Source organism: Bradyrhizobium sp. LeoB3, from assembly GCF_055456055.1.
The window spans coordinates 1-115,343 of sequence record NZ_JBVBEF010000014.1 but is presented as its reverse complement, the minus strand read 5'-3'; the positions used below and the strand labels follow the sequence as shown (position 1 = coordinate 115,343).

Here is a 115,343-nt window from a genome sequence, read left to right as displayed (position 1 = left end):
CGACCTTGAGGCCAGCGAGCGGTCCTTGCGGACGGGCAGTGGGCTGCGATTGGTTGCCTTGCATCGTCATATCCCTATCGCCCGCGCCATTGCGGTGCGCGGTTGTTGAGAAACGCGTCCAGCCCCTCGCGAAAATCCTCGCTCATGTAACACATGACGATGAGGTCCTCGCCCTCCTCGCGCGTCAGCCGCTTCTGCAAGCGTGCGACCGCCTGCTTTGTCGCGTTGAGCGTCAGCGGTGCGTGGCCGGCGAGGAGCCGAGCGACCTCATCGGCACGCCCGTCGAGCGCCGCGAGATCATCGACCACCTCCGTGAGCAGGCCGATCGCCGCGGCCTCGGCGGCTTCGACCAGCCGCGCCGTGAAGATCAGATCCTTGACGCGCGCCGGTCCAACGAGAGCGGCGAGCCGGCTGACATTCGACATCGACAAGCAGTTGCCGAGCGTTCGGGCAATGGGAAAGCCGATCCGTGCGCTTCTGGTGCCGATGCGCAGATCGCAGGCCGCGGCGATGCCGGCACCGCCGCCGGTGCAGAAGCCGTTGATCGCGGCGATCGTCGGCACGCGGCACTGCTCGAGCGTGGTGAGCACGCGGTCGATGCGGTTCTCGTAATCGACTGCATCCTGCGGTGTCGTGAAGGCACGGAACTGGTTGATGTCCGTTCCCGACGCGAAGGCCTTGTCGCCAGCGCCGCGAAGCACCAGCAGCTTGATTGCCCGATCGCTGTTCGCCTGCTCGCAGATTTCGGCGAGCCGCTCGTACATTTCGAAAGTGAAGGCGTTTCTGGCCTGAGGACGATTGAACGTGACCCGTCCAATGCCGCTCGCGACCTCGAAAACGAGATCTTCCGCCACGTCCTGATCCATTTCCTCTACCCAGTCGTTTTCCTAATTTTGAATGCAAAATAGGTAATTATCAAGCTGGAACTTCGGCAACCACGCCGATATTCTCCTCTTTTGAATTCAAATCGGAGGCTCGACGAAATGCTGCATGAGGAGGTCGTCAGCCGCATTCGCGCGATCCTGCTCGACGGCGAAATTCCGCCTGGCGCCCGAATTCCCGAGCGCGATCTATGCGAACGGCTGCAGATCTCGCGCACACCGCTGCGCGAAGCCCTCAAAGTGCTGGCGGCCGAAGGCCTTGTGCAGTTGCTGCCAAACCGCGGCTCCCGCGCAGCCAGGCTTACTGACAAGGACATGCGTGACCTGTTCGAGGTCTGCCAGGGGCTCGAAGCCTTGGCCGGCGAGCTTGCATGTGAGCGCGTCACCGAGGAAGAAATCGGTGAGATCGCCGCTGCGCATGCCGCGATGGCACATCACTATCGTAACGGCGATCTGATTCAGTACTACCGCTGCAACCGGGCCATCCACGAGGCGATCGTGGCGGCGGCCGGCAATCCCGTGCTCGTCGGTCTGTACAATTCGGTCACCGCGCGTATTCGGCGCGCGCGCTATGTCACGCCGATGACGTCGGACCGTTGGGCGTTGGCGCTTCACGAGCACGAAGCGATCCTCAACGCGCTGCAGCGTCGCGACGGCGTCGGCCTCTCCCACATCTTGCGCACCCATCTCCGTCACAAGCGCGAGGAGGTTCTGCAGGCGGGGTTCGCCGAGACGGAAAGCGGCGATCCCACCATGCCGCCGGATCGAGCCCGGGTCTGAAATCGGCCAGCCTGCTCTCAGCAGGCGGCCAGCGAGTCATCCTAGCAGAGCCTTCGGAAGCTTATGCATGATTTCCATCACGCCAGGCGCTCCCTCGCCGGGCGTCAGGTGCGCCGTAGCCGCCTTGGCCGCGGCGGATGGATCCTGTTCGAGAATGGCTTGGAGGATCAGGCCATGATATTGATAAGCTTTACTGATGTAGCCCATCGCATCGAACGAATGATTGCGATAGGCGCTGGTTCGCGTACGCATGCGCAGGATCTCCTGGCGGAGATACGGATTGCGGGAGCTCGCATACAGCACCTCATGAAACGCCATGTTGGCCTGCTGCCAGCCGAGCGCGTCGTTACGTTCGACAACGCTGCGGGACGCCTTATGGGCGTCAGCCAAGGCCTCGCGCTCCTTGCTGGTCATGCGTTCGCAGGCGTAGCGGGCCGATAGCCCTTCGAGCTCCGCCAGCAACTCCCACACCGACAGGAGCTGTGCGAAGTCCATCTTCGACACGATGGCGCCGCCACGGGAGATGCTGGACACCAGCCCCTCGGCCTTGAGGCGCAGAATGGCCTCACGCACCGGCGTACGCGACACGCCGAATTGGATCATCAGGTTTTCTTCGTCGACCGGATCCCCAGGCAGCAACTCGCGCTGGCTGATCTGCCTTTCGACAACACTGTAAATGCGGTCGCTCACCTTCATTTCGGTCACTACATGGGTCCTTGGCAACTTCGGAACGCGATCGTCCGGGTCATGGTCGACACGTTTCGGTCCCCGACGCAAAAGGAAATAGCTTCAGTTCGAATAGCGATCGCGCTTCAGTCTGCCTCCATGCATGATCTCCACGCAAAGCGCGTTCCGTCATTGACGGGAAACCGGTACCCGGTTTCCCCCGATCCAGGCAAGCCGATCAGAGCGTCAAGTTGACCGTTACGGTCTTCAACCGCGAAAAGCCCTCGAGCATCGAACCCAGCGACATCTCCTTGCCGAGCCCGCTCTGCTTGAAGCCGCCATAGGGCTGGCCCATGATCTGGCCCTTGCCCTGGTTGACCTGGACCCAGCCGGAATCGATCTCATGGGCCATGCGGATGGCGCGCGACGTGTTGCGCGAGAATACATAGCCTGCCAAGCCGTAGTGGCTGTCATTGGCCATCTTCAGCACCTCGGCCTCGTCGGTCCAGGGGATCGCCACCAGCACCGGGCCGAAGATTTCCTCCTGAGCGAGACGCCAGTTGTTCGACGTGCTGGCGAACAGCGTCGGTATGGTGAAATAGCCGGCGCTCAACGGGCCCTCCTTCGGCGGCAGGCCGCCGGCGATCAGCTTGACATCCTTGTTCTTGAGGCCGTCTTCGATGTAACCGCAGACCCGACCATATTGCTTGTTGTTGATCAGGCTCCCCATGTCGGTGGCTTCGTCGAGCGGATTACCGATCTTGTAGCTGTTCATCAGCGCGACCAGCTTGTCGAGAAACTTGTCGTAGATCGACCGGTGCAAGAATAGCCGCGATCCGGCGGTGCATGACTGGCTTTGCCGCGTGAAGCGCATCGCGGATGCAACGCCCTGCACGACCCAATCCTCGTCGGCATCTTCGCAGACGATGGCTGGGCTTTTGCCGCCAAGCTCGAGCGATACCGGCACGATGCGGTCCGCCGCGCCCGCCAGGATGCTGCGGCCGACCGCGGTCGAGCCGGTGAACGACAGCTTGCTGATGCGCGGATGGGTGGCGAGCGCTGCGCCGCATTCTGGACCAAGGCCGGTCACGATATTCAACACGCCTGGCGGCAGATGCCGATTGCAGATTTCGGCAATGAACAAGGCGGCGAACGGCGCGTCTTCGGCCAGTTTGAGCACCAGCGTGTTGCCGGCGCACACGGCCGGCGCGATCTTGATCGACGACAATGTCGCCGGCGCGTTCCAGGGCACGATGGCGCCAACGACGCCGAGCGGCTCACGCCTCGTGTAGCTCAATATGTCATCGCCCAGCGGCAGCGTATCGCCCTTCAGTTCGCTTGCCAGACCGCCAAAGTAGCGGAAGACCTCCACGCAGGTCAGCGCCTCCGGACGCGCCTGGGTACGCAGCGCATTGCCGGTTTCGTGGGCGATGATGCGGGCCAATTCTTCAACGCGGACTTCAAGCTCGTCGGCGACCTTGAGCAGCGCCTTGCCGCGCAGAGACGGCGTCACCTTCTTCCAGCTCACGAAGGCCTTTTCCGCCGCGACCACCGCGCGTTCGACATCCTGCCCGGACGCACGCGGGGTGTGGGCGACCGTCTTCTTGGTGGCGGGGCATTCGACCGCCAGCGTGCGACCATCGACGCTGCCGACCCATTCGCCATTCAACAGTTGAAGCGTCGGTCCAAGGCGCACGGAGCTGTCCGCCTCGCTCAGGGATGCCTTCAGCCCTCCATTGATTTGAACTTGTACAGTCATGGTCTTTCCTTCCATCGTTATAGCAGCCACCGGCCGAGCCGCATCTTTCATGAGTAGCCGGCGGAGCGATCAGGTGGCACGTACGCCCCGATCGGCAGCGGCTTTCACAGCCGCTTTCTCGGCGCTTTTCGCAGCAACTCTATCGGCAACTTTCCTGGCCTCGCGCCGACTGCTGGTATTCTTCATGAGCGAGCCGACGATCCCGTTCGGCATCAGAGTCATGCACGCAATCAGGATACCACCATAGACCGCACCGGAGAACGCCTGGCCGAGATCCGAGGCATAGGACGGCACGAACTGCAGGAACAGGCCGGCGACCAAAGCTCCCCAGATCGTTCCGAGCCCGCCCACGACGATGGCCGCCAGGAAGCTGATCGACAGCATCAGCGTGAACGAGTCCGGGCCAATGAAACCGATCGTAAAGGTCGCGAGTGCACCACCGACGCCGGCCAGCATCGAACCAACCCCGAACACGATCACCTTGAGCCTGTTGACATCGACGCCCATCGATGACGCGGCCAGTTCGCCTTCGCGGATGCCGGCCAGCGCCCGGCCATTACTGCCGCCGACGAAGTTCCTGACCAGCCAGAAGACAACGACGGTAAACGCCAGCACCATGTAATAGATCCATGCATCCTGGCCCAGGGTGAACCATGCCGGCGGCACCGGCTTGTCGACCATCAGGCCGGCCGCGCCGCCGGTATAGGCCTTGAACTGCTTGACCAGTGGGATGACGGATACGGCGAGGATCAGCGTGATCAAGGCCAGATAGAGCCCCCGCAACCGTTTGGCCGGATAACCCGCCAGCACGCCGGCGATGAATGTGACAATCGCCGCAATCAGAACCCCCAGGACATCGTTGACGCCCAGATACACGACGCTAAGCACGGCCGCATACGACCCCAAAGCAAAGAAGGCATTGTGGCCGAGCGAGACCTGCCCGACATAGCCAGTGATCAGGTTGAGGCCCAGCGCCGCCACGGCATAGGTCATCACGCCGGTCAGTTGGAATGTCTGATATTCAGGAATCACAAGCGGCATGCCGAGCAGGATCACCGCCAGTACGAAGCCGATACCGATCTTGGTGACGGCCACATCGCCGTGCCGAACCGATTGCATGGCAGGAATTCCGATGCTGCTCATACGCGTACCACCACGGTGCTGCCGAACAGACCTTCAGGCTTGATGATCAGCACAGCGACGATCAGCATCAGCGGCAGCAGGATCTGCAGATCGGAACCGAGCCAGGGAAGATAAGCCATCGATAGGGCTTGCGAGATGCCGACGATGGCACCGCCAACAACCGCGCCGCGATAGCTCGTCAATCCGCCGACCACGGCCGCGGCGAAGGCGTAGATGATGATGGCGCCCATCATGTTTGGATCGAGCGTCAGCTTCGGGCCGACCAACAGGCCAGACACCGCCCCGAGCCCGGCCGCCAGTCCCCATCCGATCGCCATCATCGCCGTGAAGGGAACGCCGACCAGCATCGCGGATGTGGCATTGGAGGCCGAGGCGCGCAGTGCGGTGCCGAGCCGCGTATGCTGCAACAGCAGGAACATGCCGGTCGAGATCGCAATCAGAATTACGATCGTGCCGACCAGTTCGGCATTGAACCTGAGCGCGCCGATGGCGAAGCTCTTCTCGGGGAACGGGCTCGGCAATGAGAGCTGCAGAAATCCCCAGATCGCGCCGTTGAAACTATTGAAGGCCAGGAACAGGCCGAGCGTGACGATGACGATCGTCAATTCATCCCGGTGCTGAACCGACCGGACCAGCAGCAGATAGGCCAGCACGCCAACGATCATCGATACAACGATGGCAATGAGAAACGACCACCACAACGGCACGCCCCAATCGACCATCTGCCAGGCTATGTAGGCGGAGAATGTCGCCATCTCGCCTTGGGCGAAATTGGCGATGTTCGTCGTTCGGTAGATCAGCACCAGGGCAAGGCCCAGCGACGCGTAGATCGCGCCATCCCCGATGCCGTTGACGATCTGCTGAAAGAAGTACTGCATCGTCAGCTTCTCTATTCAGTTATTGGAGTAGCCTGCATGAGCCAAGACCGGTCGCGGATATTCAGTTACCAAGATAGGCAGCGCGGACGCCGTCGTTCTCGGACACATCTCGGGCCGTGCCCGACAGCACCATCGAGCCGGTCTCAAGCACGTAGGCGTCATTGGCAATCTCCAAAGCCAGATTGGCGTTCTGCTCGACGATCAGCATCGCGATGCCCTGCGATCGGTTGACGCGTTGCAACGCCTCGTAGAGGTCATCGATGATGACCGGCGCGAGCCCGAGCGACGGCTCGTCGAGCAGCATTACCCGCGGCTTGAGCATCAGCGCCCGGCCGACGGCCAGCATCTGCTGCTCGCCGCCGCTGAGGCTACCCGCCTTCTGCTTGCGGCGCTCGCGCAAGCGAGGAAACAGCGCGTACATCTGCTCGATGTCGGCTGCGATCTCAGCCTTGTCGCGGCGACGGAAGGCGCCGACCGCCAGATTGTCCTCGACGGTCAAATCGCTGAAGGTGCCGCGTCCCTGCACGCCGTGGGCGATGCCCAGGCGCGCGATCCGGTCGGGGCCCAGTCCCTTCAGGTCCTTGCCGTCCAGCAGGATCTGTCCCGTATATTTGACCATACCGCTGACGGCGCGCAGCGTCGTCGTCTTGCCTGCACCGTTGGCGCCGAGCAGCACGGCGATGCTCTTTTCGCCGACCGCGAGCGAAACGTCGTGCAGCACCGGGATGCGCCCGTAGCCGGCGCTAACGCCCTTGATTTCGAGAACGTTCACGCTGTTTCCCCAAATAGGCCTGGATGACGCGAGGGTCCGACTTCACGTCGGCCGGTTTGCCTTCGGCGATCTTGTTGCCGAAGTCCAACACGACGATGTCATCCGAGACATTCATCACCATGCCCATGTGATGCTCGACCAACAGCAAAGTCATGCCGAATTCGTCACGCACCCGGACCAGGGTCCGCGCGAGTTCATCGACCTCCGAATGCGACAGCCCACCAGCCGGCTCGTCCAGCATCAGGAGCGAGGGACGAGACGCCAGCGCGCGGGCAAGCTCGACCCGCTTGAGCGTCGGATAAGGCAGGCTGTCGATGCGTTCATCGTGCAGGTGATCGAGTTGCAGGCGTGCCAGCAGTTCCATCGCCGCGCGACGCTGGGCGGCTTCTTCGGACCGCCGCGACACCGGCACGAACGGCGCGCGCAAGAGCGAGGTGCGACCGTGGTGATAGCCGCCGAGCATCACGTTCTGCAGGACCGTCAGCGATTTCATCAGCGCCAGGTTCTGGAACGTACGAGCAATGCCGAGTTTCGCGATGTCCTTCGACCGATAGTGTGTGATGTCAGTTCCGTCGAAGGTGATCCTGCCTTCCGTCGGATTGTAGAGGCGGCTGACACAATTGAACAAACTGGTCTTGCCGGCGCCATTGGGGCCGATCAGGCCGCAGATGACGTCCCGCCTGACCTGGAACGATAGTGCATTGATCGCAACGAGGCCGCCGAACCTGAGCGACAGATTGTCCACCGCCAGCTTCGGCGGCGCCGTGGAAGCCGGCGCCGTCCGCGGGGAGAGATGAGCCGTTGAGCCGTTCATGCGATCTTCGTCCCCACGGTGAGGGCTAAGGGAAGCTGCTTCTCCAATCTCCCCGGCGTTACAGGCCGAGGGCCGCTTCAGCCTGCTTGGCGACGACCGTCATGTCCGAGCCAGGCGCCGCGCTTGCCAGCGCCTTGGCCCAGATCGCGGCCGTCGTGCGCGAGAGCTGGGCATCGGATCCCATCGCGTCGAACAGCGACATTGCCACCCGGACATCCTTCTCCATCAACGCGAGCGCGAAGCCGAACTGGAAGGTGCGGTCGATGACCGCCTTCTGCCAGACATGGGTGGTCTGGAAGCTCTGGCCGGACGACGCATCGATCACTTCGAGCATCGTCGCTGGATCAAGGCCGAACTTGGCGCCGACCGCGAAGACTTCGCTGGTGGCGGCGAAGGCTGTGGCAGCCAGCAAGTTGTTCAGTGCTTTGACCGCGTGGCCCGATCCGACCTTGCCGACCAGGAAGACCTTGCCGCCCATCTTCTGCAGCACCGGCAGCGCCCGATCGAAATCAGCCTGCGCACCTCCGACCATGATCGCCAGACTAGCGGCTTCCGCCCCCTTGACGCCGCCGGAGACCGGCGCGTCGATGAAGTGGACGCCCTTCTTGGCAGCGATCTCCGCGTTCGCGACCGAATTGGTCGGCGCGGACGAGCTCATGTCGATCACCATGGCGCCGGCGGGCAGATAATCGAGCAGTCCCCTGCCGCCATCGGCGCCATGCAGCACCTGATCGACGATCGCGCTTGTCGGCAGCATCAGGATCACCGCATCAGCCGAGCTCATGCCGCTCACACCGTCGACGATCCGGCCACCGCTTGCCCTAGCGGCCTCAGCCGCACGGGCCGCATCGGTATCGTAGACGAGAATGTCGGCGATCCCCTTCAGATGCTTCACCATCTGACTGCCCATGGCGCCCAGCCCGATGAATCCGATGGTCTTGAATGTGTTGTTGGTCATGGACGTTGTCTCCTCGTTGCGACGTGTCATTGCGACTTGGCTGGGGGTTCGTAGAGCGGCGTCTTGCCCTCGTAATTGAGGACAGGGCCGACCGGAACGAACTTCACGCCGTCGAACTGGGAGATCTGCACGGACTCGATCGGGTAGCCGTCTTCGGCACCATTGGTGTTCAGTGTGATGCCATCGAGCATCAGCGGCTCCTTCTGGTTCTTCATGCTGCGAGCTGCCTTCATGAAGGCCTCGCGGGTCGGCTGCTCCATCCGCTCGAACAGGCCCTTGGTCGCGTGGCAGGCGTACCAGCCGGCCGCCGCATTCTGGTCGGCGGGATTGAGCGAGCCGCCATATTGCTTGAGCTTGGCGACGTAGAGCTTCATGTCTTCGTCGTTGGCGTAGGCCGGGTTGGTCTGGTCCTTCATCCACTGGCCGCTATAGACGCCCTTGGCGGTCTCGACGCCGGCCGGCTCGAACACGCCACCGATGCTAGATCCGACACCCCAGATGATGTGCACCGGTTTCCAGTTGATTGCCGCCATCTGCTTGAGAGCCTGCACGACGAATTTCGGCGTGGTCGCATCGACGAACAGATCGGCGCCCGAAGCGGCAAGTCGGCTGATCTTCGCGTTGATCGTCGGTTCGCTATAGGTGTGTTCTTCGCGAGCGACGATGTTGAGACCAAGCTCCTTGGCCGACTTCAGGAACGCATCAGCAAAGAACGGACCGCCGCTGTCATCGTTGAGCAGCGCGATCTTGGCGTCCGGGAATTTCTGCTTGATGAACGCCGCATAGATCGCGGCTTCGGTGTTATAGGCGAGCCACGCGGCCATTGTCCAAGGGTTCTTTTCGACCTCGGACTTTGCGCCGAACATCGGGCCACCCGTTGCGATGAACATCTGCGGCACATGCTCGGCGTTATAGTACGGCCGCGATCCGAGATTGGCGCCGGTGCCGACATTGCCGACGACCGCGAACACCTTGGACTGGCTCACCAGCCGACGCGCATTCTGCACCGCACGCGCGGGCTCCATCGCATCATCCAAGATATCAAGCCGGACCTTGCGCGTCTTGCCGTCGCCGAACTTGACGCCGCCCTGCTCAGCATTGAGGTAATTGAAGCACGCTTCGGTGCCGCGGGCGATCGCGCCGTAACCCGCATTCGGGCCGGACAACGCGGCCGAGATGCCTATCACAATTTCAGTATCGGTAATGCCGTTCTCTGCGTGCGCCGGTGTGACGATGGTGGCTGTCCCCACCCCCAACGCTAACGACAACAGACAACCCCACGCATCGCGTGGCCGCGCGTGCGACATCGTCCTTCCTCCCTGATATTTTTTGGATGCTGCGCACCCTTAGCGCGAATTAAGACACGAAGTATTTTTTCGATCAAGCTATATATATTTATAAAGCGCCTAAGGATATTGCGCTGCGACGGATATTACTCGGTCGCGCCGATCCCGATGACGGCGTGGCCCCTGAGCGTACGATCGCTCCGCCGCTCATGCCTGCTTGCCCGCCGACGCCACCTGGCGACGCGCGCCAAGCGCGCCCTCTTCCGCAAGGCGTGCCAGTCGCGCGTCGTCGTAGCCGAGCACCTCGCGCAGAACTTCCTCCGTGTGCTGGCCCACGGCCGGCGCAACGACGGGATCCACGACCGGGGTTTCAGAATATCGGATCGGCAGGCTCACATTCGGCACCCATCCGACCGTGGGATGCGGGATGCGTGTCACGATCGCACGCTCCCGCGCTTCCGGAGAACGAATGGCCTCGCCGACGCTGCGCACCTGCCCGCAGGGCACGCCCGCCGCCCGCATCCGCGATTGCCAATACGACCATGGCTGCTGCGCGAAAGCTTCACCAAGAATCGCGAACAATTCGTCGCGCCGGCGAATGCGTTCGGGGCCGGTCGCGTAGATTTCGGCCGTGGCCATGTCGGCGCGGCCGATCACTTGCGCCATCAGCCGCTGAAAGATCTTGTCGTTGCCGCAGTTGATATAGAAGGAGCGGTCCTGCGCCTGGAACACGCCCGACGGGCAGGTATCGGGAGACGTGTTGCCATGCCGCTGTATATCAGCGCCGCTGAACAGATGTTGCAGCGTGGCGTAACCCGTCATCAGCACCGCGGTGTCGAACAGGGAGACCTCGATGGCCTGTCCGACACCGCTGCGCTGGCGCGCGACCACCGCGCCGAGGATCGCATTCGAGGCCATCATCGCCGTTGAGATATCCATGACCGGCGACAATGCCCGCACGCCTTCGCGATCGGCATAGCCGTTCATGGACACGAACCCGCTCTCGACCTGCGCGATCGGATCGAACCCGAGCCGATCGGCAAAGGCGCCGTCCCGGCTATAGGCTGACACCGAACAATAGATGACGTCACGTTTGATTCTGCGGCAATTGTCGTAGTCGAGGCCCAGTCGCTTCATCACGCCGGTCGAGAAATTCTCGACGACGACGTCCGCCGTGGCAATCAGTTCACGCACGACCTTGAGGCCTTCCGGCGACTTCAGGTCGATCGCGACGCTGCGCTTGTTGCGGTTGGTCCAGAGAAACGGAGCGCCGTGCCTGAGATCAGGATGCAAGGGCGGATAACGGCGAAGATCGTCGCCCTTCTCCGGCGCTTCGATCTTGACGACCTCCGCCCCCATGTCGGCGAGGATCATCGTGGCGAAGGGGCCGGCGATGAAGTGCGAGAAATCGATCACCCGAATTCCATCCAGCGCTTTTGGCGCATCGGAAGGGCGCGGCGCATGTTCCGGAAATTCCGCTTCGAGCTGATCCAGCATTCTTGCTCCCGTCGGTTTGTTGTTTAGATCTCCAATCACAGATCCAGCACGAGCGTCGCTGATTTCGAACCTGAGCAGCAGATCATCATTGTTTTGTTGGCCGCTCGTTCCTCCGCGCTGAGAAACTGATCGCGGTGATCGGGAATTCCTTCAATCACCCGGGTCTCGCAGGTGCCGCAGACACCTTCGGCACAGGCGTAGTTCGCTGTCATTCCTGCATCCAGCAGCGCGTTCAGTATCGTCTTGCCTGGTTCAACCGTTATCGTTCGGCCACTGCGCGCAAGCCTCACTTCAAACCCACCTTCGGCGGCCGGCTTTTCCCTTGCCTTGAAATATTCTACGTGCACGTGAGCGGCGGGCCGAGCAGTGGTCGCCGCTTCGAATGCCCCGAGCATCGACAGCGGGCCGCAGCAATACAGATGCGCTTCTGCAGGGGCGCCTTCGACGATCGCCGCAAGGTCGAGCTTGCGGCCGAGTGGCGCGTGGTCGAACGTCACGTGCAGGTTCTGTTGAACGTCCGGTCGAAGCGCATGCAGCTCGTCGAGGAACGCCGCGGCGAACCGAGTCCTGGCTGCGTAAAACAGCTCCCAGGAGCGACCTAGCATCTCGAGGCGGCGGATCATCGAAAGCAGCGGCGTGATTCCGATTCCGCCCGCGATCAGCACCGAATGCGCCGCGTTCTCCTGAAGGACAAAGTTGTTCCTGGGATGCGAGATCGTCATGATATCTCCGACCCGCACGGTGTCATGGATGAACCTGGAGCCGCCTCGACCTTCAGCATCCTTGTTGACCGCAACCACATAGCGCTTCCGTTCGCTCTGGTCGTTGACGAGGGAGTAGCTGCGGATCATTCCGTTCGGCAAATGCAGATCGATGTGACAGCCGGCGGTGAAAGGAACGAGGTTGCCGCCCCCGGGAGCGACCAATTCGTATGAATTGATGCTCTCGGCCTCGTAGCCGATCCGTTTGACACGGACCTGCATGGTGCTCTCAGCCATGAGCCCCGGCGCCTCCGCTTGCACGATGATTGCGCTTAATGCGAGCGGACGAGCTCACAGCTTGTACCCGAAATCGGCGCCGAGTTGCGCGCGCATGAAGCGGGCGCCGACGTCGACCCACGAGTCTTCCGGCGGCAGTTGCAGCGACACGGCGCGGACCATGAACACGTCGGGGTCGGTCACGCCCTTCGGCTTGGTGCCATGATCGCGATAAGTGCCGAGCGCTTCGAGCAGGAAGCGCCGCGTCATCGCAATGCCGGTGTCGCTGGAGCAGAGGTTCTCCTTGGTACGGTCGTAGATCGGCGAAACACCGCTTTGACAAGCGCCGTCCTGCACCCACAGTCCGGGTAACCCCGAGAACCAGGTGGTCTGCTGCGCCTCATAGTCGAACTGGAAGCCGTTCTGCGGATTGTATTTGGTCCAGTATCCGGCGTAGGGAACGGTCACGGGGTGCTGGACGAGTGCATGCCTGCTGGCGTGCCCGCTCTCCCGACCGTTGTGCCCCTCTGCGAATATCTGACGGGTCTTCTGCGCCAATGGCTGCGAGGGATGATACGAGAACATGATGCACAGCGTATTCTCGTCATCGATCGGCACCCAGGCGTGCCCGCTCAAATCGGGGAACGGCGATAGTGGCGGGACGAGCGTATAGAACGGCAGGAGGAACTGGTTGACGCGCCAGTACAGTGTGTTCTCGTCGTAGTTCCGCCGGGCGGCGATGCTCATCCCGAAATCCTGCTTGATGCATTCAAACGTCGGACGGAGGTCGCGCTTCTGAATCCACGCGCTCGTGGTGCCCTGGGAGTCGAGCCGGCCGTGCAGCAGCGGCGCGTGGGCGGAATCGATTTCGCCTTCGACCGCCTGCAGCCAGTTGCACTCTTGGACGCGCACGGAGACATGCACCTGGTCCGCCGGCACCAGATTCCACTCCACGTTCGGAAGCGGCGGAGGGCTTGCAGCATCCGGCCCCATGTAGGTCCAAAGCATCCCGTTGCGCTCCCGGCAGGGATAGGCCTTGATCCGGACGCGCTCTTTCAGGCGGCTGCGAACCGGCTCGGCCGGCATGTCCGCCGCCGCGCCTGTCACATCGAACTTCCAGCCATGATAGACGCATCGCAATCCGCAATCTTCGTTGCGGCCGAAGATCAGCGGCGCGCCGCGATGCGGACATGCATGATCGACCAATCCGACGCGGCCATCGGTGTCGCGGAAGGCGACCAAATCTTCGCCCAACAACCGGATGCGCTTCGGCTGTCCGTCGTTGACGAGATCGGCTGACGGCAGAAAGGGAATCCAATACAGCCGGAACAGCTCGCCAAGTGGCGTGCCCTTCCCGACCCGGACCAGTCTTTCATTGTCTTCGTGCGATAGCATGACCTTCCTCCGCTCAATTCAACAATTCGTCGCGAGGCCTCATTTGGCCGCGCGCTCGAGGAGAGCAGCGATGCGGGGTGGCAAGCCCAGATCGCGGGCGGTCCACAGCGGATCGGAAGCGGCAAGCGGCTTTCGAGGAACGGGCGGCTCACTGCCCGCCTCCACTAGGCTCACGATCTGTTCGATCCGTCGTCGTTCGAGCTCTCTGAGCGTGTCTTCGACGACAAACCCTTCTGCGATGCAGCCGGGCAGTTCCGGATAAGCGAGCCGCAGAAGCCACTTGCCTGGCTCGGTTTCGACGGCTTCAGCCTCAAGGAGATACGGGATCGACAAAAACTGGCGCAGATCCAAAACCATCCTCCCTGCGCGAACCTTGATCCGTTCGCGTCCGCATTTGTTACGTATACGTACTATATCGATAGTTATCTTGCAAGGACCGATGCGGCCTTTCGGACCGGCTTTCAGATCGGCCTGCTCTCGGCAGCCAGTCCCAAGGGTTGAGGACGGAACACCAAGCTGCTAACGGCTACGGTGACTTGGTGTCAGATGGACTACAGCACGGGTCGACAACGGCATGTCAGCCGACAAGACAATGAAGACGGATTCAGTTGCGGAGCTCGCCCGAAACTGGCGGCTGGAAGGTGGCATCGGCTTTCTTCTTCGGCTGCTCGAAGCCCGCTACGACGTCCTCTATCAGAAAGTGACGCGCCAGAGTGACATCACCCCCCGGCAGTTCGGCGTGCTCATGGCGCTGTATCAACGCGGCCCGCTCACGCCATCGGTCCTCGCGGAGCACATCAGTTGCGACCGGAACACGCTGAGCGAGATGCTCAAGCGAATGACGGCGCGAAAGCTGATCTCGAAAAAGAGCAATACAGAAGACCGGCGCTCCGTGCAGGTTCAGATCACCGCCAAGGGAGAGGCCGCCCTCTTCAGCGTTGTTCCCGCCGCTGCAGAACTGCAGGACCTGATGCTGGCGCCGCTGCGCAAGGAAGATCGCGCGCATTTTCTGAAATGCATGCTGGCGATCGCAAAGGCGACGCCATCGGGCTCTTCCGGATCATCCGAGTATTGAATCGTTCAGCAACATCCTTGATGCGGGCGGACTACTTCCCAAACGCTCCTGCTTCCGCAAGACCTGCGATTTCGCCGGCAGACAAGCCGAGCGCCCGTGCCAGCACCTCCTCGCGGTGCGCACCGACCGCCGGCACATCCCGCCGCTTGGATGCTTCCGCTCCTGACATCTTCCAAGGCGGATTGACGCCAAAGAATTCGCCTGCAGCATCCGCAATCGTCGCGAAGGCGCCGCGTTGGAGGAGATGCGGGTCGGTCAGCGCCGCGCCGGGATCGCGATATTCGGCGCAGGGAACGCCGGCGCGATCGAGCGCCGCGATGCATTCCCGCACCGTGTGGAGCTCGGTCCACTTCTCGATCTGCTGCATCATTGCGCCCCAGTTCGCGCCACGCGCCGGCACAGTGTTGAAGCGGGCGTCCTCGGCCAACGCGCGGTCTCCCGTCACCTCGCAAAGGGCGGCGAAATTGCGCGACGTCACCGGCGCGATCAGGATATCGCCATCGCTAGCCCGCACGGGACCATAAGTCGGCCGCGGCGCATACACAGGGAACTGCGCCTCCTGCAGTTCGTAGACGAGCAGGTTCAGCATGCAATCCATCAGCGCGACGTCGATCCGCTGCCCCACTCCCGCGCGCGATCGCTGCACGAGCGCGGTCTGGATCGCCGAATAGCCGAAGATGCCGCCCAACAGATCGGCCACGAACACGGCACCCGCTGCGGGACGGTCGCGATCGCCCGCATATCGCATCAGCGCACGGTCGAACCCGCTTTCTGCGTGAACGATCATGGCATAGGCCGCACGCTCCGCCGCCGGACCGGACTGGCCATAGCCGGAGATCGAGCAATAGATCAGGCGCGGATTGATCTCGCGCAGCGCCTCATAGCCGAGTCCCAGCCGGTCCATGACCCCGGGACGAAAATTCTCCACGACGATATCGGTCTGCTCTACCAGCCTGTGAACGAGGCCGATCGCTTCGCTGTTCTTCAGGTCGAGTGCCAGGCTCCGCTTTCCGGCATTGAGCTGGCCGAAATAGGCGCTGTGGCCGTCGCGGAGCGGGGCACGCAGCCGCATGTCGTCCCCCTCCGGCGGCTCGATCTTGATGACCTCCGCACCGACGTCCGAGAGCAGCCGCGCACAATAGGGACCAGCCAGCATGATCGAGAAATCGAGCACCCTGACGCCTTCCAGGGGTGCGGTGGCGGTGTTGAGCTGCGGCATGCGGCCACTCCTATCTCGGCAACCCAAGCGCCCGTTGCGCGATCAGGCTGCGCTGAATTTCGTTGGTTCCAATGCTGATCACCCACATCAGCGAATGACGCAGGTTCTGTTCGAACCGTCCATTGTCGATTGCATCAGGCATCCCTTCGGAAAGCGCGGCGCGCTGGCCTAGAATGTCGAGGGCGGTTTCGCCGAAGCGCTCCATCAGCTCGCTGGAGAACACTTTGCTGATCGCGCCATATTCCGGCGGGGTGACGCCATCAGCCGCCAGTTCCGCGCAATGCATCATCAACTGACGGCCGACCTCGATGTCAGACGCGAGTACGGCCATTCTGTCGCGGACGATCGGATCATTGGCGAGCGGCGGCCTGTCGGCTTCTACCGCCATGATATGCCGGCGCAATTGTTCGAAGGCGTGGGCGACCTTCAGGACGATGCCGCCGCCGACCAGACCGCGCTCAAAAGCGAGCGCCCCGGTCAGCACCTTCCAGCCGCCATCGACCTCACCGACGAGGTTGTCCAAGGGAATGCGGACGTTGTCGTAGAAGATATTGGCAAAGGAGCCGTCATACATGGTCGTCGCCGGATGAATGGAGATGCCCGGCGTCTTCATCGGCACGATGAATATGCTGATGCCGGCATGCGGCGGCTTCGCATTCCTGTCGGTGCGCGCGGCCAGGAACATGTACTTGCCCCACCACGTCGTAGTCCAGATCTTCTGGCCGTTGATGACCCACTGATCGCCATCGCGCTCGGCACTGGTGCACAGCGCGGCGAGATCGGAGCCTGCCTGGGGTTCGCTGTAGCCCATGCCGTGCATGGCTTCGCCGCGGAGAATCTCCGGCAGATATTTTTGCTGCTGCTCCGGCGTGCCGAACATCATCAGAGCGTTGGCCTGGATCGCGGCGCCAATCCGCGGCGCTTCGCCCCGCTCCATCGTCTCGATGAGGGCGATCTGCTCCAGCGGCGAGCGCCCCTGCCCGCCGAATTTGCTCGGCCATCCCAACCCGATCCAGCCGGTCTTGCCGACATCAAGCGCGAACTCGGCATCGAACTCGCGCTTGGCGAACGGCTGCGCGTCGAAGGCGGCCTTGCGCTCGCCCGACCAGTTCTGCTCCAGCCATTGCCGGACCTGTTCGCGCAGCGCATTGCCGGCCGGACCGAGATCGTATTGCGGCAGTTCCGCACCGCCATCATCCAGCAGGAAAGAGCCTATTCCGAGCCTCGCATGTGCCGCGCCGCCGAGCGCGATCGTATCGAGATGAACCCGCTTGAAGTGCAATGGCGCCTCGTGCTCCTCGGCATAGCCGATGGCGCCGAACGTATGCTGGGTCTCGAGCGAAACACGCCGCAGCGCCTCCGCGGAAAAGGAGGCGGCGCAATCGGCGAAATACGGCCAATGACGATCGCCACGATCATGCAGTTCCGCTGCATGGCCAATGATCAGGCGCACGCCTTCGAGCAGGATGAAGCAATTGGCCAGCTTGTGCTGGATCGCCTGGAACTTTCCGATCGGCTGGCCGAATTGTCGGCGCTCCCTTGCATAGTCGACGGCCAGTTCGAACGCGCGCCGGGCGGCACCGTGCGCCCGCGCCATCAGCGCCAGCTTGGCCTCGCGCAATAGCTCATGGACGGCAAGGAATTCGACTTCGATGATGTCAGCCGGCGCAGCGTTCAGCCGAACCTGGTGAAGGCCCCAGGCGCCCATCGCGCGGGTTGGTTCAACGCCGACACCCGGGCCATCCATCGCAACAAGCGCAAGCGCCGATGGACTGATCAGCACAAGCAGATGCGTACAGCTTCCCGCCGCCTCGACAAACCGCAGCAGTCCGCTTGCCCTCATGTTCGTGACCTCGATGGCTCCAGCCGCGCGGTCCGGATCAAATGCCCCAAACGAGAGCGCGATGCGCGCGCTGCCCGCATGCAGGCGCCTTAGCAAATCGACCGAAGCCTCGGACCTTGCTCCCGCGAGCGCGAAATTGGCGAGAGCTGCCGACCACATCGGCGCCGGGCATGCGGCGCGGCCCAGCTCCGCCATCACCACCAGGACCTCGCGCAGCCCTCCCATGTCGGGATCGCTGCCAAGCGACGCAACGCCCTGACCCACGAGCTTGCTCCAGACGGCGGCGATCTCCTCGGGGCACGGGCCGTGCTTCATGGCGTCGGCGCGCCAATGCTGGCCGAGAAATCCGCGCAGGGAATCCCGGAGCATCTCCCTCGTGTCTTCAGTCGCGAGCTCGGTCGCGCGCATGACTGGGCTAAGCCTGGCCGAATTTCGGCTTGCGCTTCTCCTTGAAGGACGTGGTCGCTTCCTTGTGGTCGGCCGTCTCGAACGTCACCTGCTCCAAGGCCATAGAGGCTTCGAGCAGCATGTTGACGCGATCCTTGACGATCTGGTTGATCGACAGCTTGGTCCAACGAATGGCCCAGGTGGGGCCGTTCGCAAGCTCCACGGCGATATCGCGGGCCCTGGCCAGCACCTCCGCGCGCGGCGCCACATGGTTGACCAGCCCGATCCGCTCGGCCTCCCTGCCGCTCAGGAGCGTGCCGCGGATCAGGAATTCCTTGGCCTTGTTGATCCCAACGAGCAGCGGCCAGATCACGGTGCCTCCGTCGCCCGCGACCAGGCCGACCCGCGAGACATGCGTGTCGCCGATCCGCGCGTCTTCGGCCATCACCGTTATGTCGCACAGCAACGCGTGGGTCGCCGCAAGGCCGATCGCATCGCCGTTGATGGCGGCGATGATCGGCTTGTCGAGCTCGAGCTGGCGGGTGACCCCGCGCCGGCTGATCATGGGATCATGGACCTCGCCCTCCTCGAGGACGTCGCCGCCCGGCCGTTCCGACATCGCCTTCACGTCGCCACCGACGCTGAAGAAATCGCCGGCACCGGTCAGCACCACGACATTGACGGCGTGATCATCGGCGAGGTCATCCCAGATCGTCCGCAGTTCGCGGATCAGCTTTTGATTGATCGCGTTGCGCGCCTGCGGGCGGTTCAAGGTCACGGTCGCCACCTTGTCCGCAACCTCGATCTTCAGGCACTCGTAATTGGCGTATCTGGACACATTTTCCTCCGTTTATATTCTTGTTCAGGCGAGGCTGGTCGTCACATGCCGCCGCTCAACGGCGGAAACCGGGCTGGACCTCCGCCAAGGCAACATGAAGTGACATGGCGCCGGGATCCTGCTCCAGCATCCGCTGCACGGATTCGAGATGCGTGCGCATCAGGCGCGTGGCGGACGAGACATTGCGCTCGCGCAGCGCGGCCAGAAACTGCCGGCGTTTCTCGGCGAGCCGGGCCATCGCGACGCCGCTCGATACCACCTTGGCATAGACGAAGCGCATGTGAATCTCCGTGACAGAATCCATGATCATCGCGATCACCTTGTTTCCAGTCGCCGCGGCCAGCAGCTTGTAGAACTCCCGCGAGCACTCGACCCGGTCGAGCAGCCGGCCTTCGCGCGTGGCAAGTTCGGTGCGCGCGACATTCGCCTCAAGCGCGTCGAGATCGGCCGCCCGCACATTCGCACACGCCAGCCGTACGACGAGATCAAGTACATGGACACGCGCTTCCGACAATTCGCGCACTGAAATCGTGCCAAGGCTCAGCATGTCTCGCATGACGTCGTTCATGCGACTGGTATCGCCCTCGCGGATGAAGGCCCCTCCCTTGACGCCCTTCTGCAGCCGCAGCACGCCCGCCATCTCGAGGCTTCGCAGCGCCTCGCGCAGGACATTGCGGCTGACGCCGAGTTGCTGGGCCAGGTCGCGTTCGGCCGGAAGCTTGTCCCCGGGCTTCAGCACGCCAAGCGCCAATTGCTCACGAATACGCTCACAGATTTCCTCGAATGCGCGGCGGGTATGGATCGGCCGGAATTGCGGTGCAGCCGGTGCCCCGGCTGCACGGTGATCGGGGGCCCGTTCCCGCCGGTTGAGCGAGGCCAACCGCGGCCGGGTGGAGCTACGAGGGCTTGACTTGGTGTTCATCGGGTGAATTATTAAATGGATCACCCATTCAATGGAAGTCCCTTTTTTGGGCTCCTTACAAAAAACAGGCGGAAACCCCATGAGCTTCACCGAGGAGCAGACCGCGTTTCGCGACAACATCCGAAGAATGGTCGCCCGGCATGTGGCGCCGATCGCCGCCGAGATCGACGAGACTGATCGTTTCCCACTCGAGATCGTGAAGCTGTTCGGCGAGATGGGGCTGATGCAGCTTTGGGTGCCGGAACAATATGGCGGCCCGAACGGCAATCTGACGATGGCCTGCATCGCGCGCGAGGAGATCTCGAAGGTCTCGCCCGCCTGCGCCTCGATCGCAGCCCTCAACACCATGTTCATCATGCCGCTGCTTCACTTCGGCTCAGAGGAACAGCGCAAGAAATACCTGCCGATCATCGCCAAGGGCGGCGTCGTGACGGCGATCGCGATCTCCGAGCCACAGGCCGGCTCGGACGTCTCCGCGCTCAACACCCGCGCCAGGAAAGATGGCGACTGCTACGTCCTGAACGGCCGCAAGCAATGGTGCAGCTATGGCGTCGTCGCCGACTATATCGTGGTGATGGCGCGGACGAGCGACAGTGCCGGTGCGGACGGCATCAGCGCCTTCATCGTCGAACCGAAGCAGATGCCGGGCATCTCGTTCGGGCGGCACGAACGAAAGCTGGGCTTTCACGGCGCCCCGAATACGCCGATCTTCTTCGACAATGTGCGGGTTCCGGCCGAGAACCTCGTCGGCGAGGAAGGCAAAGGCTTTCGCGCGTCAATGCGCGCCCTCGATCTCAACCGGCCGACCATCGGCGCCCAATCGGTGGGATTGGCGCAGGGCGCGCTCGACGCCTGCATCGCCTATGCGAAGGAACGCAAGCAATTCAAGCGATCGATCTCGGAATTCCAGGGCGTGCAGTTCATGCTTGCGGACATGGCCATGCAGATCGAGGCCGCGCGCGCACTCGTCTACGAATGCGCGCGGGCCGGCGATGAAGGCGACTGGAAGCGATTGAACCTGCTCGCCAGCATGGCGAAATGCATCGGCAGCGACACCGCCATGAAGGTCACCACCGATGCCGTCCAGATCTTCGGCGGCTACGGCTACACCATGGATTATCCGGTCGAACGCATGATGCGCGACGCCAAGCTGACCCAGATCTTTGAAGGCACCAACCAGATCCAGCGCGTGGTGATCGCCCGCGAGCTGCTGCGATAACAACAATGAACAATCAAATACAACATGGAGGAAACGATCTTGACCTGGACCATCCACCGGATTTGGCCCGCCGCCGCCATATCCGCGCTTCTCGCCGCATCACCTGCTTACGCACAAAACGCCTATAGCCCGGGAGCCAGCGACACCGAGATCAAGCTTGGCCAATCAACCCCGCTCAGCGGTCCCGCCTCTGCTTTCGGTGCCGGCGCAGGACGGGCGGTCGTCGGCTATTTCGAAATGCTGAACGCGCAAGGCGGGATCAACGGACGCAAGATCAGCTTCACGCAACTGGACAACGCCTACAGTGCGCCCAAGGCGGTCGAGCAGTCGCGCAAGCTCATCGAGGACGTCGGCGTGCTCGCTGAGGTCGGCACCATCGGAACGGCGCCGAATGTCGCGATTCAAAAATATCTGAACTCCAAACAGGTGCCGCAGCTTTTCATCACCGCCGGCGGACGCCGCTTCAACGATCCCAAGGCTTTTCCGTGGACCGTGCCGCTCTACCCTGATTTCGAGACGGAAGGCCGCGTTGTCGCCAAATATATCGCGAAGGCAAAACCCGACGCCAAGATCGGCGTCTTGTACCAGAACGACGATTACGGAAAGGACTACCTCAAAGGCTTGCGGGCCGGGCTTGGCGAAAAGGCGGCGCAGATCGTCACGGCGGTTTCGTACGAACTCGCCGATCCGACGATCGATTCGCAAATCGTTCAGTTGAAAGCCGCCGGCATCGACACGCTGATTGAACAATCGTCCTCGAAGGCAGCCGCGCAATCGATCCGGAAGGTCTACGAGCTCAAGTGGCGCCCGCTCCACGTAATCGGCGGCTCGACGGCATCCGTGGACACCATCCTGAAGCCGGCGGGCCTCGAGGCATCGAAAGGTCTGGTCACGACACAGTTCCTCAAACAACCCGGCGACCCGGCATGGGTCGATGACGAAGAGGTGAAGGCCTACAAGAGCTTCCTGAAGAAATATGCGCCATCAGCCAATCCGGACGACTATTCCGTCCTGGTCGCCTACATGAACGTCCACGCCGTGACGCTCGCCCTGAAGAAATGCGGCGATCAGTTGACGCGGGACAACCTCATTCGCCAGGCGACATCGCTCCATGGCGAACGGCTGCCGATGATGCTTCCGGGCATCTCGATCAGCATGCATCCCGACGACTACACGCCGTTCAAGACGCTTCGGATCGCGATTTTCGACGGAGAGAGCTGGACACTGGCAGGCGATCCGCTGTCCGCCGAGTGATCCATCCGGGCGTTCGCAGCGTTGCTCGCGAATGCAGTTTCTCCGTCAGAAAAGGCGAGCGCGGCATTTGCCGCCCTCGCCCAGCGGTCCCGGAGATTCGCGAGAGCTCAGGACGCAATCGCACCGAGATCGATCATGTCGCCGACGGGAATCCAGTTCCCACCATCGAAGCGGGAAATCTGCAGATTGTGGATGGCGCGATAGTCGGTTGGAGAATTTTCGACCTTGATGCCGTCGAGGAAAAGCGGCGGCAGTTCGCCCTTGAGCGACGTCGCCTGCTTCAAGAGGTTTTCCCGCGTCAGATCGTTGCCGCAACGCTTCAGAACCTGCTCGATCATGTAGGCGTTGTTGTAGCCCGGCGTCGCCGTATTGTCGTCAATGCTGACCGAGGGCATGTATTTCTTCATGAAGTCGAAATAGGCCTTCACCCTTGGCTTGTCCCGGTGTCTTGGATCGGTCACGACGATCTCCCACCATGCCGAGATCAATCCCTTTGCATTGTCCAGGCCGGCCGGGGCGAGCGTGCCCCCGATCGAGCTGCAATTCGAATTGACGACGTGCAGCGGCTTCCAGCCCATTGCCGCCACCTTTCGGATGCCTTGCGCGGCAAATTTGGAGTAGGTGAGCTGGACGAACACATCGGCGCCGGTCGCCCTGCAATCGGCGACCTGATTGTCGATGGTGGGCTCGGTGATCTCGTGACTGACCTCCTTGACGATGGCGCTCGCCTTGCCCCCCAGCCCCTTTTTCAGGCCGCGAAGGAAGTCCTTGCCGAGGTCGTCGTTGACATATTGGACGGCGATCTTGGCGTTCGGCTTTTCATTCAGGATGAACGTGGCCAACGCCGCGCCTTGCGCGACATAGATTGGATAGAACGGAACGATCCAGGGAAACTCCTTCGGATCATTGAAGCGTTCGGCGCCTGATGTCAGGAACAGGCTCGGCACCTTCTTCGCGTTGAGATATTTTTGTACGGCGGCGTTAGTTGCCGTTCCCAGGAAACCGGCGATCGCAAAGACTTCCTCCGACTCCACCAGCTTTCGCGTCTGCTCGACGGCTTTCGGCGGCGAAAAGGCATTATCCAGCGAAACCAGGTTGATCTTCCGGCCGTTGATGCCGCCATTATCGTTGACCATCTGGAAATAAGCGGTCTGCGCCTGTCCGTAGACGCCATAGCCGGACGCCGGCCCGCTATAGGGTGCCGTGGTCCCGAGCTTGATTTCGGTGTCGGTTACTCCAGGTCCGTAATTGTTTGCAGCGGGCGCGCGCGACGCTCGACCGAACGTGAGTGCCGCTGCGCCGAGGCCGGCGATGGTTGTTCGCCGCGAGATCAATATCATGTCGGCTCCTCCCTTTCATTTTTGCTATAATTGAATGCTGCAACGGGCCCGCTGCTCTGCGGCAGCGAGGGGCCCCGTGAGCTACACGAACGAAACACTCACTGGAGCGAACCCCGAAATCCTGGCTTCGTAGAATTCGCCCGCGGAGACCGGCGACACCGGTCCCAGCGCGCCGGTCAGCACGGCATCGCCAGACCGCAGCGGTTGGCCGGCTTTGGCCATGGCGCGGGCAAGCCAGAGCGCGGCGCGCAGGGGATGGCCGAGACAGGCCGCGCCGCAACCGACGGAGACGATGGCGCCGTTGCGCGTCATCGTCATGCCGCAGGCCTCCAGATCGACATCAGTCAGGCGGCGCGGCGAGGCGCCGAGCACGTAGCGTGCGCTTGAGCCGTTATCGGCCACCGTATCCAGGATCGTGATCTTCCAATCGCTGATACGGCTGTCGACCACCTCGAGCGCGGGGACGACATAGGCCGTCGATCGCATCAATTCGCCGAGAGTGGTGCCACCGTCCGCAAGATCCCGCTCCAGGACCAGCGCTATCTCCGCCTCGACACGCGGCTGGATCAGTCGCGCGACCTCGATTCGCTCGCCGGTCGGGATCTCCATATCGGCAAACAGCGCGCCGTAGTCGGGCTGATCGACCCCAAGCTGCTGCTGCACTGCTTTCGATGTGAGCCCGATCTTGCGGCCCACGAGCCGGCGGCCGCCGGCAATCCCGCGCCGCGTGACTTCGGCCTGAATCGCATAGGCCACCTCCACTCGCCCCTCGCCGATATCGCTTGCGATCGGCGCGATCGGGCGGCATGCCGCCTCGGCTTCCTGCAGCCGTGTCGCAATATTCTCAATAATATTGCTCATGGCCGGTCCAGGAAGTCAGCGACCAGCGCATTGAATTCGTCGGCCTTCTCCCACTGCGCCCAGTGCCCGCATTTGGGAAAGACGTGAAGCTGTGCGTTCGGCATGGTCTTGAGCAGGATGAAGCTTGAATCGAGCGGCACGACCCGATCCTCGCGTCCCCAGATCAGAAGCGTGCGATGCTTCAGCGCGGCGAGATTCTCACGCCAGATATCGAGCGGCGGCCGCTTGAAGATGTCGATGACATCGGGGCGGGTGGCGGCTTTGAGCCGCTCGGCCAGCAGTTCTTCGGTAATCGAGGACTGGTCGAACACCAGAAGATCGATCACGCCCTTCAGCTTCTGCAACGTCGGCCCCTCGCCGGCATGGAACATCGCCATCCGCCGCAGGCCTTCGGTCGGCATCGGCGAGAAGATCGCCTGGCTTCCGCCGGTCCCCATCAGCACCAGCCGGCTGACTCGTTCAGGCGCGCGCAAGGCGACCATCAGCGACGTCGCGCCTCCGAGGGAATTGCCGACGAAGCTCGCCTTCTTGACGTCGATCGCGTCCATGAAGGCGCGGGTGAAGTCACCCATCGCTTCGAAGATCGGGCCGTCCTTCAGCTTCCCCTCGGTCTCGCCAAATCCGGGAAGGTCGAACACGATGACGCGACGGCGCGCCGCAAGAGCCTCGACGTTCTTGCGATAATTGCTCAGGCCGGAAGCCCCCGGCCCTCCGCCATGGATGAGGATAGTGGGCTCCCCTTGCCCGACGTCGTAGTAGTGCGTGCGCGTACCCGCGACATCGACATGCTTACCCTTCAGTTCCACTATTGATCTCCGACTTCGATGATGAATTGTGTTAACCTCGCGCGTTCGCCTGCAGATAGGCGTCGCGCAGTTTCCGCTTGAAGATTTTTCCGCTCGCCTCGCGCGGCAGCGCGTCATGAAACACGAACCGCTTCGGGATCTTGAATCGGGCGATATGCCCTTCCAGGAATGTCGCGATGGCTTCGGCCGCAAGCCGAATCCCGCCCTCGGCTTCGATGGCGGCGACCAGGCTTTCTCCAAACTCCTCGTCGGGTGCACCGAACACTGCGCAGTCCCGTACGCCCGGACAGTTCACCAGGACATTTTCGATCTCCGCGGGATAGATGTTGACGCCGCCGGAGATGACCATGTCGCGCTTGCGGTCGCAGATGAAGAGATAGCCGTCAGCATCCACGTAGCCGACATCGCCGCAGGTCACGAGCCCGTCCCGATCGATCTGTTCGCGCTGCTCCGGCCTGCCGTGATAGGTGAAATCGGCATAGGCCTCCGTGCGCAGGTAGATTTCACCGATCTGTCCTGTGCCGAGCTCGCGACCCTCGTCGTCGTAAATACGTAAGGTCGTGCCCGCCATCGCCCTGCCGACGGTACCCGGATGAGCAAGCCATTCATGCGAGTTGCAGCCGACGGCCGGTCCGGTTTCGGTGGCGCCATAGGTTTCGTGGATCACCGGCCCCCACCAGTCGATCATGCGCCGCTTGACATCAGGCGGGCACGCGGCGCCGGTGTGGGTCGCCCAGCGAATGGACGAAACGTCGTACTGCGATCGGACCGCGTCGCTGAGCCGAAGCAGGCGTACGAACATCGTCGGCACCATCGTGAGATGGGTGATGCGATGTTCCTCGATCGTCTTCAGCAATTCTTCGGGATCGAAATTGTGCTGCAAGACCACGAGATCGGCATGCTGAAACGCCTGCCTGGCAAACGCACCGGGTGAGGCATGATAGAGCGGGCCGCACACGAATGCGCGCATGCCTTGCTCGATGCCGTAGATCTGTCGCAGCAAGGCGGCGTTCTTGCTCACCTGCTCGGCGTTCATTGGCGCGCGACGCACGCCTTTCGGTCGGCCGGTGGTGCCGGAGGTGTAGATCATGGTCCCGCGCGGGGCGCGCGCCGGTTCCGGCCATTCGGCAAAACCGTCACGATGCGGAGCCCAGGCGCGGGCGCACGAAGGAGCGTCCGACGAGGCCATGGCACCGGACGGCGCAAAAAACGTCGGAAGGTCGGCCGGAATTGCGGCCGCAACACCCTGCAGCAGGCCAGCATGGCCGATCAGCGCATGCGGCGCGCAATCGGCGAGGATGTAACGGATTTCGTCCGCGGTGCTGTGCCAGTTGAGCGGTACGACATAGGCCCCGAGCAGAGAGGCTGCCTGCATCACTTCGAAATAGATCGGATCGTTCCGGATCAGGAGTGCGATCGCATCGCCTTCGTTGACGCCGGCTGCCGCAAGCGCTGATGCAGCGCGCCTGCCCTGTGCGAGCAGCGCGTCGCACGAAACGCTGTGCGTTCCGATGACGATCGACCTGTCCCGCTTCACTCCAGGCATATCATCGCCTCGGCGCGAACAGAGGGCAGATAGACGTGGTCGAGCGCCTCGAAGTCCGCTTCCGACAAAGTGATCGACGTCGTGAATGTCAGTGGATCCATGTGGCCATTGAGCACATCGGGATAGTTCCAGCGCGCCGTCGCCACCGTGCGGTTGCCGGCCTTCAGCTCCACGGTGAGCGGTGCCGCCGCGCTCGAGCCGTGCCCGCTCTGATAACCGTCGCCGATGCAATAGATCTCCAGGGCGAATTCGTTCCGGCCCCGACGCTGAACGGCGATCTCCACGTCGAGCAGACCGAACGCGACGTCATCCGGTTCATCGTCGTTGTAGAAATACACATAGGAGATACGGCCGTAGCGGCTGACGCCGAGCGCAGCGTCGGACGGGACCTGCGCATCGCTGCGACCGGGTGTCCGCGGCGGAACGGGACCGAGCAGGCACATCTGCGGCAGCGACCGGCAGGCAATCATGACGCTAGGCCTGCTGTGACGCGACGGGGTGACGATCGCTAGTTGCTGCATGCTGGGTTTCCAGATCGAAGGCGCGGCCAAGAAAAGCGAAGGCGTTGTCGGCGAGAACGCCCGGGCAGTCCGGTAGCGCTGCTTGGACAAATGCGCCGGGATGTTTTTGGCGAATGGTGAACGGATAGTCGGAGCCGACCACGATGCGGCTCGATCCCACGACCGAAGACATGAACTGAAGCGCGGGGCCATCGTAGAGAATCGAGTCGTAGAAGAAGCGGCGCGCGATTTCCCTTGGCGATCTCGTCATCCGTTTCTGCATTTCGCCGCCGAGCGACCAGCCGCAGTCGAGCCGCGGCAGGATCCAGGGCAGCGCGCCGCCGCCATGGCTGAGCAGGATGCGCAGCCTGGGAAATTTCTCGAGCACGCCGGCCGCAAGCATCGACACTGCGGCCAGCGCGGTCTCGACTGGAAATGCTGCCGTCGCCGCGAATTCGGGTCCCGCCCCGATCCGCTCAACCCCGGCCGGATGCAACGGATGAACGAAGATGCAGAGGTCGAGCGCCTCAGCGGCTTCATAGAGCGGATGGAGCGCTTCGCTGCCGAGCGCGACGCCATCGATATGGCTTCCGATTTCGATGCCGGCGAGACCAAGCGCCTTGATGCGTTGCAATTGCGCCAGCGCGCGCGGCACGTCCTGAACGCAGGCCAAGCCGATTCCGGCGAACCGGCGCGGAGCCTCACCAATCATCGCGGCGATGTGCTCGTTGATGATCTCGGCGAGGTGCTCGGCGTCATCAGCCGGCAACCAATGCGACAGCAGCTCCGGCATCGGGGACAGCACCTGCATTGCGGTGCCGTCCTCCTCCATGTCCGCCAGCCTGCGTCTGACGTCCCACGAGCGCGAGTCGATTTTGCGGAACACCTTTCCGCCAATCATCACCGCGGCCTTGTCGCCGGAAAGCTCGACGCTCGGCCACAGCGGGTCGCGCGCCTTGTCAGCCGGGAGTCGTGCAGGCACGACATGCGTATGGGCATCCACCACTGGCAATGGCGCCCTCCTTTCCTTCCCTGATCCCTGCGCTGCAGCGAACCGCTTTTCGAGTTGCGCAGGATAATTCACTTTACAAACAGGAATGATTGTTTTTATCCTGCTTGTCAAGCGGCCGCGAGAGGTGCGCTGCGGGCGGCAAAGAACCGCTCAAGGGGAGTGAACGCATTGGATCTATCCCGGACACGCATCGTCATCGTGGGCGCAGGCCAGGCCGGCGCGCGCGCAGCCGAGGCGTTGCGGGGCGCCGGGCATCGCGGGCCGATCACCTTGCTGGGTGAAGAAGAGCATCCGCCCTACGAGCGACCGCAACTTTCGAAGGCCATGCTGATCAATGTGGACGAAGAACCGCGCTTCATCCGAAATTCGCAGGATTGGGCAGCGATCGACATCGAGCTGAGCACCTCCACGCCGACTGTTGCGATTGATTTGAATCGTCGTGCGATCGGGCTGTCGGACGGCCGCGAGATTTCATTCGATCGCCTGCTGCTAGCGACCGGCACGCGGCCGCGTCGGTTGCGCGATCTCGACGATTGCGGATTGCGCGTCTGCTATCTGCGCTGCATCGACGATGCGCGCGAACTCAGACGCAATCTCACGCAGGACGCCAAAGTGGTGCTGGTCGGCGGCGGCGTGATCGGTCTCGAGGTCGCCTCGGCGGCCATCGTCCGCGGCTGCGAGGTCACCGTGCTGGAGAAGGCCGATCGGCTGTTACCACAGGTCGGCTCGCCAGCGCTGAGCGGATATCTGAGGCGGCTGCACAGCGACCGCGGCGTCGCTGTCTGCTGCAACGTGACCATCGTGGGCGCCACGGCCAAAGGGATTCAGTTGTCCGACGGAAGGATCGTTCCGGCCGATCTCGTCGTCGTCGGTGTCGGCGTTGAGCCTGCGGCCGACCTTGCCCGCCAGGCGGGGCTCGCAGTCGATCAAGGCATTCGTGTTGACTCCTCCGGCATGACCGAGATCGACGGCGTCTATGCGGCTGGCGACGTCGCCGAACAATGGAGCGGCTGGCACGGACGCTGGATGCGCGTGGAGAACTGGGCCAATGCGCAGAACCAGGCGATCGCGACGGCTAGGAATATGGTCGGTCAGGATGTCAGCTACGAGGCGCCGCCCTGGTTCTGGTCGGACCAATTCGAGTCGAACATCCAGGTGATCGGCCACCCCGGCGGCGCCGACGAGATCGTGCGCGGGGATGTCGAGCGCGGACGCTTCACCACCATCAGCCTCCGCGACGGCGAAGTGGTCGGCGCCGTCACCGTGAGCTCACCCAAGGACATGGCGCTGCTACGACGGCTTGCCGCTTCCCGGAAGCGGGTCAATCCATCCGACATCGCCAATCCCGCTTTCGACTTGAAACAAGCTCTCGCTTCATGAAGAGCGCAGACGGAGGAAACGACATGCAGACCGACAGCCGTCAACCGGCAATTCTGGTTGATCCCGCCCAGCAGATCTTCAAGGTTGCGCGCCGCAACTTCACCGATCCCGAGATCTTCAAGGCGGAGAAGGAACTCGTGTTCGAGCGCTCGTGGCTCTATCTCGGCCATGCATCCGAGCTTCCCAAGCCCGGCGACTTCGTGAGCCGGACCGTGGCCGGTCGCAGCATCCTATTCACGCGCGACAGCAAGGGAACGCTTCGCGCGCTTCTCAACACCTGCCCTCACCGCGGCGCGCAGGTCTGCCGCGAGCGGAAAGGCAATGCGAAATCGTTTCAGTGCTTCTACCACGGATGGGTGTTCGGAGCCGATGGCAAGCTGCGCAGCCAGCCCGGCGAGGACGCCTATGCGGAAGGATTCAAGAACCGCGAATCCTCCAACATGCAGGCGGTTCCGCGCTTCGAGACCTACCGCGACTTCTGCTTCGTCTCCTTTGACAGGAACATCGTCCCTCTCGTCGATTACCTCGCCGGCGCGAAGGAATATCTCGATCTCATCTGCGATCAGACCGACGCAGGCCTCTCGATCATTGCCGGCACCCAGGAATACTCGATCCGGGCGAACTGGAAGCTGCTCACGGAGAACAGCATCGATGGCTATCATGCGACCACCACGCATGCGAGCTACTTCGACTATCTGATGAACACGACGGATGGACTTGCCGGCGGGATGGGCGGGGGCGGATATGGCTACGACCTCGGCAACGGCCACGCCGTTCTCGAATACGGCGCGCCGTGGGCGCGGCCGGTCGCGCAATGGATTCCAGCGTGGGGCGATAGCGGAAAGCAGGAAATCAGCCGCCTCTACGACAATCTGGTGCAGCGCTTCGGCAAGGAACGCGCCGACCGCATTTCCCGCAAGAACCGGAATCTCTTCATCTTCCCGAATCTCGTCGTCAACGACATCATGGCGCTGACCGTCCGCACCTACTTTCCGATGGCCGCTGATTATATGGTCATCAGCGCCTGGGCTCTGGGGCCGAACGACGAGACCTCATGGGCTCGCAAATATCGCCTGAACAACTTTCTCGAATTTCTCGGGCCCGGCGGCTTCGCGACGCCTGACGATGCCGAGGCACTCGAACATTGCCAGCGCGGCTTCAATAACGCCAAGGAAGCGCAATGGAACGATATCTCCAAGGGAATGGGCAAGGAGCGCCCCGCCCACAATGACGAGCTTCAGATGCGGGCGTTCTGGACCCAGTGGAACGCCATGATGTTTCCGGCGCCGATCTCCAGCATCAAGAACGTCGCAGCCTGAAGGAGATCGTCATGCGCGCAATCGAACGATCAGACGTGGAAGACTTCCTGTTTCACGAAGCAGACCTGCTCGATCAATGGCGACTGCCGGAATGGCTGGAGCTCTTTACCGATGACGCAACCTACGAGGTCCCCTGCACCGATCTGCCGCCGGACGCTTCGGCGGACAACAACCTCTTCTATATCGCCGACGACCGGTTCCGGCTGGGTGAGCGGGTGAAGCGCCTGATGAAACGAACCGCGCACGCCGAATTCCCGCACTCCAAGACCAGCCGCATCGTCGGCAATGTGCGTATCCGTGGGCGAGGCGAAGATTCCGTCGACGTCAGCGCGGTGTTCCAGACCTTCCGCACCAAGGACGGCACAACCGATCTCTATTTCGGCACGAGCAATTACCGCCTGAAGGTCGATGAGAGCAGGATAAGGATCAGCGAGAAACGCTGCCTGCTTGGCGGCGAAGGCCTGCGTCCGCATGGCCGGATTTCCATTGTGCTCTGAGAGACAGCCCCGATGGAAAAGCGATTTGCCGAACAGATTGTGGTGATCACCGGCGCCGCCAGCGGCATCGGCGCGGTGATCGCGCAGCATTTTGCCCGAGAGGGCGCCAGGCTGGTGCTTTCGGACCTCGACGAGAATAGGTTGACCGCTACGGCCGACGGTCTCTCCTCGCTCTGCCGCGAAAGGCCGCTGGTCCGAAGCGGCGATCTCTCAAAGGAAGATGTCGCCGGCCGATTGATCGGCGATGCCGTCAAGGCGTTCGGCACGATCGACGTCCTCGTCAACAATGCGGGAGGCGGCATCATCAAGCCGTTCCTGGAGCACACGCCGGAGACACTGCGGACGACCATCGACCGTAATCTCTGGACGATGCTGTGGTGCACGTGGCACGCCGTGCCGATGATGAAGACGAAGCGCTACGGCCGGATCGTCAATATCGGCGCCGACTCCGTCCGCAACGGGCTTTATGATCACGCGGCCTACAACGCGGCAAAGGGCGGCGTTCACGCCATCGCCACAGGGCTCGCGCGCGAATTCGCGACCGACGGGATTACCGTCAATGTCGTTGCACCCTGCATCGTCAATACGCCCCAGGTGCAACGCGCGGCCGCCAAGGCGCCGCAATCCATCCGAAAATTCGTCGACGTGGTGCCGATGGGACGCCCCGGCGAGATGGACGAGATCGCGTCCATGGTCTGCTATCTGGCCTCCAGGGAAGCCTCGTTCGTCACAGGCCAGGTCATCAGCGTGAATGGCGGAAGCACGATGCTATGAATACGATGACCAAAGATGTGCTGATCGGAAGGCTGGACGAGTTCCCGCCGGGAGAAGTCCGCCAGGCAACGCTGCCGGACGGCACCAATATCGCCGTGTACAATGTGGACGGAGCAATCTACGCCACGGCCGATCTGTGTACCCATGGCGAGGCTTCGCTGTCGGAAGAAGGCATTCTGACGGGGAAAATCGTCGAGTGCCCGTGGCACTTCGGCACGTTCGACGTCACTAATGGGCAGCCGACCGGCATGCCCTGCACGGTCGCGCTGCAGACCTTCCGGGTCAAACTGAGCGAAGAGGACGTTTATGTCGAATGCTGACAAGACGAAGCCAGGCGCACACGGAGGCCGGGCGTCCCTGCCCCGCACCGCGGCGCGGCAACGGCTGCAATCACGCCGCAACAGCTCGAGCGAGCCGAAATACGCCCCCAAGCGAACCCAGGCGGAGCGCAGCGAAGCGACGCAGACCCAATTGATCGAGGCCGCGGTGAAGCTGGTGCGCGCGAACGGACTGCGCGGCCTGCGCACGGTCGAGGTGGCCGAACTCGCGGGCGTCTCGCGCGGCGCCCTGCTGCACCATTTCAAGAGCAAGCACGATCTTCTTGTCGCCATCATCAGGCATGTCAACGAAGTCTCGCTGGTGGAGAGCGCCCGCCGGGCCCACCTCGCCCAGAACAGCGGAAACGATCCGATCGAAGGGATCATCAAGGACGCGCAGGATTTCTATTTCGGCGACTATTTCTTCATCGAACTCGCGATCGCAATGAGCGCGGACAGCGACTCGCGCATTCTCAAACGGGAGACGTACAGGAACTCCCGCACCAGCCGGTTTTCGGTCGAGGCCGCCTGGCTCGAAGCGCTGATGTCGTCGGGCGTTCCCAAGCAACTCGCCAGCGATATCCTCTCGCTCACGCTGAGCGTGGTCCGCGGCTATTCAGTTCGAACCCTGATCGAAAAAGATCCTGAGCAGTTCAGTCGCCTGCTCAAGGTGTGGCGCGACATCGTTCGCCAACACCTCCAGATAGCGATGGCGAACGACCAGAAGAACCGTGGTTGAAAATGGACGCCAAGCACTTCACCCCTATCCCGTTGATCCAGCTCTGCTATGTGAGGCTTGCGGTACAGAACGGCCCGGGCGCCGCGGCCTTCGCGACCGACATTCTGGGGCTTCAGCGCGTCACTGATGACAAGGAGCAATTTCTGTTCCGGTCCGACGAGCGCTTCCACACGCTTTGTCTCGTCGAAGGCGCCGACAGGTCAAGCGTCGGCATGGAGGTCGCCTCCGCCGATGACGTTGATCGAGCGGCCGATGCCCTGCAGCGAGAGGGATTTGAAGTCCGCGAGGCGTCCGCAGAGGAATGCAGCCGGCGTTTTGTGCGGCGCGCACTGATCGTGCGCGACGCGAGCGGCAATGAGATCGACCTTGTGTCACGCCCGGCGGTAAGCGGCCGGCGCTACTTCCCGAGCCGCGATGCCGGTGTCACCGGCCTGCAATGCGTGGGCCTTCGCAGCCGCGCGATGGCGGATGACCTGAAGCTGTGGACCACGATCCTGGGAGCGGCGATCAGCGATTGGGTCGGCGATATTGCCTATCTCAGCATCGATCGGAAGCATCACCGGATTGCGCTCTACCCTTCCGATCGGGCGGGGCTGCTTGACGTCTGCTACGGAGTCGAAAGTCTCGATTCGATCATGCAGAACCACTATTTTGCGCAGGAGCGACAGATCAAGATCCTGCACGGCCCAGGCCGCGAAGCAGCATCCGGCCAGATCTTTCTGCGATTTGCCGGACCGGAAGGACAAGTCTTCTCGTACGGACATGGGCTGGCCGACATCGATACCCGGCACCATGCGAGGCAGTTTGCGCCGGCAGCTTCCTCACTATGCGAATGGGGAAGCGAATGCTCCGAGATTCCGGAGCTGCGGCAAGCCATCACCTGATCTCTGCAAAAGGAGCGCAACCATGATCCAGCTCAAGGATGTCACCTATGCGCGGCTGGGGACCTCGAGCCTCGAGGAAGCGGAATCATTTGCGACCAGATGCCTCGGTCTTCAGGTGAGCGAGAGGTCGCGGAACTCGCTCTATCTGCGTTCAGACGAACGCGCGCATACGCTGTGCTACTTTGAAGGCGACCCGGCCGATCAGACCATCGGATTCGAAGTCGAGAACGAGAGCGAGTTGAACGAGGCCGCCACGACCCTGGACTCGCTTGGTCATCCGGTGCATGTCGGCGCGGCTGCCGAATGCTCGGCACGCAAGGTTCGCGCCTTCATTGGCTTCAAGGATCCGAGCGGCAACCAGATCGAGCTGGTTGTCCGTCCGGAGCAGCATGGCCGCCGCTATTTTGCTTCACGGGACGCCGGCATCACCGGCTTCAGCCATGTCGGCTTGAATTCGACCAATCCGGTTCGCGACGAGAAGTTCTGGACGGAGGTCTGCAACGCGCGCGTCAGCGATCGCATCGGGGATATTGCGCTGATGCGCGTGAACGCGATCCATCACACCATCGCGCTTGCGCCGGCCAGAGGTCCCGGGATCCAGCACATCAACCATCAGGTGCAAAGCAACGACGACGTGCTGCGATCCTTCTATCACTTGTCCGAGCAACGGGTGCCGATCGTCTTCGGTCCTGGCCGTCACCCGACGTCCGGCGCGCGGTTCCTTTACTTCCAGGGCCCCGACGGCATGGTGTTCGAATATTCGGTCGGGGTGGATGAGATCGAGGACGAGGAATCGCATCGGCCGCGCCAGTTCGGGTTCGAACCGACAAGCCTCTGCATGTGGGGATCGAAATCAAAGCGCGCGCGGTAGACGCGGCAAACGACACTCGGTATCGGTCCGCGGCCTGATGCGCGGGCTGCAGCCGAGCGGCCCTTTCCAAGTGCCACCGGCGCGTGGGACATCAGATCGCGTCGTCGACGATCAAATGTGGCTTGCCCTGCGAACAGGATTCGATACGTGCCCTGATGCGGAAGGTTGCGGCAAGGTTTTCCGGCGTCAGGACTTCAGCCGCCGTGCCGAAATCGTGCAACGTTCCATCAGAGAGGATAGCGACCTTGTCGGCGAATTTGAGTGCCAGGTCGAGATGGTGCAGCGCGATCAGCACGAGCATACCGTCGTCATGCGCAAGGCTGCGCACCTGCCGCATCGCTTCCAACTGGCGGTGCATGTCCAGCGCGCTGGTTGGCTCGTCCAAGAGCAGCACCTGCGGTTCGCGCACGAGACATTGAGCAAGCCCGACGAGCTGGCGCTGTCCGCCGCTCAGCTCGGAAAGGATTTCATTGGCAAGATCGCCCATATCGAGTGACGCCAGCGCCTGGTCCACCGCCACAAGATCGGACCTCTCCAGACGCCAGCCGCTGACCTGCTTACGCGCAAGAAGGACGGATTCGAATACAGTCAGCACCGCGCTTGCCGTTTGGTCTTGAGGCATATAGGCGACGGCGCGATCTGCATCGCGCACACCTTCCAACCGGCACTCGCCGGGCCCCGGAAGAATGGCTGCCAGGCGCCGGAACAGCGTCGACTTGCCCGCAGCATTCGGTCCAATGACCGCCACAACCTCGCCGCCAAAACAGGGCGGAAGGGTCACATCACGCAGTACCTCGCGTGATCCGAAGCGGGCGCCGAGGCGATGCGTGCTCAGCACTACCATATGTCTCTTCCGCTTTTCAGAATCAAATAGAGGAAGACCGGCAATCCGATCGCCGAGGTGACGATGCCGATCGGCAGGACGGCGCCGGGTACCACGATTTTGGCCAGGATGGAGCTGAACGACATGATCAGCGCGCCAGTCAGCGCGCTCGCGGGCAGCAGGAAGCGCTGGTCTTCGCCGACCATCATGCGTGCGATGTGCGGAGCTACGAGACCGATAAAGCCGATCGTGCCGACAAACGCGACGGGGATCGCCGTCAAAAGAGAGACAAGGATCAGGGTTTCGAGCCGCAGGCGCCGCACGGGAATGCCGAAGCTCGCCGCGCGCGCCTCGCCAAGACGTAAGGCCGTCAACTGCCACCGGCGGCGCAGAAAGACCGGCAAGGTTAGACCCACGACCAGCGCGGTGATGGCGAGCTTGGGCCATGTCGCCTTGGTGAGGCTGCCCATGGTCCAGAAGACGATGGCCGCGACCGCCTGCTCGGCGGCGAAATACTGGATGATAGCGAGTGCCGTATTGAAACTGAAAACCAGCGCTATGCCCAAGAGCACGATCACATGGATCGAGGCTCCGCGCCGAAGGCTGGCCAAATGGATCAGGAAGGCGGTCGCCATGGCCATGACGAAAGCATTGGCCGCGACGACATAGTCGCCTGCGATGGGGACCAGCGCGAGACCGAAGGCGAGCGCAAGGGCCGCGCCGAAGCTTGAACCGGCGGAAAGGCCCAGCGTGAACGGGCTCGCCAGCGGATTGTTCAAGATGGTCTGCATCTGAGCGCCGCCGATGGCAAGCGCCACACCGACCACGACGCCCATAAGGGCTGACGGCATGCGGATCGACCAGACAATGACGCGCATCTGCGCATCCGCTTCCGCCGGCAGAACGAGCGTGCGCACAACCTCTCCAAGCCTGTAGCTGGCTGGTCCAGTCGAAAGGTCACCGACCAATGCGACGCAGACACCGACCACCAGCACAAGGAGAACGATCCATCGCCTGACGCTGAGCGCTTGATAGGCGTCGCCTCCGGCTAAGGGCAGTGTTTCGGTATGGACATCGGTCATCACTGGCTGTCCGAAAGGCTGACGCTATAGCCGGGCCGGTACTCGATGGGCAGGAAGCGACGATGGTATTCGGCAAAAGTTGCATTGGGGTCCAGATTAGCAAACAGGTCGGGGTGGAACCACTTCGCCAATTGTTGGACGGCAACAAATTCGTATGGGCTGTTGTAGAACTGGTGCCAAATGCCGTGAAAATTCCGCGTCTTCTTTGCCGCGATACCGGTATAGGCGTCGCGAGTAGCGAACCATTCGAGTTTCTTGCGCGTCACCCGAGGATCCGCCCCTGGTCCAAGCGGAATCCAATGGCCCCCGGGCACATAGGCTTGCCAGTCAGCGCTGGTAACCACCACATGCTCGGGATTGGCGACGATGACCTGCTCGGGGCTGATCTGCCCGAAGGTCGAGGGAATGATATCGCTGCCGATATTATGGCCGCCAGCGAGTTCGACATATTTGCCGAAATTCTCGGCGCCGAAAGACAGGCAGCAATCCTGGGAGTAGCCACCGATCCGCTCGACGAACACATTGGGGCGCTTCGGTTGTTTGGCGGCAAGGACGTTGGCAACCGCAGCCATGGCCTGGCGGCGGAACGCGATGATCTCCTCCGCACGCGCCTCGCGCCCCATGATCCTGCCCAGGAGCCGAATGGTCGGCTCGGTGTTTTCCAGGGGACGGTGACGAAAATCGATATAAAGAACCGGTATGTTCAGTGCCGCGAGCTTCTCGATGTAGCTGGCGTCCTTGTTGGCCTGCATGGCTTCAAGATTGAGCAGCACCACATCAGGCTTCTGGATGATCGCCGATTCGATGTCGATCAGGCTGTCCTCCTGCCCCTTAAAGGAAGGCAGCTTCGCCAACTCGGGAAACACTTCGAGATACTGCGCGTAAGTGGCCGGATCGGCCGCGATCAGATCGGTGCGCCAGGCTACCACATGGGCCAGAGGATCTTTGGGTTCCAGCGAGGCGATGAGATAGAGCTGCCGGCCTTCGCCCAGAAGCATGCGTTTGACAGGCGCGTTAAGCGTCACCTGGCGGCCTGCGATATCAGTGAGGGTAAGCGGCGCCTGCGTCTGTGTCAGTCCAGGTTCGCCGGCAAATGCTGCTGTTGGAAGCAAAGCGATCAGGACAATAGCCGTCACCGCGGCGTGCAGCAGCGATCGGTATTCCGTCATGGTCGACTTCCTTCTTGAGCGGAGTGCGCAGCTTTGAGCCAGATGCCGAGAGCCGACAAAAATGACAAGGCGTAAAGCGTGGCGACGAGCGGGAAAGCGGCTTCGAGACCAAAGAGCTGGGTGACCCCGACACCGGCAACGATGCCGCTCGCAGAAGCAACCTGCTGGCAGGCTTGCGCAAGGCCCAGAACCGAACCTTGCCTATCATTAGAGACAGCTGCCGAAATGAGCGCGAGAAGCACCGGCGTCGTTCCCCCAAGAAGCGCGCCCCAGATAAAATACAGGAACGCGAACACGGCAACGGAGTTCGTGCTGCCCGCCAGATGCGTAACCAAAACGCACGCGGCCGAAATCAGCACGCTCCCGCCCAGCACATAGGATGGCGTTCGTTTCTCGAAGAGCCGCGCCCATAGGGGCGCGGCCACGACAAAGCCGCACGCCAGCAGTCCGTAAGTGAGGCCGGCGACCCAGTGCGGCGCGCCAAATACCCGGGTCATGTACAGTGAGAAAGGAACCTGCAGGACCATGCGGCTGGCAAGCAGCATCCCCATCAAGGCAAGAAGAGCTCCGATCGGAGCACCTGTCGACGCCGTAGGCTTTGCGGTACCCGCGTTTCCGGGATTGGCGGCAGCAGCTCCTGGCGTCGGTACGGGCAGGCTCAACCAGGCAACGGCAGCGCACAGCGCACAAATCGCCCCGGCGGTCAGATTTACTGCAGCAAAAGGGAATCGATCGAGAATGAGCCCGCCCAGGAAGGCGCCGCCCAGCGAGCCCACATTGGTCGCAACCTGAAGCCAGGCGAACAGGCTTGCGCGGTCCTTCCCGCCGGTAATCTGCACGCCATAGGCCTGCGCTGGAGCGATATAGCCGGCGCAGGCGCCCTGCAAGAAACGCAGCGCCATGATCGTCCAGACATCCTGTGCAACAGCGACAAGGAGTTGCGTGACCGCTAGCGCGCCGAGCGCCCGAACCATCATCAGCCGATTGCCGTAGCGATCGCCCATTCGCCCCCAAAAGGTGCTGGTCAGCGACATACCAATCATCGGGCCAATATAGACACCCACGCCTGCGAGTCCAAAGACGCTGTCGGAAGGGCTCAACGCTTTGATTTGGATCGGCCAGAATGGACCACTCATTTCCATGGCGCCCATGGAAATGAATTGCAGCCCGAACAGCAAGACAAAAACAGGACCGAAGCCGCGAAACAAGGCAGAAGCAGTTGTCATTCCGCTCCCGCCAGTGGATTCGGCAGCTCGTGCTCAACCCGATAGTCGCGATAACGCTCCAGGTGCATCCGCAGCACGGAGCGGCTCGGCCAGGGTTTCTCAAGAAAGGCCTTGCGTTCTTGCTGCCAGAATGCGTCCGACAACATGCGCGGCCTGAGCGCATCGAAAACCGCCTCGGCCTCTTCCCGCAGGATGCGCCAAAGGCTTGTGCCCGACAGTGCATAATGTTGGTCGAGGCACAGTGCGACTTCATGAAGGTGGCAGACGAAGCAGGCATCGATGACGAATGAGCGCACAAGACTGATATTGTCATCAAATGTGGTGGGTAAGATCCCCGTGCGAGTGAAGGGCTTGAGGTGGTACCCTCGTTCCTTGAACAGGGGCGCAAAACTGCGGCCGTCGCCGAAATCACGGATCAGCAGTTTTCGCGGGCGGCCGGTTTCATCGAACAGGATCGTGCTGTTTTGCTGATGCGCCTCAAAAGCAATTCCGTAAAGCAGATACATGGCGAGCGTTGGCCGGATGACGGTCCCTACATAGACACGGAAGAACGCAGATACGGCTGCTTCACTTTCATCGCCGCTTCTGGCAATCAATTCACAAATGAGCGGGCGGCCATCGATCGGGTTCGCCGTCAAGAGTGCCGCAACAGTGACCGGCAACAGCCCATCATTTCGCGCCAGAGCGTCGCAGTTGCGGTAGACGACCGATAGAAAGCGGCCCGGATGCTCGTCGCCCGTCACGGGGTGGTGCAGGATTGCGCCCAGCTCTTCGGTGAAGATCTCCAACCTTTCAGAAAGATCCCTCTCCTTTGACAGAATATCGGAAATCAGGGTGCTGAGACGCGGCCCCATGTGAATCGATTTGGCCTGCAGAGTGCGCTGTTCGCTGGTCATCCAGATCGCCACCGGCAGTTTGATAAAGGGCCTCGGCTCCTGTGTGTCCGGCAGCATTGTGCGGAACGACATTGACGGCAGCGTCATGGCCTCCGGGCCATCCGGATCGAAAACTCCGGAACTAATCTCGGACGCGAACTCACGGCGCAGGAAATTGTCAAGGTGCCAGCTATGGACAGGGAGAGGCAGCCAGTCCTCGCGAGACTTTCCACGTTTATGCAATCCTTCGGCCCAGTCGCGCCAGAGCTCGGGGAAGTTTTGTGAGAACCATTCCGAATAGCTGCCGACATGCGGCATCTTCTCCACATACGACCATTCTTTGCGCAGCGCTGCTATTCGGACGCGCACGCGAGCACCGAACTCCGGCGACAAAGCCGCGACGTCCTCCGGCGAGAGGTCGGGTTTGGCCTTCCATGTCGGATAAAAGGGATGACCTTCCAGCGCGCCCCACTGATCGAGCGTCATAGCCGCCAGATGCGGCGGCAGGCTCTTTTCCAGATATGCGAGGAATCCCTGCACGCCTGCTTCGGCTATTTTCCCTCGCAGCTCGGCGCTCCAGTGCTCCCGGTGACGACGCGCCAGGATGTCGTTGCGCATGCTGTCCTCGACGTCGCGTATGAGATGCTCGACGCCGTCCGATGCTGGCGAGATCGCCAAGGCGGGCGCGACCTGCCGGATGAGGTCGGAGGGACCACCGATCCGGTAGCGAGCACCGGTCTCGTCTAGTATTTCGACAGAACCACGATTTTGCAATGTCCCGGCAGGCGCACGACGCAGGTCGGTGAAATGCAGGACCCGGCGTGACTGCCAAAGGGGGAGCCATGCTTGGTTGCCGTCGCGCGCCCACAACAATGCATTCGGTTCAAGAAGGCGCTCGGCGAACAGGCAGCGGACGAGCCGGTTGACCGCATTGCGCGATGCGTCCGACCAAAGCCGCCCGGGACGCGCCTGAGCTTCGGCATCTGCGGAGGAAGGCATCCACTCGTCCACTACGCTTCCTCCGGCCAGTTGGCGGGCAAAAAGGCCGGCGCGCTTTCGGTGAACCCGCCATGGTAGTTGAGCGCCCAGTTGTAGGTTTTCGTGATAGCGGGAGTTGCCACTTCAAGCCGCGTGGCCAATTCCACCAGCAGCGCCTGCCCGAAGGCGATATCTTCGTGGAAAGCGCGGCTTGCGCGATCGATGACAAGGCCGGGCCCGTCCGGATTGGGAACAAGTGGGGCGCGAATGCCCGCGTAAGCACGGTTTGTTCGCAGCAGCGTGTACATGGTCCGGTCGTCCTCGATCTGGCTGCCATAAGCCTCGATCAATTCCTGTCGGAGCGGCTTCACCGAACTCAGATCAATGCCCAGGCGCAATTCGACCGCATGGCGGATTGCCTGGTTTTCCGCATCGCAGGCCTCCAGCAATTCGGCGCCGGCGCGTGGGCAATCGCTCCACCAGCAAAGGGGACGGTCAAACGGCTTGTTTTCCCAGGGCGCGCCAGGGCCGATCAGGGCATAGAGCACGGCGGGATGCATCAATGCGTTGCCCGGTGTTAGCGTGATTTCGAGATAGTCCTGCAGTAGGGTGACTGGGGCTTCATAGATATGACCCAGCATCTCCTGGAGATCGGCGCGGCTCGCTGCAGTCTCGCGGCGATGAAGCGCCGCGAAGAGCTGAGCCTTGGCCCCTCCCATGCGCACCCGCTCGCCTGGCACCAAGTCAAAGGCCGTATGGGGCACGTCCTTCATGCCCCAGATCACCACATTGTCCGTACCCGAAAGGGCTTTGGCTGCGAGCCAGTTGAAGCCGCAAAAGCCGGGAATCGCGCCAACATAGACGTGCTTGTCCCGGGGGAGATGCCCTGCGAAGGAGTGTAGAAGCGCAGGCCGCGCGTGGGCCGGCAGCGTCACGATCACCATGTCCGTGTCTATGAGTGCCTCGCTCGGATCGGTGCCGACATAGTCGGGCCGTCCGCTCAAGAGGTGGCCGTTCGGCGTCTGGACCCACCAAACACCGTCTCCCCTCGTCCATCGATCGGCGACGGCAGCCGCCCCCGTCAGCACGGAAACAGTGATACCTGGACGCTGCTTGAAGAGCACGGCATTCAAATGCCCAGTGCGCCCCGCACCGCAGATCGTCACCTTCATGCTGCGCGCGCCCTTCCGGTGAGCCAGGCGTCGAGCTGTGCGGCGATTGTCGGATCCAACAAATCGCGCTTGGCCATCCATTCATCGTCGAAGACCGAGCCAAGATATTTCTCGCCACCGTCGGCAACGGGCGTGACCACCGTGCCGGACAACTTGCCGGCTGCAATGAATTCCAGCGCCTTGTAGATGGTGCCCCCGGTCGAGCCCCCGACCAGAAGCGCGTGGCGCCGCGCGATAAAACGTGCTGTTTCGAAGGCCTGCGTGTCGGTGACCTGCACCCCTTCATCGATGCATCCATAGTCGAGCACCTTGCCGATTTCGTCGCCGGCGGGCGTTCCCGTGCCCGACTGGTAGTAGGGATGGCCAGGCTTGCCGAAGACGATCGAGCCGGCCGGTTCCACAGCGATTGTCCGGACAGCAGGGTTAACCCGCTTCAGACGCTGGGCGATACCGGTCATTGACCCGCCGGTGCCGACACAGCCGACAAAGGCATCGATGCCGTCTGGAAGCTGTGCCAGGAGCTCGTCGACGAAACCGGCATAGCCTTCCGGGTTTGCCGGATTGTCGGACTGGTTCATGAACAACGCATCAGGAAGCTGGGCGCCGAGTTGGGCGGCCAGCCGTTGGCGCTCCACCACCGCAACCTCGTCCTCCCGATAGTCGCCTTCGACATAACGAATTTCCGCGCCCAGCGCGCGCATCATGCGGATCTTGTCCGGCGCGGCGTGATGATCGACAACGGCAATGAAGCGCAGGCCCAATTCCACTGCGGCTAACGCCAGTCCGATCCCGGTGTTTCCGGACGACGATTCGACGATCGTGCCGCCCGGCGGGAGCCGCCCGTCCTCAAGCGCGGCAAGCACCATGCTGCGCGCCATGCGGTCCTTCATGGAGCCACCCGGATTGTTCTTTTCAAGCTTCAGCACGAGCGTGGCATCGCTGTTGGGTACGGCAATCGGCATCACCGGCGTTTGGCCGATCAGCTGGCTTACGGTCCTGCAGAGCATTGTGCCTCTCCTACTGTGTCGGGGACGAGCGTTAGCTGTCCTTTTACATCCTGAACCACGCAAAGGCGGCTCGGCATCGGGTGGCGATGGAATTCGTTTTCCAGGAGGTCCATCTGGTAACCGCCGGTGTTGGCGTAAACCAGAAGGTCTCCCGCTCGCGGAGCGATGGGAAAGGTGAGCCATCTGTTGCTAAGGACGTCCTCGTCCAAGCAGCTATGGCCGGCCAGATAACCTCGGATAGATTTTGCGGCGATCGGCGGCGATGTGGCCGGAACCAGGATGGGATCGACCAAAAATTCGGAGCCAAACCAGGTTTCGCAAGCGCTGAAGCTGCTGCCCTCGACGAAGACCACATGGGCATCAGGGCCAACGGCTTTCACGCGCAACACCCGGAAGACGGAAATCGCGGCCTGATCGGCCAGTGCTCGCCCGGGCTCCATCCCCAGCACCAGCCCCTCATGGACAAGATAGTTCGCAAAGCTGCGGCCATCGGCCATCGGTGCGCTCAGCAAACAACGCAGCCACTCGGCAGCGGAAAGCTCTCCCCCGTAGGGATAGAAGGAATCCGGTATCTTCCCGGTGCGGTAGTCCTCGGGCATCTGTGCCCCAAGATGCGCCTGATAGGCGCGCTGATCGACATATTGGATCGGCAACCCGCCCCCAATGTCGATCATGCGCGGCGCAAAACCTTGTGCGCGGGATTCGCTGAGCAGACCGGCGGCCTCTCTAATCGCTTGCGCGCGAGATTCCCAACTATAGCCACTCAGGTGGAAGTGCAGCCCGTCGAAGCGCAAGCGGCCTTCGCCAGCAATGCGCGACAGACAATGCCGGATGGCCGCGGCCGGCATGCCGAAGCGACTCTGCGCCTGGTTGGCGGGACGCAAACGCAGCAGCACCGGCTGAACCGGGCCGCCTGCCGGAAGCCCGCGGATCAGATCCTCGAGCTCTTCCGGTGAATCCACCGATATGAGAGCGTTGCAGTTGATAAGCTCGTTGTGGAATGCCGCCGTCTTCGCCGGGCCTGTCGCCACAAGTTGTGCGCCGTCGGCGCCGAGCCGTCTGGCATCCCGCAACTCATAAGGGCTTGAGACGTCAATGCCGGCCCCTGCGCGCAGTGCTGCGGCTAACAGCCCCGGCGATTTGTTGACTTTCGCTCCGTAGTAGACCGCGTGTGTGACGCCGCTCTCTCGCAAGGCGCCTCTGAGTACCGCGAGATTCCTCTGCAGCTCTTCGGGCCAGATCAGATTGACCGGCGACCCATGTCGGGCGACCCAATCGATCAGCAGCGGGCCGTTGCACAGCCAAGAGCTCCGCCGTGCTTGGCCGCAGAATTGGTGAGAGGCCCGCGCCGGGCTTGTAGCAATGCAAGGTCATCGCCTCGCCCTTTCGGCATAGGCTACGGCGCGTTCTGTCGGAGCAAGGTGGCGCAAGCTCTCCAACGGCAGGTTGCAATTGGGCAGGCTCTGATCAAAAATATGTCGCGTCGTCTTGCAGGGGAATTTTCGGCCGCTGCGCGCCATCGCGAGGATGCTCGCAGGCGTGATCGTCTGGCCCGCGCGCCAGCTCTCCACCCGCACTGCGCTGTAGTCCAAGAGAATCACCGGCACCAGTGGCAGTTGCAGGCGGTGCGCGACTGCTAGCCGGTGATGACCGTCCATCACGAAGAGAGCGTCCTTCTCCGCCGTGATCGGAACAGTCCAACAACCCGCGCGGAGGATTTGCATCTGCAGCTCCGCTACCCGGTTGGGATCGACCTCTTCGGTCGGGATCAAGCATGTTGGCGAAAGGAAGCGAACTTGCATATCGACCAGCCTGATTTTTTGTCAGCAGGAACCGTTCGGGAAGCGCCTTCAGGGTGGCGCTGCGTCGTTGGTGCCAACGCGCAGCGACAAGGAACAGAGGGTTTGCAGGCACGCCGGCTGTTCGCGAACGAGCTGCCCGGTCTGCGTGTCCGGCAGCGGGGTTAACGCGCGAACAAATGCGCTGACACCTCCTCCCACGACCGAGCCATAAGCATCCATAAAGCCTCTCACCAAACTGTAAGAGCAGCGATTACATGTCCACGGTCATCGACAGGAGATACGTGCGCGGTGCTCCCAGGAAGAACGTCCCGAATGAGGCTACGCTCGACCAGTAATTCGTACCGGTCACATTCTGAACGTTCGCGCGGAAAACCGTCCTCCTGCCGTTGATCGCCGTCGTATAGCGGGCACCGAGATCGAGACGCGTCCAATCCGGGATCGGCTGCTTGTTCGCTGTGTCGACGAACTGCTTGCCCGTGTAGATGACAGCCCCATTCAAAGTGAGCCCGGTCACCCACGGGAGATCCCACTCGGCTCCAATATTGGCCTGCACGTTCGGAACGCCGATTGGCGTGTTGCCCACGTTTGCCGCGAGGGCGGTCTTCGTCAGGGTGCCATCCAGCAGCGAGAAGCCTCCGAGGACACGAATATCGGGCATGAGTTCGCCGTAGACGTTGAACTCGAGCCCACGGACTTGCTGTTCGGCGGTCGCCGCGAAGCGCCCGGCGGACAGCTCGCCGCTCGCCTTCGATATCTGGAAAGCGCTGAAGGTGGTTGCAAGCCGGCCGAAATCCACCTTGACGCCGGCCTCGTACTGCTTGGCGATGTAGGGCGGGAGCACTTCGCCGAAGTTGGAAGCGGTCTGCGGCGCAACATCGCCCCGGCTTAGACCTTCGATGTAGTTCGCGTACAGAGAGACGTTGTCCCAGGGACGGACGACGAAGCCGACCACGGGAGTGGTCGCGCTCTTGTCGTAGGACGACGTCAGTGTTCCGACATTGGAAAGATAGTTGTTCGCTTCGATGCCCTGGCGCCGGACACCCAAAGTCAACAGGACACGCTCATTCAGCACAGATAAGGTGTCAGCAATCGAGAGCCCCGTGAGTTCACTGTCCGAGAGCGGGGGGCGCCCGCTGATCTCGTTTGCGAACTGAGTTGGCGCCACGGTCGGATTGTAGATGTTCGACGCGACCAGACTGCCATTGGTGAGCCGCCGGTTCAACGCGTCATGATAGAGGGAGGCCTGGAAGGCGATCGCATGGTGGACGAAGCCGGTATCGAAGCGGGCGCGGACGCCGCCATCATATGTGTATCGATCAACGCTAAGCCCGAAGAATTGGGGCGTCGAAGTCGTGTCGCCGCTCGTATTGATGATCGTCGGAAGACCGAAGAATCGCTTGACATCGGTCCGCGATCCGCCGACGTCAGCGAACAACGTCACCTGATCGGTTAAATCGTATTCGGTGCGCAACAAGGCAGACTGATCGTTGATGCGCGACCATTCCCAAGGTTGCGTCACGTTCAGCCGACCGTCCGGCGCGTTCGGCACTTGTAGGCCGGGAGCCATGAGGAAAGGACGTGACGGCGCGTCGAACCGATCGGTCTGGGCGATGAGATAGAGCCAGGACCTGAAGCGCTCGCCCTGATAGTCGAGGGCCAGCGATCCGACACCCGTCGTTTCGGACTGGCGGTCAATGGGCGTGTCGCCGTCGCGCAGGCTGCCGGTGGTGCGCACGCCCCATTCCTTGCTGTCGCCGTAGCGCCTCGCAATATCCCAGTGACCGCCGAACCGTGCGGCCGAACCGTAACCCGCGGTGAAGCGTGTCAAGTCCTCTCCCGCACGCTTAGGCACAACATTGATGACGCCGCCGACGCCGCCGTTGGGTGCGATCCCTGAGAGCGCAGCTGAGGGACCCTTGAGCACTTCGATGCGTTCGATGTAATCCGTGAATATGCGGTAGTTCGGCGCGATCCCGTAAAGGCCCTCGAAGGCGAACTCACCGCTATTGCCTTCGTTAATTGGAAAGCCGCGAATGTTGAAGGAATCGACCGTACCTCCCGTTGGGTGGGAACTGCGCACGGAAGGATCCAGGATCAAGGCATCCGCAACCGTCGCCGCCTGCTGATCCCGGATGAATTTGTCCGTGTAGCTCGTCAGATTGAACGGCGCCTTCATTGTGTCGGTGTTTCCGAGCAGTCCCAGCCGCCCGCCTTGAGCGACCTGGCCGCCCGCAAAGGCGGGCACGACACCCGGCTGCGACGGCTGCGATTGCACGACAGCGGTTTCGGTTTGCGGGGCGCTAGGCGCCGTGGGGCGCCGTGAAGTTGATCGGACCCGGGCGGCATTTCGTTTGGTCGGCGCGCTGCGGACCGACCGCTGCGTCGGAGCATCGACAGTAATGGGAGGAAGGGAGTTGCCGCCTTGCGGTGTTTGGGATTGAGCGGGCGATTCGAACCACGCCATCAATGCCACTCCACCTAGCAGTGTCGCACCAAAGCGAACTACCGCCCCAACCTCACCTGCACGTCGCATTTCCAGAAAGCCCCTCATCAAACAGCACATCGCCCAACGTGAAATGGCTCCACGACCGGGCTTCAACGACCATGGATCGAAAATCCGCTCTCTGCGTCCGAGCTCGGCCGACACTTACGACCCGTGAATCAGCTCCTCCGCAAACGCCCATTCCGGGCTGGTTGCCTGTGTCCTCATGTGCAACTTCGGATTGTTGGCGATCTGCACCGCCTCTTTAGAGAGACGCTATCGTGACCGCAACGCAAATGCGTGCGGTGCGACTTAGAATGTCTCGATCATCGATCGACTCGAGTCAGCGACACTATGTTTGGAAGTATTCCAAAGGTACTTTGGAAGATTCTAAGTCAGTGCTGTTGAAGTTGACGGGAAAGATAAACGAGAGTGGTTTCGCCAGAGAGCCATGCTTTTCCTGGAAGCGGTAACGCAATAGTCATCACTTCTTCAGGAACGCTTTAGACCTCGTCATGACTGTTGCGCGTCAAGCGCCGTCGCCTCAATTCCCAGGACCTTGCGTATTCATTGATCTTATCGGCGCTTGCGAATCCGTAGCCCAGACCACTACCGCTAAATGGGAGGCTGAAGATCGGCGCATTTCGAAGGCTTGCGCAGGCTCTCAAATTTGCGTCCGACGATCGCGGGCGCGAGCACCTCATTGACGAGCCGGGCGCGATGCTCGGCGCCGGGTGCGGGAAAGTTCGACCAGGCCTCCCTCCCCCTCGACGCTGTCTTCATCGATTGCGCAAATGAAGACGGCCGGACGGTTCAACATCTTGGCGAACGACATCACCACCGGCGTCGCCAAAGGATAGCGATCGCAGAATCGCCCGGATCGAGCCGATCGTGAAGCCGTCAGACGTCATGTTTTCTTCCGCAATGGGCCACACTAAATGGATACTCGCGGGTACTTGCCGTTGATTCGCAGCTCCTCACGGGTTAGCGCGAAGACCGGTCGCGCGTCGACCGCTGTCGACCTTGGTGAGCCCGGCGGCGGTCGATACTCGCTTCTCGATGGCTCCTTCAGACGCGAGATCGCTACGGTTCGGCCCGCAGCGCGGGCTGATGGATGTCGATGATCGCCACCGCCACGAACGTAATGGCCACACACCCGGCGATGACGGCGAAGAACATGGTTGCACCGAAATTCATGGCGAAGGTGCCGACATATGCGCTGACGATAGCCCCCGCTCGGCCGAAGCCGGCCGCAGCACCAACGCCGGTCGATCGAACATTCGTCGGGTACACGTAGGCGGCCAGCGCGTACAGCGAGCCCTGCGCGCCGAGCAGACAGAAGCCTTCGATAAACAGAAGTGCCATCAGCAATGGTTGGGTTTCGGTCGACAGCGGCATCGATGCCAGGATCACCGCGCCGACGGTCGCCGCGCCAGCGACCGTCAGGATCGCTACCCGCGAACCGTACCGGCCGATCGCCCACCCGGTGACGATGCAACCACCGACGCCGCCGAAGTTGAACAGCGCCAGGCCGAAGCTCGCCGTCTGCACGTCAAAGCCCTTGCCGGTCAGGAGAGTGGGAGCCCACGCATAAAGGACGTAAACCGGCAACAGGCAGAAGAAGAATGCGATCCAAAGCGCCGTCGTCGTGCGACGGAGGGCAGCAATGAACAGGGCGGTGACCAATGCGCGTTCGCCCCCGACATCGCGCCGATCGACGAAGACGCTGGACGCCGCAGCAGTCTTGTCGAGAATCCGCACCGATTTCGCCACCTTCTTCGTATCTGCGCCCCGCGCCAAGAGGTACTGCGGAGATTCAGGTAGCGCGAACACAAGGATCACTGCGACGATCATCGGCAATACGCCGCTGACCACGAATAACATGCGCCAGCCGTACTCGGGCTGGAGCTGGGCAGCGAGCAGGCCGCCGATCATACCGCCGATCGGAATGCAGACGATCCCCAACATTACGGACAGGCTGCGGTTTCGCTTAGGGGTGAATTCAGCGATCAGGGCCGTCGCAGCCGGAAGCGCGCCGCCGAGCCCGAGGCCCGCCAGAAAGCGGCAGAGGCTGATTTCACCCACGCCATACGCGGCGGCGATTGCCAGAGTTGCCGCACCGAACAGAAAGACCGACGCGATGAGAGCCATCTTGCGCCCGAGCCAATCTCCGACGATGCCTCCAATCGGCGTGCCGATCGTCATGCCGACGAAGCCAAGCGCAAGGGCCGGAGCGAAATCGCCTCGCGTGACACTCCACTCCTTTATCATCGATGGTATTGCGAATCCGAGAATCTGATTGTCCAGACCATCGAGAATGATGGCGAGGGCACACAGGAGCAGCACCTGCTTTCGCGAGGTACTCCACGTCCCCTCCTCGGCCAGTGTTCCGATGTCGATGACTGGCTGCTTTGTCGTTTCCAAGACCTGTGTCGTCACGTTCTTTCTCCCCCTCTGTATGGATCTTCGAGTTTTTCTTCCTGGAAGCCACGCGACGCGGCTTCGCAAGCCTTCGCTGCTCTCGTCGGAGGCTCCGGTCAGACGACGGTCATCCTGTCGATTCCCGCCGCCTGCGATCGAGCGGCTTCCATTTGGGCAACGCTCAAAGTGTTGGCGAGCAGACAGGCGATGGTCATCGGCCCGACGCCACCGGGCACGGGCGTGATCGCGCCGGCGACGTCGATCGCCTCGTCGAAGGCGACGTCGCCGACAAGCCTTTCGGCACCGGTCTCAGACTTGATGCGGGTGATGCCGACGTCGATGACTGTCGCACCCGGCTTAATGAACTGACCCCGGACCAGACCAGGAACGCCGGTCGCGACCACGAGGATGTCCGCTTCCCTGCATCGCCGCTCGAGGTCGGTCGTACGGATGTGCGCGATGGAGACCGTGCACAGTTCCTGCAACAGCAGCCGCGCCATCGGACGGCCGACAACGTTCGACGCGCCCACAACGAGTGCTCCGAGCCCCGCAATGTCGTCGTGCACCGACTTGATCAGACGCATCACGCCGAGAGGACGTGCAGGGAACCAAGGCTCCTTGCATGCCGGCCGCAGTCCGTCCCACGTTCAACGGATTGAATCCGTCGACATCCTTGTCTGGACGGATGGCGGTCACAACGCGCGCCGTATCGATGTGGGGCGGCAGCGGAAACTGGACCAATATGCCATTCACCGCCGGGTCCCGGTTTAACTCCTCGATCAGATCCAGAAGCCGTCGCTCTGTCGTGTTCGCATCGAGCACGAACCGACGTGACCGCATGCCGACGGCTTCGGTCTGCCGCACCTTGTTCGAGACGTAGACGTGGCTGGCAGGATCGTCGCCGACCAGCACGACGGCCAGCTCCGGTACTGCCACGCCACCGCCGACGAGAGCGGCCACGCCCTCGGCCACCTGCTTCTGAACCTCGGCAGCGAGCGCCTTTCCGTCGATGTTGCGCGCGGTCATGGTTGCGGTTCAGACCTTGGAAAGGTCGGAGCGCCGGTTGTCCTTCTTGTAGGGCGCCGGAGCCACCTTCGCGCGAATGTGCTTCTGCCGACGTTCGGGTTCGCCCCAGACCACGACGACTTCGGTGCCGATCTCGGAATGATCGACGTCGATGGTGCACAGTGACAGCATCTCGCGGAAGAAGTAGCTGTATCCCCGCGACGTGGTCACGCCGACGTCCTTTCCGCCGCCCAGCACGCGGTCGGCGTACATGAAGCCGCGCTGGTCGCGGGGCATTTCCATGTATTGGTAGGGCACCTGCTCCTTCTGGAAGAGCGAGGCGTGGACATCAGCCACGTCGTCTCCGTTCCAGACCAACGTGCGGATCACGCGCCGCGGATTGGCGACTTCTTCCTCGAGGGCCGCGCCCGATGAATTCGTGGTCGAACTTGATGTTCTTGCCCCAGCCGAGTTCGACCGGGCTTCGGTACCAAGCCCGGATGTCATCCGACTGGAAGCTGCCGGCGATGTTGAACGTGGACGCGAAGCCCGGCATCGCTGCGCGGAATTCGTCCTGATAGTCCTTCATGTCCTCATCGAAGATCGCAGGCATGTAGTCAGTTACGATCGTCGGGAAGCACGCTTCGAGGTGGTTGATGAAGATCGCCCGGCCGCCAATGCGGCGGAGGCCGAACTCCTGGCCGGCGGCGACAATAGCGTCGTAGACAGCCGCAGCCTGCTCCATGGGGCCTTGCAGTTCGAAACCGATCTCGCCCGACATACCCTGTCGCAGCGCGAGCATCTTGCAGCCGGCGATCTCGATCTCGCCCGAATGCATGAACTTCACGTCCCTCAGCGACTGCTTCGAGACCTTCTCAAGCAGCGCCACGGACGTCGGCCCTTGGACCTGGAAATTGAACCAGTCGTCGGCTGCGGATATGACGTTGTAGTCGCCGTGGCGACGCACGTAGTCGACCCAGAACGTGCCGCGCCCGAACAGCATGAATTCGTCGTCGGACAGGCGCGTGAGGATTCCCTCCGCAATGACCTTTCCCTGTTTGGTGGTATGGACGACGTGTTTCGACTGCCGTATGTCGAACTTCTGGAAGCTGTTGACGGAGGTGTCCGAGAACAGCTTCAGGGCATCGGGTCCCTTGAAGCGCCGCTCCCAGAGGAACGACCAATCGCCGAGCGCGCAGGTTTCCTTCCAGGACATGCTCTCGTCGATCCAGTCGGTATATTCGGGAAGGCCCCAACGCGAGGTGAAGTAGCCTTCGGGCGTCCTGCGCATGCCCTTGGGTGTGAGCATTGATGGTTCTCCGTTCTGCTCAGTTGGCGAAAACAATGGTCCGTTCGCCGTTGATGATGATGCGGTCCTCGAGGAAGAGATGGACCGCGCGCGAGAGGACCCGGCGCTCGATGTCGCGCCCCTTGCGGACCAGATCTTCCGGCGTGTCGCGGTGGCTGACTCGTTCGACGTCCTGTTCGATGATCGGACCCTCGTCAAGATCGCTCGTTGCGAAGTGCGCGGTTGCCCCGATGAGCTTCACGCCGCGCGCGTGCGCCTGATGATAGGGCCTGGCTCCCTTGAATCCCGGCAGAAAGCTGTGATGAATATTGATGCAGCGGCCATGGAGATGGCGCGCAAGATCGTCGGAGAGGATCTGCATGTAGCGCGCAAGGACGACGAGATCGGCTTTCGTCTCCTCGACGAGCGCCTTGATCTGCGCTTCTTGCTCCATCTTCGTTTCCTTCGTGACCGGAAGGTGATGGAACGGAATATCGCCCACCAAGCTGACGGTGAGCGCCGAGCGCGGATGGTTCGAGACAATCCCGACGATGTCCATGTCGAGCTCGCCGAGCCGATGGCGGTACAAGAGATCGCCGAGACAGTGATCGAATTTGGAGACGAACAGCAGGACCTGCTTGCGTTCGGCTTGGGACCGGAGCTTCCATTCCATTCCGAATTTCCGGGCGATCGCCTCGATTCCGCGCCGCGCCGCCTTCGCGCCCCCTTCTGAGAGAGTGACGCCGATCCTCATGAAGAAGCGTTCGCTCACGGTCTCGTCGACCTGCGCGGCCTCGACGATATTGCCGCCGTTTTCAAACAGGCAGCGCGAGACATCGGCCACGATTCCCGGCACGTCGCGACACGACAGGGTGAGGATGTATTGCGTATTCGATGCAGTTTCAGCGTGCATAAGCGGACGATTCCTCGCAGCCACGGGCGATCGATTCCAGCGGCACCGACGTAAGGTGAGCGGATGTTTGAAGAATGAGAGGTGGACCGAGAAAGTGTGGCTGAGAGGCCTGAGCCTCCCGGGGGCTACGCCTCTGATTTCACTCCCAAAGTCGCCTCTACGGGACGTTACAGAGGCACCATTGCGCAGAATGCCGCCATTGAAAATCCGGTATTATCCAATACAAGCTATCAGCATTATGGATATCAGACGGCTCGATCTGAACTTGCTTCTCCTGCTCGACGGGCTCTTCCGCGCCCAGAACCTGTCGGCGGTCTCTCGTCAGCTTGGAATGAGCCAGCCGATGGCCAGCGCTGGCCTGCGAAAGCTACGGGACTTCTTTGGCGATCCCTTATTTCTGTCGACAGGGCGCGGAATGCGGCCGACACCATTTGCGGAATCGATCGCCGAAGCGGTGCGAACCGTGCTCTCGACGGTCGACGAGCAGATACTGCGCAAGCCACGCTTCGTACCGGAAGAGAGTGACCGCGTATTCACGGTCACGACATCGGACATCGGCGTTCTGATCTTCATCCCACCGATCCTCCAACGCATACGCACGATGGCTCCCGGAGCGGGCCTGCGATGCGTACCGACGTCCCACGAACAGCTGGAGGACGCGCTCGAAAACGGCGAGATCGATCTGGCGATAGGCTACTTTCCGGACCTCGTCGGCCCGAATATCGTGACCGAAGACCTCTTCGATCACCCCTTCACCTGCATTGTTCGAAAGGACCATCCGACGATCGGTGACACCCTGTCGCTTGAGCAGTTTCTCACGGCGGACCATATCGTCGTGAACCAGCAGGGGCGCAGTCAGGAGATATTCGAAAGGCGGGTCCGGGAACTCAAGTTGCAGCGCCGGGTCGTCCTACACTTGCCGCATTTCATGAGCGTGCCGCAATTGATCGCGACGAGCGACATGATCTCCACCGTGCCGTTCTCGCTCGGGGCCTGGTACGCAGACGCGGGTCTCAAGCGTCTGCCGCCGCCGGTCTCCATACCTCTGATCCAATTGAAGCAGCACTGGCACCGCCGGATGGACAACGAACCCGCCGTCCGCTGGCTCCAATCGATCGTGGCCGAGGAGTTGCGTCACCGCGATCCCGCGCTGGCCATGTCGGCCGATTATGCCAAGTCCCGTGCCAAGGCCGCGGAGCCCGCTATCGCGGGGCGGTCAGTGTCCGAAGGGACGTCGCTGCGTCGGTGATCTAGGAACGCTATCGTGAATGACAGCCGATCCCTCAGTCTGGCCGTGCGCCGTTAGAGCGCGATGACTTTTCTTCGAATCGTCATCCCGCTCTAGCTCTTTGTTTGAGCATGATCTTTTTCGGAGAACCGGTGTCCACTTTCCGGATCATGCTCTAGATGAGGACAGCTCGACCGATGTCAGGTCTCGCATCTCGCGATCAAGACCGGACTGTGCGTAGTCTCAGTAGGCGCGCGCGAAGTCGCCCTCTTGCTTGATGTCGGTGAACACCGGAAACCGAGCCTTCCACGGGGTTCCCTTGGCCGTCGTCAGATCGTTGAGGCGCTCGAGCACGGCGAGGCCACGCTTTCAGCGCAGCCGTCACTGCCGAAAACGCCATGGCCTCGCGCACATCGAGGCCGACGCCGATCGCAAGCGCATAGGCGCCGTGAAAGACGTGGCCCGCGCCGGTGGTGTCGACGACGTCGGCGGCAAAGGCGGCCTGCCGATGCTGGCGGCCGCTCTCACGCCAGTCGCGGGCGGGAACAGCCGATCGATGACATGCCGAGCGCCACTCAAATTGGAATCTGGACCCGCCGCACCGGCGGAGGAAAGTAGATGTCAGTGGACCAGTTCAGATGCAGCCAACAAGAGCGCGCCAGACCCGTAGAGCTGGGTGTCCGCGATCTGAACGGCGTCCGGCCTGTCGCCAATCTGCTGCACGCGGCCGAGCCGGCCGTTGACCGTCGCCGATGCCAGAGCCCGCCAGCCTTGTTCAATCACTGGACTAAACCGCTTTGCGTCGAGAAGTCCCATCCGCACCCCCGCGGCCAGGCCGTAGGTCAGCAATCCAGTGCAACTGGATTCCGGGGTGCCGACCTCGGGCGGAGCGAGCAGCGACGTGGACCAGAAGCCATCCGGGCGCTGCAGGCTCGCTACGCGATCTGCGATCTCGACGAACAGGTTGACGTATTTCTCGCGTAGGGGGTCGCCGGGACGAAGCTCTCGTAGGATGTTGGCAAGCCCAGCGAGTACCCAGCCGTTACCTCGGCCCCAGAATATCTTTTCGCCATGCGCGCCAGTTTTCCCGATGAAGCGGCTGTCGCGGTAGAACAGGCGCTCCTGGCTATCGAACAGGAAGTCTTTCGTGGCCCAGAATTCCCTGTCGGCATAGTCACGGAAGCGCTGGTCCTTCCGGATGCGCGCAATGCCGAACCAGGTCGCCGGCCCCATGAAGATGGCGTCAGACCAGCACCATCGCTGCAGGCACTTTGCGTTGTCGAATTCGAGCGAGACCTGTGGCGGGTGCTGCAGGATGTATTCCAGCCGCTGCACGGTCGGCTCGATCATGCGTCGATCGCCGAAATGATCATAGGCGGCAATGTAGACCTGCCCGATGGCATGATCGTCCGCAAGGTAGATCGGGGGCGCCCAATCGCTGTTGCCGATCTGCCAACCGGTGCGCTCTCCAAGCTCTCGGATCACGTCGAAGTACTTCATCTGACCTGGTGTCGCGGCCCACCTTGCGAGACCGATATAGAAGGCGGCGCGTGTCCAATCTGTCTCAGCCGCCTGGGGTACTTCATGAAAGTGCGACATTTGCCAGCTCGCGACTTGCTGGGCCGTAGTGCGCACGGTTTCCGGCGCAACTGAAGCAGTGAGCAGGACGGCCATCAGTGCAACTGCCCTCATGCTCCCGCTCCTGACGTTCCTAACTACTGACTACCATCGGCCTATCGGCGGATCGTACCGCGGCGCGACGGCACAGCGCTATCGTAACAGTAACTTCGCTTTTAGCCCTTTGCAGCAGTGGGACGGCTTGCGAAAATCCGGTTTGCGCTACGAGACGCGCATGGCGACGACTGGTCGGCGCCGATTACTTTCGTCGGCGCCGTGTTCGCTTTAGGGGACCCAAGTTCGATTTGGTTAGCCGCTTCGCATTCGCTGCGACGCGCCGTCGATACCGACGAACTATGTCATCTTCCGAAGCTCCAGACATCAACCTTGTGCCGGCTTCGACGGCCGCATCGATCTTTTCGCTGATCATGCGTTCGGCTTCGCGCCGGGCCCCGCTGCCACCCAACATCAGCTTCACCAGCCGCAGCGCAATCACATGATTGGCCTCAACCGCCAGCATCGTCAAAGAATTGAACCTTCGCCGCCCCCTCAATCGCCGCATTACCAACTCCCCTACTGGACCATTGACCCACGGAGAACTCGCGCGACCTCCATTGGGCCCCGATGGCGGCGCCGCGGTCGCCACCCAGTATATGCTCCGTGCTTAAGAGAACAAACGTTCCCGTGCCCAACGCAGCCCGGAATGGGCACGAGATGGCCGCTGGCGCTCCTCCTTCCAAATGTCACCACATGACTGCCACGCGAAGAACAAAGCCCAACCGCGAATCCAGCGCAAAGATGGCGGAGGCTTGCAGCTTAGTTGATATTTGAGATCCGGAGCGATTCCAATGTTGAGTGCGGATGGGAATAAACCGGTCGGAAAATCCAGCCAGCGCAAGGGGAAGACAGGACAGCAGCGCAAGAAGGTCGAGCCGAGCAAGGAAGCCCGCGCACGACAAGTTCCCGAGCCGGCGCCTGTGGCGGTCCAACTGGAGGACGCCCGGGAACAAATCAGTGAACAAATCAATGAAGCTGAGCAGATCAGCGAGGAGGTCCAGTTCAACGAGCCGATCAGCGCACCGGTCGCGTCGATCGAAAGCGCTTCGGTTGAGGCTTCCGCGACTGATACGGTCCCCGCCCTCCCCACCGTAGCGGCCGAGCCCGTTGCCGTCAGCGTTGCAACGATCGCCGATGCCTACAGCGACTACACCAGGAAATCGCTGAATCAAACCTTGTCCTTCCTGGAGAAGCTCGCGGCCGTCCGCTCGCTCGACAAGGTTTTTGAGCTCCAGACGGATTTCGCGAAGCAGGCTTTCGAGACCTTCATCGCCGAGTCGCAGAAAATCAGCAAACTCCACGGCGAATTGGCCAGGCAGAGAGTCTTGGGCTTCGAAGGGTTCGTCGCCAGGATCACCCAAACCACACTGGAGCTGCGCGCTACGCGCCACTAACTGAGTTCTAATGGCTGATCATCCAGGGGCGCGCGGTCGGAAAGCCCTTGGCGCCGGTCTTGCTCTTGGTCACCAAGCGCGCCGGCTTCTTGCCGGAGCAGCAGCCGCAGCCGGGGCCGTGTGAGGCCTTGTACTGGTCGAGCGTCTTCGGCGCATGCGCGCTGCGCTCATTGGTGGCGTGGGCCTTGCGCTTATCGGAGCGCATGCAGAAGAAGCTCGGGGCGGTCAGGATGACGCGCGGCGATTCCGCTTCGCATTGCGGGCAGTCTTGCGGCAGGTCGCATTCGGACATCGGCCGCATGTCCTTGAACGGGCCGCACTCGTTGCAGAGATATTCGTAGACGGGCATTTTGTTTCCTTGCGCGGTCGGACTGACGTTGCGCGGCGGATGCGGGGGCGGCAAATACGCGTCGTCCCGCATCCATCGCGCAGGGAGCTACTTGTCCGGCGAGATCGGCATCTGGATGTCGCCCGTGATGTGCTTGATCGGGCCGGCCGAAGACGGCATCACGTCGAAATCGAAGATCTCCGTCGGCAGCCACAGCGTGGCACAGGCATTGGGCACATCGACCACGCCTGAGATGTGGCCCTGGCACGGCGCAGTGCCGAGGATCGAATAGGCCTGCGCGCCGGAGTAGCCGAACTTCTTCAGGTACTCGATCGCGTTGAGGCAGGCCTGGCGATAGGCGATGTGGACGTCGAGGTAATGCTGCTTGCCGGCTTCGTCGACCGAGATGCCTTCGAAGATCAGGAAGTCCTTGTAGTTCGGCGTGATCGGCGACGGCTTGAAGATCGGGTTCTTGATGCCGTACTTCGCGACGCCGTCCTTGATGATTTCGACCTTGATGTGTAGCCAGCCGGCCATCTCGATCGCGCCGCAGAAGGTGATCTCACCGTCTCCCTGGCTGAAGTGCAGGTCACCCATCGAGAGGCCGCCGCCGGGCACATAGACCGGGAAGTAAATCTTCGAGCCACGCGAGAGGTCCTTGATGTCGCAATTGCCGCCATGTTCGCGTGGCGGCACCGTGCGCGCGCCCTCCGCGCCAATCTTCTCCTTGACCTCGCCCTTGGCACGGCCGCCATGCGCGGTCGGACCAAACGGCGGATTGGCGAGTCCGGGCACGCGGGTCGGGTTGGTCGCGATCAGCTCGGCCTCGCGCGCGTTCCAGGTCGCGAGCATCTTCGGGTCCGGCAGGCAGCCGATCAGGCCGGGATGGATCAGGCCGGCGAAATTGACGCCGGGCACGTGGCGCGAGGAGGTGTAGAGACCCTTGATGTCCCAGATCGATTTCTGCGCCAGCGGGAAATGATCGGTGAGGAAGCCGCCGCCGTTCTGCTTGGAGAAGAAGCCGTTGAAGCCCCACAGGCTCTCCTTCAGCGGGCCGACGTCGAGCAGATCGACCACCAGGAGGTCGCCGGGCTCGGCGCCCTTGACGCCGATCGGACCGGAGAGGAAGTGCACGATCGAGAGATCGATGTCGCGCACGTCGTCGGCGGAATCGTTGTTCTTGATGAATCCGCCGGTCCAGTCATAGGTCTCGATGATGAAGTCGTCACCGGGATTGACCCACGCCACAATCGGGATGTCCGGGTGCCAGCGGTTATGCACCATGTCGTTGTCATAAGCCGATTTGGTGAGATCGACTTTGATGAGTGTCTCTGGCATTAAAAGCTCCCCTTCTTACTTGCCTTGGTTAAACGGACAGATATTTCGAGATCTGGGCGGCATCGACTGCATCGCGCGGATCGTCGCGGACGATTTCGCCGTTCTCGATCACCAGCACGCGGTCGGCGATGTCGAGGGCAAAGCTCAGCACCTGCTCGGAGACGACGATCGAGAGGCCACGCTCGTCGCGGATGCGCTTCAAGGTGCGCGCCATCTCCTTGATGATCGAGGGCTGGATGCCTTCGGTCGGCTCGTCCAGCAGCAGCACTTTCGGCTTGGTGGCGAGCGCGCGGGCGATCGCGAGCTGCTGCTGCTGACCGCCGGACAGATTGCCGCCGCGGCGGTTCTTCATCTCGAGCAGCACCGGGAACAGTTCGTAGATGTCGCCGGGCACCTCGGACTCGCCGTGCACGACGAGGCCGGTCTCGATGTTCTCCTTCACCGTCATGGTGGAGAAGATCATGCGGCCCTGCGGGACATAGGCAAGCCCCTTCGCCACCCGCTCATAGCTTTCGAGCTTGTTGAGCTCGGTGCCGTCCATGGTCACCGAACCGCTCTTGGCCGGCAGAATGCCCATCAGCGACTTCATCAGCGTGGTCTTGCCCATGCCGTTACGGCCCATGATCGCCACGATCTCGTTGGGCGCGACCGAGACGTTGAGGCCGTGCAGCACCTCGCTCTGGCCGTACGCAACGTGAAGATCGGAGATTGCCAGCATGATCGCCTCCTAGAGCCGGATGCTTTTCTTCACCTCTCCCGTAGGGAGAGGTCGGCGCGTAGCGCCGGGTGAGGGAATCAGGTCCCACGAGAGCGCGAGCCCCCTCACCCGGATCGCATCTTTCGATGCGATCCGACCTCTCCCCGCTGGGGAGAGGTCGACGGTGCGCGTGGCGGCGGCTATGCGAAACGTCATGCTCAATGTCCGAGATAGACTTCGATGACCTTCGGATCGTTCTTGACGTGCTCCATCGTTCCCTCGGACAGGATCTGTCCCTGGTGCAGCACGGTGACCTTGTGGGCGATGTCCTCGACGAACTTCATGTCGTGCTCGATGACGAGCACGGAGCGGCCCTTGATGATGCGGTTGAGCAGTTCGGCGGTCTTCGCACGCTCGGATACGCTCATGCCGGCGACAGGCTCGTCCAGCATCAGGAGGTCCGGATCCTGGATCAGCAGCATGCCGATCTCCAGCCATTGCTTCTGGCCGTGACTCAACTGGTCGGCGTAGGTGTCGAGGCGGTCCTTCAGGAAGATCATCTCGGCGACTTCCTCGACGCGCTGTTTCACGGTGGCGTCGCGCTGGAAGGTGAGCGAGCCGAAGACGGTGCGGCCGCGCGGGAAGGAGATTTCGAGGTTCTCGAACACGGTGAGGTCCTCGAACACCGACGGCGTCTGGAACTTGCGGCCGACGCCGGCCTGCACGATCTCGTTCTCGCGCAACTTCGTCAGCTCCTTGCCGCGAAACTGGATCGAGCCTGACGTGGCTTTGGTCTTGCCGCAAATCAGGTCGAGCACGGTGGTCTTGCCGGCGCCGTTGGGACCGATGATGACGCGGATCTCGTTGTCCTCGACATAGAAGGAGAGATCGTTGACTGCCTTGAAGCCGTCGAAGGAGACGGTGAGGCCGGAGACCGCGAGCAGGAAGTCCTTGGGCTGATGACCGATGAGCATGACCCCTCCTCACTCCGCCGGTGCGCCGTCGGCGACGGGGAAGCCGTTGCCGGGTTTTGATTTCCGCGAGGCCAGCAGGCGGTCGATATGCGGCTGGACATAGTCCTGCCAGATGCCTGAGAGCCCGTTCGGGAACGCCAGCACCACGGCGATGAACAACGCGCCCAGGCCAAACAGCCAGAGCTGCGGGAAGGATTCCGACAGGCTGGTCTTGGCAAAGTTCACCAGCAGCGAACCCCAGACCGCGCCGAAGATCGACATCCGGCCTCCGACGGCGGTGTAGATCACCATCTCGATCGATGGCACGATGCCGACGAAGGACGGCGACATGAAACCGACTTCGAGCGTGAACATCGCGCCGCCGATCGCGGCGAAGATCGCGGCGGCGCAGAAGGCAAAGATCTTGAAATTGGCGACGCTGTAGCCGGAGAAGCGGACGCGGTCCTCTTGCTCGCGCATCGCCACCAGGATGCGGCCAAGCTTCGTCAGGCGGATGAACTGTGCGGCTATGATGCAGGCGAACAGCAGCACGACCTCAATGAAGTAGAGGATGAACTTGGCATGGTCGGTGCGGATGTCCCAGCCGTGTAAGGTGCGCAGGTCGGTGATGCCGTTGATGCCGCCGGTGTAGCCCTGCTGTCCGACGATCAGGATGGTCATGATCGCGGCGATCGCCTGGGTGATGATCGCGAAATAGACGCCGCCGACGCGCCGCTTGAACATCGCCGCGCCGATGATGAAGGCAAAGATGCCGGGTACCAGCATGATCGCGATCAGCGTGATCGGGAAGCTGTGGAACGGCTTCCAGAAGAAGGGGAGCTGCGTGAGCTGATTCCAGTCCATGAAATCGGGAATGCCCGGTGTCGACTGGATCTTGGTGTTCTCAACGCTGGAGGCCTCGAGCTTCAGGTACATCGCCATGCAGTAGCCACCGAGGCCGAAGAACGCGCCCTGCCCCAGGCTCAAAATGCCGCCATAGCCCCAGCACAGCACGAGGCCAATTCCGACGAAGGCGTAAGTGAGATATTTGGCGACCAGGTTGAGACGGAAGATATCCAGCGACAGCGGCAGGATGACGAAGAGGAGTAGCGCGAGCGCGACGAAGCCGATCAGCTCGGAGCGATTGAAAAAGCGCGAGTTGATGATCATGACCAGAGCCTGCTTGTTCTTATTTGCGGACCTTGAGTGCAAACAGTCCCTGCGGCCGCATCATCAGGATCGCGACGATCGCCAACAGGGTGAGCACCTTCGCCATCGAGCCCGACAGGAAGAACTCCATGGTCGACTGCGCCTGCGAGATGGTGAAGGCGGACGCGATGGTGCCGACCAGCGAGGCCGCTCCGCCGAACACGACGACAAGGAAAGTGTCGACGATGTAGAGCTGGCCGGCGGTCGGTCCCGTGGAGCCGATCATGGTGAAGGCCGAGCCCGCGATGCCGGCGATGCCGCAGCCGAGGCCGAAAGTGTAGCGGTCGACCTTCTCGGTGTTGATGCCGACGGCGCCGGCCATCACGCGGTTCTGCACGACGGCGCGGACCTGACGGCCCCAACGCGACCAGAACAGCACATAGGCGACCACGATGGTGATCAGGACGGTCAGCCCCATCACGAACATGCCGTTAATCGGAATCTGGATCGCGTCGGTCGCCTGCCAGGAACCCATCATCCACTCCGGCAATTCGACGCCGACCTCGCGGGCGCCGAACACCGAGCGATAGGCCTGCTGCAGGATCAGGCTGAGGCCCCAGGTCGCAAGCAGCGTATCCAGCGGGCGCTTGTAGAGATGGCGTATCAGCGCCCATTCGACGAGCATGCCGAGCGCGCCGGAGGCGATGAACGCCAACGACATCGCGACGAAGAAATAGCCGGGAAACAGCGCGGGCAGATATTGCTGGAAGGCGCTCGACGTCATCCAGGTGACGTAGGCGCCGAGGATCATGAACTCGCCATGGGCCATGTTGATGACGCCCATCTGGCCGAAGATGATGGCGAGCCCCAGCGCCATCAGCACGTAGACCGAGAACAGGATCAGTCCGGCAAAGCCTTGCATCGCGAAGATGGCGCCGAGATCGCTGAGCGAATAGTCACCGAACATGATCCGTCCTCTGCATGGGTCAGGCCCGCGCCCGCGCGTGGCGCGTGCGTTGGCGATCGCGTGGGCCGACCGGCCCGCGCCGCTTGCGAGTTGGGAGAAGCGCTCAGCCGAGGCGCGTTCTCACTGGTAGCCCTTCGGGAACGGATCGGGCTCGACGAGATCGGCGGTCTCGTAGATCAGTTCGTACTGGCCGTCCGCCTTGGCGCGGCCGACGCGCGTCTTCGACCAGAGGTGATGGTTCTCGTGGATGCGGACATAGCCTTCCGGCGCGCCCTTGAACTCGACGCCGGGTGAAGCCGCCGCGACCTTGTCGATGTCGAAGCTGCCGGCCTTCTCCACCGTCAACTTCCACAACCACGGGCCGAGATAGGCGGCCTGGGTGACGTCACCGATCACGGTTTTCTCGCCCCACATCTTCTTGAAGGCAGAGACGAAGGCCTTGTTGTTGGGATTGTCGAGCGACTGGAAATACTTCATGCAGGCATAGGCGCCTGCGATGTTTTCACCGCCGATGCCGTCGATCTCGTCTTCGGTCACCGAGATCGTCAGCAGCGTCTGCTTGGAGAGGTCGATGCCGGCCGCCTTGAGCTGCTTGTAGAAGGCGACGTTGGAGCCGCCGACGATGATGGCGTAGATCACGTCGGGCTTTGTCAGCTTGATCTTGTTGATCACAGAATTGAATTGGGTGTGGCCGAGCGGGAAGTATTCCTCGCCGACCACCTTGGCGCCCTGCAAATGGCCCTCGATGTGCTTGCGCGCGATCTTGTTCGAGGTGCGCGGCCAGATGTAGTCGGAGCCGAGCAGATAGAACGTTTTTGCACCTTTGGTCTTGTTGACCCAGTCGAGGCCTGCGATGATCTGCTGGGTGGCTTCCTGGCCGGTGTAGATCACGTTCTTGGACTGCTCGAGGCCTTCATAGAAGGTCGGGTAGTAGAGCATGCCATTATACTGCTCGAACACCGGCAGCACCGCCTTGCGCGAGGCCGAGGTCCAGCAGCCCATCACGGCGGCGCATTTGTCGTTGACGAGGAGCTTCTTCGCCTTCTCGGCGAAGGTCGGCCAGTCGCTGGCGCCGTCCTCCTGGATGAACTTGATCTTGCGGCCGAGCACGCCCCCGGCGGCATTGATCTGCTCGATTGCCAGTTTTTCCGCTTCGACCGATCCGGTCTCCGAGATCGCCATGGTGCCGGTGACGGAGTGCAGGATGCCGACGGTCACTTCGCTATCGGTGACGGCAAGGCCAGTGGTATTGACCGCGGACGTTGCCGGAGCCTCTGCGAACGAGGCGCGCGGAAGCATCGAGATGGCTGGCAGCGCCGCCATTCCCATCAGTAGCTTGCGCCGAAGCGGCGACTTCAGGCCCGGTTTCTTTTCGTCTGACATGAGCACCCCAGTGGTTCGAGAACGCGCTTAATGGTCAGGCGAGGATTGCCCAGATTTGTGCAGCGCACTGATACGCAAGATTGCGTATACTGCACCGCAAAATAGCGACGTAGGTTCTGGTACGGGATTTGCGAGCAGGACGGGCGGGATTACCGGGCGGGACCGACGTCGGCTCAGGAGGTGGGGAATTGGCAGGGCGGCAGCGGATAGACCGCGTCAGGCGCCAGTATAATCAATGGGTTGCCAACCAGACGCTGGAGGATTATGCGCTGCGCTTCACCGCAAAGAGCGCGCGTCGCTGGTCCGCCGGCCGTGTTGCCAACACCGCGCTGGGCGCGATCTCTTTCCTGGCGCTGGAAGCGATTGGCGGCACCATCACGCTGAACTATGGCGCGATGAACGCGACCGCGGCCATCCTCGTGGTCAGCGCCATCATCTTCTGCTGCGGACTGCCGATCGCCTATAACGCCGCCAAGTTCGGCATCGACATCGATCTCTTAACCCGCGGCGCCGGCTTCGGCTATATCGGCTCGACCATCACCTCGCTGATCTACGCCTCCTTCACCTTCATCTTCTTTGCGATCGAGGCGGTGATCCTGGCGACCGCGCTCGAAATGTGTTTCGGCATCCCGCGGCCGATCGGCTATGTCATCAGCGCAGTCGTGATCATCCCGCTGGTGGTCTACGGCATCACCCTGATCAGCCGCTTCCAGTTGTGGACGCAGCCGATCTGGATCGTGCTGCATATCCTGCCCTTTGCCGCGATCGCCTACGCCCATCCGCGCTCGTTCATCGAATGGCGCAATTTTTCCGGTGAGCATGGCGACCCATCCGGCCAGCTCGACCTCTTGCTGTTCGGCACTGCGGCCTCCGTGGTGTTCTCGCTGGTGGCGCAGATCGGCGAACAGGTCGACTTCCTCCGCTTCCTGCCACGCGACCGGCGCACGTCGCGGCGGGCGTGGTGGATCGCGCTGCTCAGCGCAGGGCCCGGCTGGATCGTCCTCGGCGCCCTGAAGCTGCTGGCCGGATCGTTCCTCGCCTTCTTCGCGCTGAGTCACGGCGTCTCCTATGAGCACGCCGCCGAGCCCGCCAACATGTACCTGGAGGCCTATCGCTACGTGCTGTCGCAGCCGGATCTGGCGCTGGCGCTGGCGGGAACGTTTGTGATCCTGTCGCAGGTCAAGATCAACGTCACCAACGCCTATGCCGGCTCGATCGCCTGGTCGAATTTCTTTTCCCGCCTCACCCACAGCCATCCCGGCCGCGTGGTCTGGCTGGTCTTCAACGTGGTCGTTGCGCTGCTGTTGATGGAGATCGGCGTCTACAAGGCGCTGGAGCAGACACTCGCGCTCTATTCCAATGTCGCGATCGCCTGGGTCGGTGCGCTCGTTGCTGACCTCGTCATCAACAAGCCGCTGGGCCTGCGGCCGAAGCACATCGAGTTCAAGCGCGCGCATCTCTGCGACATCAACCCGGTCGGCGTCGGCGCGATGATGATTGCGACCATCGTCTCGATCAGCGCCTTCTACGGCGTGTTCGGGCCAACGGCAAAGGCGCTGTCCGCCTTCGTCGCGCTGGCGGTGGCGTTTATCGTTGCGCCGCTGATCGCCTGGGCTACCGACGGCAAATACTACATCGCGCGCAAGCCGAAACGGAGCTGGCAGAACCTCGAGCAGATCCAGTGCTGCATCTGCGAGCATTCGTTCGAGCCCGAAGACATGGCCGCCTGCCCCGCCTATGCCGGCCCGATCTGCTCCTTGTGCTGCTCGCTCGACGCGCGCTGCCATGACCTGTGCAAGCCGCATGCGCGCATCCAGTCGCAGGTGTCGGAGACATTGGGCAAATTGCTGCCGCAGCCGATCTATGCCCGCATCAATTCGCAGCTCGGGCATTATCTCGGCGTGTTCGCGGTCTCGGCGGGCCTTGTCGGGCTGGTGCTCGGGCTGATCTACCTGCAGACCTCGGCCACCGTGCAAGCCGGCAACCTGTTGTCGGACGTGCTGTGGAAAGTGTTCTTCGCGCTGATCATCATCATCGGCGTGGTGGCCTGGCTGTTCGTGCTGGCGCAGCAGAGCAGGCGCGCGGCGGAGGAAGAGACCCGACGGCAGACCGCGCTGCTGATCCAGGAGATCGACGCCCACAAGCGAACCGACGCCGAACTGCAGCGCGCCAAGGAAGTCGCCGAGTCCGCCAACCTCGCCAAGAGCCGCTATGTCGTCGGCCTGAGCCACGAATTGCGCTCGCCGCTGAACGCGATCTCCGGCTATGCGCAACTGCTGGAGCAGGACAATACCCTGCATACGCGCCCGCGCGAACAGGTCCGCGTGGTCCGTCGCAGCGCCGACCATCTCTCCGGCTTGATCGACGGCATCCTCGACATCTCCAAGATCGAGGCCGGCCGGCTTTATCTCTCGCGCGACGAGGTCCGGCTGAACGATTTCCTCGACCAGCTCGTCGGCATGTTCCGTCTGCAGGCAGCCGCGAAAGGCATCGATTTCGTGTTCAAGCGGCCGGCGGTGCTGCCGGTCGTGGTCTATGCCGACGAGAAGCGACTGCGGCAAATCCTGATCAACCTGCTGTCGAACGCGATCAAGTTCACGCAAACCGGCCACGTGCAGTTCGTCGTGCACTACCGCAGCCCGGTCGCCGAGTTCGAGGTGATCGATACCGGCCCGGGCATCCAGCCCGACGATCTCGAACGCATCTTCGCGCCGTTCGAACGCGGCGCGCTCGGCGTCTCGCAGCCGCAGACCGGCACCGGTCTCGGGCTCACCATCAGCCGGCTGCTGGCGGGCGTGATGGGCGGCGACATCAAGGTGACCAGCACCGTCGGCGCCGGCAGCACCTTCCGCGTCAAGATATTGCTGTCGGAAGTGACAAACCCGCGGCGCAGCGCGCCGACCGATGCGCCGGTCTATGGCTATCATGGCCCGCGCAAGACCGTCCTGATCACTGACGACGATCCGACCCACCGCGATCTCTTGCGCGAAGTGCTGGCGCCGCTCGGCTTCATCCTGCTCAGCGCGCCCGATGGTCCCGGGTGCCTCGCGCTAGCGCAGCATTGCCGGCCCGACCTGTTCCTGCTCGACATCTCCATGCCCGGCATGGACGGCTGGACTGTTGCCGAGGCGCTGCGCTCGGCCGGCCATCACCAGGCACGCATCCTGATGATCTCGGCGAGCGCGCTGGAAGCGCATGGCGCCCCGCTCGCGCAACCGTTCCACGACGGCTACCTGATGAAGCCGATCGATATCCCGCGCCTGCTAGAGACCATCCGCCTGCTGCTCAAGCTCGACTGGCAGCACGACACCGACGAGGTGCCCGTGCCGCACTGGCAGCCGGAGAGCGGCTCGCGGCCGCCGGTGAAATATATCGAGGAACTGATCGGCCTCGGGCAATTGGGCTATATCCGCGCGATCCAGCTCAAGCTCGACGAGATCGGCACTGAACATCCCGAGCATGCCGATTTCGTCTCGCAGATGCGCTCATTGGTCGATCGCTTCGACCTCGATCAGTACATGGCGACCCTGAAGGCGCTGCACAGCTATGACCACTGAAACCAAGAAGCGCGACGTCGCGCTCGTCGTCGACGACTCCCCGGAGACGCTGCGGCTCCTGACCGACGCGCTCGACGGCGCCGGCATGACCGTGATGGTGGCGCTCGACGGCGCCTCCGCGATGCGGATCGTCGACCAGATCACGCCCGACATCGTGCTGCTCGACGCCGTCATGCCCGGCATGGATGGTTTCGAGACCTGCCGCCGGCTGAAGCGCGATGCCGGGCTCGACCATGTGCCGATCATCTTCATGACAGGCCTCGCCGAGACCGAGCACATCGTGCGCGGATTGGAAGCCGGCGGTGTCGATTACGTGACCAAGCCGATCGTGGTGCAGGAAATGCTGGCGCGCATCCGCGTCCACCTCGCCAATGCGAGACTGACGCAGAGCGCGCGCGCTGCGCTCGACGTCTCCGGCCGCTATCTGCTCGCGGTCAACGGCCACGGCAGGATCTTGTGGGCGACGCCGCAGGCGCAAAGGCTGCTGTCGGACACGCTGGCGGAGGACGGCGACGACCTCGCGCTGCCCGATCCGATCCCGCAATGGCTTGAGCAGACGCAGAAGGGAAAGGCTGCAGCGAAGACCACGACCATGGCCTCGTTTCCAGCCAACGAGCAATTGCGGCTGCAATATATGGGCAAGCTTGGCGTCAACGAATTCCTGCTGCGGCTGGCGAAGGACACCAGCGCCGACATGCCGGCGGAATTCTCCAGCGAGCTCGGCCTCACCACGCGCGAGGGCGAGGTGCTGTCATGGCTCTCCAAGGGCAAGACCAACCGCGACATCGCGCAAATCCTGGGGCTCAGCCCGCGCACAGTCGACAAGCATCTGGAGCAGATCTATTCCAAACTCGGGGTGGAGAACCGCACCGCGGCCGCGGCGATCGCGGTGAATGCGAGGAACAGGAAGTCGTGAGGCGTTCGCGCCGTGGTGCAGCGCTCCTCCTTTCCGTCATGCCCGAGCTTGTCCCGGGCATCCACGTTCTTTGGTGCAGCTCGGAAGAGCGTGGATGGCCGGGACAAGCCCGGCCATGACGGCGTGGCTACATTTCCCATCTTCTTCAGCCGAGCACACTGATATCCGCCACCAGCACCGTGCCCGTCGCGGACTCCGTGATGTAGAGCCGGTCGCGGTTCTCGCCGCAATGGCGACGTTGGTGACGGCATTCCCTGCGCAGGACTTGATACGCGCGATCAGCTCGCCTGACGGTGCGAACACGAAGACGTGGCCGAGCGAGACATGGGCGACGAACAGCCGGCCGGCTTTATCCATTGTGATCCCATCCGGACCGCCGGGGCCAAACATCGAGCAGAAACGGCCGACCTTCGACACGCTGCCGTCTTTCATGAACGGCGCGCGCCACACCGCGTTGTCGCGGGTCATCGCAACGAACAACACGGCCTCGTGCGGATCGAGCACCAGACCGTTAGGGCTGATGCCGGTGTTGATCAGGCAATCGAGCTGCCCGCTCGCGCGCAGGCGATAAACCCGGCCGCTCGGATCGTGCAGCCCGGTCTGGCCCTGGTCGGTGAAATAGATGTCGCCGGTGGAGGCGATGTGCAGATCGTTGCAGCCGCGGAAGGATTCCGAATTGCGCGAGGTCAGTACCGGAAGCATCCGCCCTGCCCGCGCGTCGAGCTCCATGATGCCGTGCCGGTAATCGGCGACGAGGATACGGCCTTTGGAATCGATCTTCAGCCCGTTCGGCCATCCCTGATACTCGACGGCCAGCGACCATTTCCTGTCAGACGAAATCTTGAAGATGCGGCCGAAGGCGATGTCGACGATGTAGAGATTGCCGTCGGCGTCGAAGGACGGGCCTTCGATAAAGCAATCGGTTGGCTGACCCGGACGGTTGGCATCGGCCCACTCGGTTGACTGCTTGCGGCGGAATTCGTCCGGCATGGCGGAGAAGATCGTGGTCTCGATCAATTTCGGCGGCGTTTCCAGGTACAGCATTTCTTGGTTCACCCGTTAGCGGAACGGACGGCACCATAGAGGACGTCGGGCGGGATGTCGCCCCTCGTACGTGCATCGCACGTCCCCTCAGACCTCATCCTGAGGAGCTTGCGTAGCAAGCGTCTCGAAGGATGGGCCACGGGCGAGATCGGCGCCTCATGGTTCGAGACGGCGCAAGAGCGCCTCCTCACCATGAGGGGTTGGCTACTCAGTTCGCTGCAGTCAGGCGACGCGGCTCATCACCCGACGCACTTGTCTGCGCGATCAGACGCTTCAGCTCCGGAATGCAGGAGCCGCAATTGGTGCCGGCCTTGAGTTGCGCGCCGATCTCCGCAGGAGAGCCCGCGCCGGCGGCGATTGTGTCGCAGATCGTGGCGCGGCCGACGCCAAAGCAGGCGCAGACGATCGGGCCGGCGTTGGCGAGGCCGTCCGCCGATTTGCCTGACAGCAACATGCGACGCTGCGCATCGCTGAGTGCATCGGCAGCAAACAAGCCTTTCACCACGTTCCAGTCGCCGGCATCATTGGCGGGACCGAGGAACAGGCAGGTTTCGATGCGGCCGGCGTTGAAGGAGGCGCCGCGGTAGATGCCGCCGCCGAAATCCTTGTATTCGGCAAGATCGCCTTCGGTGTTCATCCTGAGCCAGAGCTGCCAGCCGAGCAGGTCGGCATTATCAGCGAACAGATAGCCGTGACCGCCATTGACCGCGACGCGCGCGACCCAGGCATGAACAGGCAATTGCAGCGGTTGGCGCGACAGCGCAAAGCCGCGGAACACATATTCGTAAGGAGCGATCGAAGCCGGCGTCGCCTTGTTCTCGGGCTGGCCGGAGAACGGATCGGTGAAGGGAGCAACCAGCGACCCGACGCGGGCGCCGGTCGCGGTGGACTCGCTCCAATGGATCGGCGCAAACAGCATGCCGCGCTGCTGGCGCTCGCTGACGACAACGCGGAGCGTACATTGTCCGTAGTCCGTGGTGACGCGGGCAAAGCTGCCGTCGCTCACGCCGTAGCGCAGTGCATCATCAGGGTGAACCTCCACGAACGGTTCGGGCAGATGCTGGCCGAGCCTCGGGCTCGCGCCGGTGCGCGTCATCGTGTGCCACTGGTCGCGGATGCGGCCGGTGTTGAGCCGCAACGGCCGCGCCGGCGTCGTCTCGGTGCGCAGCGCCGGAATCTCCGGCGCGATGAAGCGCGCCTTGCGGTCATTGGCGAAGAAGCCGCCTTCCGCGAAGAAGCGCGGCTGTGGGTCTGCATCCTGCCGCACCGGCCATTGCACGGGCGCCATCACGTCAAAAGCCTCGTCAGACAACGAGGTCAGCGCGCCGATATCGAAATCCCTGATGCCGTTGTTCTCGAACGCCGAGAGCGCCGCGTGCTCGCGGAAGATATCCGCGGCGGACTTGAAGTCGAAGGCGGCGCCAAAACCGAGGCGCCTTGCGACCTCGCAAAGGATCCACCAGTCCGGCTGCGCTTCGCCCGGAGATTCCAGGAACGCGCGCTGGCGCGAGATGCGGCGCTCGGAATTGGTCACCGTGCCGGATTTCTCGCCCCAAGCCTGCGCGGGCAACAACACATGCGCGCCCACATCGACAGTGTCGTTGGAGCGAACATTCTCCGACACCACGAACAGTTCGAGCTTCCGCAATGCCTCACGCGCGGCATCGGCATCCGGCAGCGATACTGCCGGGTTGGTGCCCATCACCCACAACGCCTTGATCTCGCCGCGCCCGATCGCCTCGAACATCTGCACCGCCTTCAACCCCTCATGGGTGGCGATGCGCGGCGCCTTCCAGAACCGGCGGACGCGGTCGATGTCCGGAGGCGTGAAGGCCATGTGGGCAGCGAGTTGGTTGGCGAGCCCACCGACCTCGCGCCCGCCCATCGCGTTCGGCTGTCCGGTCAGCGAGAACGGCGACGCGCCGACCTTACCGATGCGGCCCGTGGCGAGATGGCAGTTGAGGATGGCGTTGACCTTATCGGTGCCCTGCGCCGACTGGTTGACGCCTTGGGAATACAAGGTCACCACGCGCGGCGTGCTGGCAAACATCTTGAAGAACGTCGCAACGTCCTGCTCGGAGAGACCAGTGGCGAGCGCGGTCGCGCCGACACTGCCGGCCATGCCGCGGGCGCGCGCCAGAGCCTCGTCGAAGCCGTTCGTGTAGCAGTCGATATAGGTGTGATCGAGCGCGCCACTATCCGCGAGATGCACCAGCAGGCCGCAGAACAGCGCGGTGTCGGTGCCGGGCTTCAGGCCGAGGAAGAGATCGGCATCTTCCGATGTATCGGTGCGGCGTGGATCGATCACCACGATGCGCGCGCCGCGCTGCTGCTTGTTGGCGAGCATGCGCTGGAACAGCACCGGATGGCACCAGGCGGCGTTGGAGCCGACCAGCACCAGGAGGTCGGCCTGCTCGAGATCCTCGTAACAGCCGGGCACGGTGTCGGCGCCGAAGGCGCGGCGATGGCCGGCGACGGAGGACGACATGCACAGCCGCGAATTGGTGTCGACATTGACGCTGCCGATGAAACCCTTCATCAGCTTGTTGGCGACGTAGTAATCCTCGGTCAGCAACTGGCCGGAGAGATAGAATGCGACCGCGCCGGGGCCGTCGCGCGCGATGATGTGCTTGAAGCGATGCGCGACATGGTCGAGCGCGTCGCTCCAGGCGATGCGCTCCATCCCCTTGTCGCAGCGGATCATCGGATGGAGCAGCCGGTTCGCCAGCCCCAGCGTTTCGCCGAGCGCGGAGCCCTTCGAGCACAGGCGCCCGAAATTGGCGGGATGATCGGGATCGCCCGCGATCGCCGCGCCGCCCTTGCCGTCCGGCGTCGCCAGCACGCCGCAGCCGACGCCGCAATAGGCGCAGGTGGTCTTGACGGTGCGAAGCGCGGGATCGGCTGCGCTCATGCTGCCTCCGCCAGCGAACGGCCGAACATCATGTCGCCGCGGATCTTGGCAATCGGCCTCGCGCTGCGGATCAGGTCGAGATACCAGAGCGCATCTGAGGTGTCGCCGGTCAGAACCGCGCCGGTCAGACGTCCGTCTGCAATCACGAGCTTCTTGTAGGTGCCGTGGTTAACGTCGCTGAACACGATGCTCTCGCTGCCCTCGGCGCCCATGAAATCGCCGGCGGAAAACACGCTGACACCGGACACTTTCAAATTGGTTGCCACGATGCTGCCGGCATAGGCGACATCCTGTCCGGCAAGATGCCGCGCCAGCACCCGCGCCTGCTCATAGGCCGGCTCGACGAGGCCGTAGCAGATGCCGCGATGCTCGGCGCATTCGCCGATCGCGAACACGCCTTCGGCGCCGGTCTGTAAGCAATCGTCAACCACGATGCCACGATTGACGACAATTCCGGCTTCCTTTGCCAGCGCGATGTTCGGCCGGATGCCGGCGGCGAAGATCACTGCATCCGCCTCGATCAACCGTCCATCAGCGAGCTCGACACCTTCGACACGGTTCTCGCCGTGGATGCGCGCGGTGCTGGCCTCGAGCAGGATCTCGATGCCTTTCTGCTCGACCAGCGATTTCAGGAGCGCGCCCGCCGGTGCATCGAGCTGGCGCTCCATCAATCGGTCCATCAGGTGCACCAGCGTCACTGGCGCCCCCGCTTTCGCCAGCCCATAGGCCGCCTCGAGCCCGAGTAGCCCGCCGCCGATCACGACCACGCGCGTCTTGCGCGCGGCGAACGCGAGCAACTGGTCGACGTCGCGGCTATCGCGAAAGGTGTGCACGCCGGCAACATCGGCGCCGGGCACGTTCAAGCGCAGCGCTGACGAGCCGGTGGTCAGGACCAGCTTCGAGAAGGTGATGCTCTCCTCGCCCTCGATCTTCAATTCGCGGCGGCCGACATCGATCTCGGTGGCGATGCAGCCATATTTCACCGTGACGCCACGGTCGCGCCACCATGATGCCGGCTGCAGCTCGATATCCTCCGAGGTGGTCTCGCCGGCAAGAACGGAGGACAGCAGCACGCGGTTATAGGCGAGCCGCGGTTCGCTACCGATCACCGCGATGGCGTAGCGCCCGAGCGCCGCCTTCGACAATTCGTCGACCAGGCGCGCGGCCGCCATCCCGTTGCCGACAATGACCAGCGGTTCGCTCACGGCGCTTCCTCTATTCGGCGGCCTGAGGGCTGCCGTAGGCTTCCGAAATCATGTAGCCGGACAGCGTGCCGTAGGCAGCGGTCCAGGCAGCGGCCACTTCGGGCGTCCAGGCTTCGCCGAGGCCCTTCTGCAGCGTCCACAACAACGCACCGCCGACAACGGGATAGTGCTCCGCCTTGGTCCCGTAGCTCACATGCCGCTTGGCGAGCGCGCTTGCGGCGGGCAGCACGGATTGCAGATTGCTGAGCCCATTCACCACCACAGCCAGCACCGCCATCAGCTTCTTGCGCTGTTCGGTCATGTCATCCGGAAACATCGCCCTCACCGTCGGTGCGACCTCGAACAGGCGATCATAGAAGAGGACCGCGGCCTGCTCGGAAATCGGCGCGACCTTCGAAAAACTCTCTTGCACGAGCTTGACTTGCTCCGGTGTCATGCTTTCTCTCCATCTCCACACTTCGTGCGGGGGCTTGACCTACGCATCCATCCCAGGAAATCTTCCGCCTTCGATGGATTGCCGCGTCATTTTTGCGAAGACGCGCTGCGCGCTCTAGCCCGGCAATAACGACTGCCGGCTACGCCGCTTCCACGAAGCGATGCCGCTCGTAAAGGAATTCGAGCACCCGCTGCCGGCACTTGAGGTAGCCAGAGTTGGTGGCAAGCTCGAGCCGCTTGCGCGGGCGCGCCAGCGGCACTTCCAGCACTTCACCGATCCGTGCGCTCGGACCGTTGGTCATCATTACAATGCGGTCCGACAGCAGCACCGCCTCGTCGACGTCATGAGTGATCATCAAAATGGTGTTGCCGAGCTTCTGGTGCAGGGCCATCACGGAATCTTGCAGATGCGCGCGGGTCAGCGCATCAAGCGCGCCGAAGGGCTCGTCGAGCAAGAGCACCTTCGGCTCCATCGCGAGCGCCCGCGCAATGCCGACGCGCTGCTTCATGCCGCCTGAAATCTCGTTCGGCCGCTTGTCCTTGGCGTGCGCCATCTGCACGAGGTTCAGATTGTGCATCACCCAGGCGTCGCGCTCGGCCCGCGTCTTGGTCTTCGAAAACACCTTGTCGACGCCGAGCTTGACGTTCTCATAGACCGTGAGCCACGGCAGCAGGCTGTGGTTCTGGAACACGACCGCGCGATCCGGGCCCGGCGAGTTGACCTCGCGGTTCTCGAGCAGCACGCCGCCATGGGTGGCACCGGTGAGCCCGGCCACGATGTTGAGCAGCGTGGACTTGCCGCAGCCGGAATGGCCGATGATCGAGACGTACTCGCCCTTCTCGATCGTCAGGTTGATGTCCTTCAACACTTCGGTAGTGGCATTGCCGCGCGTGAAGATCTTGTCGATATGGTCGAGCTTCAGGTAGGCCTGCATGACATGTCCCCTCAGTTCACGGCGGTGCCGCGGGTCACGATCTTCGCGACGCCCGCAATCAGGCGGTCGAGCACGAAGCCGATGATGCCGACATAGAACAGCGCCAGGATGATTTCGCTGATGTGCGAGGAATTCCAGGCGTCCCAGATAAAGAAGCCGATGCCGACGCCGCCGATCAGCATTTCGGCCGCGACGATGGCCAGCCAGGATAGGCCGATGCCGATACGAAGGCCGGTGAACATGTAGGGAGCAGCCGCCGGGATCATGATCTTGGCGAAGAACTCGAGCGGGTTGAGCTGCACCACCGCGGCGACGTTGCGGTAATCCTGCGGGATATTGCGGATGCCGACGGCGGTGTTGATGATGATCGGCCACACCGAGGTGATGAAGATCACGAAGATCGCCGACGGATGGCCGTCGCGGAAGGCCGCAAGCGACAGCGGCAACCAGGCGAGCGGCGGGATGGTGCGCAGCACCTGGAACAAGGGATCAAGTCCGCGCATCGCCCAGACCGATTGACCGACCAGCGTGCCGAGCGCGACGCCGATGATTGCGGCAAGCGAATAGCCATAGGCGACGCGCTGCAGGCTCGCCGACAGATGCCAGAACAGGCCCTTGTCGATGCCGCCATGATCGAAGAACGGATCGAAGATCAGTTCCTTGGTATCGCTGAACACACGCGAGGGCGGCGGCAGCGTCGAGCCGGCGCGCCGGCAGATCAGCTCCCAAACCACGAGCAGGAACGCGACGACGATCAGCGGCGGCACCACGCGCACCGCGGCCTCCTTCGCCATCTTGGCGTATTTCTCGGACTGCGGCGCACGCTTCGGCGTCATGGTCACGACGGGCGCAGCCGTAACCGGAAGTGCCGTCGATGCGGCGTCGGTTTTCAGTGCAGGCATAGACATCGAAAATCTCTCTCCGTGTTCAGGTGCCGGGCGACGCGCAGATGCGCGCCGCTTTGCGCGGATCAGACGTCAACACGCTTGATGGACAGCGACTTCAGATAGGCCGACGGATTCTCGGGATCGAACACCTTGCCGTCGAAGAACGTCTCCTTGCCGCGCGAGGTTGAGGTCGGAATTTCGGACGCGGGCACGCCGAGATCCTTCGCAGCCGCGCGCCAAATGTCCTCGCGGTTGACCTTGGCGATCAGCCCCTTGGTGTCGAAGCCCGCCTCGAACTTGCCCCAGCGGATATCTTCGGTGAGGAACCAGAGATCGTGGCTCTGGAACGGATAGGACGCGAAGTCGCGCCAGTACTTCATGATGTGCGGCGAGTTCTCGACCACCTTGCCGGTGCCGTAGTCGAACTTGCCGGCGCTGCGGTCATAGACGTCCTCGACCGGGCAGTTGATCCACTGTCGCTTGGCCATGATCGCGGCCAGCTCCTGCTTGTTCTCGGCCTTGTCGGCCCATTGCTGGGCTTCCATCACGGCCATGGTGATGGCCTTCGCCGCGTTCGGATATTTGTCGACCCAGGCGGCGCGCATCGCGAACGACTTCTCCGGATGCTTGTTCCAGATTTCGCCGGTGTTGACGGCGGTGTAGCCGATGCCCTGGTGAACGAGTTGCAGATTCCAGGGCTCGCCGACGCAGAAGCAATCCATGGTGCCGACCTTCATGTTGGCGACCATCTGCGGCGGCGGCACCACGATCGTCTCGATGTCCTTGTCGGGATCGATGCCGCCGGCGGCGAGCCAATAGCGGATCCAGAGATCGTGGGTGCCGCCGGGGAAGGTCATCGCGGCCTTCACCGCCTTTCCGCTCGCCTTCTTCTTGTCCAGCGCCGCCTTGAACGGCGAGGCGTCGGTCGAAAGCTTGAGATCGGCATATTCCTTGGCAACCGAGATGCACTGCGCATCGAGGTTGAGCCGCGCCAGGATGTACATCGGTGTCGGCTGGTTGTTCTGCGTCACCTTGCCGGCGGAGATCAGGTAAGGCATCGGGGTGAGGATATGCGCGCCGTCGATGCCGTTGCCTTCCGAGCCGAGCACGAGATTGTCGCGCGTCGTGCCCCATGAAGCCTGCTTCTGCACGTCGACATCGGGCATACCGTATTTGGCGAAGATGCCCTTGTCCTTGGCCACGAACAGCGGACCGGCGTCGCTGAGCGCGATGAAGCCGAGCTTGGCGCCCTTCACTTCAGGGCCTGCGCCTTGCGCGAACGCGCCGGCCGGGAAATTCAGTTTCGCCGCGGCCAGCAATGCGGCCGTTCCGCTTGCCGCCTTCAGAATCTGGCGGCGGCTGACGCCATGGCGGGAGGTCTCTTTGGTCGGCTTCGTCATGCGTGCAAATGTCCTTTGCGTCTGAATGCCCGTCCGCTTGTGGCGCCGCGCTAAAGCGCACGGGGTCGCGTGCTGGGGAGGCCCCAGTCTGGCGGTGTCACAATTCGGATGATTGGTTTCGAGGGACGGCTTCAATGGCGTCGCAAGCTAGCTATTCAAGCTTCGTGCCAAGCCGCGTGTTGGAAAAATTCTAAGGAATGTAACGGGTTGGGAGTCGCACCGCTCCGCGCGTCTCGCTCGGTTCCGCCGCCAAATTTTGCGATTCGCTCAATCTTTGTGCGCCGCACAAAAAATGAGCAGGCCCTGCTTGAGCAGTAGCCCGGGTGAAGCGCAGCGCAACCCGGGGACCCCTGCGCGCGTGGTCAGCAGCAATCCCGGGTTACGCTGCGCTTCACCCGGGCTACCGCCGCCTACGCGTCTTCGCCGACCTTCTCGGCCTTCACGCCGAGTGGTGCCGGCGGCGCGCCCTCGCCCGGCTTGATGCGGAAGTCGTAGGTCATCAAATGCCACGGCTCGCTCGTCTTGGTGCCGTCGGGCATGACAGGATCGGTGCGCTTTTCTACCTTCGCGACCAGCTCGTCCTTGACGCCGAACACCACGTCGGAGTCGAGATATTTGTCGCCCTCCATGAAGACGTGGGTGATCAGCGGCTCATAGCCCTTCGCCGCGACCAGGAAATGGATGTGCGCGGGACGCATCGGATGGCGCCGCGTCTGCATGATCATCTCGCCGACCGGGCCGTCGGTCGGGATCGGATAGCTGCAGGGCAGGATGGTGCGGAAATGGAAACGGCCATCACCGCCGGTGATGAAGCGCGCCCGCGACGACGGGCCCTGCGTCGCATAGCTCGGCTTCTGTGAATCGTAGAAGCCATCGTCGTCGGCATGCCAGACGTCGACCGGTGCGCCGGCGACCGGCTTGCCGTCGAGATCGGTGACGCGCGCCTGCACGTAGAGCCGCTCGCCGGGCAGCGTCGCCGAGATATCGGTGCCATCAGGCGTCACCTTGTGCTCGCCGACATAGAACGGTCCGAGCACCGTGGTCTCGGTGGCGCCATCGCGGTCGCGGTGGTTGACGGCATCGACCAGCATGGAGACGCCGAGCACGTCCGAGAGCAGGATGAACTCCTGGCGGATATCGGTGCATTTGTGACCGGTGCGGGTCAGGAAATCGATCGCATATTCCCATTCCTCGAAGGTGAGGTCGGTGCGGCGGACATAATCGTGCAGCGACTTCACCAATTCCTGAAGCAGGAATTTGGCCCGCGGATACGGCGTTTCCTCGAAGCTCTGGATGACGGCGGCGGTCAGCTCGGTGTCATTGAATTGCGGCATTGCTTCCATCCCTGCGAATTGGTTTCGCTTGGCTTCAGCCTACACGACGACCCACGACGGTGTAAGCGCCAGGTGATTGGAACGCAGGACACTTTTCGGCTATCAAGGCCTGCCCCAAAACCGGAGAAGAGCGATGTTAGCCCCCACCCCCGCTTCCCCCGAATCCGCCGGCATGTCGCAAGCGGCGCTGGACCGGCTTGAGGACCACCTGAAGCGGCGCTACATCGAGGCCGGGCGGTTTCCGGGCACGCAGCTTCTGGTCTACCGCCGCGGCAAGATCGTGCATTCGACTGTGCAAGGCTTTGCCGATGTCGAGCGCAAGGTGCCGGTCAAGGACGACACCATCTTCCGCATCTATTCCATGACCAAGCCGATCACCTCGGTCGCCTTCATGATGCTGGTCGAGCAAGGCCTCGTGGCACTCGACGAGCCCGTCCATAAATACATCCCGGAATGGAAGAACCTCGGCGTGTTCCAGGCCGGCACCGCGCCGGCGTTCCTGACCAAGCCGCCGTCGCGGCCGATGCTGATCGTCGACCTCCTGCGGCACACCTCGGGGCTCACTTACGGCTTCCAGCAGCGCTCAAATGTCGATGCAGCCTATCGCGAGAACAAGATCGGCGAGGTCGTCAAGGCCGGGACGCTCGACACCATGATCGAGGATCTCGCCAAGATCCCGCTTGAATTCTCACCGGGTGAGGCCTGGAATTATTCTGTCGCCACCGACGTGATCGGCTATCTCGTCGGCAAGATCAGCGGCATCCCGTTCGAGCAATTCCTGAGGGAGCGTATCTTCAACCCGCTCGGCATGAACGACACCGATTTCTTCGTGCCGGCAGACAAGGCGCATCGCCTGGCGGCCTGCTATTCCGCCGACCCGCAAGGCGGCATGACGTTCCATGCCGCCGACCGCAAGGGCGGGCTGACGCTGCAGGATGACCCGGCCACCAGCTCGTTCCTGTCGTCGCCCTCGCTGATATCAGGCGGCGGCGGATTGTGCTCGACGGCCGCCGACTATCTCACCTTCTGCCGCGCGCTGCTCAATGGCGGCGAGGTCGGCGGCGTGCGGCTGATCGGACCGAAGACCTTGAAGCTGATGACGTCGAACCATCTGCCCGGCGGCGTCGACCTGCCGGCCCTGTCGCGCTCGCTGTTCTCGGAAGCGGCCTATAACGGCATCGGCTTTGGCCTCGGCTTTGCCGTGACCATGAACCCGGCGCAGACGCTGATTGCCGGCAGCCCCGGCGAATACAATTGGGGCGGCGCCGCAACCACGTCGTTCTGGATCGACCCGGCGGAAGAATTGATCACGATCTTCATGACGCAGGTGCTCCCCTCCAGCGCCTACCCGCTGCGGCGCGAGCTGCGCACCATGGTGTACGCCGCGATCGCCGACAGCAACCTTTGACCCTCTTTGTTCCGCGGCGCATCGCGTGAAGCGCCGCGGAACTTCGACAGCTTTCGAACCGTCGCGACGCGTGCTTGGCATGCAAGTTGCTACGCATGGGCAAAACCCATGGGAGCAGACCATGTCGAGCATCACAGCCGCAGCAGCTACCGAAACCCGCAAGCCGCTCTACACATCCCTCTTCGTCCAGGTGCTTGCCGCGCTGCTGCTCGGCATCGCGCTCGGCGTGATCGCCCCCGACTTCGCGATCGGGCTGAAGATCTTCAGCGACGCCTTCCTCAAGCTGATCTCGATGATCGTGGCACCGATCGTGTTCTGCGTGGTCGTGCACGGCATTGCCGGCGCCGGCGACCTGAAGAAAGTCGGTCGCGTCGGCGTCAAGGCGCTGATCTATTTCGAGGCGATGACGACGATCGCGCTGGTCGTCGGCCTCCTGCTGGCCTATCTGTTCGGGCCCGGCCATGGCATGAACATCGATACCTCGACGCTCGATGCCAAAGCGCTCAACACCTATGCCGACAACGCCCACAAGCTGCAGGGCGGCGGCATCGGCGCTTTCCTCCTGAACATCATTCCGACCACCTCCTTCGATGCGCTGGCGCGCAACGACGTGCTGCAGGTCTTGTTCTTCGCGGTGATCTTCGGCGTCAGCCTGGCGCTGGTCGGCGGCGAAAAGGGCGAGAAGGTCACCTCCATGATCGACGCTGTCTCGGCGGTGCTGTTCCGCGCGATGGGGCTGATCGTGCGCGCCGCCCCGCTCGGCGTGCTCGGCGCGGTGGCCTATACGGTCGGCAAATACGGCGTCGGCTCGCTCAAGCAACTGGTCTCGCTGGTCGCGCTGTTCTACATCTCGGTTGCGATCTTCGTGTTTGGCGTGCTCGGCGGCGTCATGGCCCTGGCCGGCATCAATATCCTCAAATTCCTGGCCTACCTTCGCGAGGAATTGACCATCGTGCTGGCGACTGCGTCGTCCGACGCGGTGCTGCCGCAGATCATGCGCAAGCTGGAGCGGTTGGGCGTCAAGGACTCCGTCGTCGGGCTGGTGATCCCGACCGGCTATTCGTTCAACCTCGACGCCTTTTCGATCTATCTCACGCTGGCGGTGGTGTTCATCGCGCAGGCGACCAACACGCCGCTGTCGTTCGGCGATCTGTTGCTGGTGCTCGGCGTCTCCCTGATCACCTCAAAGGGCGCGCATGGCGTGCCGGGCTCGGCGATCGTGATCCTGGCGGCGACGCTGAATGCGGTGCCGACCATTCCCGCCATCGGCCTCGTGCTGGTGCTGTCGGTCGACTGGTTCATTGGCATGGCCCGCGCCGTCGGCAACCTGATCGGCAACTGCGTTGCGACAGTCGTGGTGGCGGCGTGGGAAGGCGATCTCGACCGCGAAAAGGCCACGCGGGTGCTCGACGGCGACGAGCTGGTCGACGTGACGGCGGGGTGAGGTGAATCGTAGCCCGGATGGAGCGCAGCGCAATCCGGGGCGCCACGCGATCTGGCTAGGCCCCGGATTGCGCTGCGCTCCATCCGGGCTACGCGCAAACGGGCGCTATTTGACCAGTTTCAGATACGGCGGCAGCGGCTTGCCGGAGACCGACCTTACTTCCTGCGGCGGCCGCTCCTCCGGAGTCATCAGGTCGCACAGCGCCTTGAGCTCGGCGTCGGTCACCTGATGCAGCTCCATCCTGAGTTCGAGGATGGCCAGCGACAGCAAACGCGCCGTTTCCGGACTTGCCTTGTCCGTGAGGAAGTCCCTGCACTCCTCAAGCGTCGCAAGCAGCGAGAGCAACCGTTCTTCGGTATGGACAACCGGCATTTCTTCCGCTCCCGAACTTGCGAGATAGATCCGCGGCGTTTCATTTCTTCGCTTCATGAGCCTCTCCACAAAGGTCTGCGGGTGGTCGGGCGCGTGAATGGACAGATGATCCAGAAATTTTGCGAAATTGTCCAGCGGGTGATTGGTGCTCTGTTTTCCTTCTAATGCGCCTAACGCGCGGGAGGGATGCGCCACGCGGCTATGTCCGCTGTCATTTTTTGGCGAAATCCAGAGCCGTTCAGGTCCCGTACAAGTACGGGATGTAGAACCACGCATGCAGAGGCCGGTAGTAAGCATGCGTTCAAAATCTGTGTCGATCCAACCCGTAGTAGTTGTGGTTTGTCCAATATTTTGCCAAATACACAGTGCGGGATATCGCAAGTTATCTCGGGCGTTGACGACTTTAGGTAGTCTGACGGCGCCGGTATCTGGATACTTCCAAAGCGCGCGGCGTTTGGCTACCATTCGACAGTCTGCTTGGAGTACCGTGGTTCGCGAGACGAACTCACGATCCGGACAAAGTTAACGCGGAAGTATGGACGAATCCCTGACCAATCTGCGCAGGGCCTCCCGATTTGAAGGACGGGTAACCAGAATGAACAGATCAGCAGCAAAGAAGATGAAGCAACGCAGTGCCGGCAAGCCCGACATTGAGTTGGGCAAACGGATTCGCCTGCGGCGTGTGGAGCAAAAGATCTCGCAAGCGGAGCTGGGCGAAAAGCTCGGCGTCAGCTTCCAGCAGGTCCAGAAGTACGAGAAGGGCGTGAACCGTGTCGGCGCTGCTCGCCTTCAGCAGATCGCTGCCGCGCTCGACGTGCCTGTCACGTTCTTCTACGACGGCGACAACAAGTCGCGCGAGGTCGAAAGCCTCCTCTTCCTGGACAGCGCTTTCAGCCTGAGGTTGCTGCGAGCCTACAGCAAGATCAAGGACCAGACGGTTCAACGTCAACTGGTGTCCTTGATGGAATCGATCGCCGCGAACGAAGGCTGAGCCGTCGGCCCTTCTCCGTTTCGTGGCGCGGACCGCATCGATCCGCGCAAGCGCGTCGAACCGTGGCAAAACGCTGCACCGGGCTATGCGTTGGTTCGGATCGAGGCTTTGCTGAAGCGCTGCCATCGCGATGGCGGCGCTTTTTGCATTTGGCCCTTTTGCAGAAGCGCGTCCGTTCCAGCATCGATGCCGAGAGCGACAATCGGTCGCGCGACCGTCGGGCCCCTCTTCTCGCGGGTTCGAAGCTACAACAGCGCCAGCACGGCCTTGGCGATGTCGGCGGTGCCGTTGCCGCCGCCGATCTCGATCGGTTTGATGCCGCCGGCATAGGCCTTGTCGACGGCGCGCTCGATCCGTTCACCGGCTTCCGCCGCGCTCTCCAGCCCATGCTTGTCGGCAAGCCAGTCCAGCATCATCGCGACCGACAGGATCATCGCAGTCGGATTGGCCTTGCCCTGCCCCATGATATCGGGCGCAGTGCCGTGGCAAGGCTGAAACACCGCGTAGCGGTCGCCGATGTCGGCTGACGGCGCCATGCCCATACCGCCGATCAGTCCGGCAGCAAGGTCGGAGAGGATGTCGCCGAACATGTTCTCCGTCACCATGACGTCGAAATCCCACGGACGCTTCACCATGAGCGCCGAGCAGGCATCGATATAAAGGTGATCGGCCCTGACATCCGGATGCCGCTTTGCGGTCTCGTCGAAGATGCCGCGGAAGAATGCAAAGGCCTTGAACACATTCGCCTTGTCGACGCAGGTCAGCCCGCCGCCAACGCGGCCGCGCGCCTTGCGGCGTTCGGCGAGGCGGAACGAGAACTCGAACAGGCGCTCGGAGGTCCTGCGCGTGATCAGCATGGTCTCGCGCGCCTCATCCTCGGTGACGACGCCCTTGCCCATCGAGGCGAACAGGCCTTCGGTCGATTCCCTGATCACGACGAAGTCGATGCCGCGCTGCTCCGCGCCGACGATCGGGCTTGGCACCCCCGGAATCAGCCGCGCCGGCCGCACGCCGGCATAGAGATCGAAATGGAAGCGCAACTCGATCTGCGGCGCGATCTCGGTGTTGTCGGGGTAGCGCACCGACGGCAGGCCGCAGGCTCCTAACAGGATCGCATCCGCCTCCTCGCACAGCCTCACCGTCGATTCCGGCAGCGAGACGCCGGTCTCTCTGTAGTGGTTGGCGCCCGCGGGTGCCTCGGTGAAGCGGAATCGAAGCTCCGTCGCCGCCTCGATCTTGCGCAACACTTCGAGTGCCGGCGCCATCACCTCCGGACCGATGCCGTCGCCGCCGAGCACTGCGATATGGAGGGCGTTGTTTGCGGACATGGGATTCCCCCATTCGAAACAATGAAGGTTTTTGAACTCGTCATCGCCGGGCCTGTCCCGGCCATCCACGTTCTTACCGCTGAACGACCATAAGACGTGGATGCCCGGGACAAGCCCGGGCATGACGGCGGAGTATGGTGGCGGCTTACGGCATCAGCACGGCGCGGCCGACCAGCTTGCCTTTCTGCAATTCGAGCAGGGAATCATAGGCCTTGGCGAGCGGCACAGGAGTCACCGGGATCGGCGCAATCTTCTTGGTCCGGACCAGGTCGAGCAGTTCCTGCGTCTCGCGAAGGTTGCCGACATAGCTGCCCTGGATCGTGATCGCCTTGATCGGGATCAGCGGCAGCGCGAAGGTTGCACCACCGCCGAACAAGCCGACGATCACGAGCTTGCCGCCCTTGGCCAGGCAGTCGAAGCCGAGTTGCGTGGTCTGGGCGTTGCCGACCAGGTCGATCACCGCGCGGATCGGGCCGCCCGCCTTCTTCGCCAATTGCTCCAGCGCATCGCCCGCCCCGCCGTCGACAGTGCCGAGCGCGCCGGCGGCTTCCGCCGCCTCGCGCTTGCGCGCGTCGATGTCGACAACGATCGCCCCCTTGCCACCCATCGCCTTCAGCAGCGACAGCGCCATCAGGCCGAGGCCGCCGGCGCCGATGATCACGATCGGCGAATCGAAGGCGAACTCGACCTTCTTTAGTGCGCTGTAGGTGGTCACGCCCGAGCAGGCATAAGGCGCGGCGGTGACGGGATCGAGCCCTTTGAGGTTGAGCAGGTACTTTGGATGCGGCACCAGCATGTGATCGGCGTAGCCGCCGTCGCAATAGACGCCGAGCGAGTTCGGCTTGACCGCACACATATTCTCGTCGCCGGCGAGGCAAGTCGGGCATTTGCCGCAGCCGAGCCAGGGATAAACCAGCGCCACGTCGCCGGCCTTGAGGCCACCGGTGTCTCCCGGCTTCACGTCCGGCCCGAACGCCGCCACCTCGCCGACGGTCTCATGCCCCATCGTGCGCGGCAGCGAGACGCCGCGATCCTTCAGCGACAGCGGCTTGCGCCCGTGGCCGAGATCGTAGCCGCCTTCCCAGATATGCAGATCGCTGTGGCAGATGCCGGCCGCCTTCACCTTGATCAGCACCTGCGTCCCGGTCGGCTCCGGCGTCGGCTGGTCGACTTCCTTCAAGGGGGCGTTGAACTCGGCAACCTGGAAACTCTTCATCTTTATTCTCCCAACATTCTTTGTTGTTACGGCAACATTGCCACGTCTGCCGACGCGAGACAAACCTCGGCGGGCGACGATCAGCCTTGCCGGCTGTTAGCCTGCGAATGCGGCAATCTCCGCGTCGGACAGGCCCGCCTCCTTGAGATAGGCGCGGGTGTGCTCGCCGAGCGTCGACACTCGCTTTACGGCCGCAACCTTCGCGCCGGACATCCGGAACGGCAGGTTGACCACCTTGAAGGTCCCGCCGCCGTCCTCGACCTCGGCCAGAGCGCCGCGATGCGCGAGCTGCGGATCGGCCAGCGCTTGCTCCACCGTGCGATAGGCGGATGAGGGCACGCCCTCCTCATTGAGCGCGGCGAGGCATTGTTCTGTCGTCACCCGGCGCGACCAATCCTCCACGCCATCCATCAGGGCCGCCCAATTTTCCCGGCGGTCGGAATATTTGGCGAATCGTGGATCGCTCACCCATTCGGGACGACCGATCACCTGCATCAAGCTCTGGAACGTCTTCTCGCTGGCGATCGCGACCATGACGTAGCCGTCGGAGGTCTCAACAGGGCCGAACATCGGCCGCGCCGTTGGCTGCACCTTGAACTGCGCCCACTGCACCTCGTTCAAGGTCAGGCTCAGCATCGCTTCGAGCATGGAGACGTCGATGTGCTGGCCCTCCCCGGTGCTGTGCCGCTGATGCAGCGCCGCTCCGATCGCGCCAAACGCATAGACGCCGCTCAGCACGTCGGCGATGTAGATACCGCAATAGTCGGGCCTGCTCCGCCCGGCCTGGTAGGCCAGATGCGCCATGTCGTAGCCGGAGGCGGCATGGATGACCGGAGCATAGGCCGGCAGGCCAGCCGACGGCCCGGTCTGGCCGTAGCCGGAGATCGAGCAATAGATCAGCCGCGGGTTGAGCCCGCGCAGGCTGGCGTAATCGAGCTTCAAGCGCTGCATCACGCCGGGGCGGAAATTCTCGACCAAGATGTCGGCGGTCGCGACGAGGCGGCGTACCACCTCCACCCCTTCCGCCGACTTCAAGTCGAGCGTCAGGCTCTTCTTGCCGACATTGAGCTGGCCGAACGCGGTCGAGCAAAGCTTACGCATCGGTGGGCGGGTACGCATCATCTCGCCTTCAGCAGGCTCGATCTTGATGACTTCCGCTCCGAGGTCGGCAAGCATGCGCGTGCAATGAGGGCCGGCGATCGTCGTCGAAAAATCAAGCACACGAAGGCCGCCCAGGCTCTTTGTCAAATAGCCCTCATCGTTCTCGACTATCGTCATTCGCAAAGCTCCCTCGGGCCGTACCTTTTATCGGCGCGGCGTGAACCTAGAGCATGATCCGGAAAAGTGGAAACCGGTTTTCCCTCGCGACAAACGCGAAGCGCTTGCGCGGGGACCATGCTCAAACAAGAAGGTGGAGCGGCTTCTGCAGGGAAGCGTCTGAACCAGACCGGACTGGGCGGGCCCTTTGATTTTCGTCAAAGGAAAACTGGAACCATTTTTGCATAGTCGTTTACAGGTTGGAGCGAGGCGCTTTTTTGAGGGTCTTATTCATCACCACTGAAATGGACGATTTCGTCCGCGTCGGCGGCCTTGCTGCTGTTTCCGCCGCCCTTCCCAGAGCCCTGCGTCCCCTGAGCGATGTCCGGATCATGCTCCCCGGATATCGGGACGTGGTCGAGCAACTCACTCATATTGAAATCGTTGGCGAATGCGCGCCGCTTGCGGAGATGCCCGCATGCTCGATCGGCCGCGCCTCGACCCGCGACGGCATGCCGGTCTACGTCGTGCTGTGCCCACAGCTCTATGACCGTCCGGGCAACCCTTACGGCGACGAGAGTGGACGCGACTGGCCGGACAACGACATCCGCTTCGGGCGATTCGCGTCGGCCGCGGCAGAACTCGCCGCAGGCAGTCTGGACAAGAATTGGGCAGCCGACCTCGTCCACGCCAATGACTGGCAGGCCGCGCTGGCGCCGGCCTATCTGGCCTGGCGCGGCGCGCGCATCCCCTCGATCCTGACCATCCACAATCTCGCGTATCAGGGACTCTTCCCGAAAGACTCGTTGCGGCGGATTGGCGCGCCGGAAAGCTCCTTCCACATCGACGGGCTCGAGTTCTACGACAAGCTGTCCTTCCTCAAGGGCGGCATCGTCTATGCTTCGCATCTGACGACCGTCAGCGCGACCTATGCCAAGGAGATCACGACGCCAGAGCTCGGCTGCGGGCTCGAGGGCCTGCTGCGCATCCGCTCCGACGCCGCGCAGCTCACCGGAATCCTCAACGGCATCGACGAGAGCTGGGACCCGCGCTTTGACGCCAAGCTCGCGCAGCAGTTCGGTGTCGGCGACTGGGCCGGCAAGCAGGCCAATGCGGATTACGTCCGCAAGCAGTTTGGCCTTGCCGTCTCCCGCGGCCCGATGTTCGGCCTGGTCGCCCGCCTGGTGCACCAGAAGGGCGTCGATCTGGTGCTGTCTGCGGCCGATAAGATCGTCGCGGCCGGCGGGCAGATCGTCGTCACCGGCTCCGGCGAGCCGGGAATCGAGCAGGCCCTGGTGGAAGCACACCGGCGGCGGCCGGACGCGATCGGGGTCGCGATCGGCTTCAACGACGCCCAGGCGCGAAGGATCTTTGCCGGCAGCGATTTCACGCTGATGCCGTCGCGCTTCGAGCCCTGCGGCCTGAGCCAGATGTATGCGCAGCGCTTCGGCTCACTGCCGATCGGCCACCAGACCGGCGGGCTGGCCGAGACCATCCAGGACGGCGAGACTGGATTCCTGTTCGCGCAGCCATCGGCGGAATCCTTCCTCGGCGGCGTGCACCGCGCGTTCGAGGCGTTCGTCGCCAAGGACCGGCTCGACGCCATGCGCCGCAGCGCCATGGCGCGGAGCTTTAGCTGGAGCATCTCGGCCGCCTTGTACGGCGCGCTCTATCGCAAGCTGGCGCTGCCGCAGGCGTAGAGCCGTAGTCCGGGTGGAGCGCAGCGCAACCCGGGACCGCTGGTGGATGTTGATGCAGGCGCCCCGGGTTACGCTACGCTTCACCCGGGCTACGGGGACTCACGCCGGCGCCGTTCGTCGCGTCTCGGGCATGATCAAGAGGATCATCAGGAGGCCGAGCGAGGCGATGCCCGCGAGGCCCAGGAACGCGATATTGCTGCCGAACTTGTCGCTGACATAGCCGGCGAGCACCGTGCTCAGCGATGCGCCGATTCCGACCGCGGTGCCGATGATGCCCTGCGCCAGGTTGAAATGCCCGCTGCCGAAGGCGACGTCCGCCACGATCAAGGGCACCATGACGCTGAATACCGCCGCGGTAATGCCGTCGAAGATCTGCACGGCCACCAGCAGATAGGGATCGTGCACAGTCGCAAACAACACGCCGCGGATCACGAGCGCGCCGAAGGCGAGCAGGAGCAGCGGCCGCCGGCCCCAGGCCTGCGCCTTGCGTCCGACCGAAGGCGAGGCGAGCGCCACGATCGCCTGCGGCACGATGATGCAGGCCGCGATCAGCACCGGCGCCCACTGGCTGGATCGCATCGTCACCACGCCCGCCATCAGCGGCAGCATCGCCGCGTTCGCGAGTTGGAACAGCAGCATGCTGACGGCGAAGATCAGCAATGCCCGCTTGCTGCACAGCGCGAACACGCTGGTCGCTTTCTTGTCGGGCACCTCGCGGACAACGGCGCCATGGGCTTGCGCGATATCGATCTCCTTCTCGCGAATCCGCGACAGCGCGATCAAGGTCGGTATCGCGAGGATGAAGGTGACCAGGAACACGGAACGGCTCGAGATCAGATACCCGGCGGCGCCCATCAGCGCTGCCGCCGAACCGTTGCCGAGCGAGGCGAAGCGGGCATTGCGCCCGAGCCGCTCGCTGATCGCATATGGCCCCACCAAGCCGAGGCTGATCGCCGCGATCGCCGGCCCTAGCACGCAGCTTGCGAGCGCGTGCAGGGTTGCTGCCGCCACCACGATCGGGAAGATCGGCCACACCGCATAGGCCAGCGCGGCGCAGCCGATGGTCGCGACCGCGAGCCCGGCGACCATTTTTTCGGAGCGCGCCGCATCGACGATGGCGCCGCCCGGCATCTGCCCCAGCAACGCAATGATGCCGCCGATCGAGAGCACGAAGCCGATCTCGACCTGGGTCCATTTCTGCGTGGTCAGATAGACCGCCACGAACGGGCCGAACCCGGTCTGCACATCGGCCAGGAAAAAGATGAACCAGTCTAAACCGCGCTGGCTCTGGGATGAAGGCTTGCGCGACGGCTCGGGTGCCGGCAACTCCGGAACCAGTGGCGCACCGTGATCGTCCGCCGTCGACCGCCTGCGATCGCCGCCAATCCTGTCCGTTAAAGAGGAGGGACGAGCGATCAATGTATCTCCGACTTTAATGGTCATATTGCCATGGACGCAAACTGCCGGCAGCGCCGAGCACGATGAGAGGCGTATCCTCCTTGTATTCCGGCGCCGCGCTCACCTGCTCCTTGTTCAGTTCGAGCGTGATACTGTCGCTCTTGTTGGCGACCTGGCCGAAATGCAGTGCGTTCCAGTCAACGACGATCTTGCGGCTGCCGACACCGAGGAAGCCGCCGAAGTCGATCACAGCGGCGCGCACGGTGCCTTCGCGATCGACGATCACGTCGACAATTCGTCCCATGTCCTCATTGGCGGCGCTGCGCACGTCGCGTCCGAGAATGCCATGCGCATCCCTGGCGCCGATCACCGTCACCGAGGGTGGAGGCGCCGGTTCCTTTTGCGCAGCCGGGGGTTTGGCCGGCGCCGGTGCCGCCGGATCATCGGCCGCTTGGGCGGCCGCAATTGCGGCAAAGACCGCGGCAATAATTGTCATCGCCATGTTCGCCCACATCGGGGGCCTCCAATCCAGGAATAAAGCTAAACATTCTGGCCGACACTCAATGCGTCAGCACGATCGACACCTGGATTTGACCGCGTGTACGCAGCACTTCCAGCGATACTTCGCCATCATGGCGGCGGACTCGCAGATCGACGCTGGAGGCGCCGAGCTGCAGGTCGCGCAGGATCGCCTCATTTAGGAATTCCGGCAAGCGCGGATCGCGCAGCCTGATCTCGCCGCGCGCGGCGTCGAATTCGAGCCCCAGCGCCGCCTCCACCAGCGTGAAGGGGGTCGCACTCGCCCAAGCCTGCGGCGCACAGGCTACCGGATAGAGCACCGGTCCGCGCCGCCTTTCGCGCTGGAACCCACAGAACAGTTCGGGCAAACGCCGGAGATCCATGTAGCTGGCGGCGTCGAACAGCCCCTTGAACAGGTGCGCCACTGAGTGTTTCAGCCCGTAGCGCGCGAAGCCGAGCGCGATCAGCGCATTGTCGTGCGGCCAGATCGAGCCATCGTGATAGGACATCGGGTTGTAACGGACCTCGTTCCTGCCGACCGTGCGGATGCCCCAGCCCGAGAAGAAGCTCTGGCTCATCAGGTCGGCTGCGACCAGCCGCGCGCGGTCTTCGCGTACGATGCCGGTGAACAGGAGCTGGCCGGCATTCGAGGTCCGCACCCGGCAGGGTTCCTTCTTGCCGTCGAGCGCCAGCGCATAGGTTCCGAGTTCCTCGCACCAGAAGGCGTCCTCGAAGCGCTGGCGCAGCGTCTCGGCCTCTTCGTCGAGCTTCTCTGCCCTGTCGGCATAGCCGAGCCGGCGCGCCACCCTGGCCAGCAGCCGCTTGGCCGCGAACACATAGCCCTGCACTTCACAGAGCGCGATGTAGCCCTCCGCCAGCCTGCCGTCGGCATGGAAGATGGCGTCGTAGGAGTCCTTCCAGCCCTGGTTGGCGAGGCCCTGCTCCGTCGCGCGCTGATATTCGATGAAACCGTCGCCATCGGGATCGCCGGGGCCGTCGATCCATTGCAGCGCCGCCTCGATCGAGGGCCAGAGTTCCGCAAGCGTCGCTTCGTCTCCGGTGCGCTCGAAATAATGGCCGGCCAGCAGCACGAACAGCGGCGTCGAATCGACGCTGCCGTAATATTGCGCGAACGGCACCTCGCGCAGCGCCGCCATCTCGCCGCCGCGCATCTCATGCAGGATCTTTCCGGGCTCGGCATCGGAAAGCGGATCGACGCTCTTGGCCTGGAAGAACGCAAGCCGCTTCAAGACGCCTTTGGCGATGCGCGGATCGATCCACAGCATCTGCAACGCGGTGATCAATCCATCGCGGCCGAACGTCGTGGAGTACCAGGGGATGCCGGCATAGGGATAGCGGCCCTGCGGCGTCTCCGTCATCAGCATGTTGAGGTCGGCCATTGCCTGGCACAGCACCTCGTTGAAGATGTTGTTCGAGGTCTCGATGCTGGCTGCACCAGCCGTCGAGCGCCGCATCTCACGGCGATGCGCGAGCAGCCCGCGAAAGAACGGCACCGGCTTGTGCATGACCGGCTTGTTGCAGGACACCGCGATGAACAGCGAGGTGACCGCCTTGGGCTCCAGTTCGAAATGATAGGTCGCGGCATTGACCGCGAGCCGCGTCGGCTTGGGATCGAAATGCAGCGCCGTGATCCGTGACTGTTCGTCCAGTCCGACATATTCGAGCACGACGTCGGTCGGGCCGAGCAACCTGCTCGAGCCTACGCCACGCCGGGGCCGGCGCTCGCCGCGCACTTCGAACAGATCAGCAAAATCATTGTCGAACAGCAAGGTGAGATCGAAGCTCGCCAGCCGGTCGCCGTGATTTTGCAGACCGATGCGCTGATAGGCGGTGCCGCGCCAGAGGAAGATCGAGCGCACGATGTGCAGCGTGTCCTTCTGCAGCATCAGCCGGCCGCCCCGATAGACGTCGGAGTTGGTGAGATCGACAGTCAGCGCCGAGTTGTCGTCGCGCAGATTCGAGCCGAGCAACAGCGGCTGCACGTCGTCGAGCACCATTTCCAGCCGCGCGAGATAGCGCGTATCGGCGTTGAACAGGCCGTCGGGTCCGCCGGCGGAAGCGCCGATGTCGCCATGGCTGTCGAGCACGATGAACGTGTCGTCATGCTTAAGCGACCGCCGCGGCCTCGCGGCGGGACCGGTCATCGGAATGTAGAAGGGCGATTCCGCGATTTGCTCGACGACACGCACGGTCGAAATCTGCGTAACGATCTCCGCTGCCATTTAGACCTCGAGCGCCTCTCTCTCGGGTTTGCGATGGACGCTGACTATACGCAACTATTGTGGATCAGGCAGCCTGGGTGGCGAGGCGGCCCATTTCGCGCACCACCAGTTCGCGGTATGGCCCCCTGCCCTGCACGAGGATATCGGGCGGCCCGTCCTCGACGATGCGGCCGCCCTGCAGCACGACCACACGATCGAAGCTGCGCAGCGTGGCCAGGCGATGGGCGATCGCGACCACGGTGCGCCCGCGCATCAGGCGCGACAGCGCTTCACGTATGGCCTCCTCGGACTCGCTGTCAAGCGCCGCGGTCGCTTCATCGAGGAGAAGGATCGGCGCGTCTTTCAGGAACGCACGGGCGATTGCGATGCGCTGGCGCTGCCCGCCCGACACCTTGACGCCGCGGTCGCCGACGATGGTATCCATACCCTCCGGTAAATTCTCGATGAAGTCGCAGCGCGCTGCGATCGCCGCGCGGAGCACCTCGTCGTCGGTCGCGTTCGGCCGTCCGTAGCGGATGTTTTCCATGATCGAGCGGTGGAACAGCGAGATGTCCTGCGGCACCACCGAGATCGCCTCGCGCAGGCTCTGCTGCGTGACCCGCGCAATATCCTGGCCGTCGATGGTGATGCTGCCGCGCTCCACGTCGTAGAAGCGCTGCAGCAGCGTGAACAGCGTCGATTTGCCGCCGCCGGATTGCCCGACCAGCCCGACCCGTTGACCGGGCTGGATACGCAGGTTGAACTTGTCGAACACCTGCATGCCGCCGGGGTATTGGAACGAGATGTTATTGAAGGCGATCGCAGCCCCGCTCTTGATCAACGCCTCGGCCTCCGGGTGATCCTTCAGTTCATGCGGGGTCAGCAGCGTCGCGAGCGCCTCCATCAGGCGGGCGACATGCTGGGTGGCATCGACCAGCGCCACGGCCAGATCGCGCGTCGCGCTCAGGATGCAGATCCCGAGCGTGCAGACCAGCACGACGTCGCCGGTGGTGGCGGCGCCCTGCTGCCAAAGGTTGACCGCCCACGCTAGCATGCAGATGGTGAGGACCACCGTCACCGCCGCATGAGTGAGCCGCAGCTTTTCGAGGTAGCGCAGGCTGCGGCCCCGGGCGGTCAGTTCCCGGTCCACGGTCGCGTCGAACCGGGCGTGCTCGAAGCTCAATCCGCAGAACGCCCGCACCAGCGGCATGTTGTTGATGACGTCGACCATCTCGCCATCCACGGCGGCCGCCTTGTCGGCATAATCATCGTGCAGCGGCCGGCCGGCGGCTGCCATGCGGAACATCGCGAACACCATGGTTCCCGCAATGACGATCAGCACCGCCGACATGGTCAGGCTTACGGTCCCGATCAGTGCGATCGCGGCGAAGGTCGCAACACACGGCGGCAGCACGTTCCAGACAAACATGTTCTCGACCGTATAGACCGCGTTCGAGGTCGCGGTGATCCGGCTGGTCAACATGCCTGGCAGGCGATCGGTAAAGTAGCTCGGCGCATGACCGGTGAGGTGGCGGAACAGGTCGCGCCTAAGATCGCCGGTGACGCCGACGAAAGCGTAGCTCGCGATCCAGCTTGCGATCCGCCACAGAAAATTATCTGCCGCGATCAGTGACATGAGCAGAACGAATGCCAGCCATACGCCGCCGGCCTGAGCCGGACCGCCCGATAGGCTGTCGACGAGGTTCTTCACCCCGTACTGCGTGCCTACGGAGCAGGCAACCGCACCGAGAACGCACCCCAATATTACGGCGTGTGATGCGGGCCGCCGCCGCAGATAGCGCAGCACAAAAGGAAAGGGGCGGTGCGCGTATCCTGAAAGATTGTCCATGTGCGCCTGCAAACCTGTTGAGCAGCAAGGTGAATTTCTTAGTGAACCGCCCCGCACACGATTCCGTGAGGGACAGTGATCGATGTTTCGTACCGCGAAGCCATCACTGCGCAACAATTCTGCAGCACCGATAGTTGCGAAAATTTGTTCGCGGCAAATGGCATCAGCAAGACCACACTGTGAAGGAAGAAAGAACGACCCACACAGCAAAGGAACTTCGCACGTGCGGGAACGTTCCCGTTACGGCATGCCGGTGCCGGACAAATGGGGTTGGGCTTGATTATCCCACATCACACAGAGGAGACGAAAGCATGCGCATCGCGCAGGTTGCGCCACTGACGGAGGCTGTTCCCCCGAAGCTCTATGGCGGGACGGAACGGGTCGTGCACTGGCTGACTGAAGAACTGGTCACGCTAGGCCACGACGTTACCCTGTTTGCCAGTGGGGACTCGCAGACCTCGGGCAAGCTGGAGGCGACCTGGCCGAAAGCATTGCGGCTGGATGGATCGGTCCGCGATCCCAACGCGCTGCACATGGTGCTGCTCGAGCGCGTCCGACAGAAATGCGATCAGGAGGAGTTCGACTTCCTCCACTTCCATCTGGATTATTATCCGTGGTCGCTGTTCCAGCGGCAGCCGACGCCGTTCGTCACCACTCTGCACGGCCGGCTGGACCTTCCCGAGCACCAACCGGTGTTCGATACGTTCCCGGAGGTGCCGGTGATCTCGATCTCCAACGCCCAGCGCCGTCCGGTGCCACAGGCGAATTGGGTGAAGACGATCCATCACGGCCTGCCGGAGAACCTGCTGACGCCGCAGGCGGTCAACCCGTCCTATCTGGCGGTGCTCGGCCGCATCGCGCCGGAAAAGGGGGTCGACCGCGCCATCAAGATCGCGATGCGCTGCGGCATCCCCTTGAAAATGGCGGCAAAGGTCGACCGCGCCGACCAGGAATATTACGAGGCGGTCATCCGTCCGCTGATCGTGGACAACCCCCTGGTAGATTTCATCGGCGAAATCAGCGACCGCGAGAAGCCGGAGTTCCTGAGCGGCGCCATCGCCCTGTTGTTGCCGATCGACTGGCCGGAGCCGTTCGGCCTGGTGATGATCGAGGCCATGGCCTGCGGCACGCCGGTCATCGCCTTCAACCGCGGCTCGGTGCCGGAGATCATCGAGGATGGCCTGACCGGCTTCATCGTCGAGGATGAGACCAGCGCCGTCGGCGCGGTCGGCCGGCTTCCGGCGCTGAGCCGGCAGACGATCCGCAAGCGGTTCGAGACCCGCTTCACCGCGCGCCGCATGGCCCTCGACTATCTCAACTGCTATCGTGACCTGATGGAAGCGGCCGAGCCGCGCATCAAGCTGGTCGCAAGCGCGGAGTGAGGGAAGAGCGGAGATGCCGTAGGGTGGGCAAAGCCTAGCGTGCCCACCGTTACGAGCGAACACTTGGTGGTGGGCACGGCGCTGACGCGCCTTTGCCCACCCTACGCGCTACGCGCCAGTCAACTCACCGTCGTTCGCTTCGGCTCGACGATCTCGAACATTCGCGGAAACTCATCCATCAGCGTCATCAGCTCAGTCAGCCGCGTTGCATCGCCGCTGACGCTGATCCTGCCGCTGGCGACCGCCTCCGGAAACGTCGTCAACTTGGCAATGACTTCATCCAGCGTGCTGCGCGCCAGCGTGAAGCTGGCATCGGCGTCCTCAGCTTGCGTATCGGCGATATAGGTCAGCGCGCAATTCTCCAAATTGAGGATGAAGGTCTCGTTGGTATCGGTGAACTTCCAGTTCAGGACGATGCGCTTGCCATCGGCCTTGGGGCCGTTGAGGCGAATGCCGAGCACGTCCCAGAGCTGTCCGGTGCGGAGCGCGGCGAGCGTTTCGCGTGGCATCGCCGGCCGCGCCGGCGCCTTCGGCATGCCCTGCCGTAACTCCTGCGCGCCGAACAGATAGCTGTTGCGCCAGGTCGCGCTTTCCGCGGCATAGCCGAGCTGCTCGAACGTGTCGGCGAGCAGCGCGCGGGCCGCGGCATTGCCCGGCTCGGCGAACACCAGATGGCTCACCGCCTGCGCGACGAAGCGGAATTCGCCGTTGGCGAAATCCTTCCGCGCCCGTTCCAGGATCGCATCCGCGCCGCCCATATACTCAACGTATTTTTTGCCCGACTCGACCGGCGGCAGCGGATCGAGATTGACGGGGTTGGCGTCATACCAGCCGAGATATTTCTGATAGATCGCCTTCACATTGTGCCGGATGTGGCCGTAATAGCCGCGGCCGTGCCAGGCGCCCTCCAGGCTTTTCGGCAGCCGAATGGTCTCCGCGATTTCGCTCGCGGTCAGCCCATGGTTCATCAGGCGAATGGTCTGGTCATGCGCGAACTTGTAGAGATCGCGCTGCTGGCGGATCATGGTGTCGATCCGCTCTCGACCCCACACCGGCCAATGATGCTGGCCGCACATCGCCTCCGCTTTGCCGCCCCACAGCTTGAGCGCCTCGCCGAGATATTTCGACCACGCCAAGGCATCGCGCACATCGGCGCCACGAAACGGCAGCAGATTGTGGAAATTGTGGGTGCAGTTTTCCGCGAGGTTCAGCAGCTTGTAGCGCGGCAGGTAGAAATGCATCTCCGCCGGCGCCTCGCTGTTCGGCGCCATCTGGAATTCGAATTCGACGCCGTCGATCACGCGCCTGTCGCCGGTGGTGAGGATCAGATCGGTCGGCCGCAACAGTGCCACCGATCCGGCCGCCATCGACTTGCCGAGCCCGCAATCGACCTGCCCCCGCGCGCCCTTCGCCAGGAATGGCCCGAATTGATATTGCGCACGCCGCAACATCGCGGGGCCGGCGATGATGTTCTCGGAGACCGCATGCTCCATGAATATGTCAGGCACGATGATCGGCACCTGCCCGCTCGACAATGTCTCGTCATCGAGCACCCCGCGGGCGCCGCCCCAATGATCGGTGTGGGTATGGGTGAAGATCACTGCCACAACCGGACGCCTGCCGCGGTGCCTGAAGTAGAGCTCGATGGCGGCCCGGGCGCCCTCGATCGAGGTGAGGGTATCAACCACGATCACGCCGCTGTCGCCTTCGATCAGCGTCATGTTGGCGATGTCGAGCCCGCGCACCTGGTAGACCCCGGGCACCACCTCGAACAGGCCGTGATGCATATTCAATCGCGATTGCCGCCACAGGCTGGGATTGACGGTGGGCGGAGCGTCTTCCGCGGCAAGGAAGCTATAGGGTTCGAGGCTCCAGACCACCCGGCCCTGGGCGGTGGCGATGTGCGCATTCTCGACGGTGCCGATGAAGCCGCGCGCGGCGTCGTCGAAATCTGCCATATCGTGGAATGGCAACGCATCCAGCATCGCCGCGTGCTGCGCGACCACAGAGGGTGAAGCGTCCTTGGGAGCTTCGCCGGCGATTGTCTCGGTCATGTCTGGTCCCTCCCCGCCCGGCCATCCGGCCGCGGCAATGAAGAGGGATTATGAGAGCACAGCTCCAGTCGTCAAATGCACCGTCATGGCCGGGCTTGTCCCGGCCATCCACGTTCTTTTCCGCCCCAAGGACGTGGATGCCCGGGACAAGCCCGGGCATGACGAAAACCGGCCGAATGACGGCCGCGCTACTTCTTCACCTTGCTCGCGTCCATCTTGATGCTCTCATCCAGCATCTTGGTCGAAAACGCCGTGTTCACGTCGAACGGCTTTTCCATCCCGAGATAGGTGTGCACCAACTCATAGTCCTTCTTCATCCGCTCGGCGTCGATCCAGCCGAGCGCCTTGGTCGTGGTGAACTCGTCCGTCATCAGGATCTTGATGCGCTCCCATTGCCGTTCCTGGTTCTCCCGGTCGAGGCCGGAGACTTGGTCGAGCAGCGCCTTCAGGCAGGGCGCAACGTCGGCAACGCAGGCGGCATAGGCCTTCTGCGTGACCCGCACGAATTCCTCGACCAGTTTCGGATTCTTCTGCAGGAATGCGCCGTTGACGATCAGCGAATTGCCGTAAGGATTGAGCCCGATGTCCTTCCAGTTGACGTAGCCGAGATCGGCACCGAACTCGATCGCCTTCAGATCGTGCTCGTTGTAGAAATCGCTGATGATGTCGACCGTGTGGCTCTTCAGCGCCGCGATCTTCGCGGTCGGGCCGACATTGACGAAAGTGACGGAGTCAGGCGCGATCCCGGCTGCCTTGGCGAAGGCCGGCCACATCACGCGCGAGGCATCGCCCGGCGGGTTGCCGATCTTGTGGCCGGGAAAATCCTTCATCCCGTTCACGCCGTAGCTCTTCAGCCAATAGAAGGTCTGCCCGGTATTGGCGTAGATGCTCATCAGCGCCACCACGTCGGCGCCCTTGCTCTTGGCCACCAGCATGGTCGCGAGATCGGCGATGCCGAATGGCGAGCCGCCGGAGCCGACCTTCAGCGATGAGACACCGGAGCCCTTGCCGGTCTCGATCGTGAGATCGATGCCGGCCTTCTCGTACCAGCCCTGCGCTTTGGCGTAATAGAACGGCGAATGATCCGCCGTGGGCGTCCAGTTCAGGATCAGATTGACGGATTCGGCGGCGCGCGCCGGCGCAACCCACGCCGCCAGCGCAAACGCCAGGGCCGGCGCAAACCCCAGCGTCAAGGCTGCAAGCCTCAAACCCTTCATCGCAACTCTCCCCGTGCGCAACCCGGCCTTGTCGCACCTTGTTTGTGACGTTAACAATGCAACAAGGGACAGGCGTAATTGTCAACTGTTTGGTTGGAAATGCTGAAGAGACGATCCGACGACACAAAGCCGCAGCGACGCGATCCCGTCGCCACGCAACGGAAGCTCCTGACCGCGGCGCGGCGCGAATTCGCGCAAAATGGGCTTGCCGGCGCCAGGATCGACGAGATCGCGGCCAGAGCCGGCGTCAACAAGCAGCTCGTCTACCATTATTTCGGCGACAAGGACGCGCTCTACCTCGCCGTGCTCGAATGGGTCTATGAGGAGATCCGCGAGCAAGAGCGCGAGCTCAACCTGGAGGGACTGCCGCCCGAACAGGCGATCAAGAAGCTGATCGAAGCCTCCTTCGATCACCTCGCCGCCCATCCCGACTTCATCGTGCTCCTGAACGACGAGAACCGCGGCGGTGCCCGGCACGTCCGCGGCTCCCGCCGGCTGGAGGCCATGCACTCGCCGCTCGTCAGCATGGTCTCGAAGATCCTCAATGAAGGCGTGCGCGCCGGCGTGTTCCGACGCGGCGTCGATCCGGTACACCTCTATATCTCGATCGCGGCACTCAGCTACTTCTTCTTCTCCAATACGCCGACGCTGTCGGCGATCTTCGGCAAGGACCTGTCGAGCACGGCCGCGCGCCGGGCCCGGCGGCGGCACGTAACCGACCTGGTGCTGCAGTCGCTCCGGCCGTAGACCCTGCCACCGCCGTCATTGCGAGCGCAGCGAAGCAATCCACGTCTCCACGGACGGCGCTATGGATTGCCTCGCTGCGCTCGCAATGACGGCGCGATATAATCAACCAGGTGGTTGAAAGATGGATACGACCGGGCTAGGCTGAGAGCGAGGGGCCGGGGCGGCCGGCGTTTCGAAGGAGCAATTGGTGTTCAGTGACGGCGGGCGGTCCACGCGGTCCATCGCGATCATCCTGATCGTGCATCTTGCCGTGATCGTGCTCTGGCAAGTCCTGGTCGACGCGTTCCAGGTGCCGAAGTTCATCCTGCCCTCGCCGCTCGCGACCGTCGCGACGCTCAGCTCCGCCAAATATGCCTGGCTGTCGAACCTGCTCGTCACCGCCGCTGAAATCCTCGGCGGCTTCTGCCTTGGCGCGCTGGTGGGCGTCGCGCTTGCCGTCATCTTCAGTTGGTCGCCGCTGGTGAGTCTCGTGTTGCTACCATTGTTCGTGACCCTGAACATGATCCCGAAAGTGGCGTTGGGCCCGCTGATCATCGTGTGGTTTTCCTACGGCATCATTCCGAACATCCTGATCGCCTTCAGCATCTGCTTCTTTCCGATCCTGCTGACGACCGCACGCGGCCTGCGCGAGGTCGAGCCCGACCTGCTCGACCTCGTCAAATCGCTGCGCGGCTCGCGCTGGACGCTGTTCCGGAAGATCCAGTTGCCGGGATCGCTGCCTTACGTGTTTTCCGGCATGAAAGTCGGCGCTATCCTGGCGGTCGCCGGCGCGATCGTCGGCGAATTCATCGCCTCCGAGCGCGGGCTCGGCTATCTCATGATCCAGGTGCAGTCCTCGCTCGACACCCCGGCCATGGTGATGGCGGTCGTTCTGCTGACTCTGCTCGGCGTTGCGCTTTACGGTTTGGTGCTCGGCCTTGAACGGCTGTTCGTGGTCTCCGACATCCGGCTGCAATAAGAAACCAGGGGAAGAACCATGCTGCTCACGCGCGACACTTTGCCGAAGACGATCCCGGATATTGCAGCGCTCGACGACCTGCTGTGCCGTCCGAGCCAGGCCTTGATCGACGATATCAGCAAGGTCCACGGCGACATCATGATCCTCGGCGTCGCCGGCAAGATGGGACCGACGCTGGGCGGCCTTGCCAAGGCCGCCGCACCCGACCGCCGCGTCATCGGCGTCGCCCGCTTCAGCGATCCCGCGGTGAAGGACTGGCTGGAAGAGCGCGGCATCGAGACAATCAATTGCGACCTGTTGGATGAGGCCGCGATCAGGGCGCTGCCGAAGGCGCCAAACATCATCTTCATGGCTGGCCGCAAATTCGGCGCCGAGGGCGACCTGTCGCTGACCTGGGCGATGAATGCGCATGTCCCAGCGCTGGTCGCGCAGGCCTTCCCCACGTCGCGGATCGTGGCGTTCTCGACCGGCTGCGTCTATCCCTTCGTGCCGGTCGACGGCAAAGGCTCCGACGAAGACATGGCACCGAACCCGCCCGGCGAATACGCGCAATCCTGCGTCGGGCGCGAGCGCATGTTCGAGTATTTCTCAAGGAAGTTCTCGACGCCCGGCCGGCTGTTCCGCCTGAACTATGCGATCGACATGCGCTATGGCGTGCTGCACGACATCGCGACCAAGGTGGCTTCGGGGACACCGATCGACGTCAGTCTCGGCCATGTCAATTTCATCTGGCAGGGCGATGCCGCCTCGCAGGCACTGCGGAGCCTGGCGCATTGCACGACGCCGACCTCGCCGATCAATGTCAGCGGCCACGAGATCCTCGCGGTGCGCGATCTGGCCGCCAAGTTCGGTGCGCGCTTCGGCCGCGAGCCGGTGATCGTCGGCAAGGAAGAACCCACGGCATGGCTGACCGACACCTCGCAGGCGATCAAGCTGTTCGGTCTTCCGGTCGTCGACACCGAGCAGTTGATCGCCTGGACCGCGGACTGGGTGGCGCGCGCGATGCCGAGCCTCGGCAAGCCGACCAAATATGAGGTGCGCGATGGCCGATACTGAGCCCGTCGCCATCGTCGAACTCGGCGTCAACGACGCAGTGGCCGGGCTTGCGCTGTCGACCGAAGCACACTGGAATCAGAACGAGGCCGACTGGCGCTTCTTTCTCACGAATGGCCTCGTGTTCGGCGTCCGCGACGGAACGCATCTGGTCGCAACAGCGGCGCTGCTGCCGTATTCGGCCGGCAATGCCTGGATCAGCATGGTGCTGGTGACCGAACGCTGGCGCCGCCGCGGCATCGCGACCCGGCTGGTCGATGCCTGTCTCGACGCGGCAAGACAGCGCGGCCTCACCACCTGGCTCGATGCGACGCCGGCGGGCGCCACCGTGTACGGCCCACTTGGCTTCACGCCGACATTGCAGCTCCGGCGCTTGCGGCTCGAACATCCGGCGCAAGAGGCGCCCGTGACGCTCGCGGCCTCCGATATCGACACGTTCACCGCACGCGACCGGCGCGCCATGGGATTTGAGCGCAACGCCCTGCTCGCCGAATTCGGCGCGCGTACAGGCTCGCGCATTCTATCTCACGGCAACGCGATGGCGCTGGCGCGCGACGGCCGCACCGCGCGGCAGATCGGACCACTGTTCGCGGACAGCGCGGCGGACGCGCTGGCGCTGGTCGACGCGATCGGCCGAACCGAAACCGGCCCCCTCCTAATCGACGCGATCGCGTCGCAGGAATCATTCATCGCCGGATTGACCGGCGCCGGCTGGAACATCGAACGGCCGTTTCAGCGCATGCGGTTCGGCCGCGCCGCCACGCAAGGCGAAGAGCTTCCCTTCGCCGTCGCCGGCCCGGAATTTGGATAGGATTGGCCATGCACCACAGCGAGATCAAATCCGAGATACGCAAGCTGATCGCCGACGGCACCGTGCTGCCCGCGCATCCGCTCGCGCTTGACGCCAATCGCGCGCTCGACAGGACGCATCAGCGCGCGCTGACGCGCTATTATATCGACGCCGGCGCCGGCGGCCTCGCAGTTGGGGTCCACACCACGCAATTCGCAATCCGCGAGGTCGGCCTCTATCGGCCGGTGCTGGAGCTTGCCGCCGAGACGGCAGCGAACTGGACCAAGCGGCCACTGGCGATGGTCGCAGGCCTCGCCGGCCCGACGCAGCAGGCGATCTCGGAAGCACGCACCGCACGCGATATCGGCTATCACGCCGGCCTTCTCAGCCTCGCGGCGATGAAGGCCGCGTCGGAAGACGACATCATCGCGCATTGCCAGACAGTGGCGCGCGAGATCCCGCTGGTCGGCTTCTACCTGCAGCCCGCGGTCGGCGGCGTCGTCCTGAGCGCGGACTTCTGGCGGCGCTTTGCGGCGATCGACAATGTGATCGCGATCAAGACCGCACCATTCAACCGCTATCGCACCCTCGACGTGCTGCGCGGCGTCGCCGCGGCTGGTGCCCTCGATCGCGTCGCCCTCTATACCGGCAATGACGACCATATCCTGCTCGACCTCACCTTGCCGTTCGATCTGCGCGAGAATGGCGTTACCACTCGCACCTACTTCAAAGGCGGCCTGCTCGGTCACTGGTCGGTGTGGACGCAAACGGCAATCAGGCAATTCGAGATGTGCAAGGCGGCGCGCCACAAGGATACGGTGCCTGCCGATCTGCTGGCGCTCGATGCCCGCGTCACCGATTGCAACAGCGCATTCTTCGACGTCGCCAACAATTTCCACGGCTGCATCGCAGGCTGTCACGAGATCCTCCGCCGCCAGGGCTTGCTGGAAGGCATCTGGTGCCTCGATCCAAACGAAGGTCTCAGCCCGGGCCAGATGCTGGAGATCGACCGCGTCTGCCGCGAGCATGCCGATCTCTCAGACGACGCCTTCGTCGCCGCGAACCTGCAGAAATGGTCGGCATGACGGCCGAGCCTTTCATCAGCCTGCGCAACGTCCGCAAGGTCTATCGGTCCAAGGGAGCCGAGTTCCTTGCCGTCTCCGACGTCACCATGGACATCGCCGAGGGCGAGCTGGTGGCGCTGGTCGGACCATCCGGCTGCGGCAAGACCACCGTGCTGAAGATCCTTGCCGGCCTGCACAGCGCCGATGGCGGCACGATCGAGATCGGCAACGCGAAGACGCCGTTCGACCCGGCGCGCGATATCGGCATGGTGTTCCAGCAGGCGCTGCTGTTGAAGTGGCGCACCATACTGGACAATGTGCTGCTGCCGGCCGAGATCGTCGGCCTACCGATCAAGGCGGCGCGGGAGCGCGCCCGCGACCTGCTCAAGATGGTCGGCCTCGCCGGCTATGAGGACAAATATCCGCAGCAGCTCTCAGGCGGCATGCAGCAGCGCACCGCAATCGCCCGCGCGTTCATCCATGATCCGAAACTGATCCTGATGGACGAGCCGTTCGGCGCGCTGGACGCGCTGACGCGCGAGCAGATGAACCTGGAAATGCTGCGGATCTGGCGCGAAAGCGGCAAGACCATCATCTTCGTCACCCACAGCATCCAGGAGGCCGTGTTCCTGGGCTCCCATTGCGCCGTGCTCACCGCCGGGCCCGCTCGGATGGCGGAATATTTCCCGATCGAATTGCCCCTCCCCCGCGCGCTTCCGATCAAGACTACGGACGAATTCGGCGCCTACGCCCGGCGCATCTATGCCCGGCTCGGCCTCAGCACCAACGCCTGATCCGCCGCGCGTGGACGGCTGACGCCAAGCCGGAACGCAGAATTGCGCATACGCATCATGCAACCGCATACCTGTGGCAACCCGCGCGCGCGTAGTAGATGACCGAGAGGACGGGATCCTGTCCTTCCGGAGAATCTGACCACAATGGACATGCTCGCGGCGAAGGCGCCAGTCGCGCCCGTCATGGACGGCTTGCCGCCGGAGCGGCGGCGCTGGGCGGTGGCCGCGATCTTCACCGCGCTCGCGATGGCTTCGCTTGACACCGCGATCGCCAATATCGCCCTGCCCGCGATCGCGGCCGATCTTAAGGTCAGCCCGGCGGATGTCGTCTGGGTCGTCAACGTCTACCAGATCGCGCTGGTCGCAACGCTGTTGCCGCTTGGTGCGCTCGGGGAAATCGTCGGCCACGAGCGCATCTATCTCGGCGGCCTCCTGTTGTTCACGCTCGCCTCGCTCGGCTGCGCGATGGCGTGGTCCCTCGACAGCCTTCTCATTGCACGAACGCTGCAAGGGCTCGGCGCCAGCGGGCTGATGAGCGTCAACACCGCGCTGGTCCGCTACGTCTACCCGAGCAGGATGCACGGTCGCGGCTTCGGCCACAACGCGCTGGTGGTCGCGACCGCCTTCACCCTCGGGCCGACGATTGCCTCCGCCATCCTGGCGTTCGGAACCTGGCCGTGGCTGTTTGCGATCAACATCCCGTTCGGCCTGACCGCACTGTTCATCGGCATGAAGACTTTGCCGCAGACGCCGCGCGCCGTGCATGCCTTCGACCTCCCCGGCGCAGTGCTGGCCTCAGGCTGCCTCGGTCTCTTCATCATCGGCATCGGCAGCGCCGCGCACAAGACCTCGCCGGGATTGGTGCTGGTCGAGGTTGCTGGAGCGGTGGTGCTGGGCTGGCTGCTGACGCACCGGCATCGGGATCATCCGGCGCCAATGCTGCCGATCGACCTGTTCCGCCGCCCAATGTTCGCCTTATCAGCGGCAACCGCGGTCTGCTCGTTCGCAATCCAGGGCCTCGCCTTCGTCTCGCTGCCGTTCTATTTCGAAGCCGTGCTGATGCGCTCGCAGGTCGAGACCGGCTTCTTCATGACACCTTGGCCGCTGGTTGTTGGAATAATGGCGCCGATCGGCGGCCGCCTGTCCGACCGTTACCCGGTCGGCATCCTTGGCGGTATCGGGTTGATCCTGCTCGGCCTCGGCATGACGCTCTTGGCAACACTACCCGCCTCCCCCAGCATCCCCGATATCGTCTGGCGCATGGTGATCTGCGGGATCGGATTCGGCTTCTTCCAGACGCCCAATATGAAGGCACTGATGAGCAGTGCGCCGCCGCATCGCAGCGGTAGCGCCAGCGGCATCGTAGCGACCGCGCGCCTGACCGGGCAAACCATCGGCGCCGCGCTCGCCGCTTTCTGCTTTGCCATCGCTGGCCACGAAGGCGCCACCTACGCACTCGCGCTAGGCGCCGGATTTGCGGTGCTCGGAAGCGCGATGAGTTTCCTGCGGCTGGCTGTCGCACGCAAGGGCGCATGATCTGCGCGAGGCGCAAGAGATCAAGAACACCGCGCCCTCGGGTTTGTTCCTGCTTCCTCGCATACGCATTTTCTTGATTTGAATCGTTCTAGTGGCCGGGTCACACTCGCCCCGAGGTCTAGTTGATGGAACTGGATCAAAAGGGGATTGCGATGGCTAACCTCACAATTAACGGCAAGAAAATCGAGGTCGATGTCGAGCCGGATACGCCGCTGCTCTGGGCGATTCGCGAAAACATTGGACTGACCGGCACCAAATATGGCTGCGGCATCGCACAATGCGGCGCCTGCACCGTTCATGTCGACGGCGTGGCGATGCGATCCTGCGGCGTGCTCGTCAGCGAAGTTGATGGCAAGGAAATCACGACGATCGAGGGCCTTGCCGCCGAGGGCAAGCTGCACAAGGTGCAGCAGGCCTGGATCGAGCACGACGTGCCGCAATGCGGCTATTGCCAGACCGGCATGATCATGGCGGTGGCGGCGCTCCTGAAAGACAACCCGAAACCGACCGACCAGGACATCGACGAGGCCATCACCAATATCTGCCGCTGCGGCACCTTCGCGCAGGTGCGCGAAGCGATTCACGCCGTCGCGAACGCGTGAGGTGCCGTCATGAATCAGCACGTCAAGCTCAACCGCCGCGCATTTGTGATTGGCACCGCCGCAGCAGGTGCCGGCCTTGCACTCGGCTTCAATCTTCCGTTTGGCGGGGCGGTGGCGCGCGCCGCCGATGGCTCGCCCGAAGTCAACGCCTGGGTGGTGATCCGTCCGGATGATACGGTGGTGATCCGCATCGCGCGTTCGGAGATGGGCCAGGGTTCGCTCACCGGTCTCGCGCAGCTCGTTGCCGAAGAACTCGAATGCGACTGGTCGAAGGTCACGACCGAATATCCGACACCGGGCCAGAGCGCCGCGCGCGGCCGGCCCTGGGGCGATTTCTCGACCGGTGGCAGCCGTGGCATCCGCGGCTCGCATGAATACGTCCGCAAGGGCGGCGCCACCGCGCGGCTGATGCTGATCCAGGCCGCCGCGAACGAATGGAAGGTGCCTGCGTCCGAATGCTCGGCCGCGAGCAGCGTCATCACCCATCTGCCGACGGGCCGAACCACGACCTACGGCAAGGTGGCGGAAGCAGCTAGCAAGCTCTCTCCGCCGTCCGATGTGAAGCTGAAAGACTCGAAGGACTGGAAGATCGCGGGCAAGGGCCTGAAGCGCCTCGACACCGCCGACAAGACCACCGGCGCGATGGTGTATGGCATCGACTTCAAATTGCCAGGCATGTTGAACGCCGCGATCAAGGATTGCCCGGTGTTCGGCGGCAAGCTGAAGAGCTTTGACGAGGCCAAGATCGCCAACATGAAAGGCGTCAAGAAGGTGGTGCGCGTCGGCGACAGCGGGGTTGCCGTCGTCGCCGACACCTGGTGGCACGCCAAGACTGCACTCGATGCGCTGCCGATCGAGTGGGACGAAGGCCCGAACGCAAAGACCTCGAGCGAGACGATCAGCAAATGGCTGGCCGAAGGACTCGAGCCGTCGCAGGCGGCGTTCGTCGGCAACCAGAACGGCAATGCGACGGCGGAGATCGCGCGTGCCGCAAAGGTGGTCGAGGCCGTCTACAACTATCCTTACCAGAACCAGGCCACGATGGAGCCGATGAACGCGACCGCGCTTCATACCGGCGACAAGCTCGATGTCTGGTGCGGCACGCAGAACGGCGAAGCTGCCTTCGCCACCGCGGTGCAAGCCTCAGGCCTTCCGCCTGAGAAATGCGACGTCCACAAGCTGATCCTCGGCGGCGGCTTCGGCCGTCGCGGCCAGAGCGATTACGTGCGGCAGGCGGTGTTGATCGCCAAGGAGATGCAGGGCACGCCGATCAAGCTGTTGTGGTCGCGCGAAGAGGACATGCAGCACGGCTTCTATCATCCGGTCACCCAGTGCCGGATGGTCGGCGCCTTCGATGCCGACAACAACCTGACCGCGCTGCGCATGCGGATTTCCGGCCAGTCGATCCTGGCGCGGCTGCGGCCCGAAGCGATGATCAACGGCATGGATCCCGCGACATTCCAGGGGCTCGCGCCCAGCGGCGAAGCGGCGATCGGCTATTCGATCCCGAACCTGTTGATCGAACATTCGATGCGCAATCCGCATGTGCCGCCGGGCTTCTGGCGTGGCGTCAACATCAATCCGAACACGATCTATCTCGAGAGCTTCATGGACGAACTCGCGCATGCGGTCGGCCAGGATCCGCTCGCGTTCCGTCGCAAATTGATGGCGGGTCATCCGAAGCATCTGGCGGTGCTGAACGCAGTCGCCGAACGGATCGGCTGGGACAAGCCGGCGCCGCAGGGCGTCTATCGCGGCCTCGCACAGGTGATGGGCTATGGCAGCTATGTCGCCGGCGCCGCCGAGATCTCGGTGACCGACGGCAGCAAGATCAAGGTGCATCGCATCGTCGCTGCCACCGATCCTGGCTACGTCGTCAATCCGGCGCAGGTGGAACGGCAGGTCGCGGGTTCCTTCGTCTACGGCCTCTCCGCTTTGTTCTATGGCGGCTGCACCGTAAAGGACGGCCGCATCGAGCAGACCAACTTCGACACCTACAACTCGATGCGCATCAGCGAGATGCCGAAGGTGGAGACGATCCTGATGCCGAGCGGCGGCTTCTGGGGCGGCGTCGGCGAGCCGACCATCGGCGTCGCCGCGCCCGCGGTGCTGAATGCCTACTTCGCGGCGACCGGAAAACGCATCCGCTCGGTACCGCTACGGCAGCAGAACATCAGCTTCGCGTAAGGACGTTGTGGTTCACGACCTGACAAGCGAGTCGTTCCGGGCTTGACCCGGGACGACCAAGCGACTGGTCCGCCGCTCCTCGATGAACGCACTATTTTACGGACCGCATCAATCATCCCACAACCAACGCTGTTGATCACGGCAAGTGTCGCTTGCGCGTCACGCGAATGGCCGAATACTGCCGCCCGGCGAGGAATCGGTGCGAATCACGGGCGGGGGAATCGGCATGCAGCGCTACGTCGGCTTGGCGGTGGCGGCTTTATTGTTGTGCGGTAACGGTGCGGGCGCGGAGGCCCAGGGCCTTCCATCCTACATGGCGCCGATCTCCGGCAAGACGAGCACCACACCCGCCGACACCGCGACCAAGGACGTGCTCGCGCTCAACACCGCGATGTTTGAGCTGTATGGCGACGCGGCAAAGATCTTCCAGAAGAACATCCTGAGCAAGCATCCGGTCATCCTTGCGCTGTTTTCCGGTGCCGGCGGCAGGATGATCCTTTACCGTCCGGGAATGGCGCCGACAGAGGCGCCGCAGGTGGCGATGGTCTATCAGCTCCTGAAGTCGGTGGGTCACAGCACGATGGCCTTGGCCGAAGTGGCCGGCCCCTATGTCGACAATCCCGACGACAAATCCTGGCGCGGCTCGATGCTCGCCTATCGCAGCCGCATGCAGTCGGCGCTCGATGGGCTGGACCGCACGCCGACGGAAGCCGGCTGGCGCGACAACAACCGCGCCATCCTGCAGAACAACCTCGCCTTCATGGACGAATGCCTCGCCAAGGACGTCATCCCATTTGCAACGCTTGAGGCTTTCGGCAAGAAGCAGGCGCCACACCTCGCCAAGAACGTTGCATGGGCGGCAGAGACCCAGGTTGCGCACTGGATCGGCGTGCTGGCGGACTGGAAAGCCCAGCTCGGCGCCGACTGGGACAAGACCTATGCCGCGAGCAACACCATCTATGTGGCGCGCCAGAACAACGTGCTGTTCAGCGTGCTCGCGCAGTTCTTTGGTCCCGATGCCATCAATGACCGCCTGCTCCTGATCGAAACCATCTCGTTCACAACGACGCCCGCGGACATGCTGGAATCGCTGACGCGGATCATCGCGGATCGCTCGGTCGGTTCGCTGTTCTTCGGCAACTATCATCTCATGGACTATGAATTGATGGGCGGCGATGCGCGTGTCGCGATTGCTACCGAGACCAAGAAGCGCGGCATGACGACGTTTCTGCCGCCGGCCGTGCCATTCGGTTCGAAGCAATGGCCGACCTTGGTCACGCCCGGTCCCGGCCCCGCATCGATCGCGGACTTGCGATAGTGTTTTTCGTATCGGTGCGTGATTCGGGCGCAACGATAATTTGAGATCGGGCACGCCTGACAGCGTTGACCGAGGGGGGTAAGGGGCATGCGGCCTTCGCGAAGGGAGTTCGTGAAGTGGGTCACGGCGAGCGGGATAGCGCTCAGCCTGTCACGATTGGGAGCGGCCGAGCCGGCGGGCTTTCCGGCGCGCGCGGTGTTGCCCGGCCGGCAAAACTGGAATCCGGCGGCCGATGGCCGCGGTCGCATCGACGGCGTCGCCAAGGTCACCGGCGCCAAGCTCTACGCCTCCGATTTTCGCGCTGCCGACCTGCCGGGATGGCCGGCCACGACGTCGCACGCGATCCTGGTCCGCGCGAGCGATGCGACGCGCGTCTATCTCGGCATGGACCTCGCACGCCTGAGCGGCGCGCTGAAGCCGTCGGTCGTGGTAACGGCCGAGGAGCTTGCGAAGATCGGCGCCCGCGTCCCTGAATTCTACGCGGGCGATCTGTTCTGCCCCGTCGGCAAGACGCCGCTTTATATGGGACAGCCGGTCGCGCTATTGATCTTCGAGCAGTTCGACGCCTTCGATCGTGCGCGGCTGGCGCTGCGCGACGGCACCTTCGTGAAGTCAGGCGAAGAGACCGGCCCGGTCTCCCTGCCCAATTACGCCGCCTTCCGCTTCACGCGCGTGGCCGGCCCAACGCCCGAGTCGCCCGACGTGTATTCGCCGATCCAGGCCGGCTGGGTGACGCCGAGGCGGCTGCAGGACACCACGCTTCCGGTCTGGTCCTCCTTCGCGAAGGAGACGCAGGCACCCTACGGCAAGGCGGCGCGGTACGGCGAGCAGATCCGCGCCGAGCTGGATGCGAAGAACCCCGCAATAGTGGTGCTCGACCGCAGCTTCGAGACCCAGTCGGTCGATCCAATGTTCCTCGAGCCGGAATGCGGCCTCGGCTGGTACGACAACAGGGGCAGCAATCTCGAACTCGTGCTTGGCGTCCAGTCGCCCTATGAAGCCACCGAGTCGATCGCGTACCTGCTCGGACAGACGCGCGCTCCCTTCAAGCCCGCGCAGATCAACACGCAGTTCACCTATATCGGCGGCGGCTTCGGCGGCCGCGACCACACGCCCTTCGTGCTCTATGTCGCGCTGGCCGCAATGTTCTTTCCGGGGCGGCCGGTCCGGCTTGCGCACGACCGTTATCAGCAGTTTCAGGGCGGCATCAAACGCCATCCGTTCAAGATACGATCCCGGATCGGGATCGACCGCGCAACCGGCAAGATCCAGGCTTTCGCGGCCGATCACGTGCTCGACGGCGGCGGCCTTGCGAACTTCTCGTCGAGCGTGGCCGTCGTCGGCGCCACGGCGGCGATCGGCATCTATGACGTGCCGAAGGTCGACGTCACTACGGTGGCCGTGCATTCGCGCGGCGTGACCGCGGGCTCGATGCGCGGCTACGGGACCATACAGACCATGACCGCGCTCGAAGTGCTGATCGACGAGGCCGCAGACGCCTTGCTGCTCGATCCGATCGAGTTCCGGCGGCGCAATGCGCTCAAGCAGAACGGCCGGACCATGACGGGAAATCCGTACATCGTGTCGGTCCGCACGCCCGAGATCCTGGACAAGCTCGAGACACATCCGATCTGGCGGCAACGCGCCGAGGAGAAGGCGCGGCTTGCAAGCAGCGGCGTCTTGGTCGGCACCGGCGTCGCCTGCGTCACCAAGGACTACGGCACCGGCGCGGACTGCTCGCTCGGACGCGTCGAGATCGCAGCCGACGGCAGGATCTCGATCCATTGCGATCATGTCGAGATGGGCAATGGCATCGGAACCGCACTCGCGAGCCGCGTCGCGATCCATCTTGGCGCGGTGGCCGACGAAGTGTCGGTGGCCCGCATCGATACCTATGATGCGCTGGGTCTCGTCACCTCCGGCGATCCCTACACCATGGATCAAAAGACCCAGGACGCGGCTGCGAGGAATCTACGCTGGGTGCCTGCGATCAGTTCGGCCACCAGCGCCTCGATCGGCGCGCATGTCGGGACACATGCGGCTGCCGAGGCCGCGCGCGTCATCTTCCGCTACGGCCTGTGGCCGGCGGCGCTCGAACTCTGGCGCATCCCGCCCTCCGATCCGCGGGCGAAGGATTTCGCCAAAGCGCGCTGGAAGGATGGGCAGCTCATCCTGCCCGGCCTTCCGCCGCTCGCGCTGCCGGCGCTCGCCGCAGCCGCGCATGCGCGCAACCTCGTGACCGGCGCGATCACCCACAGCTTCTCGCGCTGGGCCTGGTCGCGCGCGGGTTTCCGGTTTGGCCGCGAGCTGCACCAGGCGGAGATCGACGCGCTCGCGGTGCGCAAAGGCGGCGGAAAATTCACCGCGCTCAATCGCGTCAGCGCGTGGTTTCCGCCAACCGACAACAACAGGATCGGCACGGCCTACGCCTCGATGTGCGGCACGCTGGTTCGCGTCGAGATCGAGCGCACGACCGGCGCGCTGCGCATCGCCAAGGCCTACAGCGTGCTCGAATGCGGCCAGCCGCTGGTGCCGGAAGTCGTGCTCGGCCAGTCACAGGGCGGCTTTGCCATGGGCGTCGGTTACGCCTTGCTGGAATCGCTGCCGCCTCACGAAGGCGGTCCCGGCAACGGGCAATGGAACCTCGGGCAATATCTGGTAGCGCGGGGATCGGATCTGCCGCTGCGCGATCTCGAGATCGAGATGCTGCCGCCACTGTCGCCGGACGAGCCGCCGAAAGGCATGGCCGAAGTCGTGATGGTCCCCGTCGTACCTGCCCTTCTCAACGCCATCTTCGACGCCACCGGCCACCGCTTCAATTCGTTGCCGGTCACCCAGGCCATGCTCAAGGGAGCGCTCGCGTGACAAGGCTTGCCATCACGATCAACGGCCGCGCGATCGATCCGATTGAGGTGCGCGACGATCTCTCGATGAACGACTTCCTGCGCGAATATCTGGGCATGACCGGCACCAAGTTCGGCTGCGGCGCCGCACAGTGCCTGAGCTGCACGATCATCGTCGACAACCCCGATGGCACCAGCGAAACCAGTCCGACCTGCATTGTGCCGGCCGCAAACTTCAACGGCAAGGCGATCCGGACCGTCGAGGGCCATGCGAGAAATGGCCAGCTTACCGCGCTTCAGAAAGCGTTCATCGATCACTTCGCCTTCCAGTGTGGCTACTGCACCGCCGGCTTCCTGAACGAAGCCCAGGTCCTCCTGGAACGTCTCGCGAAGAAGCCGGTCGCGCGCACCGAACTTGAGAAGACCATCGAAGACGCGCTCGACGGACATATCTGCCGCTGCACCGGCTACATCAAATATCACGAGGCCGTCCGCGACGTGATCCTCGCCGATCCCCAGCGTTATCTGGCCTGACCATGATCTCAGAAACGCGCTTTCGGATTGTCGTTGTGGTCGTGGCGCTCGGCCTGAGCATGGTCACGGGTTATGCGGCCTCGCAGACCGCATCACACGGCCTGGCTTCGCCTGAGAGCTTTGCCGGCATCGCTGACAGCGACGCGCGATCGGCGGCGATGTTCACCGAACTCGGCAAGGTGCTGACGCATCCGCGCTGCGTCAACTGCCATCCCGCCGGCGACCGGCCGCGCCAGGGCGACGAGGGCCGGCTGCATCAGCCGCCGGTCACACGCGGCGCCGACGGCCACGGGGTGGCGGCGCTACGGTGCTCGGCGTGTCACGGCAACGCCAATTTCGAGCCTGGCCGTATACCGGGCCACCCGGAATGGCACCTCGCGCCGCGGGAGATGGGTTGGGAAGGCAAATCGCTCGCCGAGATCTGTGCCCAGATCAAGGACCCCGCCCGCAATGGCGGCCGCAAGGTCGAAGAGCTGATCCACCACATCGGCGAAGATACGCTGGTCGGCTGGGCATGGCACCCTGGCTTCGGCCGTTCTCCCGCGCCGGGCACACAAAAACAGGCGGGCGCGCTCGTCGAAGCATGGGCGAAGAGCGGCGCAGCTTGTCCCGCGAAATGACTTGCGACTCTCTCCCGTAGGATGGGTAGAGCCTCACACCGCCGTCGTCCCCGCGAAGGCGGGACCCATAACCACAGGGAGGTGTTGTGGCGCGAGCAAGCGGTGGTAGCGGAGCACATCACAACGGCCTGTGGTTATGGGTCCCGGCTACACCAAGGGGCTTCGCCGTGGCACGCAAGCCCGGGACGACGGGAGAGAGGTCTGATTTGAATGTCAAACAGCTCTCCGCTGTCATCGTCCGGCTTGACCGGACGATCCAGTATTCCAGAGGCGGTCGTGCTTGAGCCGAGACGCCGCGGGGGTACTGGATGCCCGCCGGAGCCTGTCATCGGGCGGCGTACGCGCCGACCCGTTGGCGGGCATGACGGTGGAGTGTGCGGAGAGGATATGAGTCCGCGTTCTCGCGGCATGGATTGCCCGAGCTTTGCATCAACTTTCACCCTCCTCGAGATCAGAGGGCGCAGGGAAAGCCGGGCGCTGGTTGCACCCGTGGGTCCCGTGCAACAAAAAGCACGGGGGTAGGACCACAGGTTCAACCGAAGCATTCCGGCTT

95 protein-coding genes and 5 pseudogenes (1 of these 100 running past the window's edge) are annotated in these 115,343 nt (G+C 63.0%); 34 read left to right on the top strand and 66 right to left on the bottom strand.

The window, feature by feature from the left end; translation table 11 throughout:
• Positions 1-64, bottom strand: a pseudogene (locus tag ACZXDY_RS13140) (CaiB/BaiF CoA transferase family protein) (it extends 1,182 nt beyond the left edge of the window).
• A gap of 10 nt (positions 65-74) precedes the next feature.
• Positions 75-866 carry an enoyl-CoA hydratase/isomerase family protein gene (locus tag ACZXDY_RS13135; RefSeq protein WP_464345772.1) on the bottom strand — a complete coding sequence of 264 codons (792 nt, stop codon included), beginning with the start codon at positions 864-866 and terminating at the stop codon, positions 75-77.
• A gap of 117 nt (positions 867-983) precedes the next feature.
• On the opposite strand from ACZXDY_RS13135, the gene ACZXDY_RS13130 reads away from it, so the two are divergent.
• Entirely contained in the window at positions 984-1,661 is a 678-nt protein-coding gene (locus ACZXDY_RS13130; RefSeq protein WP_028163133.1) for a GntR family transcriptional regulator, read from the top strand.
• A gap of 36 nt (positions 1,662-1,697) precedes the next feature.
• Here ACZXDY_RS13130 and ACZXDY_RS13125 read toward each other — a convergent pair whose 3' ends face one another.
• The 12 genes from ACZXDY_RS13125 to ACZXDY_RS13070 all read right to left on the bottom strand — a co-directional run bounded on the left by ACZXDY_RS13125 (position 1,698) and on the right by ACZXDY_RS13070 (position 14,157).
• Complete coding sequence (locus ACZXDY_RS13125) at positions 1,698-2,357, bottom strand: GntR family transcriptional regulator (RefSeq protein ID WP_464345778.1); 660 nt, start codon at positions 2,355-2,357, stop codon at positions 1,698-1,700.
• 208 nt (positions 2,358-2,565) lie between these two features.
• On the bottom strand, positions 2,566-4,086 hold the full coding sequence (locus tag ACZXDY_RS13120) for an aldehyde dehydrogenase family protein (RefSeq protein WP_464345771.1): 1,521 nt from the start codon (positions 4,084-4,086) through the stop codon (positions 2,566-2,568).
• 69 nt (positions 4,087-4,155) lie between these two features.
• Positions 4,156-5,181: a branched-chain amino acid ABC transporter permease gene (locus ACZXDY_RS13115; protein ID WP_464345770.1), complete on the bottom strand. Its 1,026-nt coding sequence runs from the start codon at positions 5,179-5,181 to the stop codon at positions 4,156-4,158.
• 44 nt (positions 5,182-5,225) lie between these two features.
• On the bottom strand, positions 5,226-6,107 hold the full coding sequence (locus ACZXDY_RS13110) for a branched-chain amino acid ABC transporter permease (protein WP_028163130.1): 882 nt from the start codon (positions 6,105-6,107) through the stop codon (positions 5,226-5,228).
• A gap of 61 nt (positions 6,108-6,168) precedes the next feature.
• Positions 6,169-6,879 carry an ABC transporter ATP-binding protein gene (locus tag ACZXDY_RS13105; RefSeq protein ID WP_028163129.1) on the bottom strand — a complete coding sequence of 237 codons (711 nt, stop codon included), beginning with the start codon at positions 6,877-6,879 and terminating at the stop codon, positions 6,169-6,171.
• Positions 6,851-7,693 (bottom strand): ABC transporter ATP-binding protein, encoded by an 843-nt coding sequence (locus ACZXDY_RS13100; protein WP_456643466.1) that lies wholly within the window; start codon positions 7,691-7,693, stop codon positions 6,851-6,853. Before ACZXDY_RS13100 ends, ACZXDY_RS13105 begins: the two co-directional genes overlap by 29 nt.
• 58 nt (positions 7,694-7,751) lie before the next feature.
• Positions 7,752-8,651: an NAD(P)-dependent oxidoreductase gene (locus ACZXDY_RS13095; protein WP_464345769.1), complete on the bottom strand. Its 900-nt coding sequence runs from the start codon at positions 8,649-8,651 to the stop codon at positions 7,752-7,754.
• Positions 8,652-8,677: 26 nt separating this feature from the next.
• A complete protein-coding gene (locus tag ACZXDY_RS13090) occupies positions 8,678-9,919 on the bottom strand; it encodes an ABC transporter substrate-binding protein (protein WP_464345768.1) in 1,242 nt (413 codons plus the stop codon).
• A 225-nt stretch (positions 9,920-10,144) separates the two neighbouring features.
• Positions 10,145-11,434 (bottom strand): CaiB/BaiF CoA transferase family protein, encoded by a 1,290-nt coding sequence (locus ACZXDY_RS13085; protein WP_464345767.1) that lies wholly within the window; start codon positions 11,432-11,434, stop codon positions 10,145-10,147.
• A gap of 35 nt (positions 11,435-11,469) precedes the next feature.
• Complete coding sequence (locus ACZXDY_RS13080; protein WP_464345766.1) at positions 11,470-12,456, bottom strand: PDR/VanB family oxidoreductase; 987 nt, start codon at positions 12,454-12,456, stop codon at positions 11,470-11,472.
• Between the two features lie 30 nt (positions 12,457-12,486).
• Complete coding sequence (locus ACZXDY_RS13075; RefSeq protein ID WP_464345765.1) at positions 12,487-13,806, bottom strand: Rieske 2Fe-2S domain-containing protein; 1,320 nt, start codon at positions 13,804-13,806, stop codon at positions 12,487-12,489.
• A gap of 39 nt (positions 13,807-13,845) precedes the next feature.
• Positions 13,846-14,157 (bottom strand): hypothetical protein, encoded by a 312-nt coding sequence (locus ACZXDY_RS13070; RefSeq protein ID WP_028163123.1) that lies wholly within the window; start codon positions 14,155-14,157, stop codon positions 13,846-13,848.
• A gap of 241 nt (positions 14,158-14,398) precedes the next feature.
• On the opposite strand from ACZXDY_RS13070, the gene ACZXDY_RS13065 reads away from it, so the two are divergent.
• Entirely contained in the window at positions 14,399-14,881 is a 483-nt protein-coding gene (locus ACZXDY_RS13065) for a MarR family winged helix-turn-helix transcriptional regulator (RefSeq protein WP_464345764.1), read from the top strand.
• Positions 14,882-14,912: 31 nt separating this feature from the next.
• On the opposite strand, the gene ACZXDY_RS13060 is transcribed toward ACZXDY_RS13065, so the two are convergent.
• Genes ACZXDY_RS13060 through ACZXDY_RS13045 form a run of 4 tightly spaced genes read right to left on the bottom strand, consistent with a single transcriptional unit; the run spans position 14,913 to position 20,090 of the window.
• Positions 14,913-16,100 carry a CaiB/BaiF CoA transferase family protein gene (locus tag ACZXDY_RS13060; RefSeq protein WP_464345763.1) on the bottom strand — a complete coding sequence of 396 codons (1,188 nt, stop codon included), beginning with the start codon at positions 16,098-16,100 and terminating at the stop codon, positions 14,913-14,915.
• 10 nt (positions 16,101-16,110) lie between these two features.
• A complete protein-coding gene (locus ACZXDY_RS13055; protein ID WP_464345762.1) occupies positions 16,111-18,312 on the bottom strand; it encodes an acyl-CoA dehydrogenase family protein in 2,202 nt (733 codons plus the stop codon).
• A gap of 46 nt (positions 18,313-18,358) precedes the next feature.
• On the bottom strand, positions 18,359-19,168 hold the full coding sequence (locus ACZXDY_RS13050; protein ID WP_464345761.1) for an enoyl-CoA hydratase/isomerase family protein: 810 nt from the start codon (positions 19,166-19,168) through the stop codon (positions 18,359-18,361).
• Between the two features lie 55 nt (positions 19,169-19,223).
• Entirely contained in the window at positions 19,224-20,090 is an 867-nt protein-coding gene (locus ACZXDY_RS13045) for a FadR/GntR family transcriptional regulator (RefSeq protein WP_464345760.1), read from the bottom strand.
• A gap of 79 nt (positions 20,091-20,169) precedes the next feature.
• Between ACZXDY_RS13045 and ACZXDY_RS13040 the strand changes: the two genes are divergently transcribed.
• Positions 20,170-21,309 carry an acyl-CoA dehydrogenase family protein gene (locus ACZXDY_RS13040; protein ID WP_028163118.1) on the top strand — a complete coding sequence of 380 codons (1,140 nt, stop codon included), beginning with the start codon at positions 20,170-20,172 and terminating at the stop codon, positions 21,307-21,309.
• Positions 21,310-21,333: 24 nt separating this feature from the next.
• A complete protein-coding gene (locus ACZXDY_RS13035) occupies positions 21,334-22,563 on the top strand; it encodes an ABC transporter substrate-binding protein (protein ID WP_464345759.1) in 1,230 nt (409 codons plus the stop codon).
• 107 nt (positions 22,564-22,670) lie between these two features.
• Here ACZXDY_RS13035 and ACZXDY_RS13030 read toward each other — a convergent pair whose 3' ends face one another.
• The 6 genes from ACZXDY_RS13030 to ACZXDY_RS13005 form a co-directional block, all read right to left on the bottom strand.
• On the bottom strand, positions 22,671-23,903 hold the full coding sequence (locus tag ACZXDY_RS13030; RefSeq protein WP_464345758.1) for an ABC transporter substrate-binding protein: 1,233 nt from the start codon (positions 23,901-23,903) through the stop codon (positions 22,671-22,673).
• Between the two features lie 81 nt (positions 23,904-23,984).
• Positions 23,985-24,764: a 2-keto-4-pentenoate hydratase gene (locus ACZXDY_RS13025; protein ID WP_130222399.1), complete on the bottom strand. Its 780-nt coding sequence runs from the start codon at positions 24,762-24,764 to the stop codon at positions 23,985-23,987.
• Positions 24,761-25,570, bottom strand: coding sequence for an alpha/beta fold hydrolase (locus tag ACZXDY_RS13020; protein ID WP_464345757.1), 810 nt, complete (start codon positions 25,568-25,570; stop codon positions 24,761-24,763). The genes ACZXDY_RS13025 and ACZXDY_RS13020 overlap by 4 nt, the downstream gene beginning before the upstream one ends.
• Before the next feature lie 31 nt (positions 25,571-25,601).
• The gene (locus ACZXDY_RS13015) at positions 25,602-27,107 is read right to left on the bottom strand and encodes an AMP-binding protein (protein WP_464345756.1); all 1,506 of its coding nucleotides are present in this window, start codon (positions 27,105-27,107) and stop codon (positions 25,602-25,604) included.
• Complete coding sequence (locus tag ACZXDY_RS13010) at positions 27,104-27,586, bottom strand: hypothetical protein (RefSeq protein WP_464345755.1); 483 nt, start codon at positions 27,584-27,586, stop codon at positions 27,104-27,106. The genes ACZXDY_RS13015 and ACZXDY_RS13010 overlap by 4 nt, the downstream gene beginning before the upstream one ends.
• Before the next feature lie 4 nt (positions 27,587-27,590).
• On the bottom strand, positions 27,591-28,622 hold the full coding sequence (locus tag ACZXDY_RS13005) for an amidohydrolase family protein (RefSeq protein WP_464345777.1): 1,032 nt from the start codon (positions 28,620-28,622) through the stop codon (positions 27,591-27,593).
• A gap of 174 nt (positions 28,623-28,796) precedes the next feature.
• Here ACZXDY_RS13005 and ACZXDY_RS13000 point away from each other — a divergent pair, with 174 nt between their 5' ends.
• From ACZXDY_RS13000 to ACZXDY_RS12965, 8 genes are read left to right on the top strand one after another with little or no spacing between them, the layout of a single operon-like run.
• A complete protein-coding gene (locus ACZXDY_RS13000) occupies positions 28,797-30,008 on the top strand; it encodes an NAD(P)/FAD-dependent oxidoreductase (RefSeq protein ID WP_464345754.1) in 1,212 nt (403 codons plus the stop codon).
• 23 nt (positions 30,009-30,031) lie between these two features.
• The gene (locus ACZXDY_RS12995; protein WP_464345753.1) at positions 30,032-31,327 is read left to right on the top strand and encodes an aromatic ring-hydroxylating oxygenase subunit alpha; all 1,296 of its coding nucleotides are present in this window, start codon (positions 30,032-30,034) and stop codon (positions 31,325-31,327) included.
• Positions 31,328-31,338: 11 nt separating this feature from the next.
• Entirely contained in the window at positions 31,339-31,824 is a 486-nt protein-coding gene (locus ACZXDY_RS12990; protein WP_464345752.1) for an aromatic-ring-hydroxylating dioxygenase subunit beta, read from the top strand.
• Between the two features lie 12 nt (positions 31,825-31,836).
• Positions 31,837-32,598 carry an SDR family NAD(P)-dependent oxidoreductase gene (locus tag ACZXDY_RS12985; protein ID WP_464345751.1) on the top strand — a complete coding sequence of 254 codons (762 nt, stop codon included), beginning with the start codon at positions 31,837-31,839 and terminating at the stop codon, positions 32,596-32,598.
• Positions 32,595-32,918, top strand: a complete 324-nt coding sequence (locus ACZXDY_RS12980) for a non-heme iron oxygenase ferredoxin subunit (RefSeq protein WP_464345750.1) — start codon at positions 32,595-32,597, stop codon at positions 32,916-32,918. Before ACZXDY_RS12985 ends, ACZXDY_RS12980 begins: the two co-directional genes overlap by 4 nt.
• Positions 32,905-33,654: a TetR/AcrR family transcriptional regulator gene (locus ACZXDY_RS12975; RefSeq protein ID WP_464345749.1), complete on the top strand. Its 750-nt coding sequence runs from the start codon at positions 32,905-32,907 to the stop codon at positions 33,652-33,654. Before ACZXDY_RS12980 ends, ACZXDY_RS12975 begins: the two co-directional genes overlap by 14 nt.
• A 2-nt stretch (positions 33,655-33,656) precedes the next feature.
• Complete coding sequence (locus ACZXDY_RS12970) at positions 33,657-34,538, top strand: VOC family protein (RefSeq protein ID WP_464345748.1); 882 nt, start codon at positions 33,657-33,659, stop codon at positions 34,536-34,538.
• A gap of 22 nt (positions 34,539-34,560) precedes the next feature.
• Complete coding sequence (locus ACZXDY_RS12965) at positions 34,561-35,409, top strand: VOC family protein (protein WP_464345747.1); 849 nt, start codon at positions 34,561-34,563, stop codon at positions 35,407-35,409.
• A gap of 91 nt (positions 35,410-35,500) precedes the next feature.
• On the opposite strand, the gene ACZXDY_RS12960 is transcribed toward ACZXDY_RS12965, so the two are convergent.
• The 15 genes and pseudogenes from ACZXDY_RS12960 to purU all read right to left on the bottom strand — a co-directional run bounded on the left by ACZXDY_RS12960 (position 35,501) and on the right by purU (position 53,652).
• Positions 35,501-36,253 (bottom strand): ABC transporter ATP-binding protein, encoded by a 753-nt coding sequence (locus ACZXDY_RS12960; RefSeq protein WP_464345746.1) that lies wholly within the window; start codon positions 36,251-36,253, stop codon positions 35,501-35,503.
• The gene (locus tag ACZXDY_RS12955; protein WP_464345745.1) at positions 36,247-37,314 is read right to left on the bottom strand and encodes a FecCD family ABC transporter permease; all 1,068 of its coding nucleotides are present in this window, start codon (positions 37,312-37,314) and stop codon (positions 36,247-36,249) included. The genes ACZXDY_RS12960 and ACZXDY_RS12955 overlap by 7 nt, the downstream gene beginning before the upstream one ends.
• Positions 37,314-38,483: an ABC transporter substrate-binding protein gene (locus ACZXDY_RS12950; RefSeq protein ID WP_464345744.1), complete on the bottom strand. Its 1,170-nt coding sequence runs from the start codon at positions 38,481-38,483 to the stop codon at positions 37,314-37,316. Before ACZXDY_RS12950 ends, ACZXDY_RS12955 begins: the two co-directional genes overlap by 1 nt.
• Positions 38,480-39,709, bottom strand: a complete 1,230-nt coding sequence (locus ACZXDY_RS12945) for an MFS transporter (RefSeq protein ID WP_464345743.1) — start codon at positions 39,707-39,709, stop codon at positions 38,480-38,482. The genes ACZXDY_RS12950 and ACZXDY_RS12945 overlap by 4 nt, the downstream gene beginning before the upstream one ends.
• A complete protein-coding gene (locus ACZXDY_RS12940) occupies positions 39,706-41,595 on the bottom strand; it encodes an IucA/IucC family protein (protein ID WP_464345742.1) in 1,890 nt (629 codons plus the stop codon). Before ACZXDY_RS12940 ends, ACZXDY_RS12945 begins: the two co-directional genes overlap by 4 nt.
• The gene (locus tag ACZXDY_RS12935) at positions 41,595-42,734 is read right to left on the bottom strand and encodes an NAD/NADP octopine/nopaline dehydrogenase family protein (protein WP_464345741.1); all 1,140 of its coding nucleotides are present in this window, start codon (positions 42,732-42,734) and stop codon (positions 41,595-41,597) included. The genes ACZXDY_RS12940 and ACZXDY_RS12935 overlap by 1 nt, the downstream gene beginning before the upstream one ends.
• Positions 42,731-43,741, bottom strand: coding sequence for a PLP-dependent cysteine synthase family protein (locus ACZXDY_RS12930; RefSeq protein ID WP_130222365.1), 1,011 nt, complete (start codon positions 43,739-43,741; stop codon positions 42,731-42,733). Before ACZXDY_RS12930 ends, ACZXDY_RS12935 begins: the two co-directional genes overlap by 4 nt.
• Positions 43,723-45,115: pseudogene (locus ACZXDY_RS12925) on the bottom strand (Y4yA family PLP-dependent enzyme). The gene ACZXDY_RS12930 and the pseudogene ACZXDY_RS12925 overlap by 19 nt, the downstream one beginning before the upstream one ends.
• Positions 45,112-45,543, bottom strand: coding sequence for a ParB N-terminal domain-containing protein (locus ACZXDY_RS12920; RefSeq protein ID WP_028163095.1), 432 nt, complete (start codon positions 45,541-45,543; stop codon positions 45,112-45,114). Before ACZXDY_RS12920 ends, ACZXDY_RS12925 begins: the two are co-directional and overlap by 4 nt.
• Before the next feature lie 250 nt (positions 45,544-45,793).
• On the bottom strand, positions 45,794-48,007 hold the full coding sequence (locus ACZXDY_RS12915; protein WP_464345740.1) for a TonB-dependent receptor: 2,214 nt from the start codon (positions 48,005-48,007) through the stop codon (positions 45,794-45,796).
• Positions 48,008-49,108: 1,101 nt separating this feature from the next.
• On the bottom strand, positions 49,109-50,464 hold the full coding sequence (locus tag ACZXDY_RS12910) for an MFS transporter (protein WP_464345739.1): 1,356 nt from the start codon (positions 50,462-50,464) through the stop codon (positions 49,109-49,111).
• Positions 50,465-50,562: 98 nt separating this feature from the next.
• Positions 50,563-51,472, bottom strand: a pseudogene (locus ACZXDY_RS12905) (bifunctional 5,10-methylenetetrahydrofolate dehydrogenase/5,10-methenyltetrahydrofolate cyclohydrolase).
• Positions 51,473-51,481: 9 nt separating this feature from the next.
• On the bottom strand, positions 51,482-51,808 hold the full coding sequence (locus ACZXDY_RS12900) for a glycine cleavage T C-terminal barrel domain-containing protein (protein ID WP_464345738.1): 327 nt from the start codon (positions 51,806-51,808) through the stop codon (positions 51,482-51,484).
• A complete protein-coding gene (locus ACZXDY_RS12895; protein ID WP_464345737.1) occupies positions 51,801-52,760 on the bottom strand; it encodes a hypothetical protein in 960 nt (319 codons plus the stop codon). Before ACZXDY_RS12895 ends, ACZXDY_RS12900 begins: the two co-directional genes overlap by 8 nt.
• Before the next feature lie 19 nt (positions 52,761-52,779).
• Positions 52,780-53,652 carry a formyltetrahydrofolate deformylase gene (purU, locus tag ACZXDY_RS12890; RefSeq protein ID WP_130222353.1) on the bottom strand — a complete coding sequence of 291 codons (873 nt, stop codon included), beginning with the start codon at positions 53,650-53,652 and terminating at the stop codon, positions 52,780-52,782.
• Positions 53,653-53,890: 238 nt separating this feature from the next.
• On the opposite strand from purU, the gene ACZXDY_RS12885 reads away from it, so the two are divergent.
• The gene (locus ACZXDY_RS12885) at positions 53,891-54,901 is read left to right on the top strand and encodes a LysR family transcriptional regulator (protein ID WP_464345736.1); all 1,011 of its coding nucleotides are present in this window, start codon (positions 53,891-53,893) and stop codon (positions 54,899-54,901) included.
• Between the two features lie 406 nt (positions 54,902-55,307).
• Here ACZXDY_RS12885 and ACZXDY_RS12880 read toward each other — a convergent pair.
• Positions 55,308-55,505 (bottom strand): annotated as a pseudogene (locus tag ACZXDY_RS12880) (hypothetical protein); the annotation flags it as partial.
• The gene (locus ACZXDY_RS12875) at positions 55,502-56,572 is read right to left on the bottom strand and encodes a glycoside hydrolase family 88/105 protein (protein WP_464345735.1); all 1,071 of its coding nucleotides are present in this window, start codon (positions 56,570-56,572) and stop codon (positions 55,502-55,504) included. The pseudogene ACZXDY_RS12880 and the gene ACZXDY_RS12875, both read right to left, overlap by 4 nt.
• A gap of 773 nt (positions 56,573-57,345) precedes the next feature.
• Between ACZXDY_RS12875 and ACZXDY_RS12870 the strand changes: the two genes are divergently transcribed.
• On the top strand, positions 57,346-57,948 hold the full coding sequence (locus tag ACZXDY_RS12870; RefSeq protein ID WP_464345734.1) for a phasin family protein: 603 nt from the start codon (positions 57,346-57,348) through the stop codon (positions 57,946-57,948).
• A 7-nt stretch (positions 57,949-57,955) separates the two neighbouring features.
• Here the strand turns inward: ACZXDY_RS12870 and ACZXDY_RS12865 are convergent, their stop codons facing one another.
• The 7 genes from ACZXDY_RS12865 to urtA all read right to left on the bottom strand — a co-directional run bounded on the left by ACZXDY_RS12865 (position 57,956) and on the right by urtA (position 64,763).
• Positions 57,956-58,297 carry an FmdB family zinc ribbon protein gene (locus tag ACZXDY_RS12865; RefSeq protein ID WP_464345733.1) on the bottom strand — a complete coding sequence of 114 codons (342 nt, stop codon included), beginning with the start codon at positions 58,295-58,297 and terminating at the stop codon, positions 57,956-57,958.
• Between the two features lie 87 nt (positions 58,298-58,384).
• Positions 58,385-59,614, bottom strand: coding sequence for a formamidase (gene fmdA / locus ACZXDY_RS12860; protein WP_028163086.1), 1,230 nt, complete (start codon positions 59,612-59,614; stop codon positions 58,385-58,387).
• A gap of 28 nt (positions 59,615-59,642) precedes the next feature.
• Positions 59,643-60,332, bottom strand: a complete 690-nt coding sequence (urtE, locus tag ACZXDY_RS12855) for an urea ABC transporter ATP-binding subunit UrtE (protein ID WP_464345732.1) — start codon at positions 60,330-60,332, stop codon at positions 59,643-59,645.
• Positions 60,333-60,529: 197 nt separating this feature from the next.
• Complete coding sequence (gene urtD, locus ACZXDY_RS12850; RefSeq protein ID WP_028163084.1) at positions 60,530-61,285, bottom strand: urea ABC transporter ATP-binding protein UrtD; 756 nt, start codon at positions 61,283-61,285, stop codon at positions 60,530-60,532.
• 9 nt (positions 61,286-61,294) lie between these two features.
• Positions 61,295-62,434 carry an urea ABC transporter permease subunit UrtC gene (gene urtC / locus ACZXDY_RS12845; protein WP_464345731.1) on the bottom strand — a complete coding sequence of 380 codons (1,140 nt, stop codon included), beginning with the start codon at positions 62,432-62,434 and terminating at the stop codon, positions 61,295-61,297.
• Positions 62,435-62,453: 19 nt separating this feature from the next.
• Positions 62,454-63,380 carry an urea ABC transporter permease subunit UrtB gene (gene urtB, locus ACZXDY_RS12840; RefSeq protein WP_464345730.1) on the bottom strand — a complete coding sequence of 309 codons (927 nt, stop codon included), beginning with the start codon at positions 63,378-63,380 and terminating at the stop codon, positions 62,454-62,456.
• Between the two features lie 120 nt (positions 63,381-63,500).
• Positions 63,501-64,763 carry an urea ABC transporter substrate-binding protein gene (gene urtA, locus ACZXDY_RS12835; RefSeq protein WP_028163081.1) on the bottom strand — a complete coding sequence of 421 codons (1,263 nt, stop codon included), beginning with the start codon at positions 64,761-64,763 and terminating at the stop codon, positions 63,501-63,503.
• 188 nt (positions 64,764-64,951) lie between these two features.
• Between urtA and ACZXDY_RS12830 the strand changes: the two genes are divergently transcribed.
• Together ACZXDY_RS12830 and ACZXDY_RS12825 are read left to right on the top strand one after the other, a co-directional pair.
• A complete protein-coding gene (locus ACZXDY_RS12830; RefSeq protein WP_464345729.1) occupies positions 64,952-68,320 on the top strand; it encodes a hybrid sensor histidine kinase/response regulator in 3,369 nt (1,122 codons plus the stop codon).
• The gene (locus ACZXDY_RS12825; protein ID WP_130222331.1) at positions 68,310-69,236 is read left to right on the top strand and encodes a response regulator transcription factor; all 927 of its coding nucleotides are present in this window, start codon (positions 68,310-68,312) and stop codon (positions 69,234-69,236) included. Before ACZXDY_RS12830 ends, ACZXDY_RS12825 begins: the two co-directional genes overlap by 11 nt.
• Positions 69,237-69,381: 145 nt before the next feature.
• Here the strand turns inward: ACZXDY_RS12825 and ACZXDY_RS12820 are convergent.
• The 8 genes and pseudogenes from ACZXDY_RS12820 to ACZXDY_RS12785 all read right to left on the bottom strand — a co-directional run bounded on the left by ACZXDY_RS12820 (position 69,382) and on the right by ACZXDY_RS12785 (position 79,387).
• Positions 69,382-70,280 (bottom strand): annotated as a pseudogene (locus ACZXDY_RS12820) (SMP-30/gluconolactonase/LRE family protein).
• 208 nt (positions 70,281-70,488) lie between these two features.
• The gene (locus ACZXDY_RS12815) at positions 70,489-73,191 is read right to left on the bottom strand and encodes a nitrate reductase (protein ID WP_464345728.1); all 2,703 of its coding nucleotides are present in this window, start codon (positions 73,189-73,191) and stop codon (positions 70,489-70,491) included.
• Entirely contained in the window at positions 73,188-74,396 is a 1,209-nt protein-coding gene (locus ACZXDY_RS12810) for an NAD(P)/FAD-dependent oxidoreductase (RefSeq protein WP_464345727.1), read from the bottom strand. The genes ACZXDY_RS12815 and ACZXDY_RS12810 overlap by 4 nt, the downstream gene beginning before the upstream one ends.
• A gap of 10 nt (positions 74,397-74,406) precedes the next feature.
• Positions 74,407-74,832: a globin family protein gene (locus ACZXDY_RS12805; RefSeq protein ID WP_464345726.1), complete on the bottom strand. Its 426-nt coding sequence runs from the start codon at positions 74,830-74,832 to the stop codon at positions 74,407-74,409.
• Positions 74,833-74,971: 139 nt separating this feature from the next.
• On the bottom strand, positions 74,972-75,766 hold the full coding sequence (locus tag ACZXDY_RS12800) for an ABC transporter ATP-binding protein (protein ID WP_028163076.1): 795 nt from the start codon (positions 75,764-75,766) through the stop codon (positions 74,972-74,974).
• Positions 75,767-75,777: 11 nt separating this feature from the next.
• Positions 75,778-76,674, bottom strand: a complete 897-nt coding sequence (ntrB, locus tag ACZXDY_RS12795; protein WP_028163075.1) for a nitrate ABC transporter permease — start codon at positions 76,672-76,674, stop codon at positions 75,778-75,780.
• Between the two features lie 62 nt (positions 76,675-76,736).
• Entirely contained in the window at positions 76,737-78,053 is a 1,317-nt protein-coding gene (locus tag ACZXDY_RS12790; protein WP_464345725.1) for a CmpA/NrtA family ABC transporter substrate-binding protein, read from the bottom strand.
• Positions 78,054-78,463: 410 nt separating this feature from the next.
• Positions 78,464-79,387, bottom strand: coding sequence for an intradiol ring-cleavage dioxygenase (locus tag ACZXDY_RS12785; protein WP_464345724.1), 924 nt, complete (start codon positions 79,385-79,387; stop codon positions 78,464-78,466).
• Between the two features lie 133 nt (positions 79,388-79,520).
• On the opposite strand from ACZXDY_RS12785, the gene ACZXDY_RS12780 reads away from it, so the two are divergent.
• The gene (locus tag ACZXDY_RS12780) at positions 79,521-80,795 is read left to right on the top strand and encodes a serine hydrolase domain-containing protein (RefSeq protein ID WP_464345723.1); all 1,275 of its coding nucleotides are present in this window, start codon (positions 79,521-79,523) and stop codon (positions 80,793-80,795) included.
• A gap of 121 nt (positions 80,796-80,916) precedes the next feature.
• Positions 80,917-82,239 carry a dicarboxylate/amino acid:cation symporter gene (locus ACZXDY_RS12775; RefSeq protein ID WP_028163071.1) on the top strand — a complete coding sequence of 441 codons (1,323 nt, stop codon included), beginning with the start codon at positions 80,917-80,919 and terminating at the stop codon, positions 82,237-82,239.
• Positions 82,240-82,344: 105 nt separating this feature from the next.
• Here ACZXDY_RS12775 and ACZXDY_RS12770 read toward each other — a convergent pair whose 3' ends face one another.
• Complete coding sequence (locus tag ACZXDY_RS12770; protein ID WP_464345722.1) at positions 82,345-83,076, bottom strand: hypothetical protein; 732 nt, start codon at positions 83,074-83,076, stop codon at positions 82,345-82,347.
• 130 nt (positions 83,077-83,206) lie between these two features.
• On the opposite strand from ACZXDY_RS12770, the gene ACZXDY_RS12765 reads away from it, so the two are divergent.
• Complete coding sequence (locus ACZXDY_RS12765; protein ID WP_130222530.1) at positions 83,207-83,602, top strand: helix-turn-helix domain-containing protein; 396 nt, start codon at positions 83,207-83,209, stop codon at positions 83,600-83,602.
• A 245-nt stretch (positions 83,603-83,847) separates the two neighbouring features.
• Here the strand turns inward: ACZXDY_RS12765 and ACZXDY_RS12760 are convergent, their stop codons facing one another.
• From ACZXDY_RS12760 to ACZXDY_RS12750, 3 genes are all read right to left on the bottom strand, one after another.
• Complete coding sequence (locus tag ACZXDY_RS12760) at positions 83,848-84,930, bottom strand: isocitrate/isopropylmalate dehydrogenase family protein (protein ID WP_455997068.1); 1,083 nt, start codon at positions 84,928-84,930, stop codon at positions 83,848-83,850.
• Positions 84,931-85,075: 145 nt separating this feature from the next.
• A complete protein-coding gene (locus ACZXDY_RS12755; protein ID WP_464345721.1) occupies positions 85,076-86,146 on the bottom strand; it encodes an alcohol dehydrogenase in 1,071 nt (356 codons plus the stop codon).
• A gap of 96 nt (positions 86,147-86,242) precedes the next feature.
• Complete coding sequence (locus ACZXDY_RS12750; RefSeq protein ID WP_028163066.1) at positions 86,243-87,424, bottom strand: CaiB/BaiF CoA transferase family protein; 1,182 nt, start codon at positions 87,422-87,424, stop codon at positions 86,243-86,245.
• Between the two features lie 257 nt (positions 87,425-87,681).
• On the opposite strand from ACZXDY_RS12750, the gene glgA reads away from it, so the two are divergent.
• Positions 87,682-89,103 (top strand): glycogen synthase GlgA, encoded by a 1,422-nt coding sequence (gene glgA, locus ACZXDY_RS12745; RefSeq protein WP_035689769.1) that lies wholly within the window; start codon positions 87,682-87,684, stop codon positions 89,101-89,103.
• 99 nt (positions 89,104-89,202) lie between these two features.
• Here glgA and ACZXDY_RS12740 read toward each other — a convergent pair whose 3' ends face one another.
• The 4 genes from ACZXDY_RS12740 to ACZXDY_RS12725 all read right to left on the bottom strand — a co-directional run bounded on the left by ACZXDY_RS12740 (position 89,203) and on the right by ACZXDY_RS12725 (position 95,091).
• Positions 89,203-90,546, bottom strand: coding sequence for an MFS transporter (locus ACZXDY_RS12740; RefSeq protein WP_130222306.1), 1,344 nt, complete (start codon positions 90,544-90,546; stop codon positions 89,203-89,205).
• Positions 90,536-91,003 (bottom strand): PRC-barrel domain-containing protein, encoded by a 468-nt coding sequence (locus ACZXDY_RS12735; RefSeq protein ID WP_028163063.1) that lies wholly within the window; start codon positions 91,001-91,003, stop codon positions 90,536-90,538. The genes ACZXDY_RS12740 and ACZXDY_RS12735 overlap by 11 nt, the downstream gene beginning before the upstream one ends.
• Before the next feature lie 58 nt (positions 91,004-91,061).
• Entirely contained in the window at positions 91,062-93,263 is a 2,202-nt protein-coding gene (locus tag ACZXDY_RS12730) for an amylo-alpha-1,6-glucosidase (RefSeq protein ID WP_028163062.1), read from the bottom strand.
• A gap of 64 nt (positions 93,264-93,327) precedes the next feature.
• Positions 93,328-95,091, bottom strand: coding sequence for an ABC transporter ATP-binding protein (locus ACZXDY_RS12725; protein ID WP_464345720.1), 1,764 nt, complete (start codon positions 95,089-95,091; stop codon positions 93,328-93,330).
• 311 nt (positions 95,092-95,402) lie between these two features.
• On the opposite strand from ACZXDY_RS12725, the gene ACZXDY_RS12720 reads away from it, so the two are divergent.
• A complete protein-coding gene (locus tag ACZXDY_RS12720; RefSeq protein WP_028163060.1) occupies positions 95,403-96,473 on the top strand; it encodes a glycosyltransferase family 4 protein in 1,071 nt (356 codons plus the stop codon).
• Between the two features lie 119 nt (positions 96,474-96,592).
• Here ACZXDY_RS12720 and ACZXDY_RS12715 read toward each other — a convergent pair whose 3' ends face one another.
• Positions 96,593-98,527, bottom strand: coding sequence for an alkyl/aryl-sulfatase (locus tag ACZXDY_RS12715; protein ID WP_464345719.1), 1,935 nt, complete (start codon positions 98,525-98,527; stop codon positions 96,593-96,595).
• Positions 98,528-98,715: 188 nt separating this feature from the next.
• Positions 98,716-99,744, bottom strand: a complete 1,029-nt coding sequence (locus tag ACZXDY_RS12710) for an ABC transporter substrate-binding protein (protein ID WP_464345718.1) — start codon at positions 99,742-99,744, stop codon at positions 98,716-98,718.
• A gap of 99 nt (positions 99,745-99,843) precedes the next feature.
• On the opposite strand from ACZXDY_RS12710, the gene ACZXDY_RS12705 reads away from it, so the two are divergent.
• The 13 genes from ACZXDY_RS12705 to ACZXDY_RS12645 all read left to right on the top strand — a co-directional run bounded on the left by ACZXDY_RS12705 (position 99,844) and on the right by ACZXDY_RS12645 (position 114,790).
• Positions 99,844-100,491, top strand: a complete 648-nt coding sequence (locus tag ACZXDY_RS12705; RefSeq protein WP_028164657.1) for a TetR/AcrR family transcriptional regulator — start codon at positions 99,844-99,846, stop codon at positions 100,489-100,491.
• A 187-nt stretch (positions 100,492-100,678) separates the two neighbouring features.
• The gene (locus ACZXDY_RS12700; RefSeq protein ID WP_464345717.1) at positions 100,679-101,449 is read left to right on the top strand and encodes an ABC transporter permease; all 771 of its coding nucleotides are present in this window, start codon (positions 100,679-100,681) and stop codon (positions 101,447-101,449) included.
• An 18-nt stretch (positions 101,450-101,467) separates the two neighbouring features.
• Positions 101,468-102,505: an NAD-dependent epimerase/dehydratase family protein gene (locus ACZXDY_RS12695; protein ID WP_464345716.1), complete on the top strand. Its 1,038-nt coding sequence runs from the start codon at positions 101,468-101,470 to the stop codon at positions 102,503-102,505.
• A complete protein-coding gene (locus ACZXDY_RS12690; RefSeq protein ID WP_464345715.1) occupies positions 102,492-103,313 on the top strand; it encodes a GNAT family N-acetyltransferase in 822 nt (273 codons plus the stop codon). Before ACZXDY_RS12695 ends, ACZXDY_RS12690 begins: the two co-directional genes overlap by 14 nt.
• Before the next feature lie 8 nt (positions 103,314-103,321).
• The gene (locus ACZXDY_RS12685) at positions 103,322-104,377 is read left to right on the top strand and encodes a dihydrodipicolinate synthase family protein (protein WP_464345714.1); all 1,056 of its coding nucleotides are present in this window, start codon (positions 103,322-103,324) and stop codon (positions 104,375-104,377) included.
• Entirely contained in the window at positions 104,365-105,150 is a 786-nt protein-coding gene (locus tag ACZXDY_RS12680; protein WP_464345713.1) for an ABC transporter ATP-binding protein, read from the top strand. Before ACZXDY_RS12685 ends, ACZXDY_RS12680 begins: the two co-directional genes overlap by 13 nt.
• 144 nt (positions 105,151-105,294) lie before the next feature.
• Complete coding sequence (locus ACZXDY_RS12675) at positions 105,295-106,686, top strand: MFS transporter (protein WP_464345712.1); 1,392 nt, start codon at positions 105,295-105,297, stop codon at positions 106,684-106,686.
• Positions 106,687-106,838: 152 nt separating this feature from the next.
• Positions 106,839-107,288, top strand: a complete 450-nt coding sequence (locus tag ACZXDY_RS12670) for a (2Fe-2S)-binding protein (protein WP_028164664.1) — start codon at positions 106,839-106,841, stop codon at positions 107,286-107,288.
• A gap of 9 nt (positions 107,289-107,297) precedes the next feature.
• Positions 107,298-109,475, top strand: a complete 2,178-nt coding sequence (locus ACZXDY_RS12665; RefSeq protein ID WP_464345711.1) for a xanthine dehydrogenase family protein molybdopterin-binding subunit — start codon at positions 107,298-107,300, stop codon at positions 109,473-109,475.
• 226 nt (positions 109,476-109,701) lie between these two features.
• The gene (locus ACZXDY_RS12660; protein WP_464345710.1) at positions 109,702-110,793 is read left to right on the top strand and encodes a hypothetical protein; all 1,092 of its coding nucleotides are present in this window, start codon (positions 109,702-109,704) and stop codon (positions 110,791-110,793) included.
• Positions 110,794-110,880: 87 nt separating this feature from the next.
• Complete coding sequence (locus ACZXDY_RS12655) at positions 110,881-113,658, top strand: xanthine dehydrogenase family protein molybdopterin-binding subunit (protein ID WP_464345709.1); 2,778 nt, start codon at positions 110,881-110,883, stop codon at positions 113,656-113,658.
• Positions 113,655-114,170: a (2Fe-2S)-binding protein gene (locus tag ACZXDY_RS12650; RefSeq protein ID WP_028164668.1), complete on the top strand. Its 516-nt coding sequence runs from the start codon at positions 113,655-113,657 to the stop codon at positions 114,168-114,170. The genes ACZXDY_RS12655 and ACZXDY_RS12650 overlap by 4 nt, the downstream gene beginning before the upstream one ends.
• A gap of 2 nt (positions 114,171-114,172) precedes the next feature.
• Positions 114,173-114,790 (top strand): Isoquinoline 1-oxidoreductase subunit, encoded by a 618-nt coding sequence (locus tag ACZXDY_RS12645; protein ID WP_464345708.1) that lies wholly within the window; start codon positions 114,173-114,175, stop codon positions 114,788-114,790.
• Positions 114,791-115,343: the final 553 nt, after the last annotated feature.

Coding starts and splice junctions, on each gene's coding strand:
- ACZXDY_RS13135 (WP_464345772.1), bottom strand. CDS start 866: ATGGATCAGGACGTGGCGGAAGATCTCGTTTTCGAGGTCGCGAGCGGC.
- ACZXDY_RS13130 (WP_028163133.1), top strand. CDS start 984: ATGCTGCATGAGGAGGTCGTCAGCCGCATTCGCGCGATCCTGCTCGAC.
- ACZXDY_RS13125 (WP_464345778.1), bottom strand. CDS start 2,357: ATGAAGGTGAGCGACCGCATTTACAGTGTTGTCGAAAGGCAGATCAGC.
- ACZXDY_RS13120 (WP_464345771.1), bottom strand. CDS start 4,086: ATGACTGTACAAGTTCAAATCAATGGAGGGCTGAAGGCATCCCTGAGC.
- ACZXDY_RS13110 (WP_028163130.1), bottom strand. CDS start 6,107: ATGCAGTACTTCTTTCAGCAGATCGTCAACGGCATCGGGGATGGCGCG.
- ACZXDY_RS13100 (WP_456643466.1), bottom strand. CDS start 7,693: ATGAACGGCTCAACGGCTCATCTCTCCCCGCGGACGGCGCCGGCTTCC.
- ACZXDY_RS13095 (WP_464345769.1), bottom strand. CDS start 8,651: ATGACCAACAACACATTCAAGACCATCGGATTCATCGGGCTGGGCGCC.
- ACZXDY_RS13085 (WP_464345767.1), bottom strand. CDS start 11,434: ATGCTGGATCAGCTCGAAGCGGAATTTCCGGAACATGCGCCGCGCCCT.
- ACZXDY_RS13075 (WP_464345765.1), bottom strand. CDS start 13,806: ATGCTATCGCACGAAGACAATGAAAGACTGGTCCGGGTCGGGAAGGGC.
- ACZXDY_RS13065 (WP_464345764.1), top strand. CDS start 14,399: ATGAAGACGGATTCAGTTGCGGAGCTCGCCCGAAACTGGCGGCTGGAA.
- ACZXDY_RS13060 (WP_464345763.1), bottom strand. CDS start 16,100: ATGCCGCAGCTCAACACCGCCACCGCACCCCTGGAAGGCGTCAGGGTG.
- ACZXDY_RS13055 (WP_464345762.1), bottom strand. CDS start 18,312: ATGCTCCGGGATTCCCTGCGCGGATTTCTCGGCCAGCATTGGCGCGCC.
- ACZXDY_RS13045 (WP_464345760.1), bottom strand. CDS start 20,090: ATGAACACCAAGTCAAGCCCTCGTAGCTCCACCCGGCCGCGGTTGGCC.
- ACZXDY_RS13040 (WP_028163118.1), top strand. CDS start 20,170: ATGAGCTTCACCGAGGAGCAGACCGCGTTTCGCGACAACATCCGAAGA.
- ACZXDY_RS13035 (WP_464345759.1), top strand. CDS start 21,334: ATGGAGGAAACGATCTTGACCTGGACCATCCACCGGATTTGGCCCGCC.
- ACZXDY_RS13030 (WP_464345758.1), bottom strand. CDS start 23,903: ATGATATTGATCTCGCGGCGAACAACCATCGCCGGCCTCGGCGCAGCG.
- ACZXDY_RS13025 (WP_130222399.1), bottom strand. CDS start 24,764: ATGAGCAATATTATTGAGAATATTGCGACACGGCTGCAGGAAGCCGAG.
- ACZXDY_RS13010 (WP_464345755.1), bottom strand. CDS start 27,586: ATGATTGCCTGCCGGTCGCTGCCGCAGATGTGCCTGCTCGGTCCCGTT.
- ACZXDY_RS12995 (WP_464345753.1), top strand. CDS start 30,032: ATGCAGACCGACAGCCGTCAACCGGCAATTCTGGTTGATCCCGCCCAG.
- ACZXDY_RS12990 (WP_464345752.1), top strand. CDS start 31,339: ATGCGCGCAATCGAACGATCAGACGTGGAAGACTTCCTGTTTCACGAA.
- ACZXDY_RS12985 (WP_464345751.1), top strand. CDS start 31,837: ATGGAAAAGCGATTTGCCGAACAGATTGTGGTGATCACCGGCGCCGCC.
- ACZXDY_RS12980 (WP_464345750.1), top strand. CDS start 32,595: ATGAATACGATGACCAAAGATGTGCTGATCGGAAGGCTGGACGAGTTC.
- ACZXDY_RS12975 (WP_464345749.1), top strand. CDS start 32,905: ATGTCGAATGCTGACAAGACGAAGCCAGGCGCACACGGAGGCCGGGCG.
- ACZXDY_RS12970 (WP_464345748.1), top strand. CDS start 33,657: ATGGACGCCAAGCACTTCACCCCTATCCCGTTGATCCAGCTCTGCTAT.
- ACZXDY_RS12965 (WP_464345747.1), top strand. CDS start 34,561: ATGATCCAGCTCAAGGATGTCACCTATGCGCGGCTGGGGACCTCGAGC.
- ACZXDY_RS12960 (WP_464345746.1), bottom strand. CDS start 36,253: ATGGTAGTGCTGAGCACGCATCGCCTCGGCGCCCGCTTCGGATCACGC.
- ACZXDY_RS12955 (WP_464345745.1), bottom strand. CDS start 37,314: ATGACCGATGTCCATACCGAAACACTGCCCTTAGCCGGAGGCGACGCC.
- ACZXDY_RS12950 (WP_464345744.1), bottom strand. CDS start 38,483: ATGACGGAATACCGATCGCTGCTGCACGCCGCGGTGACGGCTATTGTC.
- ACZXDY_RS12945 (WP_464345743.1), bottom strand. CDS start 39,709: ATGACAACTGCTTCTGCCTTGTTTCGCGGCTTCGGTCCTGTTTTTGTC.
- ACZXDY_RS12935 (WP_464345741.1), bottom strand. CDS start 42,734: ATGAAGGTGACGATCTGCGGTGCGGGGCGCACTGGGCATTTGAATGCC.
- ACZXDY_RS12930 (WP_130222365.1), bottom strand. CDS start 43,741: ATGCTCTGCAGGACCGTAAGCCAGCTGATCGGCCAAACGCCGGTGATG.
- ACZXDY_RS12920 (WP_028163095.1), bottom strand. CDS start 45,543: ATGCAAGTTCGCTTCCTTTCGCCAACATGCTTGATCCCGACCGAAGAG.
- ACZXDY_RS12915 (WP_464345740.1), bottom strand. CDS start 48,007: ATGGCGTGGTTCGAATCGCCCGCTCAATCCCAAACACCGCAAGGCGGC.
- ACZXDY_RS12895 (WP_464345737.1), bottom strand. CDS start 52,760: ATGCTCACACCCAAGGGCATGCGCAGGACGCCCGAAGGCTACTTCACC.
- purU (WP_130222353.1), bottom strand. CDS start 53,652: ATGCACGCTGAAACTGCATCGAATACGCAATACATCCTCACCCTGTCG.
- ACZXDY_RS12885 (WP_464345736.1), top strand. CDS start 53,891: ATGGATATCAGACGGCTCGATCTGAACTTGCTTCTCCTGCTCGACGGG.
- ACZXDY_RS12875 (WP_464345735.1), bottom strand. CDS start 56,572: ATGAGGGCAGTTGCACTGATGGCCGTCCTGCTCACTGCTTCAGTTGCG.
- ACZXDY_RS12870 (WP_464345734.1), top strand. CDS start 57,346: ATGTTGAGTGCGGATGGGAATAAACCGGTCGGAAAATCCAGCCAGCGC.
- ACZXDY_RS12865 (WP_464345733.1), bottom strand. CDS start 58,297: ATGCCCGTCTACGAATATCTCTGCAACGAGTGCGGCCCGTTCAAGGAC.
- fmdA (WP_028163086.1), bottom strand. CDS start 59,614: ATGCCAGAGACACTCATCAAAGTCGATCTCACCAAATCGGCTTATGAC.
- urtE (WP_464345732.1), bottom strand. CDS start 60,332: ATGCTGGCAATCTCCGATCTTCACGTTGCGTACGGCCAGAGCGAGGTG.
- urtD (WP_028163084.1), bottom strand. CDS start 61,285: ATGCTCATCGGTCATCAGCCCAAGGACTTCCTGCTCGCGGTCTCCGGC.
- urtC (WP_464345731.1), bottom strand. CDS start 62,434: ATGATCATCAACTCGCGCTTTTTCAATCGCTCCGAGCTGATCGGCTTC.
- urtB (WP_464345730.1), bottom strand. CDS start 63,380: ATGTTCGGTGACTATTCGCTCAGCGATCTCGGCGCCATCTTCGCGATG.
- urtA (WP_028163081.1), bottom strand. CDS start 64,763: ATGTCAGACGAAAAGAAACCGGGCCTGAAGTCGCCGCTTCGGCGCAAG.
- ACZXDY_RS12825 (WP_130222331.1), top strand. CDS start 68,310: ATGACCACTGAAACCAAGAAGCGCGACGTCGCGCTCGTCGTCGACGAC.
- ACZXDY_RS12815 (WP_464345728.1), bottom strand. CDS start 73,191: ATGAGCGCAGCCGATCCCGCGCTTCGCACCGTCAAGACCACCTGCGCC.
- ACZXDY_RS12805 (WP_464345726.1), bottom strand. CDS start 74,832: ATGACACCGGAGCAAGTCAAGCTCGTGCAAGAGAGTTTTTCGAAGGTC.
- ACZXDY_RS12800 (WP_028163076.1), bottom strand. CDS start 75,766: ATGCAGGCCTACCTGAAGCTCGACCATATCGACAAGATCTTCACGCGC.
- ntrB (WP_028163075.1), bottom strand. CDS start 76,674: ATGTCTATGCCTGCACTGAAAACCGACGCCGCATCGACGGCACTTCCG.
- ACZXDY_RS12790 (WP_464345725.1), bottom strand. CDS start 78,053: ATGACGAAGCCGACCAAAGAGACCTCCCGCCATGGCGTCAGCCGCCGC.
- ACZXDY_RS12785 (WP_464345724.1), bottom strand. CDS start 79,387: ATGCCGCAATTCAATGACACCGAGCTGACCGCCGCCGTCATCCAGAGC.
- ACZXDY_RS12780 (WP_464345723.1), top strand. CDS start 79,521: ATGTTAGCCCCCACCCCCGCTTCCCCCGAATCCGCCGGCATGTCGCAA.
- ACZXDY_RS12775 (WP_028163071.1), top strand. CDS start 80,917: ATGTCGAGCATCACAGCCGCAGCAGCTACCGAAACCCGCAAGCCGCTC.
- ACZXDY_RS12770 (WP_464345722.1), bottom strand. CDS start 83,076: ATGGTAGCCAAACGCCGCGCGCTTTGGAAGTATCCAGATACCGGCGCC.
- ACZXDY_RS12765 (WP_130222530.1), top strand. CDS start 83,207: ATGAACAGATCAGCAGCAAAGAAGATGAAGCAACGCAGTGCCGGCAAG.
- ACZXDY_RS12760 (WP_455997068.1), bottom strand. CDS start 84,930: ATGTCCGCAAACAACGCCCTCCATATCGCAGTGCTCGGCGGCGACGGC.
- ACZXDY_RS12755 (WP_464345721.1), bottom strand. CDS start 86,146: ATGAAGAGTTTCCAGGTTGCCGAGTTCAACGCCCCCTTGAAGGAAGTC.
- ACZXDY_RS12750 (WP_028163066.1), bottom strand. CDS start 87,424: ATGACGATAGTCGAGAACGATGAGGGCTATTTGACAAAGAGCCTGGGC.
- ACZXDY_RS12740 (WP_130222306.1), bottom strand. CDS start 90,546: ATGACCATTAAAGTCGGAGATACATTGATCGCTCGTCCCTCCTCTTTA.
- ACZXDY_RS12735 (WP_028163063.1), bottom strand. CDS start 91,003: ATGGCGATGACAATTATTGCCGCGGTCTTTGCCGCAATTGCGGCCGCC.
- ACZXDY_RS12730 (WP_028163062.1), bottom strand. CDS start 93,263: ATGGCAGCGGAGATCGTTACGCAGATTTCGACCGTGCGTGTCGTCGAG.
- ACZXDY_RS12725 (WP_464345720.1), bottom strand. CDS start 95,091: ATGGACAATCTTTCAGGATACGCGCACCGCCCCTTTCCTTTTGTGCTG.
- ACZXDY_RS12720 (WP_028163060.1), top strand. CDS start 95,403: ATGCGCATCGCGCAGGTTGCGCCACTGACGGAGGCTGTTCCCCCGAAG.
- ACZXDY_RS12715 (WP_464345719.1), bottom strand. CDS start 98,527: ATGACCGAGACAATCGCCGGCGAAGCTCCCAAGGACGCTTCACCCTCT.
- ACZXDY_RS12710 (WP_464345718.1), bottom strand. CDS start 99,744: ATGAAGGGTTTGAGGCTTGCAGCCTTGACGCTGGGGTTTGCGCCGGCC.
- ACZXDY_RS12705 (WP_028164657.1), top strand. CDS start 99,844: ATGCTGAAGAGACGATCCGACGACACAAAGCCGCAGCGACGCGATCCC.
- ACZXDY_RS12695 (WP_464345716.1), top strand. CDS start 101,468: ATGCTGCTCACGCGCGACACTTTGCCGAAGACGATCCCGGATATTGCA.
- ACZXDY_RS12690 (WP_464345715.1), top strand. CDS start 102,492: ATGGCCGATACTGAGCCCGTCGCCATCGTCGAACTCGGCGTCAACGAC.
- ACZXDY_RS12685 (WP_464345714.1), top strand. CDS start 103,322: ATGCACCACAGCGAGATCAAATCCGAGATACGCAAGCTGATCGCCGAC.
- ACZXDY_RS12680 (WP_464345713.1), top strand. CDS start 104,365: ATGGTCGGCATGACGGCCGAGCCTTTCATCAGCCTGCGCAACGTCCGC.
- ACZXDY_RS12675 (WP_464345712.1), top strand. CDS start 105,295: ATGGACATGCTCGCGGCGAAGGCGCCAGTCGCGCCCGTCATGGACGGC.
- ACZXDY_RS12670 (WP_028164664.1), top strand. CDS start 106,839: ATGGCTAACCTCACAATTAACGGCAAGAAAATCGAGGTCGATGTCGAG.
- ACZXDY_RS12665 (WP_464345711.1), top strand. CDS start 107,298: ATGAATCAGCACGTCAAGCTCAACCGCCGCGCATTTGTGATTGGCACC.
- ACZXDY_RS12660 (WP_464345710.1), top strand. CDS start 109,702: ATGCAGCGCTACGTCGGCTTGGCGGTGGCGGCTTTATTGTTGTGCGGT.
- ACZXDY_RS12655 (WP_464345709.1), top strand. CDS start 110,881: ATGCGGCCTTCGCGAAGGGAGTTCGTGAAGTGGGTCACGGCGAGCGGG.
- ACZXDY_RS12645 (WP_464345708.1), top strand. CDS start 114,173: ATGATCTCAGAAACGCGCTTTCGGATTGTCGTTGTGGTCGTGGCGCTC.